This is a genomic window from Streptomyces sp. NPDC021080 (assembly GCF_044333225.1).
Classification (GTDB): Bacteria; Actinomycetota; Actinomycetes; order Streptomycetales; family Streptomycetaceae; genus Streptomyces.
The window spans coordinates 159,933-271,782 of the sequence record NZ_JBIRQM010000006.1; the positions used below are offsets into that span (position 1 = coordinate 159,933).

Sequence of the window (111,850 nt, forward strand, 5' to 3'; positions counted from 1 at the left end):
GCACCCCGATCGGCCGACACCGAGACGCCACCGGCGGGCGCGCCGGCCCGGCCGACAGATGCGGAGGTCCGGCCGGCGGGCGCGGAAGCGTCATCGGCGGACACGGCACCCCGATCGGCAGGCGCAGGGGCCTGGCCGACGGGCGCGGCGGCGCCAGGGGGCGCGGGAGTGCCACGGGGCGCGGGAGTGTTGTCGGGGAGCGTGCCGGACTGGTCGGTGGTGCTCGGATCCACGGCACTCCCTCCCGTCGCGTTCCACCCTTCGCGTCGCGTTCCACCCTTCGTGTCCCCTGCGTCGCTGTCTATGACCGGGGCCACGGACGGGACGATTCTCAGGAAGTCCTCAACAACAGGGAGTCCCCGACAACAGGAAGGCCTCGAGGCAGGGAGTCCTCGGCAAGGGGACGGGACGCCGGGGCCGCACGAGATCCCCGGCCGGCGTCGCGTCAACCCGGGAGGGCCCGCCGTCACCCCCGGGGCCGCCGAACCTGCCCGACCGCCCCGGCACCGCCCCCGTATCGCCCAGGACCCCGGCGGGAGGGGGAAGCCGTCCCCGGCAATTCCCGCGACCCGTACAGGTGAAAATGCCAGGATGGCGGCCATGACTGCCTCGTACGAGACTCCCGAGGTCATCGACCGCCGCCAGGGCCCGTACGGCGAGGTCGTGCTGCGGCGTCACGGCGCTCTGCTGCAGATCATCGCCAACGGGTGCTTCCTGATGGACACCTCCGACGGGCGGTCCGAGCGGCTGCTGATGGACGCGGCGCACGACGCCCTCGACGGACGCCCGGAGCCGAGTGTGCTGATCGGCGGGCTCGGCGTCGGGTTCTCGCTGGCCCACGCGGCGGCCGATCACCGCTGGGGGCGCATCACCGTTGTCGAGCGCGAACGGGCGATCATCGACTGGCACCGGGACGGTCCCCTCGCCGCGCTGTCGGCCGAGGCGCTCGCCGATCCGCGCACGGACATCGTCGAGAGAGATCTCGTCGACTACGTCAATGAGATCTCCGACACGTTCGACGCCCTGTGTCTCGACATCGACAACGGCCCCGGCTGGACGGTCACCGAGGGCAATGCGGGACTGTACGGAAAGTCCGGACTGGCAAGCTGCGCAAGGGCGTTGAGGCCGGGTGGCGTCCTCGCCGTGTGGTCGGCCGAGCCCTCTCCGGAATTTGAAGGAACCTTGCGGAATGCCGGATTCCGACGGGTCCGTACCGAAGTGGTCCCCGTTGCCCGGGGCGTTCCCGACGTGGTGCATCTCGCGGTAAGACCTGGATAGCCGAGGCGCACCGACTGCCCGTACCCTGCTTGACTGACGCGGATCATTCAAGCGTCAAGCGCAGTCATGGGATCACCCCACGGATTCCGGAAAGCACACTTCAGGGGCGGGCGATGGAGCAGACACACACCTCCCAGAACGGCACGGCGGCGACTCCGGGCGCTCAGCGCCGGGTTTTGGTCGTCGAGGACGACCCCACGATCGTCGAGGCCATCGCGGCCCGTCTGCGAGCCGAGGGATTCCTCGTGCAAACCGCGGGCGACGGCCCGGCCGCCGTCGACACCGCCGAGGCATGGCAGCCCGATCTGCTGATCCTCGACATCATGCTGCCCGGCTTCGACGGTCTGGAGGTCTGCCGCCGTGTGCAGGCCGCCCGCCCGGTGCCGGTGCTGATGCTCACCGCGCGCGACGACGAGACCGACATGCTGGTCGGGCTCGGGGTCGGCGCCGACGACTACATGACCAAGCCGTTCTCGATGCGCGAGCTGGCCGCGCGGGTGCACGTCCTGCTCCGCAGGGTCGAGCGCGCCGTCGTCGCGGCCTCCACCCCGCGCAGCGGCATCCTGCGGCTCGGTGAGCTGGAGGTCGACCACGCGCAGCGCCGGGTGCGGGTCCGCAGCGAGGACGTGCACCTCACGCCGACCGAGTTCGACCTGCTCGTCTGCCTCGCGAACACCCCGCGTGCCGTACTCTCGCGCGAGCAGCTGCTCGCCGAGGTGTGGGACTGGGCGGACGCCTCGGGCACCCGGACGGTCGACAGCCACATCAAGGCGTTGCGCCGCAAGATCGGAGCCGAGCGGATCCGCACGGTGCACGGCGTCGGCTACGCACTGGAGACCCCGACTCCCTGAGCCGGGCCGCCGTAGGAGACGTCGGGACCCGGGTGACCGGGGCCCGCGTGAGGGGCTGATGTGATGAGCGGACTCGGAGAACGAGGGCGCGGGCTCGGCGAGCGCGCGTCCGCGGAGCGCAGGAGCTCGGGCTCCTGGGGCGAGGTACGGCCGTTCTCGATCAAGACCAAGCTGGGCGCGCTGGTCGTCATCTCCGTGCTCATCACCACCGGTCTGTCGATGATCGCGGTGCACACCAAGACGGAGCTCCGCTTCATCACGGTCTTCTCGATGATCGCCACGCTGCTGATCACCCAGTTCGTGGCGCACTCGCTCACCGCTCCGCTGGACGAGATGAACGCGGTGGCCCGTTCGATCTGGCACGGCGACTACACCCGCCGGGTGCGGGACGACCGGCGGGACGAGCTGGGCGACCTGGCCCAGACGATCAACCTCATGGCCGACGAGCTGGAGGCCCAGGACCGTCAGCGCAAGGAGCTGGTGGCGAACGTCTCGCACGAGCTGCGTACGCCGATCGCGGGTCTGCGGGCCGTCCTGGAGAACGTCGTGGACGGTGTCTCGGAGGCCGACCCCGAGACGATGCGCACCGCGCTGAAGCAGACGGAGCGCCTCGGGCGGCTGGTGGAGACCCTGCTCGACCTGTCCCGGCTGGACAACGGCGTCGTACCGCTGCGCAGGCGGCGTTTCGAGGTGTGGCCGTATCTGTCCGGGGTGCTGAAGGAGGCCAACATGGTCGCCTCGGCGCGTGCGGACCTGGCCTCGGGTTCCGGCGGCGGTCACACCCGCACGGACGTCCATCTGCACCTCGACGTGTCCCCGCCGGAGCTGACCGCGCACGCGGACCCGGAGCGGATCCACCAGGTCGTGGCGAATCTCATCGACAACGCGGTCAAGCACAGCCCGCCGCACGGCCGGGTGACGGTCCGGGCCCGGCGGGGCGACCATCCCGAGTCGCTGGCGCTGGAGGTCCTGGACGAGGGTCCCGGCATCCCGGAGTCGGAGTGGCACCGCGTGTTCGAGCGGTTCAACCGCGGCAGGGTGCCCGCGCCGCACGGTCCGGGCAGCGACGGCGGTACGGGACTGGGGCTCGCGATCGCCCGCTGGGCGGTGGATCTGCACGGTGGACGCATCGGTGTGGCCGAATCTCAGCGGGGCTGCCGGATCCAGGTCATCCTTCCGGGCCTCCCTTCTCTGCCAAGTTGACGTAAAGTTCGAACCGGAGCCGCAAGATCCACCGCTGTCGCCGCCGGCGTACACGTGTGATCAGGCACAGGGCCGCGTGAGGCATGCCGCGACCCGGAGCCGACGTACCCGTTCCGAAGCGGAACCTCGCTTGTTTCCCGCCATTTCCATGAGCGAAACACGGATTCCGATGTGACTTACGCGACGTTGGACGGGCCCGGCCTGACCTTCTCGGCCAGGGAGGCGTAGCCTTTATTCCCGCTGTCCATCACCTTGTGAAGCGGAAGAGGGCGGTTAGCGCCGTGTCGCCACAGTCCCCCAGTAACTCGAGTATCTCGACCGATGACCAAGCCGCCGGGAAGAACCCCGCGGCCGCCTTCGGTGCCAACGAGTGGCTCGTCGACGAGATCTATCAGCAGTACCTCCAGGACCCGAATTCGGTAGACCGAGCCTGGTGGGACTTCTTCGCCGATTACAAGCCCGGGGCGCCCGCCGCCTCGGCTCCGGCGGGTACTGCGGCCGCGGGGGCCGCAGGGACCACCACCACGGCCGCGCCGGCCGCTCCCGTGCCGCCCGCGGCGCGCCAGGCTCCTCCCCAGGCCGCGCCCGCTCCGGTCGCCGCTCCCGCGGCTCCGAAGCCCGCTGCCGCCGCCCCGGCTCCCGCGAAGGCCGCTCCGGCCGCCGCGAAGCCGAAGGCCGCTCCGGCCGCCGAGGCGCCCGAGGGCCCCGAGTACGTCACCCTGCGCGGTCCCGCCGGTGCCGTCGCGAAGAACATGAACGCCTCCCTGGAACTGCCCACGGCCACGTCCGTGCGCGCGGTCCCGGTGAAGCTGCTCTTCGACAACCGCATCGTCATCAACAACCACCTCAAGCGCGCCCGGGGCGGGAAGATCTCCTTCACCCACCTCATCGGGTACGCGATGGTGCAGGCCATCAAGGCCATGCCGTCGATGAACTGGCACTACGCGGAGAAGGACGGGAAGCCCACCCTCGTCAAGCCCGCGCACGTCAACTTCGGCCTCGCCATCGACCTGGTGAAGCCCAACGGCGACCGCCAGCTGGTCGTCGCGGGCATCAAGAAGGCCGAGACGCTGAACTTCTTCGAGTTCTGGCAGGCCTACGAGGACATCGTCCGCCGCGCCCGTGACGGCAAGCTGACGATGGACGACTTCACCGGTGTCACGGTCTCCCTGACCAACCCCGGCGGCCTCGGCACCGTCCACTCGGTCCCGCGCCTGATGCCCGGACAGTCGGTCATCATGGGCGTCGGCTCGATGGACTACCCGGCGGAGTTCCAGGGCACCTCCCAGGACACCCTGAACAAGCTCGGCATCGCGAAGGTCATGACGCTCACGTCGACCTACGACCACCGGGTCATCCAGGGCGCCGCCTCCGGCGAGTTCCTGCGCATCGTCGCGAACTACCTGCTCGGCGAGACCGGCTTCTACGACGAGATCTTCGAGTCGCTGCGGATCCCCTACGAGCCGGTCCGCTGGCTCAAGGACATCGACGCCAGCCACGACGACGACGTCACCAAGGCCGCCCGCGTCTTCGAGCTGATCCACTCCTACCGGGTCCGCGGCCACGTCATGGCCGACACCGACCCGCTGGAGTACAAGCAGCGCAAGCACCCCGACCTGGACATCACCGAGCACGGCCTCACCCTGTGGGACCTGGAGCGCGAGTTCGCCGTCGGCGGCTTCTCCGGCAAGTCCCTGATGAAGCTGCGCGACATCCTCGGCGTCCTGCGCGACTCGTACTGCCGCACCACCGGCATCGAGTTCATGCACATCCAGGACCCGAAGCAGCGCAAGTGGATCCAGGACCGCATCGAGCGCCCGCACTCCAAGCCCGAGCGCGAGGAGCAGCTGCGCATCCTGCGCCGGCTGAACTCCGCCGAGGCGTTCGAGACCTTCCTGCAGACGAAGTACGTCGGCCAGAAGCGCTTCTCCCTGGAGGGCGGCGAGTCCGTCATCCCGCTCCTCGACGCCGTCATCGACAGCGCCGCGGAGTCCCGCCTGGACGAGGTCGTCATCGGCATGGCCCACCGCGGCCGTCTGAACGTCCTCGCGAACATCGTCGGCAAGTCGTACGCGCAGATCTTCCGCGAGTTCGAGGGCAACCTCGACCCGAAGTCGATGCACGGCTCCGGCGACGTGAAGTACCACCTGGGCGCCCGGGGCACCTTCACCGGCCTGGACGGCGAGCAGATCAAGGTCTCGCTGGCCGCCAACCCGTCCCACCTGGAGACGGTCGACCCGGTCATCGAGGGCATCGTCCGCGCCAAGCAGGACATCATCAACAAGGGCGGCACGGACTTCACCGTCCTGCCCGTCGCCCTGCACGGTGACGCGGCCTTCGCCGGCCAGGGTGTGGTCGCCGAGACGCTCAACATGTCGCAGCTGCGCGGCTACCGCACGGGCGGCACGGTCCACATCGTCATCAACAACCAGGTCGGCTTCACCGCCGCCCCGGAGTCGTCGCGCTCCTCCATGTACGCCACCGACGTGGCCCGCATGATCGAGGCGCCGATCTTCCACGTGAACGGTGACGACCCCGAGGCCGTCGTCCGCGTCGCGCGCCTGGCCTTCGAGTTCCGTCAGGCGTTCAACAAGGACGTCGTGATCGACCTCATCTGCTACCGCCGCCGCGGACACAACGAGTCCGACAACCCGGCGTTCACGCAGCCGCTGATGTACGACCTGATCGACAAGAAGCGCTCGGTGCGCAAGCTCTACACCGAGTCCCTGATCGGCCGCGGCGACATCACCCTCGAAGAGGCCGAGCAGGCGCTGCAGGACTTCCAGGGCCAGCTGGAGAAGGTCTTCACCGAGGTCCGCGAGGCCGTCGCGCAGGCGCCCGAGGCCCATGTCCCGGACGTCCAGGCCGAGTTCCCGGTCGCCGTGTCCACCGCGGTCTCCCAGGAGATCGTGAAGCGGATCGCCGAGTCCCAGGTCAACATCCCCGACAACGTCACCGTGCACCCGCGGCTGCTCCCGCAGCTCCAGCGCCGTGCGGCGATGATCGAGGACGGCACGATCGACTGGGGCATGGGCGAGACCCTCGCCATCGGTTCGCTGCTCCTGGAGGGCACGCCGGTCCGGCTGTCCGGCCAGGACTCGCGCCGCGGCACCTTCGGCCAGCGCCACGCGGTGCTGATCGACCGGGTCAACGGCGAGGACTACACCCCGCTGCAGTACCTCTCGGACGAGCAGGCCCGTCTGAACGTCTACGACTCGCTGCTCTCCGAGTACGCGGTCATGGGCTTCGAGTACGGCTACTCGCTGGCCCGCCCGGACGCGCTGGTGATGTGGGAGGCGCAGTTCGGCGACTTCGTCAACGGCGCGCAGACGGTCGTCGACGAGTACATCTCGGCCGCCGAGCAGAAGTGGGGCCAGACGTCCGGCGTCACCCTGCTGCTGCCGCACGGTTACGAGGGCCAGGGCCCGGACCACTCCTCGGCCCGGATCGAGCGCTTCCTCCAGCTGTGCGCCCAGAACAACATGACGGTCGCCCAGCCGACGTCCCCGTCGAACTACTTCCACCTCCTGCGGTGGCAGGTGCACAACCCGCACCACAAGCCGCTGGTGGTCTTCACCCCGAAGTCGATGCTGCGCCTGAAGGCCGCGGCCTCGAAGGCGGAGGAGTTCACGTCGGGCCAGTTCCGCCCGGTCATCGGGGACGACTCGGTCGAGGCGTCCGCCGTGCGCAAGGTCGTGTTCTGCGCCGGCAAGCTGTACTACGACCTCGAGGCCGAGCGGCAGAAGCGCGGCTCCACGGACACGGCGATCATCCGCATCGAGCGTCTGTACCCGCTGCCGGGTGCCGAGCTCCAGGCGGAGATCGCCAAGTACCCGAACGCCGAGAAGTACCTGTGGGCCCAGGAGGAGCCGGCGAACCAGGGTGCCTGGCCGTTCATCGCGCTCAACCTGATCGACCACCTGGACCTGGCGGTCGGTGCGGACGTCCCGGGCTCCGAGCGCCTGCGCCGCATCTCGCGTCCGCACTCCTCCTCCCCCGCCGTCGGCTCCGCGAAGCGGCACCAGGCGGAGCAGGAGCAGCTGGTGCGTGAGGTGTTCGAGGCGTAGGCCTCCGGCACGGCAGTACGAAGGGCCCGGCCCCGAGTCCAGACGGACTCGGGGCCGGGCCCTTCGGTGTCCGGGGCGGTGCCGGGAGCGGCGGCTCCCGGCACGGGCCTCACGTCTCCTGCGGTTCGAAGTCCCAGTAGGGCCGGTTGCGGGAGCGGGCGGAGATGGTGTGGACGTGCTGGGCGCCCAGGGTGGCGGCCAGGTCATCGAGGGCCGCCTGTTCGACCTTCTCCGCCTGCTGGCGGTCCCGCAGGCCGCGCAGATCGGCCGCGAGCGCGATGCGGGCGGAGAGCGTGAGCGGGTGGGTGCGGCCGAGGGCCTCGGTGGCACGGGTCACCGTGTCCTGGCTGAGCGCCGCGGCCGACTCGGGGTCGCCGATGAGGTTGCGCAGGGCGGCGGCGTTGATGGCGCAGCCGAGGGTCCAGGGGTGGTTCTCGCCGACGGCCGCGGTCATGTCGGTCAGTGCCTCGTCCATGGCGGCGTGGGCGTGATCGCGTTCGCCGACGCTGCGCAGGACCAGGGCGTGGTTGGCGCGGACACCGGCGATGTAGGGGTGCCCCTCGGCGAGCATCACCTCGTAGCGGGCGACGACGGACTCGCCGATCTCCCTCGCCTGGTCGATGTCGCCGTGCTCGCGCACGAAGCAGCTCGTGTTGGCGGCGAACCGCAGGGTCTGCGGGTGGGTCTCGCCCAGCACGCGTTCGCAGCGTTCCAGTACGCGGGCGAACAGTGTCCCCGCGGCCCGGCGGTCGCCGCCGCGGTACTGGCACAGGGCCAGGTTGTGTTCGGCGTCCAGGGTCTGCGGGTTGTCGGCCCCCATGACGATGCGGTGTTCGCGCACGCTCTCCGTCTGGACGGACTCCGCCTCGGGGTAGCGCCCCAGGTAGCGCAGATCGGCCGCGTAGTGGATCTGGGAGGAGAGGGTCCACGGGTGGCGGCCGCGCAGCAGCTGCCGGCGCGACTCCATGGTGCGCCGGTCGATCTCCAGGGCCTCCTCGAACCGGCCGAGCAGACGCAGGGACACGGCGAGGTTGTTCTGGGCTCCCAGGGTGCGGGAGTCGGCGTCGCCCAGGAGGTCGCTGTAGGCCGTGAAGATCCACTGGGAGAGTTCCAGGGCTTCGTCGTAGCGGGCGAGGCCGCGCAGGTCGGCGGCGAGGCCGGTGGCGGCGCGGAGGTGTTCCAGGTCCTGCGGGCCGCGCTCCTCGCGCAGGTGCTCGACGGCGGCGCGTTCGATGGCCTCGGTGTGCTGGTAGTCGCCGACGGCGCGCAGCAGGTTGGCGTAGTGGTGCGTCAGCTCCCAGACGCGGGGGTGGTTCTGGCCCAGCAGGGGCCGCCAGGCCTCCATGGCGCGTTCACCGAGCCTGATGCCCGACTGGTACTCGCCCGAAATGTACATGTAGCGCAGGCAGTTGAAGACCAGCATCTGTACCGCGGTGTCCTTGCTCTGCAGGACGTCCGCGTACTTCAGGTGCGGGACGATCTCCGCGTAGCCGGGCCACAGCCGGGTGTCCGTGGGGCGGCGGGGGTCGGCCGCGGCCAGGGCGCGGCGGACCACGTCGATGAACTCGCGGCGGTCCTCGTCGGGCATGTCCTTGTGGACGATCTGGTGGACCATGCGGTGCAGGTACAGGGACTCGCCGGAGGACGCCGCCTCGTCGCCGGCCGCCTCGTGGGACTCCAGCCGGACGACGGAGTACTGGCGGAGCTGGTTGATCGCCTTGTTCCACAGCAGCGGGTCGTTGAGCAGACCGGCGATCTGTTCGGGCAGCTGGTCGTGCGGCATCTCCTTCAGCAGGCGTACCGGGATGAACCCGGGGGCGAAGAAGGTGCACAGGCGGAGCAGGTCGACGGACTCCGGGACGGTGTCGCGGAGTTTGTTCAGCAGTATCGACCAGGCGGTCTGGAAGGCGACCGGGAAGTCGGCGGAGACCTTGACGACGTCCTTGTCGATGCCTCCGTCCAGCAGGCCGATGTACTCCTGGACGGACAGGTCCGAGTCGTTGAGCCAGCCCGCCGTCTGGTCCAGCAGGAGGGGCAGGTCCTCCAGTGCCTCGGCGAGCTGGTCGGCCTCGGGTTCGTTCAGGCGGGGCGCGCGGCGGCGGATGAAGGCGACGGACTCGTCACGGGCGTAGACCGGCACCTCCAGCAGTCTGCTGTTGTGCTCGCTCCACTCGGGGTTGCGCGAGGTGATCAGGACGTGGCCGGGGCCGGTGGGGACGAGGTCGTAGATCTGGTCGGGCTCGTCCGCGCCGTCCAGGATCAGCAGCCAGCGGGAGTACGGGGCGCCCCGGCGCAGCGAGTCGCGTACGGCACGCAGCCGCTCGCCGTACTCGGCTCCGGTGGACAGTCCCAACTGCGGTGCGAGTTCGGCCAGCCGGCGCCGGTAGGTGACCCGCTTCTCGGCGTTGACCCACCACACGACGTCGTACTCGGAGCCGAAGCGGTAGACGTACTCGGCGGCGAGCTGGGTCTTGCCGACGCCGGACATGCCGTGCAGGGTGACCACGCCCGCGCCGGCCTCGGCGCCCTGGAGCAGGTGGTAGGCGTCGTTCAGGAGCGGCTCACGGCCCGTGAAGCGGGTGTTGCGGCGCGGTACGCCGCCCCAGACCTCGGGCATGGCGGCCGGGAAGCGGGGGCCGCGCCGGGCGCCCTCGGCGGACTCGGGAAGGGGTTCGGAGGGCAGGTCGAGGCGCTCCAGGACACGGCGTTCGGCTTCGTCGGCGCCCATGTTGTTCAGGTCGACCGCGCCGAGCACGGTGGTGGCCGTGGGCACCGCGCTGTTGGTGACGGAGACGGCCGCGAAGCGGGACGGGTCGGGTGCGACGACCTCGCGCAGCGCGGCGTTCCACTCGTCGTGGGTGCGCGGGCCGAGCTGGAAGTACCACTCGCTGACGACGATCAGGATGCGGCCCTTGGCCAGGGTCAGGTCGCGCAGCAGGTCGACGAGGGGCACCTCGGCCGGGGAGTCCCAGCGCTGGTACACGACGCGGTGTCCACGCCGTTCCAGACGGTCCCCGATCCAGGCCGCCCAGGCCCGGTTGAAACCGGCGAAGCTGATGGTGACGGTCTGCTTCGCGGGCCCCCTCTCGGCTGACCCGACCGGCGTACGAGCTCCAGACATGCAGCGGCCTCCCCGCGCGTGATTTTAGAACCGCCGCGAGGGTCGGCGATAGGGCGCCGACGCGCGCCAGTCGCTTGCTCCACGGTTCCTTCTCGAACGTGTTCAGCGTCGATCTTGACGCACCGTCACGCGCCCGTCCGGGAACCCGGCGCTTTCGGCGAGGATGGCCCAACCGGGGCGGAGCACGGCGCGTTCGACGGGCGCGCGGGCCGGACCGCGGGCCGCACCCGCCCCGGCCGGACCGACGTGTGCCGTGCCCTTTCCGGAACACGCGGTTCATTCGCCCGGCGCGTGGCGCCGGTTCCACAGCGTCCGGGCGGCCTGGACGTATGCCGTCGCGCGCGCGGCGTGGCCGCGTGGGGGCGGCTGTTCGGCGAGGCGTTCGTACACCTCGACCATGCGATCGACGAACCGGCGTCCCCGTACGGTGAGATCGCTCGATCCGACGAGCGCGGGCAGGACGGCACCGACCTGCGCCTGGTACCGCGCGTGCCGCTCCCAGGCGGCGTCCCGGCGGGCGGGAAGCGTGGCGGCGAGCGCGCTGCGCTGGAAGAAGTCCGCGAGCGCGAGGTGGGAGTAGGCGCCCTGCAGCAGGCCGTCGTACGGGCGCGGATCGGGGCGCCAGGGTGCGAAGTGGCGTGGTACCGGGCTCGCGTGATGGAGCGTCAAGAGATCGCCGAGCGCGGCGAGTTTGGTGTGCTGGATCTCGTGGACGAGGGTGGCCGCGAGCGTGGTCGGTGTCGCCGGTGCGCTGCTGAGGACCGCGCCGAAGGCTTCGCGCCGGGTGCCGCTGCAGCTGCCGCCCGCCCCGCCGGGGACCGAGCCCGGCGGGGCGGCCAGCGGAACCAGACAGCGCAGCAGGGTCACCGATTCCGCGAGCCGGCCCCCGCCACCCGTCCCGAGCGCCGCGGCGGTGCCCGACCAGATGTGCAGCCAGTGCTTGCGGTCGGCTTCGTCGAGTCGGGCCGGGCCGCTCATGATGTCCGGGCGGGGTCCGCCGCGGGCGGTCCGGTACGGGTCGAGGTCGTCCAGCGGTACGGGGGCGGAGCCCGGCACCAGGCCGGGCAGCGTGTACGCCGGCGTCCAGGCCGCCGTCTCCGACCAGGCGCCGGCACCGCTCTGGAGGTGGACGACCACGTCGGCCTCGCCGGGCCGCCGGAGCGTCAGCCGCCCGTGCCGGTGCACGAGGGCCACCTCCGTCTCCCCGGAACCGGAGCCGCCCGTGCGCAGCGCGCCGAGCGAGGGAAGGGCCAGCACGCCGTCGTGGGCCGTCAGCCGGAGCGCGCAGGACACTCCGGCGCGGACGGCGGCGACGGCGGCGAGTGCACCGAAGTGGGCGAGGGCCAGGGCCTGTTCATGGAGGTCCCGGCCGGTTCGCGGGCCGGTTCCGGTACCGAGAGTGCGCAGGGCGTCCCTGGCCCAGGGACCGATGAACGGGTGCAGGAGGAGGGCTCGCACGGGGGACGGCGGGGGCCGGTCCCCGGCCGCCGCGCCTCCCTCGGCCGCGAGACCGGCGGACCTGCACTCCGGCTGCCGTGCCGACCGGTCCGGGGTCCCGGACGCCGACGCGGGGCCGTGCGGCCTCCCGTACGCCCGTACAAAATCCCCCGGCCCGTCCCCGGGGGGCCGTCCGCGGCGGTGGGCGGGCGGCTCCAGCCGTTCGGCCTCCTCCAGCAGGGCCCAGTCCTCGCGCAGCCGGGTCAGGGCGGCGACGGGAAGGACGTCCGGGGCGGCCGACTCGGCGGCGTCGAGGACCGCGCGGAGCAGGAGCAGCCGTCGGGTGTGCTGGTCGCGGACGAGGAGCCCGAGGGTCTCGGGGCCGCCTTCGGTGCGGCCGAGTTCGTCCACGGCCCGGTCCGGGACCGCGGGAAGGATCACGGGACATCTCCTTCGGGGACGGCGGGGACGGCTGCGACGACCGGGGTGGCCCGCGCGGTGGTGACGGTCCGCGCGGTGGGGACAGCCTGCGCGGCGGTGGCGGCTTGTGCGACGGGGACGGTCCGCGCGGTGGGCACTGCCTCCGCCAGCCTCCGGGCGACATGGCGGATGAAGCGCTGGAGGTCGGCGCAGTACACGGACGGGTTGGCGAAGCCGTGTCCGGCGCGGTACCGATGCGCGTAGTGTCCGCCGCCGCACACCGGGAGCAGGGGGCAGGCCCGGCAGCGCGCGGCCAGCGAGGCGGCGCCCGCCTGCCGGGCCGCGACGCCGGGGTGGCGCAGCGCCTGGTCGAAACCGTTCCGGAAGACGTCGAGACCGGTCCTCGCCGCCCCCTCGTAACAGGACTTGAGGGAGTCGACCTGCTCGATGGAGCCGTCGGTCTCCACGACCACGGCGTCGAAGGGCGCGAGGCCGAGCGACTCGGTGGCGGCGGGCAGCCCGAGGAGCAGCGCGAGACACTCCTCGAAGAGCCGGACCCGTGTCTCACGTCGCCCGGCCCGCCACCAGCGGTCGAAGACGGCGCACAGCCAGTCGCCGTAGGGGGTTCCCGGACCCTCCAGGTGCGGTGGTCGCGCGGACCAGTTGCCGTGCGGGAGCAGCAGGTCGAGGGCCGGCGGCCGGAGCGCGAGCAGGGACTCGTACAGCTCGACCGGGTCGGTCGTGGGGTCGACGACGGTGAGGATCCCGGCGTACGCCTCCGGGTGGCGTTCGGCGATCAGGCGGGCGCCGCGGGCGGCGGCGGGCCAGGACGGGCGGCCGGCCCGGTCGGTGCGCGGCGCGTTGTGCTCGGGCAGGCCGCCGTCCAGGCTGATGCCGACGCGGACGGAGTGCCGGGCGAGGACGGCGAGGCGCCGCTCGGTGAGCAGGGTGGCGTTGGTCTGGACGGTGGCGTGCACGGTGCAGCCGTCCGGGACCCGGTCGCGTACGAGGCCGGTGAACCGGGCGAGGGTGTCCACGCCGGCCAGCAGGGGTTCGCCGCCGTGCAGGACCAGGGACACGGCCGTCATGCCGTGGGCGGCGGCGTGTTCGCCGATCCTCAGCGCGGTCCGTGCCAGGACGCCGGGAGGAGCGGCGGCGGGACGGGTGCGCCAGGTGTGGTCGGGGCCTTCGTAGAGGTAGCAGTAGCGGCAGGCGAGGTTGCAGCGGCCGTGCATTTTGACGATGAACTGCCGGAAGGGGAAAGGCGGTTCGGGTACGGGGCCGTCCCGCGCGGGCCGTTCGGGGTGCGGCGCGAGGGCCGCGGGGGCGGAGGCCGGTGCCGGGGAGGTCGCCTCTGCAGACACTCCGGCACCCCCATGTGTACGGCCGCACGATCCCGCGCCGCGAACCGCGCCACGCCCCCTGCCCGTACCGGGCGGCATTCCCGGCCACGCCCCGGCCACAAACACCGGCCGTCCGAAGTTGTCCGGTTCAATCACCGGAGCGGACCTGAACCAACCACCCGCGAGCGACGGTTGACCGGACCGTCGCCCACCCGGCTTTTCAGAAGGCGTTGTTGAACCCCCAGAGCATCTCGCTCGGCTCCGTCGATCGGGCTCGCAGATCCGCCAACACCTCTTCCAGAACGGGGTGTTGGACCGTTCGCAGCTGGGCGAGATCGAGATCCAGCAGGTCGGGGACGGGAAGGTCCCCCGGATCCGGCGTCCCGGCCGGCCCGCCCCGGGCGTCCTCGGGCTCCGCCGCCGGATCGCGGCCCTGTGCGTCGTCGCGTGCGTCGTCGCGTGCGCCCATGTCGTCTCCCTCGCCTTCCCTGACTCCGCCCCGGCGGCCGCCGGCAGGCGCTCTCATCCCAGCTCGGCCAGCCGCTGTGCCGTCTGCCGGGCCGTCGGCTCGCCCGGGCTCGCGACACCGTCCGGCAGCCTGGACCACTCGGTCCGGGCGGCCCGGTAGGCCTCGCGGGCGGCACGCGGGCGCGCCGCCGCTTCGTAGGACATACCCCGCCAGTGCTGTGCCCGAGCGGCCAGTTCCACCGCTTCCTGGCGGATGCGCTCCGTCTCCGCCTGCTCCTCGGCCTCGCGCGCCGACTCGGCCGCGGCCCGGAAGGCGTCGACGGCCTCGTCGAGCCGCGCCTTGCGGCCGAGGCTCTGATACGCCTCGAACTGGGCCTGGCCGAGCTCCAGCCGGCATCGGGCGGTGGTGAGCGGCGGGCCGTCCTCCAGGGCCGCGAGGCCGAAGAGGTGCTCGGCCTCCCGCAGGTCGACCCGGTCGCCGCGGGCGCGGTAGCGCAGCATCAGCGCGCGGCCGAGCAGCAGCAGGCGGTGGGCGAGTTCGGCGCTGCCCGCGGGCGTCTCGGTGCGGCAGTCCCGCAGCACCCGGATGGCCCGGTACAGCGATTCGCCCGGGGCGCGTCCGTGGTCGAGCACGGCGTGCCGCAGCAGGGCCTCGCCCCATTCGGCGAGGACGTCCGCGTGCGCGGGGGCGTCCCGGGGCACTCCGCGGGAGGCCTGCTCGAACCGCGCGGCGGCGTCCTGGAGTTCGCGCGGATCGCCCGAGTCGGCGTACCGGGCGAGGTGGATGCGCCCGGCGCGCACGAGCAGGGCGGAGCGCAGCCCCTGGTCGCGGGTGAGGCCGAGTGCCTCGTCGACGTGGTCCCGGGCGTCGTCCAGCGCGCCACCGGACCTCAGGAGCGCGTCGACGAGGTCGAGCAGGATGCGGACGCGCGCGGACGCGCCGGACGCGCCGGCCGTGTCCTCGGGGCCGGTTTCCAGGGCGGCGCGCAGGGAGTGCGCGCCCTGTTCCGCGTAGAGCCTGGCCTGTTCGTGGTCGGCCGTGGCGCCCGACAGGCGCAGCAGGACCCGGCCGTGGGCGAGCGGCAGCCCCGACGGGCGGCTTCGCCGGTCCGGCCAGGCGTCGGCGAACGCCTCCAGCATGCCGACCGCGCCCTGCAGGAGCGCGCTGTCCCCGCCGAGGCGCCACTGCGCCTCCAGCGCCCGTACCCGCTCCAGGGTGAGCCGCAGGGCCTCGGTGGCGTCCAGGTCCGGCGCGGCGCAGGCCACCGCGTACTCGCGGTCCGCGCGTTGCAGGAGGTCGAGCGCGCCGCGCCGGTCGCCGCGCCGTCTGCGGTCGGTGGCGGCGGCGTGCAGCACCCGGGCCAGGACGGCCCTCTCGCGCAGCGCCCTGGGGTGCGCGACGGCGCGCTCGGCGGCGCCCTCCGCCTCGCGCAGCAGGTCCGCGCCGCCCTGCACCTCCCACAGCAGCAGCACGCAGTTGGCGTACTCGGCCCACAGTTCCGGGTCGGTGCCGGGGCTCAGTTCGTGTTCGGTCGCGCCGCGCAGCAGTTGTACGGCGTCGATGAGGTCCTGCACCATGCCGTCGCTGCCGAACTGGCGGGCCAGCGAGCGGGCGCGGAGCACCGCGGGGTGGGTGGGCCGCCGGTCGGACGGGTCGTCGGGGCCGCGGGGCGGCACGTAGGTGGCGAAGTGGTCCGGCAGCGGCATGAAGCGCTCCAGCACCCGTGCGGCGACCTCGGCGAAGGGCTGCGGTACGAGGGTGGCACCGCCGTTGTCGCCGTTCTCGCCCGGGTATCCGGCGCCGGGTGAGAACGGCGGTCCGAAACCGCCCTCGCCGAGCTGTGCGAGCGCCAGGGCCGGGAAGTTGGGGCCGCCCTTGCCGAAGCGGTGCTCGATGTACGCGGAGCAGTGCTTGAGCACGAGCATGGCCTCGTCGAGGCCGAGCGGCGACAGCAGGGCTTCCTGCGCGCCGGGGGCGAACTCGTACCACTGGGTGCCGTCCGCGCCGTACTCCTCGGTCCTGGCGCGGGTGACGAGACCGCTGAGCAGGACTTCGGCCAGTTCGGAGGGCCCCGAGTCGGGGAGCATGGTGCGCTGGACGAGTTGCATCACGGGGAGGCTGAGCGGGGCCGCCGCCAGATAGCCGGCCAGCCGCCCGGCCGCCTTCGAGGAGGTGGAGCGGAACCGGCTGACCAGTTCGAGCCCGGACATCCGGCGTCCGGGCCGGGCACCGGGGGCGGGCTCGTGGTGCCGGCGCACCCAGCCGACGGCGCCGGCCACGGGTCCGGCGCCGGCTCCGGACAGCAGGCGCGCCCAGGCGCCGAGCGCGGCTGGTTCGGGCGGCAGGACGGGAACCGGGAGCGCGCCGCCGCGCGCCTCCGGCGGGGTGCCGGCGGGCAGCCGGACCTTCAGCGTGGCGGCGCCCGCGAGGGCTTCGCCGCGCGTCAGTTCGCCGTAGGACACCGGGAGCCGGGTGCGGTTCCACATGCGCTGCGGGAGGGGCTGGAGCACGGCGGCGGGGCCGAGCCGGGACAGGTGGTGCAGAAGCCGGTGGGCGTGGCCGCTGTGCCACAGGGGGCCGGCGCAGTCGCTGACGAGGAGGGTGACGCGGCGGCCCGTCGGGTCGCTCAGCCGGTCGGCGGAGTGCAGGGGGGCCGTGCCGGGTTCGGGGCTGCGGCTGACGGCGGGCTCTCCGTCCGGGCCCTGGTGGAGATGGCTGATCTGGATGTCCCGGAAGGCGCCGAGCCGGCCGAAGACCTGTTCCAGTTCGGCGAACATCCGGTCCCACACGCGCATGGACGAGGAGGCGTCCATGATCAGCTGGAGCGCGGCGTCGGCCCGGGTCACCCCGCGGAACACCGGCAGGACCAGTCCGCCCGCGCGGGCGGTCAGTTCGGCGGTCTCGGTCTCGTCGAGGACGGTGCGCAGCGGTGGCGCCGCGGTGCGATAGCCCTGCAACGGGCGTAATGCGCGCTGGAGTTCGAGGGCGGAGGGGAACGCGGGCGCGGCCGGGACGCCGACCGGCAGGACGGGCGAGAGGCCCTGCCCGTAGCCGCGCTGCGCGCCGTCGCGCGGCACCGGGTACAGCGCGACGCGCCGGTCCGTCTCCGGGTCCCGCCACGCCGGTGCGGGCCGGTCGGCGGGTGGCGGCCGTTCGTCCCCGCGCGCATCCGGGTGCCCGGCGGCGGGGTCCTCGGCCGCCGTCCGGCGGCCGGACGGCGGCGCGCTCCCCCGCTCCCCGGCCCGGTCCGTCGGGCGCGAGAAGCGCGCCAGCCACAGCGCGTCGGCCAGTTGCCGGGCATCGGGATCGAGCCCGGTCTGCCGTATCCGGGCGATGAGTTCGGCGATCGGGTCGCCGCCGGGCATCAGCGCGTCACCTCGGACGGTCGAGTCGCTGGACGAGCTGGTCGGCGAGCCGGTCGCGGCTGGCCGGGGCCGCGGCGTCGGTGAGGTAGATGGCGTTCAACAGCTGGTCGGCGGCGACGAGTTCGCTGCGCGAGCGCTCCAGGAAGCGGGTGATCAGATCGTCCCCCGCCCGCGCCGCCTCGTCGCCCAGGTGGGCGCGTACGAAGGTGGCGAGCCGCTCGTGGTCCGGACGGCCCAGTTCGAGGTGGATGCAGCGGCGCATCAGCGGGGCGGGGAAGTCGCGCTCGCCGTTGCTGGTGAGGACGACGAAGGGGAAGGCGCGGCAGCGCACCCGGCCGTCGCGCACCCTCGCCTTGGCGCCGTCGTCGGTGAGCACCTCGGCCTCGCCGCCGGGCAGCCGGTCGGCGACGCGCTCCAGCTCGTGGATCGCGAACTCGCCCTCCTCCAGCACGTTCAGGAGGTCGTTGGGCAGGTCGATGTCGCTCTTGTCCAGCTCGTCGATGAGCAGCACGCGCGGGGTGTCGGAGGGCAGCAGCGCGGTGCCGAGCGGGCCGAGCCGGATGTAGCTGCCGATGCCCTCGACGGAGCCGGGGGCGCCGGGTGCGGCCGGGTCGGCGCCGTGCGGCGCGGCCATCTGCACGTCCTGGAGCCGGGCGATCGCGTCGTAGTGGTAGAGACCGTCCCGCAGGGTGGACCGGCTGACGATCGGCCAGCGCAGGACGTTGCCGAGGCCGAGTTCGTACGCCACCGAGTGCGCGAGCGTGCTCTTGCCCGCGCCGGGGCTGCCGGTGACCAGCAGGGGCCGGCGCAGATACAGCGCCGCGTTGATCATCTCGAGTTCCTCGGCGCCGGGCCGGTGCAGTTCGGCCAGATGCCGGTACGCGCCCAGCCTGCGGTCCTCGGAGCCGTCGCCGTCGCTCCCGGCGGCGTCCCGGCTCGCGAAGTCGCGCCACGGCGGCGGGGCCGGAAGCCGGTCCAGGCCGTCGTGGGGTTCGCCTGCACCTCGGTAGATGAGCCACTCGCTGGAATCGGTCATTGCCCAGTCCTCGTCGTCACTCGTCCACCCCGGCAGCCGTCGGACGTCGCCTCACCGTATCGATCCGCGAAGGACCCCGTAAGGTCCCGAGAGGGGCTCGCGGCAGCCCGCCCGAGCCTGTTCCGGACATCACCGAACCCGCTTCGGACATCGTGCGGCAGCGGTCCACCGTTGCGGTCACGGCGCCTCCAGCAGGTCCCCGGTCCCGGGCAGGGGCCGGCGCGGATCGTCGTAGAACAGGGCGATCCCGTGGGCCCAGTACGTCTCCGGCCGGCCCTCGCTCAGTCCGGCCCGCAGGGCGTGCACCAGTTCGGGCAGCCGGTCCGCGCCGCCCGCGCCCGCCACCGTGTCACCGGCTCTTCGGTGGAACTCGCCGCAGACCGCCTCGGACCGGCCGCGCCAGCGCCGCCACAGCGCGACGCCGTATCCGCCGTGCACGATCCGGACGATGGCGACCGGGTCGTCCTCGAAGCGGTGGTCGCCGTAGCGGCAGAGCACCGGGATCGTCTTGTGCGGCAGGCCGCGCAGCGACTCCGCCGCCGGTACCGGTACCCGCAGCCCGTCCTCGCAGTCGAGGATCTCGGCCTGTGCGCCGTGCGCGTGGATCCACCTCCAGCGGGCCTCCCGCTCGTGCCGCTCCTCGTCGGCGGGAAGCGGCTTGCCGCCCGGGGCGGCCGGGCCGGACGGTTCGGGCAGCTGCTCCCGGTCGGCACAGCGCACGACGACGGGCCGGTGGGCACCGAGCGGGGCCTCGTCGGGTCCGAGCCGCCAGGCGTCGACGTCGAGTCCGAGCAGCAGATGGGGCAGTGCCACCTGGAGACCGACGGGCCGTCCGGGTTCGTCGCACCGGCGGAAGGCCTCCGTCAGGTGCGGCGCGAGCACGGCCGGCAGCTCCTCCAGCGGAGTGCGCTCGCCGTCGCGCAGCCGCACCACCTCCCCGGTCGGCCCGCCCACCGAGACGTGCCAGTCGCAGCGGCCCGGCTCCCAGCCCAGCTGCTCCAGTTCGAGCAGCACGAACAGGCGGGGCGCACGGTCGGCGCTGTGCGCGGTGGCGTGCGCCGCCTCTGCTTCCGCCGCCGAGGGGCCGCGGGGCGCCAGCTGGAGCCGTTCGATCCACTGCTGGCCGAGCCGGCGCCGGTAGGCCGGGCCCGGGCGGCCCTCCGCGGTCTGGCGCACCCATTCCCACAGCGCCCGCTCGGCGGCCCGGGTGCCCGGGGTGACGAAGGGGCGGTCGGCGGCCACGGCCCGCATGGCGTAGTCGAGGACGAGGTCGAGGGCTGCGTCGTGGCGCGCGCTCTCGTACAGCGCCCCGAGTCCGTCGCGCCAGCCGCGCGGCGCCGGATGGGGTATCGCCGCCCGGTCACCCGCGAGGGATTCGAGCAGGTCGAGCAGGGCGCGGGTGCTGGCCGGCGGCGGCAGATCGGCGAGCCTGCCGAGCAGCTGGGTCCGTTCCTCGGGGCTGAGCACCCGGCCGGGCCGGGCGCCGAGCTGGTTCTGGACGTCGGCCCAGGTGTTGCGGTCGGTGTCCGGGTGGCGCTGCCGGTCCCGGTGGTAGCGGTCGTGGGCGTGGAAGACGGCCTGGTAGACGTCGTCGTGCTCGGCGGCCGTCTCCCCGGCCGGCACCGGCAGGGACCGCAGCTGCTCCACCCCCGTGCAGGTGCCGCCGAGCCCCCGGTCCGTGCGCGACTTCAGGACCCCGACGACCTCACCGCGTACGAGGTCGACGACCGGCCCGCCCGAGACGCCGGGCGGCAGCACGTCACCGCCGAGGCGGATCTGCTCGTCGTCGGACCAGCCGCCGAGCGTGCCCTGGACCGTGCAGGTGCCGCTCAGCCGGCGCAGCTTCCCGCCGACGACGGACCAGCCGGAGTAGAGGACGACCGCCTCCTCGTAGTAGGCGGCCGGGCGTTCGGTGACGTACGCGCAGTCGTGGTCCACCGGTTCGCGCAGCCGTACGAGCGCCAGGTCCGGGGACGGCCAGGTGCCGCGCACCGGGATCCCGGTGCGGTCGGGAAGGACGGTCGCGACCTCGCCGGTGACGGCGGACGTGCCGCGGCCCGGCCCCCTCTCGTACACCACCCGCACCTCGTTCCCCTCCCCGCTCCGGACCACATGCGCGCAGGTCAGAACCCAGTTCGGAGCGATGAAGAAGCCGCTCCCGAGGAACGTGCCGGGTTCGCCCTGGGCATACCCGGGGCCCGCGCGATGGATGCGTACGGTGGCGGCCATGACGAGATCACGCAGCGCACGGTGAGCGTTCCCGGGGCCGCCCGGTGCGCCCGGGGCGTGCCCGTCCGTCATGCTCCGTCCCCGCCGGAGGGGTCGGTGGCGCCGCCGTGCGCCGGGGCGCCGGGAGACGCGCCCGCGCCCGGGGCGGCTCGGTCCGGCTCCTGGAGCACTGCTCCGCCCGGCTCCCGGTGAGCAGCGGCAGCCGGCCCCTGGTCCGCGGCCGCGTTCGGCCTCTGGTCCGCGGCCGCGTCCGGTTCCAGGTCCGGCGGGCCGCCGTTCCAGGTGAGCGTGACCGTGATGGCCGCCTTGGCCTCGCCGTCCGCGAGCAGACCGACCACCTTGCCGGCCTTCGCGGTCAGCTCGATGCCGAACTCGACGCTGACCTCGTCGGGCCGCACCGCGCGCAGCGGGGCGGCGAGGGAGCGGGCGACGCCGGTGATCACCGACTGGAGGCTCTCGACCTGTGCCTCGACGCGCTCCGCGAAGCCGACGTCCGTCAGCGACAGCTCGCCGCCGGGATCCTCCAGCTCGTCCGCCCCCGAGATCCGGGCCCACACCGGTGTTCCGTCGGGCATCTCGATCCGTGCGATGCGCGTCACCGCGTCGCCCATGGCATCCCCCGTTCCCCCCACGCCCCCGTGGTACGAGCCGACCTTGCAGGCTAGCGGCAGGGGCCCGGGCACGACAGAGGCCCTCCGTGGGCCCCTTGCCCCCGCCTATCCTTTTCCCAGCGTTCCACTTCCCTTTCACCCACGGAGCACCATCCATGTACTTCACCGACCGCGGCATCGAGGAACTTGAGAAGCGGCGTGGCGAGGAAGAGGTCACCTTCGAGTGGCTCGCCGAGCAGTTGCGTACGTTCGTCGACCTCAACCCGGACTTCGAGGTGCCGGTGGAGCGGCTGGCGACCTGGCTGGCCCGGCTGGACGACGAGGACGAGGACGACGAGTAGGAGCTCGTACGGGTTCGCCTGAGCCCCGGCCCCGGACGCCGCTTTCGGGCCTAAGACGCTCAGTCGTAGGCGCGCAGCTGGTCGTACGCCAGGCCGAGGGCGCCGCGGAGCGTCAGGACCGCGCCGACGGCGATCCAGCCGCCGCTGTGCCGCCGGATTCCCCAGGCGGCGAGCGGGAGGCCGACGGCCAGCTGGACCGCGGCGAGGGTGCGGGCCCTCGGGCCGCGCAGCCAGGGCCCGAGACCCCCGCTCTCCACCACGTCGAGTTCGGCGCCCACGGCGGCACGCCAGCCGGACCACTCGATCTGCTCGGCGTCGGGCCGGATCCGGACCGCGTCGCGGAGGCGGTCCACGGGTTCCCCGGGTTCGACGCCGGCCGGGAGGAGCACCCCCGCGTGGGTGAGGACGGCGAGCAGCCCGCTCACGCGCGCGTGCGCGTCGGCCGCCGGGTCGGGCTGCGTCAGCGGTTCGAGCGCCTGCATGTCGAGGACCGGGTCGAGGCCCAGCCGGGCGGCGAAGGTGCGCATCGCCTCGTCCTCGCCGACCGGGGTGCCGTTCGCCAGCCATTCGTAGCCCACGGTGCGGCGGAAACCCGAGGCCAGGGTGAAGCCGCTGCGGTCGGTGTCCCACCACAGGGCGAGGACGGGCCAGGGCGCGCCGACGGCGAGTGCGGCGGCCCAGCCGGTGAGCACGCGGTCCACGGGTTCCGTGCCGTGCTGCCAGGGTTTGCCCTCGGGGACCAGCACGCTCCAGTCGGGTCCCGCCCCGGCGAGCAGCATCCGCTCGCGCAGCAGTTGGGCGGCGGGACCGGCCGACTCGGGACGGGCCCGGCACAGCAGCAGGGCGCCGGGGGCCGGACGGTCGTGCCCGGACGCGCCGGAGGCAGTCGACATAGCCCCACTTTAGGGCGATTTGCCTACTTCGATGCAGCAATGATCCCCAGAACGGGTGTCTTGACTTTCCGTATCCGCGATATATCGTGAATGCGGAAGACGCGATATGGCGCGTCGAGTTCGGGCTCGCACGAGGGTCCGGTCCGGTCGAGGAGGTCTGCACCATGTCCGAGTGGTCCGTGACAGAGCCGAGGAAGCTCTCCTTCGACGGCCCGGTGCGAACGCTGCGCGTGCGCATCGTCAACGGAACAGTGAACGTCGTGGGGACCGACGAGGGTTCCGCCCGGCTGGAGGTGTCCGAGCTGGACGGCCCCCCGCTCCAGGTGACCCAGGAGGACGGCACGCTCACGGTGGCCTACGAGGACCTTCCCTGGAAGGGCTTCCTCAAGTGGCTCGACCGCAAGGGCTGGCGTCGTGCGGCCGTGGTCTCCCTGGCCGTACCGGCCGGCACGCACGTCGAGGTGGGCGTGGTCGGCGCCGCCGCCGTGGTCTCGGGTGTGGACGGGCGGGTCCAGGTGAAGGGCGTCACCGGCGACACCACGCTCGTCCGCGTCGCGGGTCCCGCGCACGTGGAGACCGTCTCGGGGAACCTGGAGGCTCAGGCCGTCACCGGCGACCTCCGGTTCAACTCCGTCTCCGGGGACCTGACCGTCGTCGAGGGCTCCGGCTCCTCCGTGCGCGCCGAGTCGGTGAGCGGCTCGATGATCGTGGACCTGGACGCCACGGGCTCGCCCACCGACGTCCGGCTGTCGAACGTCTCGGGCGAGATCGCCATCCGGCTCCCCCACCCCGCGGACGCCGAGGTCGAGGCCAACACCGCGAGCGGCAGCGTCTCCAGCGCCTTCGAGGACCTGCGGGTCAACGGCCAGTGGGGCGCCAAGAAGATCACCGGCCGTCTCGGCGCGGGCAACGGCCGGCTGAAGGCGATGACCGTCTCGGGCTCCATCGCCCTGCTGCGCAGGCCTCCGGCGGAGGACGAGCCGTACGAGGATGTTCCCGGGCCCCGGGACGCGGCCCCTTCGGCCGTCCCGGACACGACCGCGGACGACACCGCGAACGACACCGCGGACGACACCAGGGACGACGCCGCCGCCGAGGGCCGGCCGGCCGGCTCCGCGACCGACAAGAAGGTGCTCTGACATGGCCCCCGTCTTCGCCCACGGCCGACTGCGCCTGTATCTCCTCAAGCTGCTGGACGAGGCCCCGCGCCACGGGTACGAGGTGATCCGTCTCCTGGAGGAGCGCTTCCAGGGCCTGTACGCGCCCTCGGCGGGCACCGTCTACCCCCGGCTGGCGAAGCTGGAGGCCGAGGGACTCGTCACGCACACCTCCGAGGGCGGCCGGAAGGTGTACGCGATCACGGACGCGGGCCGGGCCGAACTGGCGGACCGCAGCGGTGAGCTGGCCGATCTGGAACTAGAGATCCGCGAGTCGGTCGCGGAGCTCGCGGCGGAGATCCGCGCGGACGTCCGGGGCGCGGCCGGTGACCTGCGCCGCGAGATGCGGGAGGCGGCCACGGAGGCGCGCCGCGGCTCCTCGGGGGGCGCCCGGCAGAAGCAGCACGACGATCCGGCGGGCGGGTTCGGCCTCGACGACTTCCAGGACAGGGAGTCGTGGCGGGCGGCGAAGGAGGAGATGCGGCGCGCCCGTCAGGAGTGGAAGGAGCAGGCCCGCCGCGCGAAGGACGAGAGCCGCCGCGCCCGTGACGAGGCGCAGCGTGCCCGCCGCCAGGCCAAGGAGGCGCACGAGAAGGCCCGCGCGCAGGCCCAGGAGGAGATGCAGCGCATGGCCAAGCGCGTCCAGGACCAGGTCCAGGACCATTTCGCGCGCGGGGACTGGCCGACAGGCGTGCGCGAGGGGCTGACCGAACTGGCCAAGGAGTTCGGCGACTTCGGGAAGAACTTCGGCAAGGACCTCGGCAAGGAGTTCGGCTTCGGCCGGGCACCGTCCGGAGCACCCGTGGAGCCGGAGTACTCGGCCACACCGGAGGACTTCCCCGCCGCGTACGAACCCGCCTGGGCCCACGAGGACTCCACGGGCAACCCCGCCCGGGACCTGGACCGCCTGCTGGACCGCTTCCGTGACGACATCCGCGACGCGTCCCGCGACCACGGGGTGACGGAGGACCAGCTCCGCGACATCCGCCGCCACCTGTCGGCGGCGGCGGCCCACATCGGCACGGCCCTGCGGAGCGGGCGACCGTAGTCCCCCGGCCCCGGCGATCCTCCCCCGGGGCACCCGGTCCCGGGCCGACGGGCCTCACCCATGGCCCCGCCGGCCCGGTCGGCAGCGGTTGTCACCGGCCGGCGCCGACCCCGCGGCCAACGCCGACGGGCGCCGGTCCGCGTCGGCCGGCACCCGTCGGCTCTCGCCGGGCACCCCGGTGATCCTCACGGGCCGGGGGCACCCATGACCCCGTCGGCCGGGTTCACGCCGGTTGTCACGGACCGGCCCGACCCGTGCCGACCAGCACCGGTCGACGCCGGTCGGCGCCGGCCACGCTCAGCGGCCGTCGCCGGTCGGCGCGCCGACCGGAAGGCCACACCGGCCGGAGGTCCGGCTCCACCGGCGTTTCCGCCCGGGAGCCATCCGGATCGGCGGGGCCGCGCCCACGGCCCCGCCGGTCCGGTCGGCCTCCGGTTCACCCCGCCTTTGCCACGCCGTCCTCGCCGGACGCCCCGGACGGGCCGTACAGCACGCGGGTCACCGACTCGTAGGTGACGCCGTGATCGGCCAGTGCCTCGGCGGCGACCCCGCCCCGCAAGGTGATCGCCAGCAGCAGGTGCTCGTCCCCGATGTGCCGGTCCCGTCGGGCGACGGCGATCCGCAGGGCTCGTACCAGCACGTCCTTCGCCTCCTGTCCGAAGGGCCGGCGCCGCACGCGCCTGCCGTTCCCGCCGCGCCCGCCCGACTCCAGCGCCCCTTCCCCGTGGGCCTCCTCGATCCGGGAGACGATCTCGGACAGGTCGATACCGAGCCCGGAGAGGGCGTCCGCGTCGGCGCGCGAGAGCCCGCCCCTGCGCCGCGCCTCGGCGAGGTCCCGCTCCAGCGACTCCCGGAACCCGGCCTCCCCGAGCGATGTCAGGGCGAAGGAACCCCGGCTGCCCTCCCGGTCGAGGAGGGCCAACAACATGTGCTCCTCCTCGACGCTCCCGGCCCCCACCCGCCCGGAGTGCGACACCGCGCCCTCGACGACGGCACGCGCGTCCTTCGTGAAGCGTTCGAACATCACTGCCTCCCGTACTTCTTGTGCACGGCCTGCCTGCTCACTCCGAGTTCCGCGGCGATCTCCTGCCACGACCAGCCCTGATTGCGCGCGCTGCGCACCTGTACCGCCTCCAGCTGCTCCAACAGCCTCCGCAGCGCGGAGACCGCCCGCAGCCCGATCCGCGGATCGCGGTCACCCGCGCGCTCGGCGAGATCCGTTGCTTCGGTCATGATGTCAACCTACGTTGACACCCTCTCCATGTCAACCAAAATTGACACTCCTGGCTGCCGGACATGCGAAAGGCGGGTCCGGCACGCCGGACCCGCCTTCACCACTCGACTCGACTCCTCCGAGGCAGTCAGCCCGCCATCAGCCCGCCGTCAGCACGATCTTGCCGAACAGATCGCCGGACTCCAGCCGTTCGAACCCCTCGCGGGCCCGGTCGAGCGGCAGCACCTCGTCGACGACGGGCCGCACCCCGGTGGCCGCGCAGAAGGCCAGCAGGTCCTCCAGCTCGTCCTTCGTGCCCATGGTGGAGCCGACCACCTTGAGTTCGAGGAAGAAGATCCGCGTCAGCTCGGCGTGCGAGGGCCGGTCCCCGCTGGTGGCACCCGAGATCACGACGGTTCCGCCGGGACGCAGCGACTTGACCGAGTGCGACCAGGTGGCGGCGCCGACCGTCTCGATGACCGCGTCCACCCGCTGCGGCAGCCGCGCCCCGGGCTCCAGCGCCTCGACGGCGCCGAGTTCGACCGCCCGCTTCCGCTTGGCCTCGTCACGGCTGGTGGCGAAGACCCGCAGCCCGGCGGCCTTTCCGAGCACGATCGCGGCAGTGGCCACGCCCCCGCCGGCCCCCTGGACGAGCACCGAATCGCCGGGCCGCACCCCGGCGTTGGTGAACAGCATGCGGTACGCGGTCAGCCAGGCGGTCGGCAGACAGGCGGCCTCCGCGAAGGACAGCTCCTTGGGCTTCGGCAGGACGTTCCACGTCGGCACGGAGACCTGCTCGGCGAAGGTGCCCTGGTAGCGCTCGGTGAGGATGGACCGGGGCTCCTCGGGGCCGACCCCGTGTCCGCTCTGGCCGATGACGGAGTGCAGGACGACCTCGTTGCCGTCCTCGTCGATCCCGGCGGCGTCGCAGCCGAGGATCATCGGCAGCTTGTCCTCGGCGAGGCCGACCCCGCGCAGCGACCAGAGGTCGTGGTGGTTGAGGGAGGCGGCCCGTACGTTCACGGTCGTCCATCCCGGCCTCTGTCCGGGGGCCGGGCGCTCCCCCAACTCCAGGCCGTTCAGCGGCTGGTCACGGTCGATTCGGGCGGCATAGGCAGCGAACATGACCTTGACGATAGGCTCCGCCCCCGGCCGGGGGAACCGTCTCCGCCTGTGACACGTCCCCCACCGACCGGGTGGCCCCGGGCACAGGCTCCTTCGCCCCCTCCGCCCCTACCCGTCCCATACCTGGGGACTGCCGCCCCCAGACCCCCGCTTCGGCCTGAACGGCCTCGTCCTCAAACGCCGGACGGGCTGAAACTCTCCGGCGGGAAGATCAAGCCCCTCCGGCGATCGAGGAGCGGGGGGCCGGGGGCAGCGCCCCCGTGACGGGACGGGTAGGGGCGGAGGGGGCGAAAAAGCCGACCCCGCCGGGAGGAAGCCTCCCGGCGGGGTCACGGTGAGCGTCGGCTCAGCGGCGGGCGACGCCCTCGGCCCGGGCGGCGGCGGCCACCGCGGCCGTCACCGCCGGAGCCACCCGCTCGTCGAACGGCGAGGGAATGACGTAGTCCGCGGCGAGGTCGTCCCCGACGACCGCGGCCAGCGCGTCGGCGGCGGCGATCTTCATGCCCTCGGTGATCCGGGAGGCCCGGACCTGGAGCGCACCGGCGAAGATCCCCGGGAAGGCCAGCACGTTGTTGATCTGGTTCGGGAAGTCCGACCGCCCGGTCGCGACGACGGCCGCGTACTTGTGGGCGATGTCGGGGTGCACCTCGGGGTTCGGGTTGGCCATCGCGAAGACGAAGGCGTCCTTCGCCATGGAGGCGACCGCAGGCTCCGGCACCGTACCGCCGGAGACGCCGATGAAGACGTCGGCGCCCGCGAGCGCCTCCTCCAGCGAACCGGAGATCCCCGCCTTGTTGGTGATCTCCGCCAGCTCGCGCTTGACGTCCGTCAGGTCGTCCCGGTCCCGCGACACGACGCCCTTGCGGTCGGCGACCGCGACATCGCCGAGGCCGGCCTCCAGCAGGAACTTGGCGATGGCGATACCGGCCGCGCCCGCCCCGGAGATCACCGCGCGCAGGTCGCCGAGCGAGCGCCCGGTGAGCCTGGCGGCGTTCCGCAGGGCCGCGAGGGTGACGACCGCGGTCCCGTGCTGGTCGTCGTGGAAGACGGGAATGTCCAGCCGCTCCTGGAGCTTGCGCTCGATCTCGAAGCACCGCGGTGCCGAGATGTCCTCCAGGTTGACGCCGCCGAAGGAGGGAGCGAGCCGGACCACGGTCTCGACGATCTCGTCGACGCCGGTGCAGGCGAGCGCGATCGGCACCGCGTCCACACCGCCGAACTGCTTGAACAGAATGGCCTTGCCCTCCATGACGGGGAGCGAGGCCTCCGGGCCGATGTCACCGAGCCCGAGCACTGCCGTGCCGTCGGTCACCACAGCGACCACGGACGACTTCCACGTGTAGTCGTGGACGAGTTCCGGCTGCTCGGCGATCGCGCTGCACACCTTCGCGACGCCGGGCGTGTAAGCCAGGGACAGGTCGTCCTTGTCACGGACGGGCACGGTGGCTTGCACTGCCATCTTGCCGCCGCGGTGCAGCGCGAAAGCCGGGTCGAAGGAATCGAGGGGCTCTGCCCCGCCTTCGTGATCCGTACTGCTGTCGCTGCGAGGATTGACGATCTCCGCTGCCACTTTGTTTACCCCTTAAGTCTTCATTGTTTGAGGGTGTCCACTCCTGGTTGAGGGGTGGGCGGGCACCGCGCAGGCCCTGCCGCCGTGGTTGCGTACGGGCCGCTGCGCGACGGGCGCGCCGCACACGCGCCCTGAGCCCCGGATGAGGGGTGTAAAGAACCTTCTTACCGGACGGACGGCATCGAGGACGAGTCGATAGAGCCAAGATCACACATCGGTGAGATGACTCATGCCCGCATCCATTGACACATACGGACATGTCCTCGTTCTGACACAAGTGCCGCGTAGCGGTCTTCCGCCTGTCGCGACGCACCGAAGATCTTCCGGCCGGAAGGGAGGATTCCCGCACATGATCCGGCCGAGCGCTACCGCCCGGTAGTGGTTCGGGGGTCACCCGTTATCCGATTTTGACATAGCGCTCACCCTGAATCTCGCGGTCCGAATGGCAAGATGCCGTCATTACACGAGGTCGCGACACTCGATGGTGTGTGTTTCCGTCGACCTATCGGCTACAGCCAGATCCGCCGGAGGAACCCTCATGACCGCACGCACCACCCGTCGTACCAAGGCCGCACAGTCCCGGATAGCAGCGGTCGGCGCGATCGCGGTCGCCGGCGCGCTGGTCCTCACCGGCTGCGGTGACCAGACGGACAAGAGCAGCGACACCAGCAGCTCGGGCACCGCCTCGGCACCGCTCGCCGACAAGCTCCCCGCCGACATCAAGAAGGCGGGCGTCATCAAGGTGGGCTCGGACATCGCCTACCCGCCGGTGGAGTTCATCCAGAACGGCAAGGCCGTCGGCATCGACCCCGACATCGCCGACGCCCTCGGCAAGCAGCTGGGCGTGAAGTTCGAGTTCCAGAACGGCAAGTTCGACAACCTCATCGTGGGTCTGCAGGCCAAGCGCTTCCAGGTGCTCATGTCGGCGATGAGCGACACCAAGGACCGCCAGAACGGCGTCGACTCCGCCACCGGCAAGAAGGTCGGCAACGGTGTCGACTTCGTCGACTACTTCACCGCCGGCACCTCGATCCTCGTCCAGAAGGGCAACCCCAAGGGCGTCAAGTCCCTGGACGACCTGTGCGGCCAGGTGGTCGCGCTGCAGAAGGGCACCACGTCCGAGGGCATCGCCAAGGCCCAGAGCACGAAGTGCACGAAGGACGGCAAGAAGGCCATCACCCTGCAGACCTTCGACACCGACCCCGAGGCGCTGCTCCGTCTGAAGCAGGGTGCTTCCGTCGCCGACCTGAACGACTTCCCGGTGGCGGCCTACAACGCGAAGACCTCCGGCGGCGGCAAGGACTTCGAGGTCGTCGGCGAGCAGATCGAGGCCGGCCCGTACGGCATCGCGATCGGCAAGGACAACACCCAGCTGCGCGACGCCCTCCAGGCCGCCCTGGCCGCGATCATCAAGAACGGTGACTACCAGAAGGTCCTGGAGAAGTGGAACGTCACTCAGGGTGCGGTCACCGAGGCCAAGGTCAACGGCGGCTCCTGAACAGCGTTCGAGCAACACTGAAGGGCTGTCACTGTGACTGATCCGGTCGACAAGACTCCGGCGGCGACGCTGCCGCCGGAGCAGATCAAGGCCATCCCCGTGCGGCACTACGGCCGCTGGCTGTCCGCCGTCGTGGTCATCGCGCTCGTAGCACTGATCGTTGTCGCGTTCTCCAACGCGAACATCAACTACAGCGTCATCCCCGACTACCTCTTCGACCCGGGCATCGTCTCCGGCGCGTGGACCACGCTGTACATCTCCGTGCTGGCCATGGTGCTCGGCGTCACCCTCGGCGTGGTCCTCGCCGTCATGCGGCTGTCGTCGAACCCGGTCACGAGCACCGTGTCCTGGTTCTACATCTGGATCTTCCGGGGCACCCCGGTCCTGGTCCAGCTGCTGCTCTGGTACAACATCTCGCTCGTGTTCCCCGTCCTGAACCTGGGGTTCTACAAGAACGAGATGAACCAGGTGATGACCCCGATCCTCACCGCGCTGCTGGGACTCGGCCTGAACGAGGCCGCGTACATGTCGGAGATCGTCCGCGCCGGCATCCAGTCGGTCGACGAGGGGCAGACGGAGGCGTCGCACGCGCTGGGCATGACCCAGGGCAAGACGCTGCGCCGGGTGGTCCTCCCGCAGGCCATGCGGGTGATCATCCCGCCGACCGGCAACGAGTTCATCAACATGCTGAAGACCTCGTCGCTGGCCTACGCGGTCCAGCTGCCGGAGATCATCAAGAAGGCCACGGACATCTCCAGCACCTCGCTGGCGGTCGTCGAGATGTACTTCGTCGCCTGCATCTGGTACCTGTTCCTGACCACGATCTTCAGCATCGTGCAGTACTACATCGAACGGCGTTACGCCCGTGGTTCGACGCGCAACCTGCCGCCGACGCCCCTCCAGCGTCTGAAGAAGAACCTCCGAATGTTCGGTTCGTTCCGCCGCCCGGAGGTGGCCCGATGACCGGTCTCAGCAAGGACGTCACGCCGTCGAACAGCGGCGCGCCCATGGTCAGGGCCGAGGGCGTGCACAAGTCCTTCGGGCTCGCGCACATCCTCAAGGGCATCGACCTCGTGGTGAACCCGCGCGAGGTGTTCTGCCTGATCGGCCCGTCCGGTTCCGGCAAGTCCACCTTCCTGCGGTGCATCAACCACCTGGAGAAGATCAGCGCCGGAAAGCTGTACGTCGACGGCGACCTGGTCGGCTACCGGCAGAAGGGCGACAAGCTCTACGAGCTGAAGGAGAAGGAGGTCGCGGCGCAGCGGCGGGACATCGGCATGGTGTTCCAGCGCTTCAACCTCTTCCCGCACATGACGGCTCTGGAGAACGTCATGGAGGCGCCGGTCCAGGTCAAGAAGGAGACCAAGGCGGTCGCCCGGGAGCGCGCCGAGCGGCTTCTGGACCGGGTGGGCCTCGGGGACCGCAAGGGTCACTACCCCTCGCAGCTCTCCGGCGGCCAGCAGCAGCGCGTGGCCATCGCCCGTGCCTTGGCGATGCAGCCCAAGCTGATGCTCTTCGACGAGCCGACCTCGGCTCTCGACCCCGAGCTCGTCGGCGAGGTCCTGGACGTGATGCGGGACCTGGCCGAGGACGGCATGACGATGATCGTCGTCACGCACGAGATGGGCTTCGCCCGCGAGGTGGGCGACAACCTGGTCTTCATGGACGACGGTGTGGTGGTCGAGTCCGGCAACCCGCGCGACGTCCTGACGAACCCGCAGCACGAACGGACCCAGGCGTTCCTGTCCAAGGTTCTCTGACCGGAACACCCGCGCCCCCGGGCGCAGGAACAAGGGGCGGTACGGGTCTCCCGTACCGCCCCTTCCCCATGTCCGTTCCGGTCCCCCGTCGTCGAGCCCTGTCGCCGAGCCCTTCCCGCTACTTGCGCAGCGCCGGGTTCTGGACCAGTTTGCCCAGCTGGGCCCGGGTCAGCGGCGGGGTCCTGAGCAGCGGGCCGAGCTGCCCCTTGCCCTGGAACCCGGTGCTGGCCCGCACCTCGACGAAGCTGCCGTCCTTCAGGACCAGGCGCGCGTCGAGCTCCCGTCCCCCGGCCGGAACCGGGTGCAGGGCGGGATCGGTCGGAGGCGTCTCCCAGAGGGCCAGAAGGCTGCCGTCGGACAGCTTCTGTGTGGTGCAGCCGAGGCGCCCGTCCTTGGGGGCGTCCTTGCAGGGGTTGCCCAGGCCCTTGCCGCCCGTCTTCGTCGCGATCCCGGACGCGGTGACCACGCCCACGGCGATGTAGCCGACCCCGCCGGGCCGGGCGACGGCGTAGGCACCGTCGTACGGACCGACCGGCTCGGGCTCCGGGGCCTTCGGCGCCTGCTTGAACAGACGCACCAGCGAGATCTCGCTGATCTTCCCGGTCCCGGCGGGGAGCAGCTTCGCGAAGCGGCCCGCCTTGGTCGTGTACTCACCGGCCGTGGGCGTGCTCGCCACGCTCGCGCCGTGCCCGGTGTCGTCCAGCATGCCGGGCCCGAAGACCAGACCGGCCGCGACGGCCGCCGCGACGGCGCCGGTCGCCGCCGTGCGCCGGCGCCACCGCACCCGCGAGGCCTTCGCGAAGACCGTCTCGCTGCCCCGGCTCCCGGGCACCTCGACCTCGTCCACGGCCCGCCCGAGCAGTTCCCTCACGTACTCCGTCTCCGCTTCCTGATTCATGCGTATTCCTCCCGCACCGCGGCCCTCAGTGCCGCGAGTCCCCTGGCCGTGTGGCTCTTGACCGTGCTCTCCCGCATCCCGAGGACCTGGGCCGTGGCGGCCACGCTCAGGTCCTCCCAGTAGCGCAGGACGAGCACGGCCCGCTGTTTCGGCGCGAGTTCCGCGAGCGCGGCCCGCACCATGAGTCCGGTGTCGCTGTCGACCGACCGCCCCGCCACGTCCGGCACCTCGCCGTACGCGTGCTCGCGCCGCCAGAACCGGCGGCGGGCGGAGATGAAGGTGTTGACCAGCGTCTTGCGCGCGTAGGCCTCGAGACTTTCGAGGCGTCCGTGCCGCCGCGCGCCGAGGACGACCTTCACCAGCGTCGTCTGGACGAGGTCCTCCGCCTCGTCGCGATTGCCGCACAGCAGATAGGCACTGCGGAACAGGGCCGGTCGTCTGCCCTCCACGAAAGCGTGCAGAGCGGCTTCCTCGCCGCGCGTCATCCCGCCCCCTTCCCGGCCCGCGCTCGCGGACCGTCTCACCCTTCCAGTGCGGCGGGAGGTGCCGCAGGACGCGGAAGAGGCGGTACGGATTTTCCGTACCGCCTCCAACAGGGCTCCCGCGCGGGCTACTTGACCGCGAGCACCAGTGCGTCCGAAGGGGAGCGCCATACCGCCCGGGCCTCGGCGAAGCCCTGTTCGCGCAGCACGCGCGCGTGCCAGTCGGCGGAGGGCGTGTCGCCGTCGGCGTGCTCGCCGTAGATCTCGAAGCGGCGGGCGGTGGGGGCGGCGAGGACGGGGTCCTGGGCGGCCGCCTCCCACCATTCGGCCCAGTCGAGGGCGCCGTCCCGCTTGGCTCGGTCCATGCGGGCGTGCCGCTGGGCGCGCTCGGCGGCGTCGATCCGGGGTGTCGTCCCGTCGGGCATGTGGTCGGCGTTCATGAACACACCGCCGTCGCGGACGAGTTCGGCGATCTGGCCGTAGAGGGCGGCGAGGGGTTCGCTGTGCAGCCAGTGCAGGGCCGTGGCGGTCAGGACGGCGTCGTACGTGTCGTACGGGAGCCGGTCACGCCAGGTGGGGTCCTTGAGGTCGGCGGTGACGAAGCGGACGCGGTCGTCGCCGGCGAAGGTGCCCTCGGCGATGGCGAGGAGGGCGGGGTCGAGGTCGACGCCGGTGCTGGTGGCGCCGGGGAGGCGGGCGAGCAGCCGGGCGGTGACGGTGCCGGTGCCGCAGGCGAGGTCGAGGACGCGGGGCGCGGGTCCGGCGAGCGCCTCGGTCATGTCGAGCATCACCCGGAAGCGGTCCTCGCGGTCCGGCATGTACCACTCCTGCTGCCGGTCCCAGCTCCGCTGCCAGGCCTGCCAGTCGGTCCCGGTGCCGATGGCCATGAAAGCCCCTCCTCCAGTCGACCACGTAATACCCTGTAAGTGCGATCAGCTGTTACCTGACCACCGCCACGACGATAGAGCGCCCCCGTAAGGACTACAAGTGGAACTGGCCTATTACTCGGATTACGCCGTCCGCCTCGTCAACACCGAGGAACCGGTCCGGGGCAAGGACTCGCTGACCTCGGTCGAGGCCGTCCGTGACCTGTTCGGGGGCAACGCCTCGGCGGCCCGCCGTGCCGCGGAGGCGGACGTCACCCGCTTCCGTTCGGTACGGGGACGGCTGCGCGCGGTCTTCGAGGCGGCGGCCGGCGGCGAGGAGACCCTCGCCGTGGACCTGCTGAACTCCCTGCTCCTCGAGTTCCCGGTGAGCCCGCAGATCTCGGGGCACGACCACCGCGACGACGACGGCCGCCCGCTGTGGCACATGCACCTGGCGGACCACCCGTCGAACGCGACCGCGGGCTACGCGGCGATCGCGGCGATGGGCCTCGCCTTCCATCTGACCGAGTACGGCGTGGACCGGCTCGGCCTGTGCGAGGCCGCCCCGTGCCGCAACGCCTACCTGGACACCTCGACCAACCGCTCCCGGCGCTACTGCTCGGACCGCTGCGCGACCCGTGCCAACGTCGCGGCCTACCGCGCCCGCAAGCGCCTGGAGGCCGACCGGGCCGGAAGCACCGGCCTCGCGGCCGCCAGCACCCAGCGGACGACGCCGAACGGGGAGCGCTGACCCGCCGCCGGAGGCCGGAAACGGAACCGCACCTTTCCCAGGACGAGTTCCTCGGGAACGGTTCCGTAGTCGGTGCTGTCCCCGCCCGCGAACGTGTTGTCCCCGAGCACCCACCAGCCGCCGTCACGCCGTTCGGCGATCCGCTTCACGACGAGCAGGTCCTGCTGGAACGGGTGCCGCAGGACGACGACATCGCCCGGCCTCACCCTCGCCCCCCACTGAACGAGGAGCCGGTCCCCGTGCTGGAGTGTGGGCACCATCGAGGGGCCCGTCACCTCCGCCGCCCCGAACGGCAGCAGAGCCTTCCCGCGTTCGGTCTCCCGCGACAGCTCCGGCATCAACGGCACCTCCCCGGTCCTATCCTCCACCAGTCCCAGTTTCACCCCGGACTTTTGTCGTAAGCCCATGGGGGCACCCGCGAAAACACCTCTCCTACGGAGTAATGTCCCACCTGAGAAGACGATCACGAGGAAGGACAGCTCAATGCTCTCCCGCCTGTTTGCCCCCAAGGTCAAGGTCAGCGCGCACTGCGACCTGCCCTGCGGCGTGTACGACCCGGCCCAGGCCCGCATCGAGGCGGAGTCGGTCAAGGCCGTCCAGGACAAGATGGCCGGCAACGACGACCCGCACTTCCAGGCCCGCGCCACGGTCATCAAGGAGCAGCGCGCCGAGCTCGCCAAGCACCATGTGTCGGTGCTCTGGAGCGACTACTTCAAGCCCCCGCACTTCGAGAAGTACCCGGAGCTGCACCAGCTGGTGAACGACACCCTCAAGGCCCTCTCGGCCGCGAAGGCGTCCACCGACCCGGCGACGGGCCAGAAGGCGCTGGACTACATCGCCCAGATCGACAAGATCTTCTGGGAGACCAAGAAGGCCTGACCTTCGCCCGGGCCGTGCGAACCGCGTCCTCGCGGATCGCGTCGCCCACCTGTCCGCACCCGGTCCGCGAGCCGCCGTTCCCGGCGGTTCGACGGTCCGGGTGCGTACTGCTTTTCCGGGGCCGGCCGGTGTGCCCCGGTCACACGGGCAGCTGGCGCATCTCGATCACCCGCAGCCCCAGTGCCTGGAACCGGGTGAGCAGTCCGTACAGATGGGCGTCGTCGATCACGGTGCCGAAGAACAGGGTCTGCTCTTTCGTACGAACCCTGTCGAGTTCGGCGAAGGCCGAGGCGAGCGTGTCCGAAACAATGCCGGCGATGCGGAATTCGTAGCGCATACGAGCACTTCCCTCGGGGCCGGGGCGCGGGTCCGCTGCGATGCCCTGCCATCGTCGGCCGCGCGCGCCGATGTGGCATCCCCCGGTGCGGGCGACATCCGCCTGCCTCGGAAACCACACTCACACCCTCGCCTCTCCACCTTCCACCCGCGCCCCGGCACCGCGCCCCCTCCGGGCACGGAAAAAGGCCGGAAAATCCGAAAAGGGTGAGCGGACGCGGTGCTCACCTCCGGCGGGTGAGGCGGCGGGGGCTCACCCCGGCGGGTGAGGGGACGCGGGGGCGGTGATGCGGGGGGTCGTGCGGGCGGTGAACCTTGAGGGGCGGGTCCGCGTTCCGCCGGGCCCGGGACCGCCTCGGAGGATGCCCGATGAACGCATCCGCGCCAGTCGACCGGAACGCCTCCGTCCGCACCGGCCGCGCCGCGTTCCGCCGGCGCCGGCGGCTGCGCGCGGGTCTGCTCCAACTGGTGTCCACCGGCGTCGGACTGGGCCTCGGCCTGGTCGTCCCGGAGATCCGCCGCGGGCCCGTGCTGCCGTCCCGCCCGGTGGCCGAGCTGCTGCTCGCGACCGGCTTCGGGGTGCTCGGCGCGGCCACCGTCGTCTTCTCCGTCCTGTTCCTCGTGGTGCAGTGGGCCGCCACCACCTTCACCCCACGGCTCACCCTGTTCCGGGACGCGCCGATCGTCTGGCGGACCTTCGCCTTCGTCGTCGGCCTGACCGCCTTCTGCGCCACCGCGGCCCTGGATGTCGCCGGCCGGGAGCACGTCTCGGTGATCGTGCCGGTCTGCGCGGGCGTCCTGCTGCTCCTGCTGCTGGCGCTGCTGCGCGGCCTTCTGCTCCAGGCCGTCGCCGCGATCCAGCTGGCCCCGGTGCTCCGCTCCGTCTCCGAACGGGGCCGGACCGGCCTCGACGCCCTCGACGCCCTCGACGCGAGCGGACCGGAAGGTGTCGCGGGCCCCGGGAACCCGGACGCCCCCGGGAGCCGGGGAGGCCCGGCCGGTCCCGGTCCGGACCGGCTGCGGTCCACGGTCGGCTGGACGGGCGCCGGCACGGTGCTGCAGCGCGTGGACACGGACCGGCTGGCGGGTGCCGCGCGGGCGGCGGACGCGGTCGTCGTCCTGCGGGTGGGCCCCGGCACCGCCCTGCGGTACGGCATCACCGTCGCCGAGGTCTACGACGGCGAACTCCCCGGCTCCGCCGTCCTGCGCGGCCTGGAGACCGGCGCCGAGCGGGTCTTCGACCAGGACCCGGAACTCGCGTTCCGGCTGCTCGCCGACATCGCGCTCAGGGCGCTGTCCCCGGCGGTCAACGACCCCGCCACGGCGGTGCAGGCACTGGACGCCCTGGAGGATCTGCTGCGCCGGCCGGCCCCGGCGCGGGCCCGGCCGCGTGAGGTCACCGACCGGGCGGGCACCGTACGGGTGCTCGTGCCGCTGCCCGGATGGGAGGACTTCCTGCGGACCGCGCTCGACGACGTGATCCCGGCGGCCCGGAACTCCCCGATGGTCCTCATCCGTCTCCGCACGCTCCTGGAGGACCTGCGCGGCACGGGCCACGGCCGCCCCGACCAGCCGATCGCCAGGCGTCTGGCCTGGGTGGACGAGGAACTCGACGCCCGGTTTCCCCGGCTGCGGGACATCCTCGCCGAGGAACGAGGGAACCGCGGGGAGGACGCGTCACACGCGGAAGGCGGTACGGGCCCGGCGGAAGGCGGCGCGGGCCGGACGGGCCGGGAGCCACCGGACGGCGGGTGAGCGGGGCGCCGAAGGCCCCGGAGGGCCCCGGAGGGCCGGACCGCCCCCGTCCGGAAGTCCGTGACGGCGGATGTGCGAGCTCACCCGCGGAGGGTGATCCGTCGGGGCGGGGGGTGACCGCACTCTGGAGCCGGAGCAAGACGTCACGCGTCAGAGAGGGCACCGCTCATGGCCTGCATCCAGCGGCAGATCCGGCCCGTGCCGGGTGCGCCGCGCCCCGGGCCCGTCCGCCACGGCCCGAAGGACCCCGGACGGTCCTTCGCGGCACCGCGGCCCTCGGGATCCCCGCGGCGCACGCCGTCGATGCGGCCGCTGCCGCCCCCGGACGACGCCTCGAACGTCGCACCGCTCACGCCGAGCACACCGGGCGGCCCCGTGACGGCCCGTCCCGTGTGTCCGGGGGGTCCCGCTCGCCCCCCGCCTTCGAGCGTCTGTCCGCCGGCGGACACCGCAGCACCGTCCCCGTCCGCCACACCACCGCGCTCTGCGCACTGACCCCCCAGGCCGTTCGGCCGGCCGCACCCCACGCCGGCCGGACCTGGGCGGAATCCCCGAGATCGCGACCCGGCGCCCGGCGACAGTTCGATCCGCCCGACACCTTGGCAACGCTCGCGGAGATGTCGCACAACCGACAGGAGTTCGACCATGAACGGCTCGACGGTCAATCTGGCAGCGGACTACCCCCTGCTGCAGGTCTTCTGGACCACGATGTGGTTCTTCCTCTGGATCCTCTGGTTCATGCTGCTGTTCCGCGTCATCGGGGACATCTTCCGCGACGACGACCTGAACGGCTGGGGCAAGGCGGGCTGGTGCGTCTTCGTCGTCATCCTGCCCTTCCTGGGCATCTTCGTGTACCTGATCGCGCGGGGCCGCGGCATGGGCGAGCGCGAGATGCGGCGCATCCAGAAGAACCAGGAGGACATGAACGCCTACATCCGTGAGACCGCCGGCGGCAGCACCGGCAAGGCCGACGAACTGGCGAAGCTCGCGGACCTCAAGACCCACGGCCACATCACGGCCGAGGAGTTCGAGAAGGCCAAGGCGAAGGTCCTCGCCGCCTGACGGCACGGACACCCCCGCGCACGAACGACCACCGCCGTCCCCCGGGCCAGTGATCCCCCGGGGGACGGCGGTCCGTTGTGCCATTCTGGGGACGTGGCGAATCCCAGACCGCTCGAGGACCTGGTCCGGCTCCGGCAGGCGCGCGACCGGATGAACCGTGAGTACGCCGAGCCGTGGGACATGGCCACGCTCGCGCGCACCGCGCTGATGTCGCCCGGACACTTCCAGCGCAGTTTCAGGGAGGCGTTCGGCGAGACCCCGTACACCTATCTGATGACCCGCCGGATCGAGCGCGCGAAGGCGCTGCTGCGGCGCGGCGACATGACGGTGACCGAGGTGTGCTTCGCGGTGGGCTGCACCTCGCTCGGTTCGTTCAGCTCCCGGTTCACGGAGCTGGTGGGCGAGACCCCGAGCGCGTACCGGGCCCGCCCGCACGACCACGGCGCCCCCATCCCCTCCTGCGTGTCCCGCCGGCTCACCCGCCCGGCCCGCCACCGCAACCCGGAGGCGGAACCGGGCACGCGCCTCTAGCGGACGCCGCCCGAACCCCGTCGCTCCGCCGCGAAGGCGCGAGCCTCGGCATTAGGTTGGACGCATGGATCTGAAACTGTCCCAGTGCTTCATCTCCGTCGACGACCACGACAAGGCGCTCGCCTTCTACCGTGACGTGCTCGGCATGGAGGTCCGGGGTGACGTCGGGTTCGAGGGGATGCGGTGGGTCACCGTCGGTTCGCCGCTCCAGCCGGACGTGGAGATCGTCCTGGAACCCCCGGGGGCCGACCCGGACGCCTCTCCCGCGGACAAGCAGGCCATGGCCCAGCTGCTGGCCAAGGGGATGCTGCGCGGCGTGATCTTCTCGACGACCGACTGCGACGAGCTGTTCGAACGGGTCCGCGCCGCGGGCGCCGACGTCGTCCAGGAGCCCGAGGACCAGCCGTACGGCCTGCGGGACTGCGCGTTCCGCGACCCGGCGGGCAACCTCCTGCGTTTCACGCAGAAGCGCGCCGCCGGCTGACCGGGAGGACCCACGGACGGCCCGGCGCTCCTCCGGGGCCGCGGGACCGGCCGGCGTTCCCGGGGGTCCGCGGATGTCCGCCGGGGGGCGGCGGAGGGGCGGGACCGCGCGGGAGGGACACTACGTCCGTGTGCCGCGCGGGCGTGATCCGCCCGCGCGGGGAACCGTCCGAAGCCCCGAGGAGCCACTCGTGCCGTCCGCTCGCCCCCGCGTCCTGTTCGTCAGCGACCTGGCCTATCCGGCCAAAGGGCGGCGGTACTGCGACGAGGACATCGCCCTGACCTCGCGGCTGCGCGAGGCGTTCGACATCGCCGTCTGCCACCCGCTGGACGCGGCCGCGCTGATGACCGGCTTCGACGCCGTGGTCGTACGCAACAGCGGGCCGGTCCTGCACTACCAGGCCGCGTACGACGCGTTCCGCGAGCGGGCGCTCGCGGCGGGGGTCCGCGTCTACAACCAGCTGTCGGGCAAGGGGGACATGGCCGGCAAGGGCTACCTGCTGGAGCTGACCGCGGCCGGGTTCCCCGTCATCCCGACCGTCGACCGCGCCGAGGACCTGGACCTGCTGCCCGAGGCCGACGTGTACGTGGTGAAGCCGAAGCAGGGGGCGGACTCCATCGGCCTGGAGTTCGTGCCGCGCGAGAGGCTCGCCGCCCTGCCGTTCGGCGACGTCCTCGTCCAGCCGCGCGTCGAGTTCCGCTACGAGGTGTCGTTCTACTTCGTCGACCACACCCTGCAGTACGCCCTGTACGCGCCCGACCCGGAGCGGCGCTGGGCCCTGGAGCCCTACGAACCGACCGACGAGGACCGGGAGTTCGCGCAGCGGTTCGTCGACTGGAACGACATCGCGTACGGCATCCAGCGCGTGGACGCCTGCCGTGCTCCCGGCGGCGAGCTGCTGCTCGTCGAGCTGGAGGACCTCAACCCGTATCTGTCCCTGGACGTCCTCTCCCCCGAGGCCCGGGACTCCTTCGTCGCGCGGATGACGGCGTCGCTGCGCGCCCTGATCGCACAGGAGACGGTATGAGCCACGGCGGCGGCGAGGCGGAGAACATCCCGCAGGCCACGGGCCCGGTCGTCCGGTGGACCCATGTCTTCGTCGACCGGCCCGCGGCGGACCTCGGACCCGCGCTCGGTTTCTGGACGGCGGTCACCGGCACGACACTGTCCGAACCCCGGGGCGAGCGCGGCGAGTTCGTGACGCTGCTGCCCGGCGAGGGCGACGCCTGCGTGAAGGCGCAGGGCATCGGGGACGGTCCCGGGGGCGCCCATCTGTGCCTGTCCGTCGAGGACGTGCCGGCGCTGGTGGAGCGGTCGCTGCGGCTGGGCGCCACGGTCGTGGCGGACCACGGCGGATGGGCCGTACTGCGTTCCCCCGGCGGCCAGTTGTTCTGCGCGGTTCCCTGGGAGGGCGAGTCCGAGCGGCCGCCGGTCACCGAGGGGCCGGGCGGGACGACGAGCCGGCTCGACCAGGTGAGCATCGACCTGGCACCGGACGTGTTCGACGCCGAGACCGTCTTCTGGAGCGGGCTCACGGGGTGGGAGTCCCTCCCCGGAGCGCTGCCGGAGTTCCATCTGATCAGGCCGCCCGCCGGGCTGCCGCTGCGCATCCTGCTGCAGCGCCTCGGCACCGACCGCCCCACCTCGGCCCACCTGGACCTCGCCTGCTCGGACGTCGAGGCGGTCCGGGCCGCCCACGAGGCCCTCGGGGCGACGGCGGTCGGGCGGGGTGCTCGCTGGACGGTGATGCGGGACCCCGTCGGCGGCGTCTACTGCCTGACCGGACGCGATCCCGTGACGGGCAGCCTGCCGTAGCCGGCGTTCGCGGCAGGCCCCCGCGCGGTCAGGCCCGGGCCGCCCCGCCCTGGTCCCAGACCTCCACGTCCACGACGGCGTCGACCGCGATCGGCCCGTAGACGTGCGGGAACTCCTCCCCGCCGGGCTTCATCGCCTCGAAGCGGACCGGTGCCGTGAGCCGTTCGGCGTCGATCACGAGGACCACGAGTTCGTCGGGTCCGGTGTAGGAGCCGTACACCATGGCGGCCACGGCGGGGAGTTGGCGGCGCAGCGAGCAGTGGATGAAGCCCTCCTCCTGCAGGGTCCGGCCGCGGGTGGAGATCTCGAAGGCGCCCGACGCGCGGGCCGCTTCCCACAGGGAACGCTCGGTCAGGTGCAGCAGAGGTTCGGACATGCGGACCACGCTACGCACGCAGCCGGGCCGCGCGCACTTCCAAATAGCGCCGCTCGGGCAGGCTGAGGGTCCTGGCCGCGGCCGACGCGTAGGCGTCCCGGGCCGCTTCCGGATCGCCCGCGCGCTCCAGCAGGTGGCCCCGGACCGCGTCCAGCCGGTGCCCGGCGGCGGACGCGCCCTCCAGCCGGTCGAGTTCGGCGAGCGCGGCGCGCGGCCCGTGCACCATGGCCACGGCGACCGCGCGGTTGAGGTGTTCGACGGGGCCCGGGACCCGGCGGACGAGGAGGTCGTACAGGCCGAGGATCTCGGTCCAGTCCGTCGCCTCCGGCGAGGGCGCCTCGTCGTGGACCGCGGCGATCGCGGCCCGGAGCGCGTAGGGGCCGGCCGGTCCGAGCGCCAGCGCCTCGGTCACCAGCGCCACCCCCTCCTCGATCGCGTCCCGGTCCCAGCGGGCGCGGTCCTGTTCGTCGAGGGGGACGAGTTCCCCGTGCGGGCCGGTCCGCGCGGCGCGCCGGGCGTCGGTGAGCAGCATCAGCGCGAGCAGGCCGGTCACCTCGCCGTCCTCGGGCAGCAGGTGCCGGACCGTGCGCGTCAACCGGATGGCCTCCCGGGCGAGTTCGGCACGCTGGAGCGCGGCGCCCGAGGTCGCCGTGTACCCCTCGTTGAAGATCAGGTAGAGGGTGTGCAGGACGGCGGGCAGCCGCTGCTCCCAGTGGTCGGGGCGGCCGAGTCCGACGTCGCGTACCCGCTGCTTGGCCCGGCTGATCCGCTGCGCCATGGTCGCCTCGGGCACCAGGTACGCCCGCGCGATCTCCGCCGTGGTCAGTCCGCCGACCGCGCGCAGGGTGAGGGCGATCTGCGCGGCCGGGGACAGGGACGGGTGGCAGCACAGGAAGAGGAGGGAGAGGGTGTCGTCCTGGGACGGGGCACGGTCCGCGCCGGGCGGCGGGACCGTGAAGGCGTCCCGCGGGGTCAGCGCCGCGGCCTTCTCCTCACGCAGCCGCCGCGCCCGGTCCGCGCGCAGGGCGTCGACGAGCCGCCGCGAGGCGACCTTGATCAGCCAGCCGCGCGGGTTGTCCGGCACGCCCTTCGCGGGCCACTGCCCGGCGGCCGCGAGGAGCGCCTCCTGTGTGGCGTCCTCGGCCGCGTCGAAGTGCCCGTAGCGGCGGACGAGCGCGCCGAGGACCTGCGGCGCGTGGCGGCGCAGCAGGTCCTCGGTCCCGGTCGTGCCCATCGCTCCCGCTCAGATGTCCCCGGCACCGTCCTGGACGGGTCGGATGACGACGGGCCGGCCGGTCTGGCCCTCGGGGCCCGGGCAGCGGGTGACCCGCTCGGCGATCTCGGTGACCCGCTCCAGGCTCGCGCAGTCGACCACCCAGTAGCCGGCCATCAGCTCCTTGGTCTCGCTGTACGGGCCGTCGGTGATCACGGCCTTGCCGTCCGGGCCCAGGGACACCTGACGGGCCAGCGCCGGATCGGTCAGACCCTGGGCGTCGACGAGCTCGCCGGATTCGGAGAGGTCGTCACCGATCGCGCCCATGTAGGCGTACATGGCCTGCAGTTCCTGTTCGGTCCAGGCCGGGGACCCTTCGGACTCCTTGCCCCGCATGGCCTCGTAGTCGGCGTGCGTGCCCTGCACCATCACCAGGTACTTCATGAGTCCGCTCCTTCGGCTTCCTCGGTTCGGACCGCCCGTGGTGGGCGGCTCTCACAGGGGACGTCGGAGCCGGCCCGGGTTTCTCTACACGTCGGTGCGCGTCTTTTTCGCGTCGCCGCGCGGGGTGTCCGGTGCCGCGCGTCGGGGCTTCTCCGCCGCGGCCTCCCGCGGCAGGTCGTCCCCAGGCCTGCGGCCCTGTCCGGGCTCGTACGCGCAGGCCGCGCAGTCCGGGTTGCGGCAGGGGCCGGGGCCCCATTTGGGCACCCAGGCGCCCAGGGTCTTGTACCGGTGCACGGTCGTGGCGACAGGCTGCCCGCATTCGGGACATACATGCTCATCGATGCCCATGCCTTCAGGGTAGGACGGCGGACCCACCGCTTCCTGTCGTACGCCGGGAACCGGCCCCGGGCCTACGCCCGGCCCACCGGACGCGGCTCGCGCCACATCGGCCACATCCGCGGACCGTCCGGAAGGTCGAGGGGGCTGCCCTCGACCTCGAAGCCGAGGCGTTCGTACAGCGCGCGGCTGCGGGCGTTGCTCGCCTCCAGATAGGCGGCCAGCCCCTCGCGGTCGCAGCGGTCGAGGACCGTCTCGATCAGCGCGCCGCCGAGCCCCTGGCCCTGGCGCCCCGGCGCCACCCCGATCATCCACAGGTACGCGTGGGCCCGCCCCTGGGGATGGACGTCCGCCGTCAGCCGGCCGATCAGTTCGACGCGTTCGTTGTCCGGGTCGACGGCCGCGCGCAGCTGCGCCGGACCGTCCTCGTCCGCCGCGCCGCCCCCGGCGCCGCCCCCGATGTCGCCCCCGGACCCGCCGTCGTGGTTCCCGGCGGCGGGGACGGACAGCCACAGGGCGCACGCCGAACCGTCCTCGGCCAGATCGATGCGCCCCTCGGCGAGGACGACATCGGTGAAGGCGGCCATCAGCGCGGGGTGCTTCGCGCGGCGGTGCGCCGGGGCGGGGAAGACCCAGTTGCTCACCGGATCGTCCTGGAAGGCCTCGTCCAGCAGCCGGACGACCAACTCCCGGTCCGCCTCGCCCGCAACCCGGATCGCCACACCCATGACCAGCCCCACCCTTCGCCCCAACCAGGCCCGAACATACGGAGGTTGAGCCTATTACGCGTGGGGTCCGGCACACCGCCCCCGGGGGTGCGCCGAGTACGGGGAGTACGGGCCCCGCACGCCGTGGGGATGCGCGGGGCCCGCCTCCGCGACCGGGCACCGCACGGGCGTCAGGTTCCGTACGGTGCCCGGGGTTCCGGGGTTCCGGGGTTCCGGAGATCCAGGGCCCCCGGTGCCGTCGGCCGGCGCGCGGGGCCGGTCAGCTGCTGCGGCGCGTGACGAACTCGGCCAGGGCGAGAAGGCCGCCCGCCGCCTCGGGGTAGGGGACCGCCCGGGACAGCTCGTGCATCGCCCGGGACATCCGGTCGGCCGCCTCGACCTGTGCCCAGTCGCGCCCGCCCGCCCGTTCGACGGCCAGCGCCGTGCGCTCCAACTCCCCCTCCCGATAAGGCGCCGCGTACAGGGCGGCGAGCTCGTCCGCCGCCGGGGTGCCCGAGGTGAGCGCGGCGACCACGGGCAGCGACTTCTTGCGGGCGGCGAGGTCCGCCCCGGCCGGTTTGCCGGTGCGGCCCGGGTCCCCCCAGATCCCGATCACGTCGTCGATCAGCTGGAAGGCGAGCCCCGCCTGTCTGCCGAACGCGTCGAGCGCGTCGACGTCCTCGGCGCCCGCCCCCGCGTACAGCCCGCCGATGGCGCAGGCACTGCCGAGCAGGGCGCCCGTCTTCGCCTCGGCCATGGCCAGGCACGCGCCGAGGGTGACCTCGTGCGGGCCGAGCTTCTCCATCGCCGTGTCCGTGTGCTGTCCGGCGCACAGCTCGACGACACAGCCCGCGAGCCGCGCGGCGGCGGACGCGGACGCGGGGTGCGGGTCCTCGGCGAGCAGCCGCAGGGCCAGGGCCTGCAGGGCGTCCCCGGCGAGGATCGCGTCGGCGTCGCCGAACACGGTCCACGCGGTGGGGCGGTGTCTTCGGGTGATGTCCCGGTCCATCACGTCGTCGTGCAGCAGGGTGAAGTTGTGGATCAGCTCCACCGCGGCGGCCGCCCGCACCGCCGCCGTGTGCGCTCCGCCGAGCGCCCAGGCCGCGCTCAGCACGAGCGCGGGCCGGATGGCCTTGCCCGCGTTCCCGGCCCCGGGGGTGCCGTCCGCCTGCTCCCAGCCGAAGTGGTACAGCGCGATCCGGCGCATCGAGCCCGGCAGTGAGTCGACGGCCCGGCGCAGCTCGGGGTCGACGAGCGCCCGTGCCCGTTCCAGGACGACCGCGGCCTCCTGCGCGTCGGGCGGGCCCGGCGGACCCTGTCCGTCCACGGGCCTTCCGGCGGGGCCCCGCCGGTCCGCTGCGCCCGCCGGGCGCCGTACGCCGGGGATCGCGGCCGTTCCCTGCCGTGTCCGGGTCGTCATGCCCTCACCCGCGCGGTTCGTCAACGCCATCGGCCGATCTCGACGTTCTCCAGGATGCCGAGGGCGTCCGGCACGAGCACCGCGGCCGAGTAGTAGGCCGTCACCAGGTAGGAGATGATCGCCTGTTCGTTGATGCCCATGAAGCGCACCGACAGGCTCGGCTCGATCTCGTCCGGGATGCCCGCCTGCTGGAGCCCGACGACCCCCTGTTCGGCCTCGCCGGTACGCATGGCGATGATCGAGGTCGTACGGGCGTCACTGACCGGGATCTTGTTGCACGGGAAGATCGGCACCCCGCGCCAGGTCGGGATGCGGTTGCCCGCCACCTCGATGCTCTCGGGGACGAGCCCGCGCTTGTTCAGTTCGCGGCCGAACGCGGAGATCGCGCGCGGATGGGCGAGGAACAGCTTGGTGCCGCGGCGGCGGCTGAGCAGTTCGTCCATGTCGTCCGGGCTCGGAACGCCGTCGTGCGGCTGGAGCCGCTGGTCGTACTCGCAGTTGTTGAGCAGGCCGAACTCGCGGTTGTTGACGAGCTCGTGCTCCTGGCGCTCCTTCAGCGCCTCCACGGTGAGCCGCAACTGCTGCTCGGTCTGGTTCATGGGCTGGTTGTAGAGGTCGGCCACACGGGTGTGGAGCCGCAGGACGGTCTGGGCGATGCTCAGTTCGTACTCGCGCGGGGACGCCTCGTAGTCGACGAAGGTGCCCGGGATGTCCTGTTCGCCGGTGTGGCCGGCCGCGAGGTCGATCTCCTTCTCGCCGTACTTGTTCGTGCGCTGCGACGGGATCGCGCGCAGCTCCTGGAGGTGTTCGTGCAGCGACTCGGAGCGCTCCGCCACCTGTTCGAGATCCTGGCGGGGCAGGACGAGCACGGTCACCGCGGTCACCGCGCGGGCCGTGTACTCCCAGATGGCCTCGGGGTCGATGAGCGACTGTTCGCCGAAGTAGGCGCCGTCGGCGAGGACCCCGAGCACCGCGTCGCCCCCGTAGGGACCGGTGCCGATCTTCTCGACCTTGCCGTGCGCCAGGAGGAACACCTCTTCGGCCCGGCTGCCGAACGAGGCCAGCACGTCCCCCGGGGCGAACTCCCGCTGCTGGCAGCGCTGGGCGAGCTCGCCCAGCACCTCGTGATCCTCGTACGACCGCAGCACGGACAGTTCTCCGAGTTCCGCGGGGATGACCTGGACGCGGTCGCCGGTCTTGACGAACGTCACGCGGCCGTCGCCCACGGAGTAGCTGAGCCGCCGGTTCACGCGGTACGTGCCACCCTGCACGTTCACCCACGGAAGCATGCGCAGCAGCCACCGCGAGCTGATCTCCTGCATCTGTGGCGCGGACTTGGTGGTGGTGGCCAGGTTCCGCGCGGCTGATGTGCCGAGACTCTGCTGCGGACGGTTCTGCTCCGCGCGGACCTCTTCGCCTACCGACATGAAAATTGCCCTCCCGGTCGTGCACTGATCTTCGCGGCCAAGCCTTTCATCACGGAGCGTGTCGATGCCATTACACGAATGAGGGGGAATGGATCACTCCGGACCTGGGCAGGGAGGGCGGTCTCCGCTCCCGCGGGGGCTGACCGGATCGGCTCGCACGCTGTGCGAACGGCTGGGTCCGGCCACCTGGCCGGTTATAGAAGCTGCGGTACCAGACGGCCACGGCAGGGTGGCCGGCGTACAGCGCGAAGGAGTCGGCCATGGCATCGCCCATGTCCGCGGGCAGTTTCCTGGACCGGATCAGGGACGAAGGCGTCCATGTCGTCGAGGTCGGCGACTGGGAGCACCACAACCGCAACCACAAGGGGCCGTGGGGGCCGGTGCACGGGGTGATGATCCACCACACGGTGACCTCGGGCGGCGCGCTCACCGTCGGGCTGTGCCGCGAGGGGCGCGAGGACCTGCCCGGACCGCTGTGCCACGGGGTCATCACCAAGGACGGCGTCGTCCATCTGGTCGGCTACGGCCGCGCCAACCACGCGGGCCTCGGCGACGACGACGTGCTGCGCGCGGTGATCGCCGAGAAGGCGCTGCCGCACGACAACGAGGCGAACACCGACGGCAACCGCCACTTCTACGGCTTCGAGTGCGAGAACCTCGGCGACGGCAAGGACCCGTGGCCCGAGGTCCAGCTCGACGCCATCGCCAAGGTCTGCGCCGCGATCTGCCGGTTCCACGGCTGGACGGAGCGTTCGGTCATCGGCCACCTGGAGTGGCAGCCGGGGAAGGTGGACCCGCGGGGCTTCACGATGAGCTCCCTGCGGGGCCGTGTCCGCGAGCTGCTGAAGTGACCTGAGGAACCGGGAGCCGGCGCGGACGGCCGCCGCCGCGGCCCCCGCGTCCGGCCGTTCCCGGACAGGTGTCCGACAATGAGGGCGTGACCAGCCCCGCCACCCCGGACCGCACCCCGGACCGGGCTCCCGCGGCCGCCCCCGGCGCGCCGGAAGCCCTCGGTCCGCCCCCGCGGCTTCCGTCGCCCTTGTGCGAGGTCCGGGACGGGCGGTTCGGGCGGTTCGGGGTGCGGCTGGTGCTGAAGCGGGACGATCTGATCCACCCGGAGCTGATCGGCAACAAGTGGCGCAAGCTGACACCGAACCTGGAGGCGGCGGCCGGCCGCACGCTGGTCACCTTCGGCGGGGCCTACTCGAACCATCTGCGCGCCACCGCCGCCGCCGGCCGGCTGCTGGGCCTGCCCACCCTGGGAGTGGTCCGCGGCCAGGAACTGGCCGACCGCCCCCTCAACCCCTCGCTGGCCCGCTGCGCGGCCGACGGCATGCGTCTTCACTTCGTCGACAGATCGACCTACCGGCACAAGACGGAACCCCGGACGCTGGCCGCGATCCTGCGCGCGACGGGCGCCGAGGACGCGTACGTGGTGCCCGAGGGCGGCAGCAACGCCCTCGCCGTACGCGGCTGCCTGGCGCTCGGCGAGGAACTGCGGGAGGCGGACGGCATCGACGTGGCCGCCCTCGCCTGCGGCACCGGCGGCACCCTCGCCGGCCTGGCCGCGGGGCTCGGCCCCGGCCGGCGGGCCCTGGGTGTCCCGGTCGTGCGCGGCGGCTTCCTCGACGCCGGCACGGAGGCGCTCCAGAGGGACGCGTTCGGCGGCCGGCGCGGGAACTGGTCCCTCGACGACCGCTTCCACTTCGGCGGCTACGCCCGCACCACCGCCGAACTCGACTCCTTCGCCGAGGACTTCGAGCAGCGGCACGCCCTGCCCGTCGAACGTCTCTATGTCGCCAAGATGCTCTACGGACTTGTCGCCCTCGCCGAGGAGGGGGCGTTCCCGCGCGGCACGACGGTCGCGGCGGTGATCACCGGAGCGCCGTTCCCCGCCGCGGGGACCGGGACCTGACCGCCCGGAGGGGTCCTGGGTCTCAGGCCGCCTCCCGGTAGGCCGCCGCCTCCTCCAGGTCCAGCCGGCGCAGCAGCGTGCGCAGCATCTCGTCGTCGATGTAGCGGTGGTCGCGCAGCCTGACGAAGACGTCGCGCTCGGTACCGATCATCTCGCGGGACAGCCGGCGGTAGGTGTCGTCCGCGGTCTCGCCGGTGACCGGGTTGACCGCGCCGAGCCGCTCCCAGACGGCGTTGCGGCGCCGTTCCATGACCGTGCGCAGCCGCTCGGCGAGCGGCGGGGGCAGGGCGTTGCGCTCGTCGGCGAGGAGCTCGTCGAGGCGCTCCTCGGCGGCGCGGGAGGCCTGCGCCTGGGCGTTGGCCTCGGCGAGGGTCTCGGCCTGCGTGTCCCGTCCGGGCAGTTTCAGCAGCCGGATGAGCGGGGGCAGGGTCAGGCCTTGTACGACCAGGGTGCCGATGACGGTGGTGAAGGTCAGGAAGAGGATCAGGTTGCGGTCGGGGAAGGCGCCGCCGCCGTGCACGGTGAGCGGGATGGAGAAGGCGATGGCGAGGGAGACGACGCCGCGCATGCCGGCCCAGCCGATGACGAACGGCCCCTTCCAGGTGGGGTTGTCCTCGCGTTCGCGGATGCGCGCCGACAGCAGGCGCGGCAGGAAGGTGGCGGGGTACACCCACACGAAGCGGGTGGCGACGACGACGAGGAAGAGGGCGACGGCGTACCAGGCGGCGCTCGTGCCCTCGTAGGCGCCGAGGCCCTTGAGGACGACCGGCAGCTGGAGTCCGATCAGCGCGAACACCGCGGACTCCAGGACGAACGCGACCATCTTCCACACCGCCTCCTCCTGGAGCCGGGTCGCGAAGTCCACCTCCCAGGAACGGTGTCCGAGGTAGAGCGCGACGACGACCACCGCGAGGACTCCGGAGGCGTTCAGCTGCTCGGCGATCCCGTAGGCGACGAAGGGGATCAGCAGGGAGAGGGTGTTCTGCAGGAGCGCCTCGTTCATGTGGGTGCGCAGCCAGTGGATGGGGATCATCAGCACGAGCCCGACGAGGACCCCGCCGACCGCCGCGAGCAGGAACTCTCCGATGCCGCCCGCCCAGGTCGCGCCCTCGCCGACCGCCGCGGCGAGGGCCACCTTGTAGGCGGTGATCGCGGTCGCGTCGTTCACCAGGGACTCGCCCTGCAGGATCGTGGTGATCCGTGAGGGCAGCCCGACCCGGCGCGCCACGGCCGTCGCGGCCACCGCGTCCGGCGGCGCGACCACGGCGCCGAGGACGAGGGCCGCGGGCAGCGGCAGGCCCGGTACGAGCAGGTAGGCGGCCCAGCCGACCACGAGGGTCGCGAACAGGACGTAGCCGACCGACAGCAGCGCGACGGGCCTCAGCTGGGCCCTCAGGTCGAGGTAGGAGCTGTCGGTGGCCGCCGTGTACAGCAGCGGGGGCAGCACCAGCGGGAGCACGACGTCGGGGTCGAGTTCGTACGCGGGCACCCCGGGGACGTACGAGACCAGCAGGGCGACGGCGACGATCAGCAGGGGTGCCGGGACCGGGGTGCGGCGGGCGGCCCCGGCCACCGCGGCGCTCCCCGCGACCAGCAACAGCAGTGGCAGTACGTCCATCGTCTTTTGCCCGCCCCTCTTTTTCCGCGCGGTGTCCCGCGCGCCCGACGTAACCTGGCAATCATGAAACAGTGCACGCACGCCGACGCGCTGCCGCAGCCAGAACCCGCCCCCGGGAGCGAGACCTGCCTGGAGTGCGTGGCCGCCGGCACCCACCCGGTACAGCTCCGGCTGTGTCTGGAGTGCGGGCATCTCGCCTGTTGCGACTCCTCACCGCTGAGGCACGCCTCGGCCCATCACGACGACACCGGACATCCGATCATGCGCACGTTCGAGCAGGGGGAGAACTGGCGTTGGTGTTTCGTGGACCACGTCCTCGTCTGAGCCGTGGATCACGTACGCGCGTGACTCACGATCCGGACGGTTCGACCGTCTGACGCCTGGGTACGTCAACCCGGCGCCCGCTCTTCCTATTTGGGGCCGCAGACCTCTAGCCACTGTCCGTACTCATGGGCTTACTATGAGTGACAGCAAGGGGCGGGGTCCCCAGGACAGGAAAGTCGGGAGCGCGGTAGCGTCACCGCAGAACGACGTAGCGCGTTACCCCGGGGGGCGACCCTCGGCCCCTGAAAGAGCTCGAATGAGCTTGTACCACCATGGAGGTGAGGGTGTCCCAGATCGCAGGCGAGCCCGCGACGAAGGACTTCGTGGAAGTCCGGCTGCCGGCTGCGGGTGCCTACCTGTCGGTACTGCGTACGGCCACGGCCGGGCTGGCGGCCCGTTTGGACTTCACCCTCGACGAGATCGAGGATCTGCGCATCGCGGTGGACGAGGCCTGCGCGATCCTGCTGCAGCAGGCCGTCCCCGGTTCGGTGCTCAGTTGTGTCTTCCGGCTGATCGACGACTCACTGGAGGTCACGGTCTCGGCGCCGACCACCGACGGTCACGCTCCGTCACGTGACACTTTCGCGTGGACCGTCCTGTCGGCTCTCGCGGGCAAGGTCGACTCCTCCGTCGCCGAGGACAAGACCGTTTCGATCAGCCTCTACAAACAACGCGGCGCGGGACCCGGGCCGGCGTGAGGAACGGGGACGGGCCGGTGCGGGACGAAGAGCGCGGCACACGGGAGCCTCCCGCGGGGCGCGCCGACGGCCCGGACGGGCCGCGGCACACGGCGGACGGCGTCGACGGCATCCCCGAACAGGCCCGGCCGCATCCGGAGATCGGCGTCTCCTCGGCGGCAGCGACGCAGCCGGGAACCTTCCCCGCCCGGGGAGGTACCCCCGGTTCGAGCGCGGCCGAGGACACGGGGGAAGAGCCTCGAGCTCGGGAAATGGTGACGGGCGGGACTATGAGCGAGCACGAGCGAAACGCGGAGCAGAACGTGCAGGGCGCGCAGCACGAGCGAGAGCCTGAGCAGGGCGTGCAGGGCGCGCAGGACGCCCAGCACGCGTCCGACGCCCAGCACGTCCAGCACGAGCCGAGCGACCGGCACGACCCGCGGGACCGCAGCGGGGCGCGGGCGATGTTCATCGAGCTGCGCAAGCTGCAGGACGGCAGCACCGAGTACGCGGAGCTGCGCAACCGGCTGGTCCGCATGCATCTGCCGCTCGTCGAGCACCTGGCCCGCCGCTTCCGCAACCGCGGCGAGCCGCTGGACGACCTGACCCAGGTCGCGACGATCGGGCTGATCAAGTCGGTCGACCGGTTCGACCCGGAGCGCGGTGTCGAGTTCTCGACGTACGCGACCCCGACGGTGGTCGGCGAGATCAAGCGGCACTTCCGCGACAAGGGCTGGGCGGTGCGCGTCCCGCGCCGGCTGCAGGAGCTGCGCCTCGCGCTGACCACGGCGACCGCGGAGCTCTCCCAGCTGCACGGGCGTTCCCCGACGGTCCACGAGCTGGCCGAGAAGCTGGCCATCTCGGAGGAGGAGGTCCTGGAGGGCCTGGAGTCCGCCAACGCGTATTCCACGCTGTCCCTGGACGTCCCCGACACGGACGACGAGTCCCCGGCGGTCGCGGACACCCTGGGCGCCGAGGACGAGGCGCTGGAGGGCGTCGAGTACCGCGAGTCGCTGAAGCCGCTGCTGGAGGACCTGCCCCCGCGGGAGAAGCGGATCCTGCTCCTTCGCTTCTTCGGCAACATGACGCAGTCGCAGATCGCGCAGGAGGTCGGCATCTCGCAGATGCACGTCTCGCGGCTGCTGGCCCGCACCCTGGCCCAGCTGCGGGAGAAGCTCCTCGTCGAGGAGTGAGCCGGCGGGGCGAGCCCCGGAGCGCGAGCTCCGGAAGGTGAGCCCCGGCTACTCCTTGTCCTGTGCGTCCTGTACGTCACCGCCGGGCCCTCGGATTCCGAGGGCCCGCGTCGTTTCCGGGTTCACGAGCAGCACCAGGGCCACCAGAGCGACCACCGCGAGGGCGATCCCGGCGGGGATCGCGACGCTGTCGGCCTGGAGCAGGGTGTAGGCGACGGGCAGCGCCATGATCTGGGTGATGAGGGCGGGACCCCGGCTCCAGGAGCGGCGCAGCAGCAGTCCGCGCGCGGCGAGCAGCGGCAGCAGCGCGAGCGCGATCAGCGTGACACCGCCGGTGACGGCCTGCTGCCGGTTGTCGGGATCGCCGGTGAGACCGAGGACGAAGACGCAGACGCCGCCCGCCACGAGGGCGGTCCCCTCCAGCGCGGCCAGCGCCGCCGCGGCGGTCAGCCGTCCGGGGCGGGGGACGGAGTGGGGGGCGTCGGGGGTGGGATTCTGCTCACGGCTCACCCCCGAAGAGTAGCCGCCGGTCCCGGGCGCCCGGATGGCCCGGGGCCGGGAACCGCGCCGCCACGGACGCCGCTCCGGTCCGATCGCGCACCCCGGCGCCACCTGCGAACTCTTACTGGATCCCTACCTCGGTCTGGGACGAGTACCACCCAGTAAGTAAGCTGCATCGCATGCGTGCACTTCTCGTGGTCAATCCGGCGGCAACCACCACCAGTGCGCGTACGCGTGACGTCTTGATCCACGCGTTGGCCAGCGAGATGAAACTCGAAGTGGTCATGACCGAGTACCGCGGGCACGCCCGGGACGTCGGCCGGCAGGCCGCGGACAGCGACGACATAGACCTGGTCGTGGCCCTCGGCGGGGACGGCACGGTCAACGAGGTCGTGAACGGTCTTCTGCACCGGGGCCCCGACCCCCAGCGCCTTCCGGGCCTCGCCGTGGTGCCCGGCGGCTCCACCAACGTCTTCGCCCGCGCCCTGGGCCTGCCGAACGACGCCGTGGAGGCGACCGGCGCCCTGCTGGACGCGCTGCGCGAGCAGCGCGAGCGCACGGTCGGCCTCGGTCTCGCCGCGGGGACCCCCGGCACCGAGGACGAGGCCGTCCCCTCCCGCTGGTTCACCTTCTGCGCCGGACTCGGCTTCGACGCGGGGGTCGTGGGGCGGGTCGAACAGCAGCGCGAGCTCGGCCGGCGCTCCACGCATGCGCTGTATCTGCGCCAAGTGCTGCGGCAGTTTCTGGACGATCCGCACCGCCGGCGCGGAATGATCACCCTGGAGCGCCCCGGCGCCGACCCGGTCACCGATCTGGTCCTGTCCATCATCTGCAACACCTCGCCGTGGACGTTTCTCGGCAATCGTCCGGTGTACGCGACACCTAAGGCCTCGTTCGATACCGGACTCGACGTACTCGCGCTCAGCCGCATGTCGACGCCCGCGGTCGCCCGGTATGCCACCCAGTTGCTCACTTCGTCCCCCGAGCGGGGACCCCAGGGCAAGCACGCCGTCACCCTGCATGACCTGACGGACTTCACCTTGCATTCGAAGGTGCCACTCCCCCTTCAGATGGACGGCGACCATCTGGGACTGCGTACAAGCGTGACGTTCACAGGCGTACGCCGTGCACTGCGTGTGATTGTGTGAGTGGAAGAGGCCAAACTCCTTTCACTCGAACGTTTAGACCACGGTCCACCCCATGGAAGTACGGCTGTGACTCAGCCGACACCGAGGAATCAAAAAAAACTTTCCGGAAGGGGTTGTATCCGCCGCTGAGGTTTGCGAGTCTCTACGTGGCGCTCGGGACGGCCCGCAACATCGGCCCCACAGAGCACCGGAACCCCTCCTCAAATCAAGGACCACACCAGTCCGTCTGGCTGTCGGCCCTTCACTTGTTGAGGGATTCGTGAAAGCGTTCACATTCACAAGCAACGTGCATGTAATACCAAGGAGAGGTAGCAGCCATGGACTGGCGTCACAACGCCGTTTGCCGCGAGGAAGACCCCGAGCTCTTCTTCCCCATCGGCAACACCGGTCCTGCGCTGCTGCAGATCGAGGAAGCCAAGGCCGTCTGCCGCCGCTGCCCCGTCATGGAGCAGTGCCTGCAGTGGGCGCTCGAGTCCGGCCAGGACTCCGGCGTCTGGGGTGGCCTCAGCGAGGACGAACGCCGCGCAATGAAGCGCCGTGCCGCCCGCAACCGAGCTCGTCAGGCCACCGCCTGACGTTCCACCCCGCACGAGCCTGAGCTTGGCGGCGCGTACAGCGAGTACGCAACTCCCGCCCCCGAGCCGCAGCGCGCAGTACCCCGATGCGCTTGATGCAACGAGCTTTCAGCCCCGGACCACCTGGTGATCCGGGGCTCATTGCTGTTCGCGTCCGGAACCGGTCACTCTGAGTGACGGGCCTCCGAGGGCCCGGCTTTCCCCGCCGGGACCCCGTGTGCGCGCCCGTACGCACCCGGGCGCGGGCCGGCTACTTGGACACGACCACCGGAATGTCCAGGAGTACCTGGGTGCCGCGCTCCGGAGCGGCGACCATGTCGAAGGTGCCGCCCAACTCGCCCTCCACCAGCGTCCGTACGATCTGCAGGCCGAGGTTGCCCGAGCGGTGCGGGTCGAAGCCCTCGGGCAGTCCGACGCCGTCGTCCGTCACGGTGACCAGCAGTCGGGCGTCCTTCGAGGTGCCGCCGCGCACCGCGGAGACCTCGACGGTTCCCCGGTCGCCCTCACGGAAGCCGTGCTCCAGCGCGTTCTGCAGGACCTCGGTGAGCACCATGGAGAGCGGGGTCGCGACCTCGGCGTCCAGGATGCCGAAGCGTCCGGTGCGCCGGCCGGTGACCTTGCCGGGCGAGATCTCGGCGACCATCGCGAGCACCCGGTCGGCGATCTCGTCGAACTCCACCCGCTCGTCCAGGTTCTGGGAGAGCGTCTCGTGCACGATCGCGATCGAGCCGACCCGGCGCACGGCCTCCTCCAGGGCTTCCCGGCCCCGGTCCGAGTCGATGCGGCGGGCCTGCAGCCGCAGCAGGGCCGCCACCGTCTGGAGGTTGTTCTTCACCCGGTGGTGGATCTCCCGGATGGTGGCGTCCTTGGTGATCAACTCGCGCTCGCGGCGGCGCAGTTCGGTGACGTCGCGGAGCAGGACCAGGGAGCCGACGCGGGTGCCCTTGGGCTTGAGCGGGATCGCCCGGAGCTGGATCACCCCGTCGGCGCTCTCGATCTCGAACTCGCGCGGCGCCCAGCCGCTGGCGACCTTGGAGAGCGCCTCGTCCACCGGGCCCCGGGACGGGGCGAGTTCGGCGGTCGTGGTGCCGAGGTTGTGCCCCACCAGGTCGGAGGCCAGACCGATGCGGTGGTACGCGGAGATCGCGTTCGGCGAGGCGTACTGGACGATGCCGTCCGCGTCGAGGCGGATCAGCCCGTCGCCCACGCGCGGCGAGGCGTCCATGTCGACCTGCTGGTCGGGGAACGGGAAGGTGCCCGCCGCGATCATCTGCGCCAGGTCGGAGGCGCTCTGCAGGTACGTCAGTTCGAGGCGGCTCGGGGTGCGCACGGTGAGCAGGTTGGTGTTGCGCGCGATGACACCGAGGACGCGGCCCTCGCGTCGTACGGGAATCGACTCGACGCGGACCGGCACCTCCTCGCGCCACTCGGGGTCGCCCTCGCGCACGATCCGGCCCTCGTCGAGCGCGGCGTCCAGCAGGGGGCGGCGGCCGCGCGGGACCAGATGGCCGACCATGTCGTCCTGGTACGAGGTGGGCCCGGTGTTGGGGCGCATCTGGGCGACCGAGACGTAGCGGGTGCCGTCGCGGGTGGGGACCCACAGGACGAGGTCGGCGAAGGAGAGGTCGGAGAGCAGCTGCCACTCCGAGACCAGCAGATGCAGCCACTCGAGGTCGGAGTCGTCGAGGGCTGTGTGCTGGCGTACGAGGTCGTTCATGGAGGGCACGTGTGCGAGCGTACCCGGCGGATCCGACAGGTCCCGAAATCGGCCACGCCCACGGGGCTCCGGAAGCGCCGTGAAGGCCCGGAGAACACCCGCGGGCCGCGGCGCCTGAGAGGGACCCTCAACCCTCCCGGCACCGCAGCCCGGAGCAACATCGGCCGTGGGGTGTGCGGTCCCGGTCGGCCGAGGAGAGGAGCCGGAGCAGTCAGGGCAGAGAGCGCCGGTTCCTCGATCCGTCTTCCTGTGCGGGGAAGACGGAGGCTTGTTCAGTTTCTCAGAGCATTGTGGACTAGACCATGGTTGTGCGTCCATGCGTGCGCGTCCGCGTCCGCGGCCCGCACACGGCGACGCGCGGTCGTCGTCGTCCGCTCATCCAACACCAGGTACGCCCCTCAGACTATCCCGCTCCGGTTCGCGGACGGGAGGAGCCACCGGGCGAACGGGGGTGCCTGGCAGGCGGAACGAGCGGAACGAGCGAGTCCGGGCAGGCTCGGCGATTCGCCCGGCGACGCGCCCCGCGGCGGGGCGACGGAAGGGCACCCCTCTGCTAGATTGGTCTATACCACATGTGTCCCCCTTCGGATTCGGATGCGTTCCTGAGTCCCCTCTCCAGATCGGCAGGCCCAGCGTGGAAGTTGTCATCGTCCCGGACGCCAAGGCGGGCGGCGAGCTGATCGCCGAGGCCATGGCGGAACTGCTCGGGCGCAAGCCCGACGCGCTCCTCGGCGTGGCCACCGGTTCGACGCCGCTGCCCGTCTACACGGCGCTGGCGGCCCGAGTGGGTTCCGGCGCCGTGGACGCCTCGGGCGCGCGCGTCGCACAGCTCGACGAGTACGTGGGGCTGCCGGCCGAGCACCCCGAGTCCTACCGCTCCGTTCTGCGGCGCGAGGTGCTGGAGCCGCTGGGCATCGGCATGGACGCCTTCATGGGGCCCGACGGCACGGCGGCGGACGTCCAGGCCGCGTGCGAGGCCTACGACAGGGCGCTGGCCGCGGCCGGCGGCGTCGATCTCCAGCTGCTGGGGATCGGGACGGACGGGCACATCGGGTTCAACGAACCGTGCTCCTCGCTCGCCTCGCGGACCCGGATCAAGACGCTGACCGAGCAGACCCGGGTGGACAACGCGCGGTTCTTCGACGGCGACATCGAGCAGGTGCCGCACCACGTCATCACCCAGGGCATCGGCACCATCCTGGAGGCCCGGCACCTGGTGCTGCTCGCGACCGGCGAGGGCAAGGCGGACGCCGTGGCGGCGACGGTCGAGGGACCGGTCGCGGCGGTCTGCCCGGCGTCGGCGCTGCAGCTGCACCCGCACGCGACGGTGGTCGTCGACGAGGCCGCCGCGTCCAAGCTGAAGCTCGCGGACTACTTCCGCCAGACGTTCGCCGCCAAGCCGGACTGGCAGGGGATCTGACCGGCGGGGCCGGCACGCACGCCGGCCCCCGCGGACACGGACAGGTGCCGGGCACTCCCCCTGCGGGAGTGCCCGGCACCTGTGCGTGGTGGCCGGAGGCCGGGGCCCGGAGGCCGGGGCCCGGAGGCCCGGAGCGCTACGCGCCCGCTATGACCTCTGCCGCCGCCTGGCCGCACACCCGGGCCGCGCCGTGGGTGGCGATGTGCAGGGCGCCCCGGGGCGCCGACTGCGGGACGCCCATCTCGACCACGACGGTGTCGGGGCGGGAGGCGAGCAGGGTGTCCAGGGCGACTGCCATCCAGGGATGACGGTGTTCGTCACGGACGACCGCGACGAGGGGCCGGCCCGCGGCGGCCGCCAGGGCCGCGGAGCCCGCGTCCTCGCCGAAGAAGCTGCCGGTCTCGGTGCCGGGAAGCAGCCGGGCCAGCTCCGCCGCGACGCCCCAGGGGGTCTCGTCACCGACGGCGATGTTCGCGACCGGGGTCAGCGCGGCGACGTAGGGGGCCCCGGTGAGCGGGGGACGGGACCCCGAGCGGGTCACGGTCAGCGCGCGCCGGGCGGCGACCAGGCCCACCTCGGCGGCTCCGTCCGTACCGCCGTCCGTACCGCCCGTACCGTTCACACCACCGGTGACACCCGCACCGCCCACACCGCCCGCACCGTTCACGCCACCCGTACCGCTCGCACCGCCCGTACCGCCCGAGGTGTTCGAAGCGTTCGAGCTGTTCAAGCCATTCGTGGAGGAGACGACCGCCGGGCCGGACACGGCCTCCGCCGCCTTGCGGGCCGCGGAGGCCGCGGCCGTCCACTCGGCCAGCGCCCGCACCCGGTCCGCCGCGTCCGCGAGGCGTTCCTCGGACAGCTCGCCGGAGCGGACGGCGGAGACCAGCGCGTCGCGCAGCCGGCGCACGGTGTCGTCGTCCGCCAGGCCGCCGCCGACGCAGATGGCGTCCGCTCCGGCCGCGATGGCCAGCACGCTGCCCCGCTCGATGCCGTACGTCGCGGCGATGGCCTGCATCTCCATGCCGTCGGTGACGATGAGGCCGTCGTAGCCGAGTTCCTCGCGCAGCAGGCCCGTGAGGATGCGGCGGGAGAGGGTGGCCGGGCGGTCCGGGTCCAGCGCCGGGACGAGGATGTGCGCGCTCATCACGGCACGGCTGCCCGCGGCGATGGCCGCCCGGAAGGGGACGAGCTCGCGGGACTGGAGGACCGACAGGTCCGCGTCGATGCGCGGCAGCGCGTGGTGGGAGTCCACCGCGGTGTCCCCGTGGCCCGGGAAGTGCTTGGTGCAGGCGGCGACGCCGGCGGCCTGCAAGCCGGTGACGTAGGCGGCCGTGTGCCGGGCCACCAGGCCGGTGTCGGCGCCGAAGGAGCGTACGCCGATGACCGGGTTGGCCGGGTTGGAGTTCACGTCGGCGGACGGCGCCCAGTTGAGGTTCACCCCGCACGCGGCCAGCCGGCGGCCGAGTTCGCGGGCGACCTGCTCGGTGAGCGCCACGTCGTCGACGGCGCCCAGCGCATGGTTGCCGGGGAAGGACGACCCGGTGCGCACCTCCAGCCGGGTGACGTCACCGCCCTCCTCGTCGATGGCGACCAGGACGTCGTCACGTTCGGCGCGCAGCTGGGCCGTCAGGGCTGCCAGTTGCTCGGGCGAGGCGATGTTGCGGCCGAACAGGCCGACGGAGGCGAGACCTTCACCGAGGCGGCGGAGCAGCCAGTCCGGAGCCGTGGTCCCGGTGAAACCGGGCTGGAGCACGGTGAGGGCGTCGCGCGTCAGGGTGTCTGTACCGCTGGCGAATGTCGTCATCGGGGGGCGTTATCCCTTCACGGCGCCCGCGGTCAGACCCGCGGCCATCTTGCGCTGGACGAGGAGGAACAGGACGACGATCGGCACGGCCATCATGGTGGCTCCGGCCATCATCGGGGCGTACTCGGTGCCGTGCTTGGTGGTGAAGTTGCCCAGCCAGACGGTGGCCGTCTGGTTCTGCTGGCTCAGCAGCATGAGGGCGTAGAGGTATTCGTTCCAGGCCTGGATGAAGGCGTAGACGGACGTCGCGACCATGCCGGGGGCCAGCAGCGGGAAGACCACCCGGACGAAGGCGCCGGTGCGGCTGCATCCGTCGACCATGGCCGCCTCCTCCAGCTCCTTCGGGATGTTGACGATGAAGCCGCGCAGCGTCCACACCGTGAAGGGGAGGATGAAGGTCAGGTACGTGAGGATCAGACCGGAGAGCTTGTCGTACTGGTGCAGGTCGTTCAGCAGCAGGAAGACCGGGATGATCATGGCGACGAGCGGGATCATCTGCACCGCGAGGATGCCCACGATCACGATCTTGCGGCCGCGGAAGGCGAAGCGGGAGATGGCCAGCGCGGCCAGCATCCCGACCACGATGCCGATCACGACCACCGAGAGCGACACGATCAGGCTGCGGCCGACCGGGCCCCAGAAGTCGGCGATGTCCAGCGCGCGGCGGAAGTTGTCGAGCGTGAAGCCGGTGGGGAGCAGGCTCGGATCGGAGTCGATGGCGTCCTTGGCCGGCTTGATCGCCGTGTTGAGCATCCAGTAGACGGGGAAGCCCGCGGTGAGGAAGACGAACAGGCCGAGCAGGTTCCAGCCGAGCTTGGACTTGCGGGGCCCGGAGGACTTCCGCCCCGTGGCGGACTTGCGCCCGGAGGTGGCGACGGCGTCCGTGGTGGTCATTCGACCTCTCCGATCTGGAGCATCTGGCGCATGTACACGGCGACCACGCCGAGGAGCAGCAGCACGGTGAGCACGGCGATCGCCGACCCCTGCGCGTAGTCGTTGACGACGAAGGCGCGGTCGTACGAGTACGTGGTGAGGAGCTGGAACTCCGCCTCCGGGTGGCCGCCCCGCATGACGAAGACCTGCGGGAAGACGCCCATGTCCCAGATGACGGAGAGGGTCGTCAGCATGACGATGATCGGCTTGAGGATCGGCAGCGTGACGTGGCGGAAGACGCCCCAGGAGCCGGCGCCGTCGAGCCGTGCGGCCTCCTCCAGCTCGGCGGGGACCTGGGTGAGTCCGGCGCTGAGCGTGATGACCACGAAGGGCACCGCGCCCCAGACGACCAGGAGCATGATCACGCTCAGGCCCTGCGTCCCGCTGGCGAACCAGTTGTGGCCGATCATGTCGACGCCGGGAAGCTTGCTGAGCAGCGCGTTGAAGACGCCGTAGTCGGAGTCGAAGAGCCACTTGAAGACGGTGGTGGCCACGATGATGGGCATGCCCCAGCTGGCCACCAGCACGATGTTGATCAGTGTCTTCACCCAGCCGGAGACCCGCTGGAGGAGCAGCGCGATCAGCATGCCGATGACCATCGTGAAGACGACGGCGCCGCCGGCGAAGAGGACGGTCCGGACGACCACCGCCCAGAACTCGCCGTCCGAGAGCACGCCCTTGAAGTTGTCGAAGCCGACCGACTCGGCCGGCTGGAAGCCCCAGAGCTGGGACTGCCCGAACTTCTGGAAGGAGAGCGTGACCAGGCGCACCAGCGGATAGCCGAGGACCACCGCGAGGATCAGCAGGCACGGGGCGAGCAGGGCCCAGGGGGCCGCCGCCGTACCCGAGGTCCGCCTGACGCGTGGTGCTTTCACGGCGGCCGGTGGCGGTGCCTGCCGCGGTGGCGGCACCTTGGCAGGGGTGGTCGTGTCTGCGGCACTCATCGCGCGCTCCTCAGCGGTCCCTCAGGGTCGTACGAAAGCGAAGGCCCGTACGACCGGGCGTCAGGGGGTGAGACCCGGGCCGGGCCGTACGGGGAGGCAGGGCCCCGTCCCTCCGTGACGGAGGACCGACGGGGCCCTGCTCTCAGGTCACTACTTGGTGTTGATGACCTTGTCGATCGCGGCGTCCGCTTCCTTCGCGGCGTCCGCGACGGACTTCTTGCCGGTGCCGATGTTCTGCAGCATGGTCTGCAGGACCTGGGCCTTCTCGACCTGGCCCCAGCCCGGTGCCATCGGGACGAACCAGCTGGACTCGGCCGCGGTGGCCGGAACGGCCGTCTTCGGGTCGCTCTGCAGGCTGACCAGGTCGGTCTTGTTGTTGGGCAGGTTGCCCTTGCCCATCAGGACCTTCTGGCCCTTGGCGCCGGTGAACGCGTTGATCCACTCGGCGGCGACGGCCTGCGCCTTCGACTTCACCGGGACGGCGAGGTCGGAGCCGCCCAGGAAGACCGGGATGTTCTTGCCGGACGGGCCGGGCATCACGAAGTTCTCGAGGTTGCCCTTGAGCTTGCCGGTCTTGTCGCTCTTCGGGTCCTCGGCGGTCGCGCCCTCCCAGGCGGCACCGAAGATCATGCCCGACTTGCCCTGGCCGTAGACGATGTAGCGGTCGGACTCGTCCTTGGTCTTGTCGCCGTGCATGTACTTGTCGACGATGGTCTTGAACTCGTTGAGACCCTTGATCGACTCGGGCGAGGAGAGGTTGGCCTTCCAGGTGCCGCCCTCCTCCTTCGCGATGGAGCCGCCGGCGTCGTAGACGAAGGACATGGCCGCGTACCAGTCACGGGTGGGCTGGTACCAGGCGCTGAACTTGCCGCCCTCCTTCTTCTGGATCTTGTCCAGGTCGGAGGTGAGCTCCGCGTACGTCTTCGGCGTGGACTTCACGCCGGCCGAGGCGGCGATGTCCTTGCGCCAGTTGCCGACGCGGCCGCCGGCGTAGTACGGCACGCCGTAGGTCTTGCCGTCGTAGGTCACGGACTCCTTGAGTCCGTCCAGCCAGGCGCTCGAGTTGTCGAACTTCGACGCGTCGAGGGGGGCGAAGGCGCCCTTGACCATGTAGCCGAGCATCTCGGTGTTGCCCATCTCGACCACGTCCGGCGCCTTGTCGGTGGCGAGGACCGCGTCGAGCTTGGTGTTCTTGTCCGGCCAGCCGTAGTACTCGTGCTTGATCTTGATGCCGGGGTGCTTCGCCTCGATCGCCGTGTCGGCCTGCTTGACCAGCTCGGGCCAGTTGTTCTGCGCGTCGACCGTGAGCCAGACCGTCAGCTCCTTGGCGTCCGCGCCCTTGTCCGACCCCCCGGACTTGTCGTCGCTGCCACACGCCGCGACGGAGAACATCATGCCCGCGATACCGATCGCGGCTATCAGCTTGCGCTTCACGCCACCCTCCTCAGGGATGCCACAAACCCCCCTGCTCCCCCGCGGTGACATACGCCGTGTACCGCCCGTGGGGCCGGGACTGGACCAATGGTGTAGACCAGTACCCGGAGCTTGGCCTAGACCTAAGGGGGTGTCAAGGGTGTGTAAGCCCGTCCAGTCGGCCGTTATGGGACCTACATATGCAAGGACCTTTAAGTAGCCAAGCGGCACAAATTACGGTCGTGTTCACGGCCTGCGGAGGAACCGCTCACGGACCGTCCGCGGCGGCTCCGGCGTCACCGTCTGCACGCGATGGACTAGACCAACGGGTACGCCGACGGTATATAGAGGGGATCACGGAGCGTGCGGGGAACACGCGCACGACGAGCCGTGCCACGATGAGAGCCGTGGCCGACGACATGGCGGTCGCTTCGGCATCCGGAGCCGGGAAGGCAGAGCATGAGCACCGACGTCAGCAGTGCGGAGAACGAGGGTGGGGCGCCCATCCGTACCGCGCGCGTGCCCAAGTACTACCGCCTGAAGAAGCACCTGCTCGACATGACGGAGACGCTGCCGCCCGGCACGCCGGTACCGCCGGAGCGGACCCTCGCCGCGGAGTTCGACACCTCGCGCACCACGGTGCGGCAGGCCCTTCAGGAGCTGGTCGTCGAGGGCCGTCTCGAACGCATCCAGGGCAAGGGCACCTTCGTCGCCAAGCCGAAGGTCTCCCAGGCGCTCCAACTGACCTCGTACACCGAGGACATGCGTGCCCAGGGGCTCGAACCCACCTCGCAGCTGCTGGACATCGGCTACATCACCGCGGACGACGCCCTCGCCGGGCTGCTCGACATCTCCGCCGGCGGCCGGGTGCTGCGCATCGAGCGGCTGCGCCTGGCGAGCGGCGAGCCGATGGCCATCGAGACGACCCACCTGTCCGCCAAGCGTTTCCCCGCCCTGCGCAGGTCGCTGGTCAAGTACACCTCTCTCTACACCGCGCTCGCCGAGGTGTACGACGTCCATCTCGCCGAGGCCGAGGAGACCATCGAGACCTCGCTGGCGACCCCGCGCGAGGCCGGACTGCTCGGCACCGACGTGGGCCTGCCCATGCTCATGCTCTCCCGCCACTCGCTCGACCGGCAGGGCGAGCCGGTGGAATGGGTGCGCTCGGTGTACCGCGGCGACCGGTACAAGTTCGTCGCCCGCCTCAAGCGCCCGCAGGACTGAGCGCCGCGGAGCGTTCCTCGGGCACGGGGCACGGACCCCGTGCCCGACACGAACCCTCCACAGCCGCCACCGCGCTGCGGTGTTCCCTAAAGCCGGACCGTCCCCTAGATTGCCTGCGCGTTACCCAGGTGATCGATGAGGGGACGGAGACGACCTGTGTCAGACCTGCCCGAAGTGAAACCACCGGTGGTGACACCGGTACGTGTGGTGATCGGCCTGTGCCTGCTCGCGCCCTTCGTGGCGATGCTGTGGGTCGGCTCCTACACGAAGACCGAGCCGGCGTTCATCGGTATCCCGTTCTTCTACTGGTACCAAATACTGTGGGTACCCCTCTCCACGCTGCTGACCGTGATCGCGTACCAGTTGTGGCGGCGTGACCAACGGGCCCGCACCTCCGTGAAGGAGGGTGCGGAAGCATGAAAGACGGTGTGAACGGCGTCGCTCTCGGCGTCTTCATCTTCTTCTTCCTGGCCGTCACGGTCATGGGTTTCCTGGCCGCGCGCTGGCGCAGGGCCGCCGACGAGCACACGCTCGACGAATGGGGCCTGGGCGGACGGTCCTTCGGCACCTGGGTGACCTGGTTCCTGCTCGGCGGCGACCTCTACACCGCGTACACCTTCGTCGCCGTGCCCGCGGCGGTCTACGCGGCGGGCGCGGCCGGCTTCTTCGCCGTGCCGTACACGATCCTGGTCTATCCGCTGATCTTCACCTTCCTGCCCCGCCTGTGGTCGGTCTCGCACCGCCACGGCTATGTGACGACCTCGGACTTCGTGCGCGGCCGTTTCGGCTCCAAGGGCCTGTCCCTCGCCGTGGCCGTCACCGGCATCCTCGCCACCATGCCGTACATCGCGCTCCAACTCGTCGGCATCCAGGCCGTCCTGGACGTGATGGGCCTGGGCGGCGGCGCGTCCTCCAACTGGTTCGTCAAGGACCTGCCGCTGCTCATCGCGTTCGGTGTGCTGGCCGCGTACACCTACTCCTCGGGCCTGCGGGCGCCCGCTCTGATCGCGTTCGTGAAGGACACGCTGATCTACATCGTGATCGCGGTGGCGATCATCTACATCCCGATCAAGCTCGGCGGCTTCGACGAGATCTTCAAGGCGGCGGGCGCCAAGTACACGGCCGCGGGCGCCGGCGGGCTCGTCCCGGCCGAGGCGGGCCAGTGGACGTACGCCACGCTCGCGCTCGGCTCGGCACTGGCACTGTTCATGTATCCGCACTCGGTCACCGCGACGCTGTCCGGCCGCAGCCGGGAGGTGATCCGCCGCAACACCACGATCCTGCCGCTGTACTCACTGATGCTGGGGCTGCTCGCGCTGCTCGGGTTCATGGCGATCGCGGCCGGGGTGAAGGTCACCAACGGCCAACTGGCCATCCCCCAGCTCTTCGAGAACATGTTCCCGGACTGGTTCGCGGGCGTCGCCTTCGCCGCCATCGGCATCGGCGCCCTCGTCCCGGCGGCCATCATGTCGATCGCGGCCGCGAATCTGTTCACCCGCAACATCTACAAGGACTTCATCAATCCGGCCGCGACCCCGCGGCAGGAGACCAGGGTCTCCAAGCTGGTCTCGCTCCTGGTGAAGGTGGGTGCGCTGGTCTTCGTCCTGACCATGGACAAGACCGTCGCGATCAACTTCCAGCTGCTGGGCGGCATCTGGATCCTGCAGACCTTCCCCTCGCTGGTCGGCGGTCTCTTCACCCGCTGGTTCCACCGCTGGGCGCTGCTGGGCGGCTGGGCGGTCGGCATGCTCTACGGCACGATCGCCGCCTACGGGGTGGCCTCGCCGACCCAGAAGCACTTCGGCGGCAGCTCGAAGGAGATCCCCGGCATCGGGGAGATCGGCTACATCGGTCTGACGGCGTTCGTCCTGAACGTGGCCGTGGCCGTGGTCCTCACCTTCGCCCTCAGGGCGTTCAAGGCCCCGGAAGGCGTGGACGAGACCTCGCCCGGGGACTACACGGCCGACGCGGGCGACCCCGGCGTCGAGACGGAACTCCCGCCGGCCACGGCCGACGCGAGCCACTAGGACCCGCGGGGGACCTGTCCCCGCCTCGGGCCACAGGGACGGGGACAGGTCCCGCGACAGCCGCGGGCGGCGGGCCGCCGGGGGAAAAACGGCGGCCCCCCCCCCGGCCCGTCGGGCACACCCACACCCACCGGCCGCGGCCGCACGCGCCCCCGGCCCACCGAACACCCCCTCGGCGGCGGGGACGCGGCCCCCCCCGCGGCCGGGCGGGGGGGGGGGGGGGCCGCGGGGGCGGGGGGGGGGGGCGCCCCCCCCGCCCGCCGCCGGGGGGGGGGGGGGGGCGGCGGCGGCCCCCCCCCCCCCCCCCGCCGCCGTGCCGGTCGGGCACACCCACTCGCACGGACGTCGTCGTCAGGAGCGCCCGGCCGAAGGAGCACCCCGTCGTCGGCGGGATCGCGGCCCGGACCGCGGCCGGAGCCCCTTGCCGGAGCTCGACGGCATCCTGCCGCTCACCTACGAGTTGACGCTCCGACACACTCCGTAGCGCTCCCGGGCATCAAGCGGACACAAGATGTGGGGGCAGTCCCGAAGCCCGGCACAAGATGTATGCTCATGGTCGCTGTCGCCGCAGGGGAATCCGGTGCAAATCCGGAACTGTCCCGCAACGGTGTACTTGTGCGTGTTCGCGTCTGCGTGTGCCCGTACTCGCGTCAGTCCGAGGACCTGCCGACAGCGCGCCCCGGCCGTCCGGCCCGGGTGCCGACGACGTCCGGGCCTCGCGGAATGGGCCGGTGGACGCGGTGCGCTGCTGCCCGAAAGCGCTCCCGTGTGCCCCGCTCCCGCCCGTGAGGCCCCGTGCCGAGCTAGGAGAGCCACACGTGACCATCGCGCCAGCCGATCCGGCTTCAGTGACCGCGCAGCAGGCCCCGGTGGAGACCGACGGTCCCGGGACCGTGCTGCTGCGGACCCTGACGGAGCTGACCGCCGACCTCCCCGACGCCGACCCCGGCCGGGTCGCCGCCGCGGCGCTGCGCGGCCGGTCCGCCCGGGCCGACGAGGCCGAGCTGCGCGAACTGGCCACCGAGGCGGCCGCGGGTCTCATCTCCGAGGACCCCGCCTACTCCCGGCTGGCCGCCCGCCTGCTCGCGATCACCATCGCCGCCGAGGCCGCCTCCCAGGGCGTGAGCACCTTCTCCGAGTCGGTCGCCGTCGGCCACCGCGAGGGTCTGATCGCCGACCGTACGGCCGCGTTCGTGACGCTGCACACGGCCTCCCTCGACGCGCTGATCGACGCCGAGGGCGACGACCGCTTCGGCTACTTCGGGCTGCGCACGCTGCACAGCCGCTATCTGCTCCGGCACCCGATCACCCGCAAGGTCGTCGAGAGGCCCCAGCACTTCATGCTCCGGGTGGCCTCCGGTCTCGCGGAGGACGACACCGTCCGCTCGGTGGACGAGGTCGCCGCGCTCTACCGGCTCATGAGCCGCCTCGACTACCTCCCCTCCTCCCCCACGCTCTTCAACTCCGGCACGCGCCACCCGCAGATGTCGTCCTGCTACCTCCTCGACTCCCCGCTGGACGAGCTGGACTCCATCTACGACCGCTACCACCAGGTGGCGCGGCTGTCGAAGCACGCCGGCGGCATCGGCCTGTCGTACTCCCGCATCCGCAGCCGCGGTTCGCTGATCCGCGGCACCAACGGGCACTCCAACGGCATCGTCCCGTTCCTCAAGACGCTCGACGCCTCGGTCGCCGCGGTGAACCAGGGCGGCCGGCGCAAGGGCGCGGCCGCGGTCTACCTGGAGACCTGGCACTCCGACATCGAGGAGTTCCTGGAGCTGCGCGACAACACCGGTGAGGACGCCCGGCGTACGCACAACCTGAACCTCGCGCACTGGATCCCGGACGAGTTCATGCGCCGGGTGAACGAGGACGGCGTCTGGTCGCTGTTCTCCCCGGCCGACGTGCCCGAGCTGGTCGACCTGTGGGGCGACGAGTTCGACGCCGCCTACCGCAAGGCCGAGGAGGCGGGCCTCGCCAGGAAGACCATCCCGGCCCGCGACCTCTACGGCCGCATGATGCGCACCCTCGCGCAGACCGGCAACGGCTGGATGACCTTCAAGGACGCCGCCAACCGCACCGCCAACCAGACGGCGGAGCCGGGTCACACGGTCCACTCCTCGAACCTGTGCACCGAGATCCTGGAGGTCACGGACGACGGGGAGACGGCGGTCTGCAACCTGGGTTCGGTCAACCTGGGCGCGTTCGTGACCGGCGGGGACATCGACTGGGAGCGGCTCGATCAGACCGTGCGCACCGCGGTGACCTTCCTCGACCGCGTGGTGGACATCAACTTCTACCCGACCGAGCAGGCGGGCCGCTCCAACGCCAAGTGGCGTCCGGTCGGCCTCGGCGCGATGGGTCTGCAGGACGTCTTCTTCAAGCTGCGGATCCCCTTCGACTCGCCCGAGGCCCGCGCCCTGTCCACCCGGATCGCCGAGCGGATCATGCTCGCCTCGTACGAGGCCTCCGCGGACCTCGCCGAGCGCAACGGACCGCTCCCGGCCTGGGAGAAGACCCGTACCGCCCGCGGTGTGCTGCACCCGGACCACTTCGACGTCGAGCTGAACTGGCCGGAGCGCTGGGCCGCCCTGCGGGAGCGGATCGCCGAGGTCGGCATGCGCAACTCGCTGCTGCTGGCCATCGCGCCGACCGCCACCATCGCCTCGATCGCGGGCGTGTACGAGTGCATCGAGCCGCAGGTGTCGAACCTGTTCAAGCGCGAGACGCTCTCCGGCGAGTTCCTCCAGGTCAACTCGTACCTGGTGGCCGAGCTGAAGGCGCTCGGCGTGTGGGACGCGCAGACCCGTGAGGCGCTGCGCGAGTCCAACGGCTCGGTCCAGGGCTTCACCTGGGTCCCGCAGGACGTCCGCGACCTGTACCGCACGGCGTGGGAGATCCCGCAGCGCGGCCTGATCGACATGGCCGCCGCCCGCACCCCGTTCCTCGACCAGGCCCAGTCGCTGAACCTGTTCCTGGAGACGCCGACCATCGGCAAGCTCTCCTCGATGTACGCGTACGCCTGGAAGGCGGGCCTGAAGACGACGTACTACCTGCGTTCTCGCCCGGCGACGCGCATCGCCCGCGCGGCCCAGGCGCAGGCGCGGCCCGAGACCGTCATCCCCGTCCAGCAGGCCGCCGACCCCGACGCCGTCGCCTGCTCCCTCGAAAACCCCGAGTCCTGCGAGGCCTGCCAGTAATGAGCTCCGCCCACCCGTCGCCCGACCACCTCCCCTCAACGGCGGCACTGCGTGCCGACACCCCTGGATTCAAGAACCTGCTCGACCCGGGCTTCGAACTCACCCTGCGTCCCATGCGCTACCCGGACTTCTACGAGCGCTACCGGGACGCCATCAAGAACACCTGGACCGTCGAGGAGGTCGACCTCCACTCGGACGTCGCCGACCTCGCGAAGCTGACGCCGGGTGAGCAGCACATGATCGGCCGACTGGTCGCGTTCTTCGCGACGGGCGACTCGATCGTGGCGAACAACCTGGTGCTGACGCTGTACAAGCACATCAACTCCCCCGAGGCGCGGCTGTACCTGAGCCGTCAGCTCTTCGAGGAGGCCGTGCACGTCCAGTTCTATCTGACGCTGCTCGACACCTACCTGCCCGACCCCGAGGACCGCTCGGCGGCCTTCGACGCGGTCGAGAACATCCCCTCCATCCGCGAGAAGGCGCAGTTCTGCTTCAAGTGGATGGACTCGGTGGAGAAGCTGGAGCGGCTGGAGACCAAGGCCGACCGCCGCCGCTTCCTGCTGAACCTGATCTGCTTCGCCGCGTGCATCGAGGGGCTCTTCTTCTACGGGGCCTTCGCGTACGTCTACTGGTTCCGCAGCCGGGGTCTGCTGCACGGCCTGGCAACCGGCACCAACTGGGTGTTCCGCGACGAGACGATGCACATGAGCTTCGCCTTCGAGGTCGTCGACACCGTCCGCAAGGAGGAGCCGGAGCTCTTCGACGACCTGCTCCAGGAGCAGGTGACCGACATGCTGCGCGAGGCCGTGGAGGCGGAGCTGCAGTTCGGCCGTGACCTGTGCGGCGAGGGCCTGCCGGGCATGAACACCGAGTCGATGCGGCAGTACCTGGAGTGCGTCGCGGACCAGCGCCTGCAGCGGCTGGGCTTCGCGCCGGTGTACGGCTCCGAGAACCCGTTCTCCTTCATGGAGCTCCAGGGTGTCCAGGAACTGACCAACTTCTTCGAGCGCCGGCCGTCCGCGTACCAGGTCGCGGTGGAGGGCACCGTCGACTTCGACGAGGACTTCTGACCGTTCCGGTCGCCCTGATTGACCGTCACCGATGAGAGCCGGGCCGCCCGTTGCGGCCCGGCTTTCGTCACGTACTGCCCCCGCGCCTCCAATCACCGTTCCAATCCCCGTCCATGGAGCGGCAAAGTTCTTCCGGCACGGCTGTTCGCACGCCGTTCCCCCCGGTTACGTTCTGGCCGTCCCGTCACGCCACGCACCGCGGCACACCGGGACGACTGATTTGGCATGCCCATGACGTGTCTCTCCACGTTCACGCTACGCGCGTCACGGGCCCGCCCTTTCAGAGCGCCGAGAACCCCACTTCCGGCCCTGGCACCGCGAACGGCCTCACCCGGGCCGAAGCGGCGCCGGCCTCGAACCGATGGAGGCGACACCCCCATGCGTTCCCAGCGCCCGATACCCGCCGGCAGACCGGCCCGGAGCCTGCGAAGACTCCTCACCACCGCCCTCCCCGCCCTGGCACTCGGCCTCGCCGGGTTCACCGCGGCCCCGCCCGCGAGCGCGCAGGCCGCGCCGGCCCCCCACGTATCGCGCACCACCCAGAACGCCAAGGCCCTCACCGACCCCGCCCGGCAGACGGTCCACGCGACCGGCAGGGCCGGCCAGAAGGTCGCGACCGAGCACCTGTGCGCCGAGGCCGCCAAGCCCGGCCAGATGTCGTGCTTCGCCCAGCGCCGCACCGACATCGCGCAGAAGCTCGCGGCGAAGGTCTCCCCCGACGCCGCCGCCGCGGTGTCCGGCCTCAGCCCGGCCAACCTGCACAGCGCCTACAACCTGCCCTCGACGGGCGGCTCCGGCATGACGGTCGCCGTGGTCGACGCCTACAACGACCCCAACGCCGCCTCCGACCTGGCCACCTACCGCTCGCAGTACGGGCTGTCCGCCTGCACCGTGGCCAACGGCTGCTTCAAGCAGGTCAGCCAGACGGGCTCGACCACCTCGCTGCCCACGAACGACACCGGCTGGGCGGGTGAGGAGGCGCTCGACATCGACATGGTCAGCGCCGTCTGCCCCAACTGCAGCATCATCCTCGTCGAGGCGAACTCCGCGAACGACTCCGACCTCGGCGCCGCGGAGAACGAGGCGGTCGCGCTGGGCGCCAAGTTCGTCTCCAACAGCTGGGGCGGCTCCGAGTCCTCCTCGCAGACCAGCGAGGACACCTCGTACTTCAAGCACCCCGGTGTCGCCATCACCGTCTCCTCGGGTGACGAGGCCTACGGCGCCGAGTACCCGGCGACCTCCCAGTACGTGACCGCCGTCGGCGGAACCGCGCTCTCCACCTCCTCCAGCACCCGCGGCTGGACCGAGTCCGTCTGGAAGACGTCCAGCACCGAGGGCACCGGCTCCGGCTGCTCCGCCTACGACGCCAAGCCCACCTGGCAGACCGACACCGGCTGCACCAAGCGCATGGAGTCCGACGTCTCCGCCGTCGCCGACCCGGCGACCGGTGTGGCGGTCTACGACACCTACGGCGGCTCCGGCTGGGCGGTCTACGGCGGCACCAGCGCCTCCGCGCCCATCATCGCCGGCGTGTACGCGCTGGCCGGCACCCCGGGCTCCAGCGACTACCCGGCGAAGTACCCCTACTCCCACACCTCGAACCTGTACGACGTGACCAGCGGCAACAACGGATCCTGCTCCACCTCGTACTTCTGCACCGCGGGCACCGGCTACGACGGCCCGACCGGCTGGGGCACCCCCAACGGCACGGCCGCCTTCGCCTCGGGCACCAGCACCGGCAACACGGTGACCGTCACCAATCCGGGCAGCCAGTCCACGGCCACCGGCGGCACGGCGAGCCTGCAGATCTCGGCCACCGACAGCGCGGGCGCGACCCTCACCTACAGCGCGACCGGACTGCCGACCGGCCTGTCGATCAGCAGCTCGACCGGTCTGATCTCCGGCACCGCGAGCACCGCGGGCACCTACGCGGTCACCGTCACCGCCAAGGACAGCACGGGCGCCTCCGGGTCCGCCTCCTTCACCTGGACCGTCAGCACCTCGGGCGGCGGCACCTGCACCTCGGCGCAGTTGCTCGGCAACCAGGGCTTCGAGTCGGGCGCCACCGTGTGGAGCGAGACCAGCGGGGTCATCACCAATGACACCGGCGAGGCCACGCACGCCGGCTCGTACGACGCCTGGCTCGACGGGTACGGCTCGACCCACACCGACACGCTGTCCCAGTCGGTGACCGTCCCCAGCGGCTGCAAGGCCACGTTCACCTTCTACCTGCACATCGACACGGCCGAGACCAGCACCAGCACGGCCTACGACAAGCTCACCGTCACCGCGGGCTCCACCACGCTCGCGACCTACTCCAACCTCAACAAGGCTTCCGGGTACGCCCAGAAGAGCTTCGACCTGTCCTCCTTCGCCGGTTCGACCGTCACGCTGAAGTTCAGCGGCGTCGAGGACTCCTCGCTCCAGACCAGCTTCGTCGTGGACGACACCGCCGTCACGACCAGCTGAGCCGCGCCGGGGCCCCGGTCGCCGAGGCGGCCGGGGCCCTGTCGTGCGCGGGAGGAATCCTGCCGTGCGCGGGGAGGGATCCTGATCCCCCGGTGGCACGTCCAATCCCCGAGGAGGCCACCCCATGCGTCGAACGACTCACACCCGGACCATCGCCCTCACCGCCCTGGCCCTGCTGCTGGCGGGCTGCGGCACACAGGGCGGAGGCGACACGGGCGCCGGCGGCACCGTGTCGCCGCCCCCGTCCCCGACCGGCGGTACCCCGTCCCCGTCCCCGTCCCCGTCCCGTCCGGACTGCGCGAAGGCCGAGGGGGAGCTCGGTGCCGCCGACACCGGCCGTACGTACTGTCTGGCACCCGGCGAGACGATCCGCATCTCCCTGGACGGCACCAGCGTCCGGCCCTGGAAGCCCGTCGAGACCGACGGAAAGGCTCTGGAGGCCACCAACAGCGGGATCGTCCTCCAGCCGGGTGACGCCTCCGCCGCCTACCGGGCGGTCGCGCCCGGAACGGTCCGGCTGACCTCCTCCCGCCCGCTGTGTCCGAGCGATCCGGCCCGGATCTCCTGCAAGGGCCTTCAGGGGTGGACGGTCACCGTGGTCGTCCCGAAGACGTGAGACCGCCGCGGCGCACGTCCAGGGGCCCGAGGGCGGCCCGGACGTGCGCCGACGAGTGCCGTGGGGGCCGGGGCCGCCTCAGCGGGGCCGGGCCTTCAGACGTAGTCCGTGGGGCCGCAGCGTGATGCCGACGCGGGTCGCGTCACTGGACCCGGGCACCGGCTCGAAGCGCCACCGGGACGCCAGGGTCGCGGTGATCAGGGAGAGCAGCGCCATCGAGAAATGGTCGCTCGGGCACTTGCGGTTGCCCACGCTGAAGGGGCGCATCGCGTACTTCGGGATGTCCTCGGAGCGTTCCGGAAGCCAGCGGTCGGGATCGAAATCCAGATGCTCCCGGTACGACCGGGGGTCGCGCTGGATCGCGTACGGGCTGTAGACGATGTCGGCACCGGCCGGAATCCGATAGCCGCCCAGCTCGGTTTCGGCCACCGCGCGCCGCGTCAATATCCATACGGCGGGACGTAAACGCATCGCCTCGACGACGACATTGTTCGTGTGCGACAGCTTCCGGACGTCGCCGAATCCGACGGGGCGGTCTCCTGCGACGGACCGGACCTCTGCGGCCACTTTGTCCGCCTGTTCCGGATGTTCCGTGAGCACCTGGAGCAACCACATGATCGTGGAGGCGATGGTTTCACTGCCGGGAGTGAGTATTGCGACGACTTGGTCGTGGATCTCCTGTTCGTCTATGGGGTCGCCGTCGTCGTTCTTCGCTTCCAGCAATGCCGTCAGCAAATCGTTCGGCTTTTGACCAGATGCCCGCCGCTCGTCGATGATCTCGTCGACGAGAGCGTGCAGATCGGCCAATGCGCGGTCGAATGCGCGTATCGAGGGGAGCGGGAGCCGGTAGAGCGGTCCGGCGGGTATGACCATGCGGCGGTACATACCGCGGAACACGGTGGCGAGCGCGAGGCTCAGCCGCTCGGCACGCTCGTCCATGAACCGGCCGCGCAGCAGACAACGGGCGGCGACACGGACCGCGACGCGGAACGACTCGGAGGTGCAGTCGACCGCCGCGCCCCCCTCCCAGCGCTCCGCGAACGCCTTCGACTCCTCCTCCATGATCGGGCCGTACTCGGGGATGACGTCGGCCCGGAACGCGGGCTGGATCGTCCGGCGCTGGCGCCGGTGCAGCGCCCCGTTGGCCGTGGCGACACCCTGCTTGCCCAGCAGGCCTTCGAGCGACTCCCACAGGGGGCCGCCGATCTCGTAGTCGGGACTGAGCGCCAGCGCGCCGGTGAGCGCGGGGGTGGTGACGGCGTACACCGTCTTGGGTCCCATCCTGAGCCGGACGACATCGCCGTGGTCGCGCAGCCGGGCGAGGAAGCCCAGCGGGTCACGGACCAGTTTCCAGCCGTGCCCGAGGACGGGCATCCCTCCTCCGGCGAGGGGCGGGACGGACAGCTCCCGCGCCCCGGGCGCCTCGGGTCGTACCGAATCGACGGTCATTTCCCACCTGCCGCTTCATTGTTGACGTACGGGGGTGTGGAGCGGTCGTCCCAGCTGTCGACCATGTACCGGCCCGACTCGTGGTGGAACCAGTACACGGAGCTGAACCAGTTCCGCATGTTTCCGAGGCACGCCCTGACGGCGACACTCGTCTCTTTTCCCCTGACCGTGCCGTCCGCGAGCGACACGGCGAGCCGTAAGACATCCTTCTCGGCGACGAGGAATTGTTCCACGCATCCCTCTACCCGCCGCCTCAATTCGGCGACGGCTTCTTCGAGTGTCAGCCCCTCGTGGTGAATGAGACTGATTCCGAGATTGTGGACCTCGTCGCCCGCTATTTCTTTGGGAAGGGAACAGAGATCGTTGTACCAGGCGGCGAATTCCTGGCTGAGCAGGGCCGCCCGCCGGAATGCGGGATGCCGCCGTACGGATGCGGGGAGTTCACAGTCCGCGCTCGGCTCCAGCAGGTCGGTCCAGATCCGGTGCGCGAAAGTGAGCCGGCGGAGTTCCAGGTATTCGGAGACCGTGGGAACGGTGCCGGAGATCCGGTTCCGGAACTCCCGGTCGTACGCCTCGATCACCGCGTGGAAGTGGCGTGCGAACCGTTTGTTCCAGTTCTCGCCGAGGAACGAGTACAGCCGCACCACGCTGTCCGCGAACCCCGCGACCAGGGGATCCCGGTGGTGCAGATGGTCCCTGGGGGCATCGAGTGCCGCATGAAGCCGGAACCTGAGCTTCCGCCAGGCGCCCGCCCGGTGGTGGACGACATCGCGGTCGTGCCGGTCGTCCCAGACGAAGAACCACGCGCTGTAGTCCGCTATCGCCTGCAGGACCTCGTCGGGGGCGCCCATGTAGTAGCCCGCCATGAGGTCCGTGTAGCACAAACCGTCGGCGTACTCCGCGACCATGTCCGCGGGCATCAGGCGTTTTTCGAGGAGCCAGGTTCTGGTGTTCTCCTGGAGCCTCGGCCAATACGGGTGCAGTTGACGGGGAAACTCGGACTCGACCACCGGAAGAGAGAGCGCCGGTGGTACCGCGAGCGCTGTCGGTGAAGAGCCGTGTGAGAAAGCATGCACGAACAAACCCCTCTCAGCCGCCTGTTGGCGTCACACCCCTCCACCTGTGCCGGGCGCGCGCCGTTGCGTATCCCCGCACTTCCCATTCAGCACCACAACTGACCGTTCTGGGAACGGATTTGGCCCGCGGACTATGCGACCGTGCCGAGAATCTCCCCTTGTGTGACTGAATCTGGATCACCGAAGGAGTACAAAGGATCGAACATACGACGTACATGCGAACGGTGCCTGGTCAGGAGGATCACCTGTCCAAGCACCGTTCGAGCGGACCCACGAGAGACGCGCGTCACGCCGGTCAATTTATGTCACAGCGGCGCGGGACGCCCGGCGGAGCGACGGCTCAGTCGTTCGCCACGGTCGCGTAGCGGGGCTCGTTCTCGGCCATCTGCCGCAGCGCGTCCTTGCGGTCGCGCTTGGAGAGCCGGTCGATGTACAGGTAGCCGTACAGGTGGTCCGTCTCGTGCTGGAGGCAGCGCGCGAAGTAGCCCGTGCCACGCACCCGGATCGGGTTGCCCTTCTCGTCCTGCCCGGTGACCTCGGCGTAGTCGGGGCGGGCGAGCGGTGCGTAGGCCGTCGGCACGGACAGGCAGCCCTCGTTGCTCTCGTCCAGCTGGCGCCGGTCGGCGGGCAGGTCGACCGGCTTCGGGTTGCAGACCACGCCGACGTGCCGCACACCCTGGTCGTCCTGGCAGTCGTAGACGAAGACCTTGAGGTCGACACCGATCTGATTGGCCGCCAGGCCCACGCCCTCGGCGGTGCGCTGGCTCGCGAACATGTCGGCCACCAGCCGGTCCAGCTCGTCCCCGAAGTCGGTGACGTCCTTGCACTCCTTGTGCAGCACCGGGTTTCCGACCACCGTGATCGGGCGCGAGGTCCCGCGCTCGCGGTAGGCGCTCTCGCGCTCCTCGGCGTCCTCGGTGTCGATGACGAAGCCGTCGTCGTCCACGGGGAGCACGCCCACGTGCTGCTGATCGGTTTCCTGCTGCGCCATGACGACGTACGCCTTCCTCAGACCTTGTAATTTTCTGCGACTACAGCCTAAAGGTGCGTTCAGCAGACCTCTTCCAGATCCCGCCAGTCGCGGGAGTCCGGACTGTCGGCGACCCAGCCGTCGAGCAGGCCCCGCACCAGCGAGGCGGGCGCCGCGAGCCCGCACTCCCGCTCGGGCACCCACAGCTGCCCGTCGGTGCGATGGCCGAGCGGACCCGGGTGGCCCGGCTCGCTGTGGTCGTGCGGGTCGAGGTGTTCCTCGTCGCCCTCGTCGGACGGCATCCGGGACTCGGAGCACATCCGGCACAGCAGCCGCACCGACGACGACCAGTCCTCCGCGGCGAAGCCGGCGTCGGCGGCGAGCCGCTCCAGCGCGTCCCGGTCGTCCTCGGTGGCCGCCTCGAGCAGGACGACCCAGGTCGGCACCGGTGAAGGGGCCCACAGCTCGATCTCGTCGAAGACCGGGTAGGCGTGCCCGGCGGCCGTGGTCCGCTCGCCGTGCGGAACGCCGTCGTGCAGCACGACCTCGCCCCAGCGGCGCCCGGAGGACGGCAGCGGGATCGACAGCACCTCCAGGCGGGCGGGGTCCAGCCGGCGCCCCCACACCACCTCGGCCTCGCCCTCGGGCGACAGCCGGACCGCCGCGCTGCCGAGGTCCATACCCGTCGGCTCGCCGGAGACGGCGGCGCCGCCGGGCACCCGCAGCCCGTACGCCTGCCAGGAACGCCGCGCCAGCGGCCAGTCCTGCAGGGCGGTGGCCGCGATCCCCACGTTCCACCAGTCGGGTGCGCCGGCCTCCCGGTCGAGCAGGGCCACGGCCCGCAGGCCCGCCGCCCGCGCCTGTTCCCAGTCGTGCCGGAACTTGTGCAGCAGGGCCAGGTTGAACCAGGACTCGGACAGCCAGGGCTCCAGGTCCGCGGCACGCGTCAGCAGCGCTCCCGCGTCCTCGTACCGGCCGTCGCCGATCAGCGTGAACGCACGGTCGGTGGCCTGCCGCCATGAGGCGGAGGGCCGGTGTCGTCCCTTGCCGAAGATCCTCACGATTCCCGCCTGCCAGTTCCTTGCGATTCCCGCCTGCCGGTCCTGCGAAGAGTCCCTGGGAGGCAGTGCAGCCCCGGGCCGGCCCGTGCCCCCTGACACCCTCTCCCTCGCATCCAACCACGTACCCTCGGACGGCCGCTCATTACCCATGGGTTACCCAGACCGGGGCAGGGTCAGACCGGCCCGGGACAGGACCCGGGCCAGCGACTCCACGACCTCCGGCTGGTAGTCGCGGGCCGTGGCCAGCCGCAGCCTCTCCAGCGCGGTCAGCACCCCTGTGGGCCCCGCCTCCCGGGCCATCTCCTCGTACGCGTTCACGGTCCGCACGATGCGCGCGGTGACCGGCTGGTCCCGGTACGGGTCCGCCTGCCGCTCCACCACGACGGCGACCTCGGCCTCCACCCCGGTCTGCCGTACGACGGCGCCGCCGAGCAGCGCGATCCGCCGCTGCTCCTCCGCCGGGAGCGCGGCGGTGGCGCCCGCCGGTACCGGGTCGACCAGGCTGAGCTGCCCGATGTCGTGCATCAGCGCCGCGTACTCCAGGACGGTGAGGTCCGGCTCCGACAGGCCCAGCTCACGGCCCACGGCCCTGCTGAGGGCGGCCACCCGCCGGGCGTGCCCGGCCGGTGTGTACCCGGCGATCTCGGTCGCGCGCGCGAGGGAGGCGATCGTCTGCCGGTAGGTGACCCGCACGGCCGCGTAGCGCCGGAAGGACAGCTGGGTGAGCAGCAGCGGCAGTGAGAAGACGGGCAGGGCCCACAGCCCGGTCACCGCGACCGCGAGGGCCATCACGACCCCGGTCGCGCACACGGCCGAACCGATCCCGAGGGTGGCCCGCAGCTCGTCGCGCAGCAGCGGGCCGAACGGCCACCGGGTCCGCGCGTGGGCCGTGGCCGCCGCGAGCACGGCGTCCCACAGCGTGGTGAGGACCAGCAGCGCGACCAGCAGCAGAGCCTGGGCCGGGCCGCCCCACTCCATCAACCTGCCCCGGTCGTAGAGGGGTTGGAAGCAGACGGCGGCGAAGGCGACGGTCAGGACGCGGCGGGCGAGACGATCGGGCTCCGGCCCCGCTCCCCGCGCCACGTACGGAACGCAGCCGACGAGGGCCGCCGCCACGACGACGGCGACGACCTGGAGGACACCATGGCCGGTGCGGTGCCCGGCGTTCTCGCCGAGCAGCGCGTACGCGAGGGCTCCGGCCGCTCCGAGGGGCGCGGACTCCCGCTCCTCGGCCCCGCTCCACCGGGCGAGCTCGCCGACGGCGATGAGCACGCCGAAGGCCAGCGCCGTCCCGCGTTCGTCGAGTCCGTCCCAGAGGGTGACGCCGAGGGCGAGGAGCGCGAGGACCAGGGCCAGGCCGTGCACCGCGGTGAGCAGGACGGGGGCCCTTCGGGCCGACGGGAGACGCGCGGGACGGGCGGTGACCGCGCGCCGGGGGACGGTGGTGCTCACGGCGCGCTCCGTCCGACGGTGCCGGACGGATGCGCGGGCGGCATGCCGGGCACGACGGCCGGGGCGATGTCCGCGGTCACCGCGGGATGCCAGCCGTGCCGGTCGAGCGCCCGCGCCAGCGCCGCCACCATCCGGGCGTCGAACTGCGTCCCCGCGCACCGCCCCAGTTCCTCCAGGGCCGCCGGCACCGGGCGGGCCCTGCTGTAGGACCGGGTCGACGTCATGGCGTCGAACGCGTCGGCGACAGCCACCACCCGGGCGAACTCCGGGATCTGGGTCCCCGCGAGCCCGTACGGATATCCGCTCCCGTCGAGGCGTTCGTGATGGTGCAGGATCGCCGAGCGGGCCTCGCCGAGGAACCCGATCCCGCGGACCATCTCGTGCCCGTACTCGGGATGCAGTTCGATGACGCGGCGCTCCTCGGGGGTCAGCGGTCCGTCCTTGCGCAGCAGCCGGGTGGGGACGCCGAGTTTGCCGACGTCGTGCAGGATCCCGGCGAACCGCAGCACCTCGACGCGCTCGTCGTGCATGCCCAGCTCGCGGGCGATCAGCACGGACGCCCGGCCGACCCGCTCGCTGTGCCCGCGGGTGTAACCGTCCTTGATGTCGACGGCCTGGACGAGGGCGCGGATGGTGGCCTGGTGGGCGGCCCGTTCGCGGTGGTACTGGGCGAAGACCCAGCAGGACACGTACATCGGCAGCAGGACCAGCAGCGCGGCGACGGGTCCGTACGGGCTGCGCCACAGCACCGCCATCATCAGCCCGGCGAGGCCGTGCACGGCGACCGGTGCCAGCGAGCGCGCGAACAGACCGTGCCAGGCACCGCGTACCGGAGCACGCTCGGCGAGCGCGAGGATCCCGCAGTCGAGGACGGTGAGCACGGCGCAGAAGGTGAGCACCGCGGCTCCGGCGGGCACCAGCGCGTAGGGAAAGTCGGGGGCGACGAGCGCGTCCCGGCCGCCGAGCGCCCCGTACACCCGGGAGGCCGCCCAGGCGGCGACGGCGAGCTGGGCCGCGCGCCAGATCCGGCGCGGGCCGCGCGGGCGCTGTTCGACCCGGGCGAGCAGGGCCCCGGGCAGGGCGACGAGGGCGGCTGCGGACGGGGGCAGCAGGAAGGCGCCGGCCAGCAGGACGGGGAGGAAGGTGCCCATTCCCTGGGTGGTCTCGCCGGCGCCGCGCGGCCGGAGCGGCAGCGTGACGCGCTCGCAGCCCGCGTACAGCACGGCGAGCAGCGCGACGATCCCCCAGGGGACGCGCAGGTGCGGCAGGGGAGCCAGGCAGGCGAGCGCCAGGAGAGCGACACCGGCCACGTACGCACGGGCCCACGCCGGAACCGAACCCATCCCCGAAAACCTCCCCCGTACCCCCGATCTCAGGCCCGGAGCCTAGAGCGGGAAAAAGGGGGCGGGGACGGGTATGTGCGAATCCGCGGGCTGCGGGCCCGCGGATTAGCACGTTCGGGTGATAAACGGAGGACCTGAAGGCCGTCGAGGGAGCCCGGCGCCCTCGGCGGCGAAGGGCCGGCCGGGGTCAGAACCGGTCAGGACTCCCGGACGGCCGGGTCAGGACTCCTGGGCCGTCGCGGTCACGTCGTGCTCGGGCACGGCCTGACCGGAGCGGATCAGATCGATCCGGCCCATGACCTTGGCCCGCAGGTCGGTGGGCACGTCGTCATGGCCGCAGCACCGCTTGACCAGCTTCTTGACGGCCTGTTCGAGGCCGTACTTCTCCAGGCACGGAGAGCACTCCTCGAAGTGGACCTCGAACTTGGTGCAGTCCGCGTCCGGCATCTCATGATCGAGGAACTCGTAGAGATGATCGAGTACCTCAGAGCAATCCGTCTCGTGCGGCTCTCCGCAGCTCATGAGCCCGAGCCTTTCGCTTCGTTCGACTCTCCGGCGCCGGCGGGAACCAGCCCGCGGTCACGGGCATAGTCCTCCAGCATGCCGCGCAGTTGGCGACGGCCCCGGTGCAGCCGGGACATCACCGTACCGATGGGTGTCCCCATGATGTCCGCGATCTCCTTGTACGCAAAGCCCTCTACGTCCGCGAGATACACGGCGATGCGGAATTCCTCGGGGATCGCCTGCAGCGCTTCCTTGACGTCGGAGTCGGGCAGGTGGTCCAGCGCCTGCGACTCGGCGGAACGAAGGCCGGTCGACATGTGCGACTCGGCACGCGCCAGCTGCCAGTCCTCGATCTCCTCGGCCGCGCTGCGCTGGGGTTCGCGCTGCTTCTTGCGGTACGAGTTGATGAAGGTGTTGGTGAGAATGCGGTACAGCCACGCCTTGAGGTTCGTGCCCTCGCGGAACTGGTGGAACGACGCGTACGCCTTGGCGTACGTCTCCTGCACCAGGTCCTCGGCGTCGGCCGGATTGCGTGTCATCCGCAGGGCGGCCGAGTACATCTGGTCGAGGAATTCGAGCGCGTCCCGCTCGAAGCGCGCGGTGCGCTCGGCGGCGGTCTCCGCCGGCGCGTCGCTCGTGCCCTGGCCCTCGGGCTGCTCCGCCTGGCCGTTTTCGGTCCCTGCGTCGGTCCCAGTGACCGGACCCACCTCCTCCAGCGACGTAGCGAGACCGAGACCGGTCCCACTGGAATCGGAGGATAGACGAACATCATGTCCGCCCGCCGCCCGAATCGGGGCGTTCTTGCCCGCGTGCAGCACCGTCCAGTCCAGGTCAGCGCGGCTGCTGCGGCTCGGGCAGAAGATCGAACCCATGCGGCGGACTTCCTCTCGTACGAACGGTGCAGCACGCTCCGTGCTGTCTGCTCGGCACAACAGAAGTCCGTCACCCCGCATTCCCGGCCGTCACCCGAGTGACGCGGCCCACCTCACGACACCGTCCGTGATGATCGCCAGCGCCTCCTCCTCGCCGAGCGGAGCCCGCTTCGGGACGGCGAAGCCGTGATCCGCGTGGGGCACTTCGATCAGCTCGTACGGGCCCTTCGGGAACTCCTCCGGCTTCCCGAAGGGGTCGTTGCCGCCCTGGACGACGAGCGTGGGCACCCCCGCGCCGAGCAGCTCGGCGGCGCGGGACTTCTCCGGCCTGCCCGGCGGATGGAGCGGAAAGCTCAGCGCGAGAACGGCCGCGGCCCCCAGTTCGGCCGCCGTCCGGCACGCCACCCGGGCGCCCGCGCTGCGCCCGCCGGAGACCACGGGCAGCCCCTGCTCCGCCAGCACCGGCCACACGCCCCGCCATCCCGCGTCCAGCGTCCTCGGCGCGGGCGCCACCTTCTTCCCGGCCACCCGCCAGGGCTGTTCGACGAGCGCCACGCTCACCCCGTGGGCGGGAAGCGTCCCGGCCAGCGCCCGCAGGTCCCGGGCCTCGATCCCGCCGCCCGCGCCATGGCTCACGGCGAGGACGAGCCGTGCCTTCGCCGCCCGGCGCCAGGTGACCCGGGCCGTACCGGCGTCCGTCTCGACGGTCTCGCTCACGTCGCCGGTCCTCGTCACGTCAGAGCTGGTCTTCGTCACGTCAGAAGAGTGTGCCCTCCTCGGGACCCTCCAGCTCCCTCAGCAGCTCCGCTCCGTTGTTGCGGACGTTGCTGACCGCGGTGGAGACGGGGTACGCGCGCATCAGGCCGGTGGGCGGCGGAGCGAGCAGGTCACGGAGTTCGTCCGGGTCCGTGCGGGACGGGTCGAGCCAGCTGTCCCAGCGGTCGGGGGTGAGCATCAGGGGCATCCGGGGGTGGATGTCGGCCAGCGCGCGCGGCCCCTCGGCGGGGGCCACCGCGAGCGGTGCCGTCTCCGCCTCGGTCGTGATGACCGAGCAGGTCGCCCACCAGGCCAGGGGGTGCTCGTCCGGCAGCGTCCGGTCCCGCCAGAACTCGTACAGTCCCGCCATCGCGAAGACCGAGCCGTCCGCCGGCGTCACGAAGTACGGCTGCTTGCGGGGCCGCTTCTTCCTGCCCTCGACCTCCAGCTCGCGTTCGGCGCCGGAGGTGACCCATTCGTAGTAGCCGTCGGCGGGGACGACACAGCGCCGGGCGGCGAAGGCGCGGCGGTACGAGGGCTTCTCGTGCACCGTCTCGGCGCGGGCGTTGATCATCCGGGCGGCGCCCTCGGGCGTCTTGGCCCAGGACGGGACGAGTCCCCACTTGAGCTTGCGCAGCTGGCGAACCGGTCTCGGGCTGTCCGCGTCCTTCACAGGGCGGTCGAGGACGACGTAGACCTCCTTGGTCGGGGCCACGTTGTAGTCGGGCGCCAAGGTCTCCTCGGGATCCCACTTCTCGATCTCAAAGGTTGCTGCGAGATCCTCGGGTCCACGACTGGCTGCATACCGTCCGCACATACGTGCAACACTGCCAGATTCCGCGCCGCGAAAGGGAGCCACCGCCGACAATGGACAGCACCGCATCCTCCTCGCTGGCCTCGCTCAGCTCCCTGTGGGACGAGGTCTTCGGCACCCAGCCGGACCCGGACCTGTGGGTGGTGATCGCCACCATGGTCGCGGCCCTCGCGGCGATCGTCCCGCACGGCGTCTGGCGGATCTCCCGCAACGCCATCACCATCGCGCACGAGGGCGGCCACGGCCTGGTCGCCCTGCTGACCGGGCGCAGCCTCAGCGGCATCCGGCTGCACTCCGACACCAGCGGTCTCACGGTCAGCCGCGGCAGGCCGACCGGCCTCGGCATGATCCTGACGGCGGCGGCGGGCTACACCGCTCCCCCGCTGCTCGGCCTCGGCGGCGCCGCACTGCTCGGCGCGGGTCACATCACCCTGCTGCTGTGGGTGGCCACGGCCCTGCTCATAGCCATGCTGGTGATGATCCGCAACGCGTACGGCGCGCTCACCGTGATCCTCACCGGCGGCACCTTCCTGCTGGTGTCCTGGCTCGCCGGACCCCAGGTGCAGGCCGCGTTCGCGTACGCCGTGGTGTGGTTCCTGCTCCTCGGCGGCGTCCGCCCGGCCTTCGAACTCCAGGCGAAGCGGACGCGGGGCGGCGCGGGCGACTCCGACGCGGACCAGCTGTCGCGGCTGACGCACGTGCCGGCCGGGCTGTGGCTGTTCCTCTTCCACGCCGTGTCGCTGTGCTCGCTGATGGGCGGCGGGCGCTGGCTGCTGGGGCTGTGAGCCCCGGACCGCTGCCCGAAGGGGCCTGACGTCGTCTTGTCCGAAGGGGCCTGACGCCGACCGGCGGGCCCTGACCCCGGCCGACGGGCCCTGAGCCGCGCCGCGACCCGTCCGACGGGCCCCCGGAGTACGCCCTGCCCGCTCCCCGGGCGGGTGTCACCGGCGGTGACGGACCCGCGGCTGCCCGGCGCCCTGCCACTAAAGTGGGGCGCATGACCGTGAACCCCGCCCACACCGCCCTCTGGCCAGCCCCGCACGCAAGCGGAGCCGTCGACGCGACGGTTCACGTGCCGGGGTCCAAGTCGGTCACCAACCGCGCTCTCGTCCTGGCCTCGCTGGCCTCCGAGCCGGGCTGGCTGCGCCGCCCGCTGCGTTCCCGCGACACCCTGCTGATGGCCGGCGCGCTGCGCGCGATGGGCGTGGGCATCGAGGAGACGGTCGCCTCCAGCTCGACGGTCGCGGCGGGACCGGACGCCTCCGGCGAGGCCTGGCGGATCATCCCCTCGGGGCTGCGCGGCCCGGCCACCGTCGACGTCGGCAACGCGGGCACCGTCATGCGCTTCCTGCCGCCCGTCGCCGCGCTCGCGGACGGCCCCGTCCGGTTCGACGGCGACCCGCGGTCGTACGAGCGTCCGCTGAACGGCGTGATCGACGCGCTGCGCCTGCTCGGCGCCCGGATCGACGACGACGCCCGCGGCGCACTCCCGCTGACGGTGCACGGGAGCGGCGCGCTGGACGGCGGTCCGGTGGAGATCGACGCGTCCTCGTCCTCCCAGTTCGTCTCCGCCCTGCTGCTCTCCGCCCCGCGCTTCAACCAGGGCGTCGAGGTCCGGCACACCGGCTCGACGCTCCCGTCCGTGCCGCACATCCGGATGACCGTGGACATGCTGCGCGCGGTCGGCGCCCAGGTGGACACCCCGGAGTCGGGCGGCGAGCCGAACGTCTGGCGGGTGACGCCGGGCGCGCTGCTCGGCCGCGACCTGATCATCGAGCCGGACCTGTCGAACGCCCAGCCGTTCCTGGCGGCGGCGCTGGTGACCGGCGGCACGGTCGTGATCCCCGACTGGCCCGCCCACACCACCCAGCCCGGCGACCGGCTGCGGGAGATCTTCACCGAGATGGGTGGTTCCTGCGAACTGACCGAGGCCGGACTGGAGTTCACCGGTTCGGGTGCCGTCCACGGTATCGATGTGGACCTGGGCGAGGTCGGTGAGCTGACCCCGGGCATCGCGGCGGTCGCGGCGCTCGCCGACTCCCCCTCCACGCTGCGGGGCGTGGCCCACCTGCGGCTGCACGAGACGGACCGGCTGGCCGCGCTCACCAAGGAGATCAACGAACTCGGCGGGGACGTCACCGAGACCGCCGACGGTCTGCACATCCGGCCGCGCCCGCTGCACGGCGGCGTCTTCCACACGTACGACGACCACCGCATGGCGACGGCCGGCGCGATCATCGGGCTGGCGGTGGAGGGCGTCCGGATCGAGAACGTGGCGACGACGGCGAAGACCCTGCCGGACTTCCCCGATCTGTGGACCGGAATGCTCGGGAACTGACGGGCGGACCTGGATCATGCGCCGATACGGCAAGAACACCGACGAGGACGACATCCGCCAGCGGCCGAACCGCAAGGGCAACCGTCCCCGTACGAACATCCGCCCCAAGCACGAGGAGGCCGTCGAGGGCATGGTCCTCACGGTCGACCGCGGCCGGCTGACCTGTCTGGTCGAGGACCGTGCCGTGATGGCGATGAAGGCACGCGAACTGGGCCGCAAGGCCGCGGTCGTCGGCGACCGGGTGGCCATCGTCGGCGACCTGTCCGGCGAGAAGGACACCCTCGCCCGCATCGTCCGCATCGAGCCGCGCGCCTCGGTGCTGCGCCGCACGGCCGACGACGACGACCCCTACGAGCGGGTGGTCGTCGCCAACGCCGACCAGCTCGCCATCGTCACCGCCCTCGCCGACCCCGAGCCGCGCCCCCGCCTGATCGACCGCTGCCTGGTGGCGGCCTTCGACGGCGGCCTGACCCCGCTCCTCGTGCTCACGAAGTCGGACCTGGCGCCGCCGGACAAGTTCCTGGAGCTGTACGGCGCGCTGGACATCCCGTACGTGGTGACCAGCCGCGAGGAGCTGCGGACCGAGGCCGCCGCCGACCGGGTGCGCGAACAACTGGACGGCAGGATCACGGCGTTCGTCGGTCACTCGGGCGTCGGCAAGACCACTCTGGTGAACGCGCTGGTGCCGCCCGAGCAGCGCCGGACGACCGGTCACGTCAACGCGGTCACGGGGCGCGGCCGGCACACGACCACCTCGGCGCTGGCCCTGCCGCTGGCGGGCAGCGGCGGGGGCTGGGTGGTGGACACCCCGGGTGTCCGGTCCTTCGGCCTGAACCACGTCGATCCGTCCCGGGTCATCCACGCCTTCCCCGATCTGGAACCCGGCACCGAGGGCTGCCCCCGCGCATGCAGTCACGACGAACCCGACTGCGCGCTCGACCAGTGGGTGACCGACGGCCACGCGGACCCGCAGCGGCTGTACTCGCTGCGCCGTCTGCTGGCCACGCGCGAACGCCGCGAGGGCGACTGACGTCCCCGTGTTTGCGTGTGCCCGCCGTCGGTAAGGGCTTCTCCGGGCCGGTGAATGCATAATCGCACCGAGCCGGTCCGGGCCAGCAGTCGACGTGCGATGCGGGAGGACAAGACATGGCGTGGCTGCTGGTCGTTGTGGCGGGGGTCCTCGAAACCGGCTTCGCCGTCTGCCTGAAGCTCTCGCACGGCTTCACCAGATTCTGGCCCACGGTCGCGTTCTGCGTGTTCGCCCTCGGCAGCTTCGGTCTGCTGACCCTTTCGCTGAAGAAGCTCGACGTCGGTCCCGCCTACGCGGTGTGGACCGGCATCGGCGCGGCCGGCACCGCCATCTACGGCATGATCTTCCTCGACGACCTGGTCTCGGTCCTCAAGATCGTCTCGATCAGCCTGGTCATCATCGGTGTCATCGGGCTCCAGCTGTCGGGTTCGGCGCACTGAGCCCCGGACCGGCCGGGACCCGGGGGACCCCGCCGCTCACGCCCCGATCCGGTGGGACGGCGCCAGCGCGGTCCTGACCAGTTCCGTGACGCCGCCCCGGGCGGGCGGTGCGACGACGCACGACAGCGCGAGCCGGGCCACCAGTTCGCAGACCCGGGTGACCTCGGGGGTGTCCGCCCGGGACAGGGCGAGCGCGGCGACCGCGCGGTCGCGGACCAGCGCCACGAAGTCGGTGGGCGAGGGCAGCGGTCCGTCGGCCCGCCGCTGCGCGGGCACCGCGGACGACGAGGGCACGGCGGACAGCGCGGGCGCGGGCAGCCGCTCGCTCCAGCATCCGGTCAGCATCGCCCGTACCAGCGCGTTGCTGCGGGCCGTCGAGGTCGTCCACTCGGCGGTCGCGGCCAGCCGCTCCCGCGCGTCCGTGTGCGCGGCCAGGGCCCGGTCGACACCGGCGAGATACGCGTCGGCCTCCCGTCGTACGAGGGCGCGCGCCAGCCCTTCCTTGCTCCCGAACTCGTTGTAGAGGGTCTGGCGTGACACTCCGGCCACCGCTGCCACATCGACCATCCGCACCGCGGACCACGGGCGGCGCGCGAGTGCCGTATAGGCGGCGTCCAAGAGCGATTCGCGCGCTGCGGGCATCATCGCCTCCCTGGGGCGAGCGGCTCTGGAGCCAGATTTGACGCGTGCGCGGGCACTGTCAAGGGTTCGCGGCGGCCCCGAGGGGCGCGAACTCGCAGCCGTGCGCGCCCGATCCGGACGCGAGCCCGGGGCCGGGTCCGTGACGGGCAACCGGCCCGGCGATCACCCGCGGTGCCGTGTAGCCCCGTCCCGACGCGGGCAGATACGGTTCACCCATGCCCGACTACCGCGATGACCTGCGCCTCGCCCATGTCCTGGCGGACGCCGCCGACGCCGCGACGATGGACCGCTTCAAGGCGCTCGACCTGAAAGTCGAGACGAAGCCGGACATGACGCCGGTGAGCGAGGCGGACAAGGCCGCCGAGGAACTCATCCGCGGCCATCTCCAGCGGGCCAGGCCGCGCGACGCGGTCCTCGGCGAGGAGTACGGCATCGAGGGCACGGGCCCGCGCCGCTGGGTCGTCGACCCGATCGACGGCACCAAGAACTACGTCCGCGGTGTGCCCGTGTGGGCCACGCTGATCTCCCTGATGGAGGCGGGCGAGGGCGGCTACCAGCCGGTCGTCGGCGTCGTCTCGGCCCCCGCGCTGGGCCGTCGCTGGTGGGCGGCGAAGGGGCACGGCGCGTTCACCGGCCGCTCCCTGTCCTCCGCGACCCGGCTGCGGGTGTCCAGCGTCCCGCGGATGGGCGACGCGTCCTTCGCGTACTCCTCGCTGTCCGGCTGGGAGGACCAGGGCCGTCTGGACGGCTTCCTCGATCTGACGAAGGCGGTCTGGCGCACGCGTGGTTACGGCGACTTCTGGCCGTACATGATGGTCGCCGAGGGCTCGGTCGACATCTGCGCCGAACCCGAGCTGTCGCTCTGGGACATGGCGGCGAACGCGATCATCGTGACCGAGGCGGGCGGTACGTTCACCGGCCTCGACGGACGCCCCGGCCCGCACAGCGGCAACGCGGCCGCGTCGAACGGCCTTCTGCACGACGAGATGCTGGGGTATCTGAACCAGCGCTACTGACACGACGGAATGCCGGGGGTCCGAACCGGCGTCACCGAGTGGCGGGCGGCGGCTGTGGCAGGGCTGTGACGCGCCCGCCCTCCCCGTGGTGTCATGCTACGGACATGCCTGAGGGATCGCTCGAGGAGCGGGTCACACCCCCACCCACCGTGCCGCCGGCCCCCTCCGGGCCCGCGGGAGGACACCGGCCACGGAGTACGGCGGCACTCTGGGCGGCCGCGGGGATCGGGGCGGGCGCCGTCGCGCCGGCCTGGAGCCTGACCGGATCCGCGGGCGAGGAGCCGTTCACGCTGGTGGGCGAGGTACAGGTCGCGGGCGACTCCGGGGCCTCGGGGGCGTGCGGTGGAGATCACGAGTTCGGCGACCTCGACAAGGGCGCACTGGTGACCGTCTTCGACTCGGCGGGCCGGGTCGTCGCGACCGGTTCACTGGGAAGCGGCGCCTACGACAGTTCCGCGCGGCGCGTGTTCCCCGTCGCCGTGCGGGGAGTGCCGGACGGCTCGGCGTCGTACTCGGTGAAGGTCGGCTGGCATGCCAGGACGAAGCTCACGAACGAGGCGGCGCGAACCGGGGCCCTGGTCGTGAGCTTCGGCCGGCCGTGAGCCCCGGCCTGCCGTGACCGGCACGCGGCCGCGCAGGAGCGCGATGCGCCCCGCCCGGAGGCACGGCATGCCGGCGCACCGCGCCGGACAGCGCCGTCGGCGCCCGCGGTACCACCGGTGCCTCTGAGCAGCCCTGCCGGGCCCGGGACTGCTGAGCAACTCCGGGCGCCCCCGAACTCACGGCACGCGCCCCCTTGTTGACCCTCCCTTTAACTGCGACTCTGAGAGCTCCCCCACTTGTGAACTTGTGAACCGTTTCTCTTTGCGCCCCGTCCAGGGGCCGGGGAGCCGGCGGTTCACCGAGGAGGTGGCTCCAGCCCATGCTCGTCCGCGACGCCATGAGCACGGTGGTCCTCACCATCGGCCCGGCACACACCCTCAGGCAGTCCGCCCGACTGATGTCCGCGCGCCACGTCGGCGCGGCGGTGGTCCTCGACGAGGACTCCTCCGGCCTCGGGATCCTCACCGAGCGTGACATCCTCAACTCCCTTGCCTGCGGCCAGAACCCGGACTCGGAGACCGCAGGCAGCCACACCACCACCGACGTCGTCTTCGCGGCACCCACCTGGACCTTGGAGGAGGCCGCGGCCGCGATGTCGCACGGCGGCTTCCGGCACCTGATCGTGCTCGACAGCAGCGGCCCCCTGGGCATCGTCTCGGTCCGCGACATCATCCGCTGCTGGGCGCCCGTCCGGCAGCAGGTACCGGCCTGACCCGACCGCCGGGCCTCGTCCGGACACGAGGGCGGGCCTGAACTCCCGGAATCGCCGGGGAGTTCAGGCCCGCGGCCGGCCCATCACCAGCCTGCCGGCGGGCCGACGGCCTACCGTCGGCCCGTCGGCCTGTCGGCCCGTCGGCCGAAAGGTGCCGCTTCCCGTCCTGCGGCGAGCGCGATCCCATGACGGATCCTGTCCAAGTCAAGATGCAATCTAAAATCACACCCATTCGGGATCTGGTTCACCTGCTGTTACGCTGACCTGTATGAGTGACCTGTTGGAACGACTGCGCGGACGCGGATGGCGGATGACCGCGCAGCGACGTGTCGTGGCCGAGGTCCTCGACGGCGACCACGTCCATCTGACGGCCGACGAAGTGCACGCCCGCGCCGTGGCCAAGCTGCCCGAGATCTCCCGGGCGACCGTCTACAACACGCTGGGTGAGCTGGTCTCGCTCGGCGAGGTGCTGGAAGTCGCCACGGACAAGCGCGCCAAGCGGTACGACCCGAACGCGCACCGTCCGCACCACCACCTGGTCTGCGCCCGGTGCGGCGCCATCCGCGACGTCCACCCGATCGGCAACCCGCTCGGCGACCTCCCCGACTCGGAGCGCTTCGGCTTCACCGTCTCGGACGTCGAGGTGACCTACCGGGGCGTCTGCCCGGACTGCGCGGCGATGGCGGCGTAGAAGCGCGGCGGCTCCGTTCGCGGTTCGGCATTCACTGTTCGCTCCAGTGTTTCCACGACGGGTCAGCAAACGCACCGAGGGCCGGAACCCTTTCGGATTCCGGCCCTCGGCCTTCAGTAGCGGGGACAGGATTTGAACCTGCGACCTCTGGGTTATGAGCCCAGCGAGCTACCGAGCTGCTCCACCCCGCGTCGATGAACTGAACAGTACGTCAAGACCGTGACCCGCGCAAATCCATTGACGCGTGCCCGGGGCAACCCGGACGGGCCCCGGACAGGGGGCGGGACCCGGACAAGGCGGCACCGGGCCGCATCCCGCCCGACCCCCTCACCCGGCCGCCCCCTCACGCGGACAGTTCCTCCCGCAAGGCGTCCCGCAGCCGCGCCGCCCGCTCGGAGACCTCCGCGGGCCCCAGCGACACGGCCCGGTCGGCCCACCCCTGCCCCTCGGCGAGTTCCCCGCGCCGCGCGTACACGAGCGCCAGCCGCAGCGCCGCCCGCCCGTGGCCCGCGTCGGCCGCGCGGGTCCACCACAGCGCCGCCTCCGGCTCGCTCCCCTCACGGGCCAGCAGCAGCCCGAGGTTGAAGGCGCCGTTGCGCGACCCGGCCTCGGCAGCCTCGCGGTACCAGCGCGCCGCCTCCACCACGTCGCCCCGCGCCGCGGCCAGCATCCCGACCCGCACCTGCGCACGCCGGTGGCCCTGGGAGGCGGCCCGCTCGTACCACTCCTCGCACTCGCTCTTCTCCTGCGCGTGCTCCCCGAGTTCGTGTGCGGGCGCCGGGGGCCGCCGGGCGTCGAGCACGGCGGCGAGCCGGTAGGCGGCCTCGGCGCTGCCCCCTCCCGCGGCGCACCGCAGATGCCGCTCGGCGGCCGGCTCGTCGCCCTCCCGCAGCCGCGCGATGCCCACCTGGAGCGCCGCTTCCGTGTGTCCTGCGGCGGCGGCGCGCTCGTACCAGCGCAGCGCGGCGGCGTCGTCGGCCTCGGTGGCGCGTCCGGCGTGCAGGATGCCGAGGTTGAACGCGGCATCCACGCTCCCGGCCTCCGCGGCCTTGGAGAACCACGGTTCGGCGCCGGCCGCGTCGCCGACCTGGAGCAGCAGGATCGCCAGGGCGTTGGCGGCCTCGCGGTGACCGGCGTACGCGGCCCTGCGGTACCACTGCTCGGCCTGCGCGGTCCGCCCCTGCTCGGCGCAGAGCAGTCCGAGGTTGTACGCGCCGTTCACGTCGCCCGCGTCCATCGCGGCCCGGTACCAGCGCTCGGCGGTCTGGGTCTCACCCCGCTCGGCGTGCAGCGCACCCAGGGCGTTGGCGGCGTTCCCGTCCCCGTCCTGCGCGGCCCGCAGCCACCAGACGGCGGCGCTGTCGGGGTCCCCGGCGTCGCGCAGCAGGAACCCGAGGGCGCACGCGGCGCGCGCCTCCCCGTCCTTGGCGGACGTCAGATACCAGCGTCCGGCCTCCTTGAGGTCGCCGCGCTTCTCCAGGATCGCCCCGAGATGCAGTGCGGCCCTGCGGTGCCCGCGCGCGGCGGCCTGCCGGTACCACTGCTCGGCGGCCTGCCCGGCGGCGCCGATGACACCGTTGTCGCCCACGGCCTCGCCCGAGTCCAGGGCCTTGCGGTCGAGCGTGCGCGCCAGCCGGTACGCGGCCTCGCGGTGCCCGCGCTCCGCGGCGGCCCGCATCCACTGCTCGGCACCCACGTCGCTACGATGCTCCAGCAGATCGGCGAGCGCGTACGCGCCCAGGGCGTGGCCCTGCTCGGCGGACTGACGCAGCCAGTACTCGGCGGCGGGCTCGTCGCCGCGTTCGCGGTGGTGCCGGCCGAGCGCGTGCGCGGCGGCGGCACTGCCGGCCACGGCGGCGATCCGCCACCATCCGGCGGCCTCGTCGGCGTATCCGCGCTGATAGAGGAGGACACCCAGATTGTTGGCGGCGGCACGGTCACCGGCGGAGGTGGCGGCACGCAGATGGGATTCGGCCGCGTCGAGATCGCCCCGGCGCAGCAGCATGGCTCCGAGGACGCTCATCGCCTCGACGTCGCCGGCTTCGGCGGCCGACCACTGGCGCGCCTCCTCCGCGGCCTCGCCGGTCTCGTCCCGGTCGGAAGGCTGTGTGAGATCGGCAGGCTGCCCAAAGTCGGCAGACTGCTCAAACCGCCCTGTATCCAACAGAGTTGCCTTGTCCCCCATAACGTCCATCGTCGCACCACCTGCAACCCGGGTACACCTGGTATACCGCAGCCAGTGAGGTCACTTCAGCGTTTTGTCGACATGCCCACAGAGAGACAAGTCAAACACAGATCGCCCAACTCCCCTCGCATGTCGCGGCACTTCATACGAGTCGCCAGGTCACGGAGGCGCCCCGGCGTGGCGTCACACACGTCGAAGGCCCGGATCCATGAACTGGATCCGGGCCTTCGACTTCAGTAGCGGGGACAGGATTTGAACCTGCGACCTCTGGGTTATGAGCCCAGCGAGCTACCGAGCTGCTCCACCCCGCGCCGTTGTGTTGCAACCGTACCACGGCGCGGGACCAGCTCCTGATCAGCCGCTTCCTGAGCCCTTCGAGCTGCTGGGGCTCGGGCTGGGACTCGCGCTCGGGGTGGCGCTCTTGCCGGCGCCCTTGTCGCCCGTCTTGCCCGCTCCGGAACTGCCGCCGGCCTTGTCCGCCTTGGCCTGCGCGTCCTCGGCCCGCTTCAGCGCGTCCTGAAGGTTCTTCTGCGCCTCGCCGTACGCCTTCCAGTCACCCTTCTTGAGGGCTTCCTGTCCGTCGTCGAAGGCCTTCTGCGCGTCGTCGAGCGCGGCCTGGACCGTCGGGTTGCCCGACGCGGGCGGCTTCGTGGTGCCCTGGTCCGGCGGCTCGGTCGAACTCTCCGCCCCGAAGACCTTGTTGAGCGCCTGGCCCAGCGTGTCCTCGAAGGCGGTGCTGCCGCCGTAGGTCACCAACACCTTGCGCAGCAGCGGGTACTTGAGATCGCCGCCGCGGACGTAGACCGGTTCCACATAGAGCAGTCCGCCGTCGAGCGGCACCGTCAGCAGGTTGCCGTACTCGACCTCCGAGTCGCCGCCTCTGAGGAGCCTGATGGACTCGGCGATGGACGGCTCGGAGTTGAACTGGCTCTGCACCCGTTTGGGTCCGTCGACCGTTCTGCCGGTCGGCAGCTTCAGAACGCTGATCTTGCCGTAACCGGGCGTCCCCGCCTCGGCGTTGACCGACACGAACGCGCTCAGGTTGTCCCGGCCGTTCGGCGTCATCGTCGTCGTCAGCGAGAACGCCTGCGACGACTGTCCCGGCAGTTTCATGCTCAGGTAGTACGGCGGCACCGCGCTGCCCGACTTGTTCGTCGGGTCGTCCGGGACCTGCCACACCTCGCTGCCGCTCAGGAACGTCTGGGCGTCCTTCACGTGGTAGCGGGTGAGCAGTTCACGCTGGACCTTGAACAGGTCCTGCGGGTAGCGCAGATGGGCCATCAGCTCCGGCGAGATCGACTTCTCCGACTTCACCGTGCCCGGGAACGCCTTCATCCAGGTCTTCAGGACAGGGTCCTCGGTGTCCCACTGGTAGAGCTTGACGTCGCCGGTGTACGCGTCGACGGTCGCCTTCACCGAGTTGCGGATGTAGTTGACCTGGTTCTGCTGGGCCACCACCGCGCGCTGGTTGTTGGCCGCCGTCAGCGAGTCCGCCGTGGTGTCGCCGAGCGTGGTGCGCGAGGCGTACGGATAGCCGTTGGTCGTGGTGTACGCGTCGACGATCCACTGGATCTTCCCGTCGACGACCGCCGGATAGGCGTCACCGTCGATGGTCAGCCAGGGGGCCACCGCCTCGACCCGCTCCTTGGGCGTGCGGTTGTAGAGGATCCGCGAACCCTCGCCGATCGCGCCCGAGTACATGATCTGCGGCTCGCCGAACGCCACCGCGTACGCGGCCCGGTTGACCGGACTCGCGAGGCTGACGCCGCTCTTGCCCTTGTAGCTGGTGGTCTTCTCACCGCTGTCGTCGGAGTAGTCGATCTCCTTCTGGGGACCGCCGACGATCGAGTACTGGGTGGTCTTCTCGCCGTAGTAGACCTGTTGCTTGTACGACCCGAGGTCGCCCTTGGAGGGCAGGTTGTACTCGGTGAAGACCGGGCGGCCCTCTTCGGCCGTGGTGCCCTTGGCCGCGACGACGCCGTATCCGTGCGTGTACCGGAAGTGGTCGTTGATCCAGTTGCTCTTCGGGATGCCCGCGAGGTTCAGCTCGCGCAGACCGAGGACGGTGTCCTGCTCCTTGCCGTCCTTGCTGTACCGGTCGACGTCCAGGTTCGACGGGAAGCCGTAGTAGTTCCGCACCTGCTGGAGCTGCTGGAAGGTCGGCGACACGATGTTCGGGTCCATCAGGCGGATGCTCGCGACGGTGTCGGCGTCGTCACGCAGCTCGGCCTTGTCCTTGGTGTCGCTCGCCCCCGGGTAGTCCTGCACGTCGGTGCCGGCGATCCCGTACGCCTCGCGGGTCGCCTTGAGGTTCTTCTCGACGTACGGCGCTTCCTTGGCCTGCTCGTTGGGCTCGACCTGGAACTTCTGGACTATCGCGGGGTACAGGCCGCCGATGAGGACGGCCGAGAGCACCATGAGGCCGAAGCCGATCACGGGCAGCTGCCAGGTGCGCCGCCACAGCGTCGCGAAGAAGAGCAGCGCGCAGATGACTGCGATGCAGAACAGGATCGTCTTGGCGGGCAGATACGCGTTCGCGTCGACGTAGCGCAGGCCCGTCCAGTTGCCGGTCGCCTTGAAGTCACTGGACTTCACCGCGAGCCCGTACCGGTCGAGCCAGTAGGCGACCGCCTTCAGGGCGACGAAGACGCCGAGGAGCACCGAGAGGTGTCCGGTGGCCGCGGCCGTGGCACGCGCTCCGGGGCTGGTGATCCGCAGACCGCCGTACAGGTAGTGCGTGAGGGCGGCGGCGATCAGCGAGAGCACGGCGGCGGCGAAGCCGAAGCCGAGCAGGAAGCGGTACCAGGGCAGGTCGAAGGCGTAGAAGGAGACGTCGAGGTGGAACTGAGGGTCCTTCTGGTGGAAGGGCACTCCGTTCACCCACATCAGCCACGTGCGCCACTGGCCCGAGGCGGACGCGCCGGCGATCAGTCCCACCAGGGACGTGATCGCGAGCAGCAGCCAGCGCTTGTAGGGCGCGATGCCCATGCGGTACCGGTCGAGGCTCTGCTGCTCCATCGACATGGCGCTCAGCGGCGGGCGCAGCCGGTGCGCCAGCCAGATGTTGAAGCCCACGGCGGCCGCCATCAGCAGACCGAAGACGAAGAAGAGCCCGATCTTGGTCCACAGGGTGGTGGTGAAGACCGACGAGTAGTGGACCGAGCGGTACCAGAGCCAGTCCGTCCAGAACCCCGCGAACATGACGAAGGCCATGGCCAGTACGGCCAGCACGCCCAATGTCATGAGCAGGGTCCGGACACGCCGGGACGGCCGGCCCACTCTGATCCGCGGCCCCGTCGGGCCTCCGCCGCGGTCCGGCATCTGGAAAGCCAAGGTGCGCACCTCGAAGTCGCTGTCGATTCCGTCAGGCCCCCATGTCGGTGGACCGTCAGTAAGGCTCCGCGATCGGGGAGCCTCATCTATGCAACTTACTCACGCTTTACTCGGTTCCCGATTCAGGTCACGAACGAGGCAGGATTGTGACCATGTCCAACACTCCCATGGCAGCGAGCCCCCTGACCCGGGCCGTACTCGAGATCGACGAGTACGCCTCCGGCCTCGGCTGGGACCAGCCCGCCCGCCTCTTCGCCCTCGTAGACACCGCACGGCTGCGGGCCCAGGAGCCCGGCCTCGCCGCTCAGCTCGGTCTGGAGCACGAGCAGGAGACCACCGGTCTCACCCCCGTCGAGCAGGACGAGATCCCTGCCGGCAAGCCGCTGGACGAGTTCCTCGGCACCATCGCCTGGCCCGACGCCGTCGTCGGCTGCGCGCTCACCGTGGAACGACTGATGCTGCCGCCGTCCGCGGAGGCCGCGGTCCCGGAGGGTCTCAGCGGCAAGAAGCTCACCCAGTGGGTCGCCGCGCACCCGGACCGCCAGGAGGTGCGCATGACCGTCGGCGTCCTGCGGGACGGCACCCGCGACTCGGCGGTGCGGCTGCGCGAGAAGGACGCGGCGACGGAGGTGCTCACGGGCGCGGGCCTCGTGCCGGGGCTCGCGGAGGCGCTGTCGGCGACGTTCGCGGACTGATCCGCGCACGGACGTGATTGGGGGCGCCCCGCGGTTCGCGGGGCGCCCCCGGTCACGGACGGGCGGTGTCCGTCAGCCCTTGGCGGTGCACGAGGGCAGGTCGGAGGTCCGGCCCGCGCTGATGTCCTTGAGGGCCTTCATCGCGTCGTCGATCGTGTCGACCTTGACCAGCCTGAGCCCGTCCGGGGTGTCCTTGGCGGCCTCGGCGCAGTTGTCCTTGGGCGTCAGGAAGTACTGGGCGCCCTTGCTGCGCGCGCCGACGGTCTTCATGTCGATGCCGCCGATCGGGCCGACCTTGCCGTTGTCGTCGATGGTGCCGGTGCCGGCCACGAACTTGCCTCCGGTGAGGTTCCCCGGGGTGAGCTTGTCCACGATGCCGAGCGAGAACATCAGACCCGCGCTCGGGCCGCCGACGTCGGCGAGCTTGATGTCGATGGTGAACGGGAACGTGTGGTCGGTCCCGGCCGAGATCCCGACGACGGCGCGGTCGGTGCCGCTGTCGTCGGACTTGACCGTGGTGATCGTCACATCCTTGGTCGCGGTCGCCGTCCGGTGCTCCTTCGTCGCGGCGGCCTGCTCCTTGGCGGGCACGATCCTGAACACGACCTTGTTCCCGGGCTTGTGCTTGGTGACGAGCTTCGCGACGTCGTCGGGCTCCTTCACGACCGTGCCGTCGACGGCCTTGATCACGTCACCGGCGTGCAGCCGCCCCTCGGCCGGGGCCCCCTTGACGACGGTGGAGACGATCACCCAGGACTTCACGGGGATGCCCAGCTCCTTCAGGGCGGACACCTTGGCGCTCTCCTGGGACTGGCTGAACTCCTCGGCGTTCTCCTGCGTCGACTGCTGCTCGGTCTTGCCGTCCGGGTAGAGCGTGTCGTGCGGCACGATCTTGCTGTCGTGCGCCAGCCATCCGTACACGGCCTCGACGAGGTTCATGTTGTAGTCGGCGCTCGTGACCCGGACCGTGGTCATGTTCAGGTGCCCGGTCGTCGGGTACGTCTTGCGGCCCGAGATCTGCAGCACCGGCTCACCGTCGTGGTCGCCCAGCGTGTTCACCGTGGGACCCGGTGACATCTCCGAGTACGGCACTTTGATGAACACTCCCGCGCACAGGAGCGCGATCAGGATCAGAGTGGAGGCGAGCATCGTCGCGGTGCGGCGTGGCATGGAACGACAGTACGGGACGGTGGTGTAAGCGCACCGTCGGGGCCGTCCGTACGTGATGGGCCCGAAGCCCGCCCGAAAGGCGCGAATGCCGTGTTCCGGGCGATGGTCCGAGGTGTTCCGCACGGTTCCGGGCCGGCCGGACAGGTCCGTGCCGACCGGCAACCGGGACACGACCCGTCGAACACCTGGACGCTCGCGCGAGCGCGGGCCCACCCGGGCGGGGCGCAGCGGCTCCGGCTCACGCCCGGACGCGTCGCGCGGGCGCGGGGGTGACGGACCGGTGGCCTCAGACCGCGTCGGAGTGGGACTTCTCCCGGACGCCGGTCCGCTCCATGGCCTCACGGAAGCGCGTGTATCCGGCGAGCTCGACACCGTCTCCCGCGGCCTTGCGATTCCGGCCGGCCCAACTGCCCCACAGACCGGCACCGATCGCGGCCATCAGCGGAATCAGCAACCAGGCAAGAGCCGCCATGTCGACCTCCCATCCCCACGAGCGACCGCAACTGACTGATCAGCAGATTTGACATCTGCACTGTTCAGCAGATTAACCATCCGCACTGTCAACGCTCACGGCAGGGCCCTGGTTACGCAACCGGACGGTGGTGAGAAGTCGGTCAGCCCCCGGTGAGCCTCCGGCGCCGGGCGGTCCCGCGGGTCTCAGCAGGCGCCGACCCATTCCTGCGTGCCGTCGGAGAACCTCTGGTGCTTCCAGATCGGCACCTCGTGCTTGAGGTCGTCGATGAGCATGCGGCAGGCCTCGAAGGCCTCGCTCCGGTGCGGGCACGACACGGCGACGATCACGGCCAGGTCCCCGACGCGCAGGTCGCCCACCCGGTGGACGGCGGCCAGGGCCCGTACCGGATAGGCGGCGGCCACCTTCTCCGCGACACGGCGCATCTCCGCCTCGGCGGTGGGGTGGGACGAGTACCCGAGCTCGTCGACGTCGGCGCTGGCGTCGTGATTGCGTACCGTCCCCACGAACAGCGCGGTCCCCCCGGCGGCGTCGTCCCCCACGGCCTTGAAGACCTCGTCCAGGGAGAGCGGTTCGTCGCGGATCGCCAGGAGCCGGACCGGATCCTGCGCGGCCCGCTCACCGGGGTGGTCATAGGTAGGTGCCATGCCCCCATCGTGCCGCACCCCGCCGACCCCGTGGAACACGGCTTTCACCCGGCACGCGCGCGTTCCGCTCGGAGCCTCCTCCAGGACACCCGGGCGCGCCGTGCGGCAGCGGGTCGTGGGCTCGAGCGACCACGCGCCGGCGCGACCCGGCTCAACGCGGCACCGCGCGACCTGGCTCCGCGCGACCCGGTTCGGCCCGGTTCCGGGCAGCTCCGGGCAGCTCCGGGCAGCTCCGAGAAACCCGGCTCCCGGGCGGCACCGCACGACCCGGCTCCGCGCGACACGCCCGGTTCGCGCGACACGCCCGGTTCGCGGGGTGGGCCCGCAAAAGCACCGGCCATGCCGGGCCGCCGTCCGCCCCGGTGACACGGCGGCGCGGCACCGGTCTCAGAACCTGCGCCGGGCCTTCCGGGCCCGGCGGACCACCGCCGCCGCGCCGAGCAGCGCCACCGTCGCGCCCGCCGCGCCCGCCGCCGTCGCGTCCTTGCGTCCCAGCCGCCGGCCGGCCACCGTGTGCCGCCCCGCGACCTCCTCCAGCAGCTCCGCCAGGACCTCCTCGTTGGTCCAGCGCGGGCGCCACCCGGCGTCGTGCAGCCGGCTCCCGCTCACCACCCAGGGGTACATCGTGTAGGCGAGGTCTCCGGCGGGCGAGGGCGTGAGCCCGATCCGGTGGAGCCGGGCGGCGGCGCCCAGCGCGACCGCGGACGGCAGCTCCATCCGCCGGATCCCGCTCAGCTCCTCCACCTCCTCCTGCTCCAGCCACCCGTCGCAGCCGACGGCCAGCTCGCCCTCGACCTTCTCGACGACCGCGTACTCCAGGGCGGCACACAGGTCCTCGACGTGGCAGAACTGCCAGGCGGGCCTCGATCCCGTCACCACCAGGAGCCGGGGAGACTCGAAGTACCTGGTCAGCGCGGTGTCCGTACCGCCGCCGACGAGTACCGCGGGCCGTACGACGGTCACGTTCAGCCCCGGGTGCGCCCGCGGCGCGCGGCGGGCGAGCCGCTCGATCTCCAGCAGGTCGCCGACGCCCGTCGCCTCGGCCGTCGCCCGCAGTTCGGCGTCCTCGGACAGCGGCAGTTCGTTGTCGGGCAGCGCTCCGTAGACCATCGCCGACGTGCACAGCACCACCCGGTGGACCCCGGCCGCCGCGGCGGCGGTGAGCACGGTCTGCGTCCCCCGGACGTTGTAGGCGGTCCGGGCCGCCGCGTCCGTCTCCAGATCGAGGTCGAGCGCCAGATGGACCACGACGTCCGCGCCGCGCAGCTTCTCGGCGATCGCCGGGTCCCGGACGTCCAGGATGTGCCACTGGGCGTCGGCGCACTCGCCGCGCCGCTCGTCGATGGCGACGACCTGCTTGATCTCCTCGCTGGCGGCCAGGCGCTCGGTGAGCAGCGCCCCCACACCGCCCGCGGCGCCGGTGACCGCGACGACGGGGCCGCGCGAGGCTGGGCTGGTTGAGTGGTTTCGCGCTGCGCGAACCTGCGGATCTGGGGAACTCACCGGGCGTCTCCAGCGGTTGTCTTCAGTAATGGGCGCGTGTGACGCGCCCCTACCAGGTGGCATCCATCCTGCCGCAGGCGACGAGTCGGCGAAGCACCGAGGCCCGATCGGGTTCAGGTGTCTACGCTGGGTGGTGTTGTGGGCAGCCGCCGTCGGAACGAACCGGCGGCCTTACCAGCCGAGGAATCCCGTGAGTGACACCCCATTCGGATTCGGCCTTCCGCCGGAGGAGCCGGAGCACGGCGACGAGGGCAAGAAGAAGGACCAGCAGAGCGGCGGTGGTCAGGGACCGTTCGGTTTCGGGCTGCCCGGAGCCGGCGGACCCGGAGCCGACAATCCGCTCGCAGCCATGTTCGGTTCGATGAACCCCAACGACCTGGGCGCCGCGTTCCAGCAGCTGGGGCAGATGCTCTCGTACGAGGGCGGACCGGTGAACTGGGACATGGCCAAGCAGATCGCCCGGCAGACGGTCGCGCAGGGCACGTCCGACGGCACCAAGGACGCGAGCGTCGGCCACGCCGAGAAGCTCGCGGTCGAGGAGGCCGTCCGTCTGGCCGATCTGTGGCTGGACGACGCCACCTCCCTGCCGTCCGGCGCGGCCTCCGCGCTGGCCTGGAGCCGGGCGGAGTGGGTCGAGGCGACCCTGCCGGTGTGGAAGGAACTCGTCGACCCGGTCGCCGAGCGGGTCGGCGCGGCCATGGGCGACGTGCTGCCCGAGGAGATGCAGGCCATGGCGGGCCCGCTGATCGGGATGATGCGCTCCATGGGCGGCGCCATGTTCGGTACGCAGATCGGCCAGGCCGTCGGCGTGCTCGCGGGCGAGGTCGTCGGCTCGACCGACATCGGTCTGCCGCTCGGCCCGGTCGGCAAGGCCGCGCTGCTGCCGCTGAACATCGAGTCGTTCGGCAAGGACCTGAGCGTCCCCCAGGAGGAGGTGCGGCTCTACCTCGCCCTGCGCGAGGCCGCCCACCAGCGCCTGTTCGCGCACGTGCCGTGGCTGCGCTCGCACCTGTTCGGCGCAGTCGAGGGATACGCGCGCGGGATCAAGGTCGACACCGCGAAGCTGGAGGACGTGGTCGGCCAGTTCGACCCGCAGAACCCCGAGGAGCTGCAGCAGGCACTCCAGCAGGGCATGTTCCAGCCGGAGGACACGCCGGAGCAGAAGACGGCGCTGGCCCGTCTGGAGACGGCGCTCGCACTGGTCGAGGGATGGGTGGACGCGGTCGTCCACTCGGCGGCCAAGCCGCGGCTCTCGTCGGCCGACGCGCTGCGCGAGACGCTGCGCCGCCGCCGCGCCACGGGCGGTCCGGCCGAGCAGACGTTCGCCACGCTGATCGGACTGGAGCTGCGCCCGCGCCGGCTGCGCGACGCCTCGCGCCTGTGGGCCTCGCTCACCGACGCGCGCGGTGTGGACGGCCGGGACGGCCTGTGGGCCCACCCGGACATGCTGCCGACGGCGTCCGACCTGGACGACCCGGACGGCTTCGTGCACCGCGAGCACATGGACTTCTCCGAGCTCGACAAGATGCTCGGCGAGGCCGCGAGCGGCACCGCCGAGAAGCCGGACCTGAAGAAGCACGACGGCTCCGAGGACTCCGGCAAGGGCGACGACGCCGAGTGAGCCTGTACGACGACGCGGTCCTCGTGCTGAAGGACCACGAGGGCCAGGAAGAGCTGCGCCAGGTCTATCTGGACCATCTGTCCGGGCATCCGGACGGGATGTGGAAGTCCTGTCATGCCGGGCACCTCACGGCGAGCGCGCTGGTGATCGATCCGTCACGCGGGCGCGTCCTGCTGACGTTGCACCGCAAGCTCCGGATGTGGCTGCAGATGGGCGGGCACTGCGAGCCGGGCGACGCGACCCTGGCCGAGGCCGCCCTGCGCGAGGCACTGGAGGAGTCTGGCGTCGAGGGCCTGACCCTGTTGCCGGGCGGCCCCGTGAGGCTGGACCGGCACGCCATCCCGGCACCGTGTCACTGGCATCTGGACGTCCAGTACGCCGCCCTCGCCCCGGTCGAAGCCGCCCCGGCCATCAGCGAGGAGTCCCTGGACCTGCGGTGGTTCGCCTACGACGAGGTCGCCGAGGTGGCCGACGAATCGGTCGTACGGCTCCTGGAAGCGGCCCGCGCCCGGCTGTGACCGCCGCGACGGACCCCGATGGGTGAGGGGCGACCGCCCAGGGCGGTCGCCCCTCACCTCTGCTCGACGGACCGGCGTACCCCGTACCTCTGGCTCAGAGGACCGCCGTATTCCGTACGTCAGAGGACCGTCGTACTCCGTACGGCGGAACGCTCAGCTCCAGACATTGCCCTGGTTCTGCGCGTGCACGCCCTGCTGGCCCATGCCGTACTGGGCCCGCAGCCCCTGCCCGATCACCGCGTTCTGCGGCGGCAGCAGTTCACTGGGCTGCACGAGCGCGTAGCCGGTGCCCATGAAGCTGAGTTCCCAGCCCTCACCGGTGTTGCCGCGGCGCCGCCACACCCCGGAGGAGTGGGTCTGGGCCTGCATCTGCACGCGCAGACCGGTGGACCACGCGACGATCGCGTCGGCGTCGCAGTTGACGTACCGGTCCGGGGTGACCTGCATCATCAGCGGCGACCCGGAGGTCACCAGCGCGACCTTGCCGCGCCCGGTGATGTTGAGCTGGTACTTGCCGGAGCCGGAGATGCCGTACTGGCTGTCCACGGCGATGACCTCGTGGTGCAGCCCGGAGTCCATCGCCAGCACATAGCTGCTGTCGACGGTGAGGCCGTCCTGGTCGACGTCGAGGACGTGCACGTGCTGGCCGAGGTTGGCGAGGTAGACCGTGCCCTGCCCGTGGCAGCGCATGAGGTCGAGGCCCTCACCGGTGTACGCACGCGCCCGGTGCTGGCTGTTGTTCTGGTACTCGGCGTCGAACTCGACGAGACCCTGGTACGCGACCATGGTGCCCTTGCGGGCGAGGATGTCGTCGTGCCCCTCCAGGACGATGCGCAGCATCTGCGCGTTCTGCAGGCTGTAACGGTCCTGGGTCTGCTGCTCGTTGTAGCCGAAAAGCGGGCTCTGCATGATGTCCTGCTTCCCCTCAGCCCCGGAACCGGAGGCGGTCGGTGCTGTCCTCGCTGGGCTGGACGACGACGATGCCCTGCCCGGAGAACGCCATCTGGAACGCCTCGCCGCTGCCGCGTCCGATCAGCGACTGCGCCTTGAAACTGCGCTTGCCCTTCACCTTGAGGTTCGGGGACCAGGCGACGAGCGCGTCCGGGTCGACGTACGTCTCGTCCTCACCGCCGCCGCAGTCGACGACGATCGGCTTGCCGCGGGAGGTCAGCGCCACCCAGCCCTGACCGGAGATCTTGGTGTTCCACAGACCCTGCCCGGCGAACTTGGCGAGCCCCTTGACCCGCTCGACACCCCAGGTGAGGTGGGCGTCGAAGGCGAGCAGATTGGTCGCGTTGACGGAGATCGCGTCACCGTTGAGGTTGATGACGACGACGTTCGCCCCGTAGTCGGCGAGGTAGAGCAGGCCGTCGCCGGAGCACTTCATGAGGGGTGCGCCCTCGCCGGTGATCCAGTCGCGGGCGATCTGGCGTACGGCGGGCGGGTTGGGCTCGTACTGGACGAACCCTTCGTAGGCGACCATCGACCCCACGCGCGCGAGGAGGTCGTTCCCGGTCTGCATGGCGACCTTCAGCATGTGATTGCCGTGGTTCTCCATGCGCGCGGTGACGGGTGCAGGGGCGAAGCCCGCGAGTGGCTGGTTCATGACGGGCTCCCTCAGACCTCGTACGGCTGGACGACGACGAAATTGCCGGGCGCGGCGCGGAACTGGAGGTTCACGCTCTCCCCGGTGTCACCGGCGTAGGCGTTGCGGCGCATCCTCACCTGGCTGGAGACGATGACCTGCGCGGCGGCGGACCAGGCGACGACGGCGTTGCAGTCGGCGAACGTCGTGGGGGTCACCGGCAGGACGACAGGGGCGCCGTGCGTCTTGACGACGATGGTGCCCGTCCCCTGGAACTGCATCGTGAAGAGCGCGCCCCCGGGGATGCCGTGTCCTTCGATGCGGCGGACCTCGTACTGGAGGGACTCGTCGAAGGCGAGGACGCTCTCCGCGGAGACGCAGATCGCGTCCCCCTGGAGTTCGATGGGGTGCACGTGGGTGGCGTTCTCGGCGAAGAACACCTGGCCCTGGCCGGTGCAGCGCATCAGCTGCATCTCCTGGCCGGTCGCGCTGCCGACGAGCCGGCCAGCGAATCCGGCGCCCTTGTAGCTGAAGTCGACCTTGCCCTGGTACAGCACCATGCTGCCCTGGCGGGCCAGTACGGGCTGACCGCCGACACCGAGGTCGACGCGGATGAGCTTCTTGTTCTGCGGGGTCCAGCGCTGACCTGTGGGCGTCTCCTTGAAGGCGCCCAGCGCGGCGGCCACACCGGCTCCGCCCTGCGGAGCACCCTGGGGCGCGCCGTAGGGGGAGGGAGCGCCGGGCTGGCCCGGGTACTGCCCGGGTGCCTGGCCCGGGATCTGGCCGTACGGCGGCTGCTGGCCGTAGCCGGGGGGCGCCGTCGGGGGCTGACCGTATCCGGGAGCGGCCGGTGCCTGCTGGCCGTAGCCGGGCGGCATGTGGGCCGTCTGGCCGGGCTGCTGACCGTAGCCGGGCGGCGGACCGGGCGGCTGTCCGTAGGGCGCGGGGCCCGGCGGCGGGACGGTACCGCCCGGCGGGGTGTGCAGCGGCGCCACGATCGTCGGCGCGCCGTGCATCGAGGGCGCGGGGGCGGGCGTGGGAGCGTGCGGCACGCCACCGGGGGGCGGCGCGAAGCCCTGCGCGGGCGCCGGAGCGGGAGGCGCGGGAGCGGGCGCCGGGGGCGCGCCGAACGCGGGCGGGGCGAAGGACGGAGCCGCGCCGGACTGCGGCTGCGGGGCGGCGGCAGGCTCCTCCTCGGCGACCTCGCCGCCGAAGTTCTTCAGCAGCGCGTCGAGGCCGCCGTCGAAGCCCTGTCCCACCGCGGCGAAGCGCCAGACGTCCTTGAGGTAGAAGTCGCCCAGCATCACGGCGCGCTCGGTGGAGAACTCGGCACCGCTGAACGCGTACCGGGCCACCTCCTCGCCGCCCGCGACGACGCGGAGGTATCCGGGGGCGATCTGCGACATCTGTCCGGCGCCGTCGATCGTCGCCGTGAACGACAGCTTCTGGATCTGCGCCGGAATCCGGTCGAGGGTGATCCGGAAGGACTCCGTGTCGCCCGACTGCGCGCCGAGCAGCTGGATGGACTCCTCGGGGGACTTCGGCTGGTTGAAGAAGACGAAGTACCGGTCGTCCGACAGCCGTTCGTCGGCGTCCAGGCCGAAGCAGCTGATGTCGAAGGTGAGTCCGGGGCCGGTGATCTGCACACCTACGTACAGATCCGTGCCCGCGGTGAGGTCACTGATCTTGGCCTTGTGGCCGCGTTGGAATTCCCTGGCCATGCGTAACGACCGTCCCCCATCCCGAATGCGAGTGCGTCGCGCCAGGCTAACCGCAAAGTCCGGAAGTGGACGAAGCCGGTGCAGAGCCGGTACACAATCGCACTCCCGGCGGAACGGGACGGCCCCTACTCGTCGCGTGCCGCCGGAAGGTGGGGCAGCCGGTCCGCGGCGACGACGCCCTCGAGATAGCCACGGGCGCGCTCGGTACGCGGATAGGCCTCCAGGAGCCGCCAGAAACGGGGCCCGTGGCCGGGTACGAGCAGATGGGCGAGCTCGTGGAGAAGGACGTAGTCGACGACGTACTCGGGCATGCCCTGCAGCCGGTGCGACAGACGGATGCTGCCCTCGGCCGGGGTGCAGGAGCCCCAGCGGGTGTTCTGGTTGGTGACCCAGCGCACCGACGAGGGCCGCGCCCTGCCGTCGAAGTAGTGGGCCGACAGCCGCTCGGCGCGCTCGGCCAGCTCGGTGTCGCCGAGAACGCGCCGGCTTTCCTGGGCGGCCAGTTTGTCGAGCATGACGGTCACCCAGCGCTTCTCCTCCGCCTCGGACATCCGGGCGGGGATGAGTACGACGGTGCGGTCGCCCTCGCGGTACGCGGAGACCGTTCTGCGCCGTCGGGCGCTCCTGCGGACCTCGATCGCGCTCGCCCCCGAGCCGCTCGGCGGCGGGCTCGTCGTGCTGCGCTGTGATGTCGCGGCGCTGTGCGGTGGGTCGGCGGGCACGCCCCGACGTTACCTGCTGCGCAGGGGGGAAGTCCCGCCCCCGGGACGGTTCTCTGCGGATCCGCGCTCTGCCCGTCCGATTCGTACGACGAACGGTGCCGTCTGTGGACAAGTTTCGGCGGGGTCCGGCGGGCACGGGCATGCTGGCATTCGGTCCGCGCTGCGGGAGTGCGCCGCGGACATACGGGGACGTACTACGGATCTACGGGGGTAGGTCATGCATCCGATCGTGAAGCCCGCTCTGCGGCGCGGCTGGCGGGATCTCAACACCGTGCAGTTCGGCATGACACCGGCGCACGCGATGGTGCTGGGCCCGATGGACACGGCGACCGGCAGCTTCCTCGAACTGCTCGACGGGACACGCGGAATGCCGCTGTTGCGCACGCAGGGGCGCGAGATGGGGCTGCCCGACGGCCACGTCGACACCCTGGTGGACCGGCTGGCCGGGTCCGGTCTCCTGGACGACACGACCGGAGGCGGTCCGGCCGCGCATGCCCTGCGCGAGAAGAAGGAGGTCATGGACCGGCTGCGCCCGGACCTCGCCTCCCTCTCCCTGGTCGCCCGCGAGCCGGACGGGGCCGTCGGGCGCCTGGCGGCCCGCCGCAGCCTGCGCGTTCAGGTGCGGGGCGCCGGCCGGGTGGGAGCCGGCCTGGCCGCGCTGCTCGCGGGCGCGGGTGTCGGCGAGGTCGAGGTGCGTGACGTCGGCCGCGTCGAGCCATGGGACGTGGCACCGGGCGGGCTTTCCGTCGAGTCCGTCGGGGAGCGCCGCGAGGACGCCGCCCGGCGGGCGGTGCGCCGGGCCGCCCCGGACCGTCCGCCCCGCGTCTCCGGCGAGGAGAGGGCGGGGGAAGAGACGCGCGGACTGTCCCTCGTGATCATCGCTCCCCGGGACGGTCTCGCCGTCCACGCGCCGGACCCCGCGTCGGCCGAGGGTCTGATCATCTCGGGGACGCCCCATCTGTACGCGGGGGTCGTCGAGGCGACCGGAGTCGTGGGACCCCTGGTCCTGCCCGGCGACACCGGCTGCGCGGGCTGTCTGGACCAGCGGCGCACCGACCGGGATCCGGCCTGGCCGCGTCTGGTCGCGCAGTGGCGCTCCGGGCGGCAGCGCCGGGTGGCCGCGTGCGATCTCGCCCTGGCCGCCGCGGTCGCCGGACTCGCCGCGAGCCACGCTCTCACCTTTCTGGACGGAGATCCGCCCGCCGCCGCGGGGACCCGCTGGGAGGCGTCGCTGCCCGGATGCGTGTGGCGTGCGGCACCGGTCCGGGCGCATCCCGCCTGCGCCTGTGGCACCGCGAGGAAAACAAATGGTGAGCGAACCCCCGAGGACGGCGAAGCGCACGAGACAATGGCGGGGCGACAGCCGCACGCGGCACAGCTTGCTGGGACCTGGAGGGCGCATGTCTGATCTTCCCCGGAAGGCGGTCACCCGGACCGCCAAACTGGCCGCGCTGCCACTCGGCTTCGCCGGGCGTGCTACCTGGGGACTCGGGAAGCGGATCGGCGGGAGATCGGCGGAGATCGTGGGCCGCGAGCTCCAGCAGCGCACGGCCGAACAGCTCTTCAAGGTCCTCGGGGAGCTGAAAGGCGGGGCGATGAAGTTCGGACAGGCACTGTCCGTGTTCGAGTCGGCACTGCCGGAGGAGATCGCGGGCCCTTATCGTGCGGCGCTGACGAAACTCCAGGAAGCGGCGCCTCCCATGCCGACACGCACGGTCCACTCCGTTCTGGAGGAGCGGCTCGGCGCGGACTGGGCCGAGCTGTTCGTGGAGTTCGAGGACAAGCCGTCGGCGGCGGCCTCGATCGGCCAGGTGCACCGGGCGGTGTGGCACGACGGCCGCGAAGTCGCCGTCAAGGTGCAGTATCCGGGGGCGGGCGAGGCCCTGCTGTCCGACCTGACCCAACTCGGCCGCTTCGCACGGCTGCTGGGACCCCTGATCCCCGGAATGGACATCAAGCCGCTCATCGCGGAGCTGCGCGACCGCGTCTCCGAGGAGCTCGACTACGGCCTCGAGGCACAGGCCCAGGCGGCGCACGCCGAGGAGTTCGCGGACGATCCGGATGTGCTGGTGCCCGCGGTGGTCCACCAGTGCGAGCAAGTTCTGGTGACGGAGTGGATCGACGGGGTGCCTCTGTCGGAGGTCATCGCCGACGGCACGCCGGAACAGCGGGACCGTGCCGGCCAGTTGCTGGCCCGCTTCCTCTTCTCGGGCCCCGCCCGCACCGGTCTGCTGCACGCCGATCCGCACCCGGGCAACTTCCGCCTCCTGCCGGACGAGAAAAGCGGCTGGCGTCTGGGGGTCCTGGACTTCGGCACGGTGGACCGGCTTCCCGGCGGTCTGCCCCAGCCGATCGGCGATTCCCTCCGCATGACCCTGGACGGTGACGCCGAGTCGGTCTATGAACTGCTCTGCGAGGAAGGCTTCGTGAAGGAGTCGATAGACCTCGAACCGGACGCCGTCCTGGACTATCTGCTGCCGATCATCGAACCGGCCGAGGTGGACGAGTTCACCTTCACCCGGGGCTGGATGCGCAGCCAGGCCGCCCGCATCGCCGACCCGCGTTCCCCCGCACACCAGTTGGGCCGGCAGTTGAACCTGCCGCCCGCCTATCTCCTCATACACCGGGTGACCCTGAGCACCATAGGCGTGCTGTGCCAGCTCGGTGCGACGGTCCGGCTGCGCGACGAACTGGAGGAGTGGCTGCCGGGGTTCGTGCCGGAGGAGGAGCTGGAGGACGAGGAGCTGGGCGAAGAGGTGTCGGCCGCCGAGGCTTGAGTCCGCGTCGCCGATCAGGCCTTCGGCATCGGGCGTCCGGGATCGGGCGTCCGGGATCGGCCCGACGGCATCGGACCTACGACGGCAGGGCGGCGACGGCTGTCGGCCGGGGGTGGCCGACGGGGGCGGGGGCGTCGGCCCGGGCTACCACCAGGCCGAGTCGAGACGGCCCTCGATCGCCCTGAGGTTGCTGCGGGCGCAGTCGTCGCAGAAGTACTGGCGGATGCCGTTCTCGACGGAACAGGTCCACGTCGGCCGGGGGCCGGGAGCCGTCGTTCCGCAGCGGGCGCACACGATCTTCTCGGCTTCGTCCGCGTCGGACTCCGCTGCGGGGCCGGTGCCGTCACTGTCTTCGGGAAGACTCGTCACTCTGGCGACGATATCCCCGCGGCCTGCGGTTCGCCCGGTACAACGCACCGCGGGGGCCGGTCCGTTCGGACCGGCCCCCGCGGGATTCATCGTCTGTGACTGCTGCGACTGCAACGGCTGCTACGACGGCGTGCGTCGATTACTGCATGACCGCC

General features: G+C 71.6%; 102 protein-coding genes, 2 tRNA genes and 1 riboswitch (1 of these 105 running past the window's edge). Of the genes, 46 read left to right on the plus strand and 58 right to left on the minus strand.

Features of this window, described 5'->3' with window-relative positions:
* The first annotated feature begins 600 nt into the window (after positions 1-600).
* The 4 genes from ACH4S8_RS16525 to ACH4S8_RS16540 all read left to right on the plus strand — a co-directional run bounded on the left by ACH4S8_RS16525 (position 601) and on the right by ACH4S8_RS16540 (position 7,399).
* Positions 601-1,278 carry a spermidine synthase gene (locus tag ACH4S8_RS16525; protein WP_398395039.1) on the plus strand — a complete coding sequence of 226 codons (678 nt, stop codon included), beginning with the start codon at positions 601-603 and terminating at the stop codon, positions 1,276-1,278.
* A 113-nt stretch (positions 1,279-1,391) separates the two neighbouring features.
* On the plus strand, positions 1,392-2,129 hold the full coding sequence (locus ACH4S8_RS16530) for a response regulator transcription factor (protein ID WP_398394389.1): 738 nt from the start codon (positions 1,392-1,394) through the stop codon (positions 2,127-2,129).
* Positions 2,130-2,192: 63 nt separating this feature from the next.
* Positions 2,193-3,332, plus strand: a complete 1,140-nt coding sequence (locus ACH4S8_RS16535) for an ATP-binding protein (protein ID WP_398394391.1) — start codon at positions 2,193-2,195, stop codon at positions 3,330-3,332.
* 281 nt (positions 3,333-3,613) lie between these two features.
* Positions 3,614-7,399: a multifunctional oxoglutarate decarboxylase/oxoglutarate dehydrogenase thiamine pyrophosphate-binding subunit/dihydrolipoyllysine-residue succinyltransferase subunit gene (locus ACH4S8_RS16540; RefSeq protein WP_398394393.1), complete on the plus strand. Its 3,786-nt coding sequence runs from the start codon at positions 3,614-3,616 to the stop codon at positions 7,397-7,399.
* Between the two features lie 109 nt (positions 7,400-7,508).
* Here the strand turns inward: ACH4S8_RS16540 and fxsT are convergent, their stop codons facing one another.
* The 8 genes from fxsT to ACH4S8_RS16580 all read right to left on the minus strand — a co-directional run bounded on the left by fxsT (position 7,509) and on the right by ACH4S8_RS16580 (position 21,430).
* Positions 7,509-10,520 (minus strand): FxSxx-COOH system tetratricopeptide repeat protein, encoded by a 3,012-nt coding sequence (gene fxsT, locus ACH4S8_RS16545; RefSeq protein WP_398394396.1) that lies wholly within the window; start codon positions 10,518-10,520, stop codon positions 7,509-7,511.
* A 276-nt stretch (positions 10,521-10,796) separates the two neighbouring features.
* On the minus strand, positions 10,797-12,395 hold the full coding sequence (locus ACH4S8_RS16550) for an aKG-HExxH-type peptide beta-hydroxylase (protein WP_398395041.1): 1,599 nt from the start codon (positions 12,393-12,395) through the stop codon (positions 10,797-10,799).
* A complete protein-coding gene (locus ACH4S8_RS16555) occupies positions 12,395-13,612 on the minus strand; it encodes an FxsB family cyclophane-forming radical SAM/SPASM peptide maturase (RefSeq protein WP_398395043.1) in 1,218 nt (405 codons plus the stop codon). The genes ACH4S8_RS16550 and ACH4S8_RS16555 overlap by 1 nt, the downstream gene beginning before the upstream one ends.
* Before the next feature lie 328 nt (positions 13,613-13,940).
* Positions 13,941-14,189, minus strand: coding sequence for an FxSxx-COOH cyclophane-containing RiPP peptide (gene fxsA / locus ACH4S8_RS16560; RefSeq protein ID WP_398394398.1), 249 nt, complete (start codon positions 14,187-14,189; stop codon positions 13,941-13,943).
* A 53-nt stretch (positions 14,190-14,242) separates the two neighbouring features.
* Complete coding sequence (locus tag ACH4S8_RS16565; RefSeq protein ID WP_398394400.1) at positions 14,243-17,554, minus strand: SAV_2336 N-terminal domain-related protein; 3,312 nt, start codon at positions 17,552-17,554, stop codon at positions 14,243-14,245.
* 7 nt (positions 17,555-17,561) lie between these two features.
* The gene (locus ACH4S8_RS16570; protein ID WP_398394403.1) at positions 17,562-18,590 is read right to left on the minus strand and encodes an AAA family ATPase; all 1,029 of its coding nucleotides are present in this window, start codon (positions 18,588-18,590) and stop codon (positions 17,562-17,564) included.
* A gap of 177 nt (positions 18,591-18,767) precedes the next feature.
* A complete protein-coding gene (locus ACH4S8_RS16575) occupies positions 18,768-20,891 on the minus strand; it encodes a trypsin-like peptidase domain-containing protein (protein ID WP_398394405.1) in 2,124 nt (707 codons plus the stop codon).
* Positions 20,888-21,430, minus strand: a complete 543-nt coding sequence (locus ACH4S8_RS16580; protein ID WP_398395045.1) for a CU044_2847 family protein — start codon at positions 21,428-21,430, stop codon at positions 20,888-20,890. Before ACH4S8_RS16580 ends, ACH4S8_RS16575 begins: the two co-directional genes overlap by 4 nt.
* Positions 21,431-21,585: 155 nt before the next feature.
* Here ACH4S8_RS16580 and ACH4S8_RS16585 point away from each other — a divergent pair, with 155 nt between their 5' ends.
* Entirely contained in the window at positions 21,586-21,771 is a 186-nt protein-coding gene (locus ACH4S8_RS16585; RefSeq protein WP_007266501.1) for a DUF6104 family protein, read from the plus strand.
* Between the two features lie 59 nt (positions 21,772-21,830).
* On the opposite strand, the gene ACH4S8_RS16590 is transcribed toward ACH4S8_RS16585, so the two are convergent.
* Positions 21,831-22,664, minus strand: coding sequence for a hypothetical protein (locus ACH4S8_RS16590; RefSeq protein WP_398394408.1), 834 nt, complete (start codon positions 22,662-22,664; stop codon positions 21,831-21,833).
* Positions 22,665-22,828: 164 nt separating this feature from the next.
* On the opposite strand from ACH4S8_RS16590, the gene ACH4S8_RS16595 reads away from it, so the two are divergent.
* Together ACH4S8_RS16595 and ACH4S8_RS16600 are read left to right on the plus strand one after the other, a co-directional pair.
* Positions 22,829-23,803 carry a DUF4097 family beta strand repeat-containing protein gene (locus ACH4S8_RS16595; protein ID WP_398394410.1) on the plus strand — a complete coding sequence of 325 codons (975 nt, stop codon included), beginning with the start codon at positions 22,829-22,831 and terminating at the stop codon, positions 23,801-23,803.
* 1 nt (position 23,804) lies between these two features.
* Positions 23,805-24,869, plus strand: coding sequence for a helix-turn-helix transcriptional regulator (locus ACH4S8_RS16600; protein ID WP_398394412.1), 1,065 nt, complete (start codon positions 23,805-23,807; stop codon positions 24,867-24,869).
* 436 nt (positions 24,870-25,305) lie between these two features.
* Here the strand turns inward: ACH4S8_RS16600 and ACH4S8_RS16605 are convergent, their stop codons facing one another.
* The 4 genes from ACH4S8_RS16605 to ACH4S8_RS16620 all read right to left on the minus strand — a co-directional run bounded on the left by ACH4S8_RS16605 (position 25,306) and on the right by ACH4S8_RS16620 (position 28,777).
* Positions 25,306-25,893: a Clp protease N-terminal domain-containing protein gene (locus tag ACH4S8_RS16605; protein WP_398394414.1), complete on the minus strand. Its 588-nt coding sequence runs from the start codon at positions 25,891-25,893 to the stop codon at positions 25,306-25,308.
* On the minus strand, positions 25,893-26,102 hold the full coding sequence (locus ACH4S8_RS16610; RefSeq protein WP_010984411.1) for a helix-turn-helix domain-containing protein: 210 nt from the start codon (positions 26,100-26,102) through the stop codon (positions 25,893-25,895). The genes ACH4S8_RS16605 and ACH4S8_RS16610 overlap by 1 nt, the downstream gene beginning before the upstream one ends.
* Positions 26,103-26,241: 139 nt before the next feature.
* The gene (locus tag ACH4S8_RS16615; protein WP_398394416.1) at positions 26,242-27,207 is read right to left on the minus strand and encodes a zinc-binding dehydrogenase; all 966 of its coding nucleotides are present in this window, start codon (positions 27,205-27,207) and stop codon (positions 26,242-26,244) included.
* A 346-nt stretch (positions 27,208-27,553) separates the two neighbouring features.
* Positions 27,554-28,777 carry an NADP-dependent malic enzyme gene (locus ACH4S8_RS16620; protein ID WP_398394418.1) on the minus strand — a complete coding sequence of 408 codons (1,224 nt, stop codon included), beginning with the start codon at positions 28,775-28,777 and terminating at the stop codon, positions 27,554-27,556.
* 538 nt (positions 28,778-29,315) lie between these two features.
* Here ACH4S8_RS16620 and ACH4S8_RS16625 point away from each other — a divergent pair.
* From ACH4S8_RS16625 to ACH4S8_RS16635, 3 genes are read left to right on the plus strand one after another with little or no spacing between them, the layout of a single operon-like run.
* The gene (locus ACH4S8_RS16625; protein WP_398394420.1) at positions 29,316-30,275 is read left to right on the plus strand and encodes an ABC transporter substrate-binding protein; all 960 of its coding nucleotides are present in this window, start codon (positions 29,316-29,318) and stop codon (positions 30,273-30,275) included.
* 33 nt (positions 30,276-30,308) lie between these two features.
* A complete protein-coding gene (locus ACH4S8_RS16630; RefSeq protein WP_398394422.1) occupies positions 30,309-31,238 on the plus strand; it encodes an amino acid ABC transporter permease in 930 nt (309 codons plus the stop codon).
* Positions 31,235-32,035 (plus strand): amino acid ABC transporter ATP-binding protein, encoded by an 801-nt coding sequence (locus ACH4S8_RS16635; RefSeq protein ID WP_398394424.1) that lies wholly within the window; start codon positions 31,235-31,237, stop codon positions 32,033-32,035. The genes ACH4S8_RS16630 and ACH4S8_RS16635 overlap by 4 nt, the downstream gene beginning before the upstream one ends.
* A 118-nt stretch (positions 32,036-32,153) precedes the next feature.
* Here the strand turns inward: ACH4S8_RS16635 and ACH4S8_RS16640 are convergent, their stop codons facing one another.
* The 3 genes from ACH4S8_RS16640 to ACH4S8_RS16650 all read right to left on the minus strand — a co-directional run bounded on the left by ACH4S8_RS16640 (position 32,154) and on the right by ACH4S8_RS16650 (position 34,302).
* Complete coding sequence (locus ACH4S8_RS16640) at positions 32,154-32,933, minus strand: hypothetical protein (RefSeq protein WP_398394426.1); 780 nt, start codon at positions 32,931-32,933, stop codon at positions 32,154-32,156.
* Positions 32,930-33,418 carry a SigE family RNA polymerase sigma factor gene (locus ACH4S8_RS16645; RefSeq protein WP_398394428.1) on the minus strand — a complete coding sequence of 163 codons (489 nt, stop codon included), beginning with the start codon at positions 33,416-33,418 and terminating at the stop codon, positions 32,930-32,932. Before ACH4S8_RS16645 ends, ACH4S8_RS16640 begins: the two co-directional genes overlap by 4 nt.
* A 125-nt stretch (positions 33,419-33,543) precedes the next feature.
* Positions 33,544-34,302, minus strand: coding sequence for a class I SAM-dependent methyltransferase (locus ACH4S8_RS16650; protein WP_398394430.1), 759 nt, complete (start codon positions 34,300-34,302; stop codon positions 33,544-33,546).
* Between the two features lie 100 nt (positions 34,303-34,402).
* Here ACH4S8_RS16650 and ACH4S8_RS16655 point away from each other — a divergent pair, with 100 nt between their 5' ends.
* Positions 34,403-35,032, plus strand: coding sequence for a CGNR zinc finger domain-containing protein (locus ACH4S8_RS16655; protein ID WP_398394432.1), 630 nt, complete (start codon positions 34,403-34,405; stop codon positions 35,030-35,032).
* Here the strand turns inward: ACH4S8_RS16655 and sodX are convergent.
* Positions 34,936-35,370, minus strand: a complete 435-nt coding sequence (sodX, locus tag ACH4S8_RS16660) for a nickel-type superoxide dismutase maturation protease (protein WP_398395047.1) — start codon at positions 35,368-35,370, stop codon at positions 34,936-34,938. The genes ACH4S8_RS16655 and sodX overlap by 97 nt on opposite strands.
* A 145-nt stretch (positions 35,371-35,515) precedes the next feature.
* Between sodX and sodN the strand changes: the two genes are divergently transcribed.
* On the plus strand, positions 35,516-35,911 hold the full coding sequence (gene sodN / locus ACH4S8_RS16665; protein ID WP_053662116.1) for a superoxide dismutase, Ni: 396 nt from the start codon (positions 35,516-35,518) through the stop codon (positions 35,909-35,911).
* 139 nt (positions 35,912-36,050) lie between these two features.
* On the opposite strand, the gene ACH4S8_RS16670 is transcribed toward sodN, so the two are convergent.
* Entirely contained in the window at positions 36,051-36,248 is a 198-nt protein-coding gene (locus tag ACH4S8_RS16670; RefSeq protein WP_037620896.1) for a hypothetical protein, read from the minus strand.
* A 368-nt stretch (positions 36,249-36,616) separates the two neighbouring features.
* Here ACH4S8_RS16670 and ACH4S8_RS16675 point away from each other — a divergent pair, with 368 nt between their 5' ends.
* Entirely contained in the window at positions 36,617-38,002 is a 1,386-nt protein-coding gene (locus ACH4S8_RS16675; protein ID WP_398394435.1) for a DUF2254 family protein, read from the plus strand.
* Between the two features lie 143 nt (positions 38,003-38,145).
* Here the strand turns inward: ACH4S8_RS16675 and ACH4S8_RS16680 are convergent, their stop codons facing one another.
* Positions 38,146-38,355 (minus strand): hypothetical protein, encoded by a 210-nt coding sequence (locus ACH4S8_RS16680; RefSeq protein WP_398394437.1) that lies wholly within the window; start codon positions 38,353-38,355, stop codon positions 38,146-38,148.
* Positions 38,356-38,647: 292 nt separating this feature from the next.
* Between ACH4S8_RS16680 and ACH4S8_RS16685 the strand changes: the two genes are divergently transcribed.
* The 5 genes from ACH4S8_RS16685 (at position 38,648) to ACH4S8_RS16705 (ending at position 41,894) form a co-directional block, all read left to right on the plus strand.
* Positions 38,648-39,064, plus strand: a complete 417-nt coding sequence (locus tag ACH4S8_RS16685) for an SHOCT domain-containing protein (RefSeq protein ID WP_398394439.1) — start codon at positions 38,648-38,650, stop codon at positions 39,062-39,064.
* Between the two features lie 150 nt (positions 39,065-39,214).
* The gene (locus ACH4S8_RS16690; RefSeq protein ID WP_339135756.1) at positions 39,215-39,595 is read left to right on the plus strand and encodes a helix-turn-helix transcriptional regulator; all 381 of its coding nucleotides are present in this window, start codon (positions 39,215-39,217) and stop codon (positions 39,593-39,595) included.
* A 64-nt stretch (positions 39,596-39,659) separates the two neighbouring features.
* Positions 39,660-40,079: a VOC family protein gene (locus ACH4S8_RS16695; protein ID WP_398394441.1), complete on the plus strand. Its 420-nt coding sequence runs from the start codon at positions 39,660-39,662 to the stop codon at positions 40,077-40,079.
* Between the two features lie 190 nt (positions 40,080-40,269).
* Positions 40,270-41,106 (plus strand): hypothetical protein, encoded by an 837-nt coding sequence (locus tag ACH4S8_RS16700; RefSeq protein WP_398394443.1) that lies wholly within the window; start codon positions 40,270-40,272, stop codon positions 41,104-41,106.
* Positions 41,103-41,894: a VOC family protein gene (locus tag ACH4S8_RS16705; RefSeq protein ID WP_398394445.1), complete on the plus strand. Its 792-nt coding sequence runs from the start codon at positions 41,103-41,105 to the stop codon at positions 41,892-41,894. Before ACH4S8_RS16700 ends, ACH4S8_RS16705 begins: the two co-directional genes overlap by 4 nt.
* A 28-nt stretch (positions 41,895-41,922) precedes the next feature.
* Here the strand turns inward: ACH4S8_RS16705 and ACH4S8_RS16710 are convergent, their stop codons facing one another.
* The 7 genes from ACH4S8_RS16710 to ACH4S8_RS16740 all read right to left on the minus strand — a co-directional run bounded on the left by ACH4S8_RS16710 (position 41,923) and on the right by ACH4S8_RS16740 (position 47,817).
* Positions 41,923-42,270: a DUF952 domain-containing protein gene (locus ACH4S8_RS16710; protein WP_398394447.1), complete on the minus strand. Its 348-nt coding sequence runs from the start codon at positions 42,268-42,270 to the stop codon at positions 41,923-41,925.
* Positions 42,271-42,280: 10 nt separating this feature from the next.
* The gene (locus ACH4S8_RS16715; protein ID WP_398394449.1) at positions 42,281-43,504 is read right to left on the minus strand and encodes an RNA polymerase sigma factor; all 1,224 of its coding nucleotides are present in this window, start codon (positions 43,502-43,504) and stop codon (positions 42,281-42,283) included.
* A 9-nt stretch (positions 43,505-43,513) separates the two neighbouring features.
* Positions 43,514-43,927, minus strand: a complete 414-nt coding sequence (locus tag ACH4S8_RS16720; RefSeq protein WP_398394451.1) for a YciI family protein — start codon at positions 43,925-43,927, stop codon at positions 43,514-43,516.
* An 84-nt stretch (positions 43,928-44,011) separates the two neighbouring features.
* The gene (locus ACH4S8_RS16725) at positions 44,012-44,275 is read right to left on the minus strand and encodes a hypothetical protein (RefSeq protein WP_398394453.1); all 264 of its coding nucleotides are present in this window, start codon (positions 44,273-44,275) and stop codon (positions 44,012-44,014) included.
* Positions 44,276-44,337: 62 nt separating this feature from the next.
* Entirely contained in the window at positions 44,338-44,991 is a 654-nt protein-coding gene (locus tag ACH4S8_RS16730) for a GNAT family N-acetyltransferase (protein WP_398394455.1), read from the minus strand.
* A 259-nt stretch (positions 44,992-45,250) separates the two neighbouring features.
* Entirely contained in the window at positions 45,251-46,390 is a 1,140-nt protein-coding gene (locus ACH4S8_RS16735) for a family 2 encapsulin nanocompartment cargo protein polyprenyl transferase (protein ID WP_398394457.1), read from the minus strand.
* A gap of 20 nt (positions 46,391-46,410) precedes the next feature.
* Positions 46,411-47,817 (minus strand): family 2B encapsulin nanocompartment shell protein, encoded by a 1,407-nt coding sequence (locus tag ACH4S8_RS16740; RefSeq protein ID WP_398394459.1) that lies wholly within the window; start codon positions 47,815-47,817, stop codon positions 46,411-46,413.
* A gap of 260 nt (positions 47,818-48,077) precedes the next feature.
* Between ACH4S8_RS16740 and ACH4S8_RS16745 the strand changes: the two genes are divergently transcribed.
* Entirely contained in the window at positions 48,078-48,668 is a 591-nt protein-coding gene (locus ACH4S8_RS16745) for an N-acetylmuramoyl-L-alanine amidase (RefSeq protein WP_398394461.1), read from the plus strand.
* A gap of 188 nt (positions 48,669-48,856) precedes the next feature.
* Positions 48,857-49,732, plus strand: a complete 876-nt coding sequence (locus ACH4S8_RS16750; protein WP_398395050.1) for a 1-aminocyclopropane-1-carboxylate deaminase/D-cysteine desulfhydrase — start codon at positions 48,857-48,859, stop codon at positions 49,730-49,732.
* A gap of 22 nt (positions 49,733-49,754) precedes the next feature.
* Here the strand turns inward: ACH4S8_RS16750 and ACH4S8_RS16755 are convergent, their stop codons facing one another.
* Entirely contained in the window at positions 49,755-51,350 is a 1,596-nt protein-coding gene (locus ACH4S8_RS16755; RefSeq protein WP_398394463.1) for a Na+/H+ antiporter, read from the minus strand.
* A gap of 63 nt (positions 51,351-51,413) precedes the next feature.
* Between ACH4S8_RS16755 and ACH4S8_RS16760 the strand changes: the two genes are divergently transcribed.
* The 3 genes from ACH4S8_RS16760 (at position 51,414) to ACH4S8_RS16770 (ending at position 53,544) form a co-directional block, all read left to right on the plus strand.
* Complete coding sequence (locus ACH4S8_RS16760; RefSeq protein ID WP_398394465.1) at positions 51,414-51,674, plus strand: UBP-type zinc finger domain-containing protein; 261 nt, start codon at positions 51,414-51,416, stop codon at positions 51,672-51,674.
* Positions 51,675-51,958: 284 nt separating this feature from the next.
* Positions 51,959-52,372, plus strand: coding sequence for an anti-sigma regulatory factor (locus ACH4S8_RS16765; RefSeq protein WP_028802066.1), 414 nt, complete (start codon positions 51,959-51,961; stop codon positions 52,370-52,372).
* Positions 52,369-53,544 carry an RNA polymerase sigma factor SigF gene (locus ACH4S8_RS16770; RefSeq protein ID WP_398394467.1) on the plus strand — a complete coding sequence of 392 codons (1,176 nt, stop codon included), beginning with the start codon at positions 52,369-52,371 and terminating at the stop codon, positions 53,542-53,544. Before ACH4S8_RS16765 ends, ACH4S8_RS16770 begins: the two co-directional genes overlap by 4 nt.
* A gap of 48 nt (positions 53,545-53,592) precedes the next feature.
* Here the strand turns inward: ACH4S8_RS16770 and ACH4S8_RS16775 are convergent, their stop codons facing one another.
* A complete protein-coding gene (locus tag ACH4S8_RS16775; protein ID WP_398394469.1) occupies positions 53,593-54,054 on the minus strand; it encodes a hypothetical protein in 462 nt (153 codons plus the stop codon).
* A 170-nt stretch (positions 54,055-54,224) separates the two neighbouring features.
* Here ACH4S8_RS16775 and ACH4S8_RS16780 point away from each other — a divergent pair, with 170 nt between their 5' ends.
* The gene (locus tag ACH4S8_RS16780; protein ID WP_398394471.1) at positions 54,225-55,193 is read left to right on the plus strand and encodes a diacylglycerol/lipid kinase family protein; all 969 of its coding nucleotides are present in this window, start codon (positions 54,225-54,227) and stop codon (positions 55,191-55,193) included.
* A gap of 317 nt (positions 55,194-55,510) precedes the next feature.
* On the plus strand, positions 55,511-55,768 hold the full coding sequence (locus tag ACH4S8_RS16785; protein WP_006380970.1) for a WhiB family transcriptional regulator: 258 nt from the start codon (positions 55,511-55,513) through the stop codon (positions 55,766-55,768).
* A 250-nt stretch (positions 55,769-56,018) separates the two neighbouring features.
* On the opposite strand, the gene ACH4S8_RS16790 is transcribed toward ACH4S8_RS16785, so the two are convergent.
* Positions 56,019-57,494, minus strand: a complete 1,476-nt coding sequence (locus ACH4S8_RS16790) for a sensor histidine kinase (protein ID WP_398394474.1) — start codon at positions 57,492-57,494, stop codon at positions 56,019-56,021.
* A 625-nt stretch (positions 57,495-58,119) separates the two neighbouring features.
* On the opposite strand from ACH4S8_RS16790, the gene nagB reads away from it, so the two are divergent.
* Complete coding sequence (nagB, locus tag ACH4S8_RS16795; RefSeq protein WP_398394476.1) at positions 58,120-58,905, plus strand: glucosamine-6-phosphate deaminase; 786 nt, start codon at positions 58,120-58,122, stop codon at positions 58,903-58,905.
* A gap of 136 nt (positions 58,906-59,041) precedes the next feature.
* Here the strand turns inward: nagB and ACH4S8_RS16800 are convergent, their stop codons facing one another.
* The 4 genes from ACH4S8_RS16800 to ACH4S8_RS16815 all read right to left on the minus strand — a co-directional run bounded on the left by ACH4S8_RS16800 (position 59,042) and on the right by ACH4S8_RS16815 (position 64,023).
* Positions 59,042-60,712: a glycoside hydrolase family 3 protein gene (locus ACH4S8_RS16800; protein WP_398394478.1), complete on the minus strand. Its 1,671-nt coding sequence runs from the start codon at positions 60,710-60,712 to the stop codon at positions 59,042-59,044.
* A 9-nt stretch (positions 60,713-60,721) separates the two neighbouring features.
* On the minus strand, positions 60,722-61,606 hold the full coding sequence (locus ACH4S8_RS16805) for a carbohydrate ABC transporter permease (RefSeq protein ID WP_398394480.1): 885 nt from the start codon (positions 61,604-61,606) through the stop codon (positions 60,722-60,724).
* The gene (locus tag ACH4S8_RS16810; RefSeq protein ID WP_398394482.1) at positions 61,603-62,589 is read right to left on the minus strand and encodes a carbohydrate ABC transporter permease; all 987 of its coding nucleotides are present in this window, start codon (positions 62,587-62,589) and stop codon (positions 61,603-61,605) included. Before ACH4S8_RS16810 ends, ACH4S8_RS16805 begins: the two co-directional genes overlap by 4 nt.
* 150 nt (positions 62,590-62,739) lie before the next feature.
* Entirely contained in the window at positions 62,740-64,023 is a 1,284-nt protein-coding gene (locus ACH4S8_RS16815; RefSeq protein WP_398394484.1) for an extracellular solute-binding protein, read from the minus strand.
* 438 nt (positions 64,024-64,461) lie between these two features.
* On the opposite strand from ACH4S8_RS16815, the gene ACH4S8_RS16820 reads away from it, so the two are divergent.
* From ACH4S8_RS16820 to ACH4S8_RS16850, 7 genes are all read left to right on the plus strand, one after another.
* Positions 64,462-65,226 carry a GntR family transcriptional regulator gene (locus ACH4S8_RS16820; RefSeq protein WP_103554145.1) on the plus strand — a complete coding sequence of 255 codons (765 nt, stop codon included), beginning with the start codon at positions 64,462-64,464 and terminating at the stop codon, positions 65,224-65,226.
* A 156-nt stretch (positions 65,227-65,382) separates the two neighbouring features.
* Positions 65,383-65,646: a DUF3311 domain-containing protein gene (locus ACH4S8_RS16825; protein ID WP_398394487.1), complete on the plus strand. Its 264-nt coding sequence runs from the start codon at positions 65,383-65,385 to the stop codon at positions 65,644-65,646.
* Complete coding sequence (gene mctP, locus ACH4S8_RS16830; RefSeq protein WP_398394489.1) at positions 65,643-67,253, plus strand: monocarboxylate uptake permease MctP; 1,611 nt, start codon at positions 65,643-65,645, stop codon at positions 67,251-67,253. Before ACH4S8_RS16825 ends, mctP begins: the two co-directional genes overlap by 4 nt.
* Before the next feature lie 536 nt (positions 67,254-67,789).
* Positions 67,790-67,939, plus strand: a riboswitch (cobalamin riboswitch).
* Between the two features lie 132 nt (positions 67,940-68,071).
* Complete coding sequence (locus tag ACH4S8_RS16835; protein WP_398394491.1) at positions 68,072-70,453, plus strand: ribonucleoside-diphosphate reductase subunit alpha; 2,382 nt, start codon at positions 68,072-68,074, stop codon at positions 70,451-70,453.
* The gene (locus ACH4S8_RS16840) at positions 70,453-71,523 is read left to right on the plus strand and encodes a ribonucleotide-diphosphate reductase subunit beta (protein WP_398394494.1); all 1,071 of its coding nucleotides are present in this window, start codon (positions 70,453-70,455) and stop codon (positions 71,521-71,523) included. The genes ACH4S8_RS16835 and ACH4S8_RS16840 overlap by 1 nt, the downstream gene beginning before the upstream one ends.
* A 378-nt stretch (positions 71,524-71,901) precedes the next feature.
* Positions 71,902-73,992, plus strand: coding sequence for a putative Ig domain-containing protein (locus ACH4S8_RS16845; RefSeq protein ID WP_398394496.1), 2,091 nt, complete (start codon positions 71,902-71,904; stop codon positions 73,990-73,992).
* 124 nt (positions 73,993-74,116) lie between these two features.
* Positions 74,117-74,608, plus strand: a complete 492-nt coding sequence (locus tag ACH4S8_RS16850) for a hypothetical protein (protein WP_398394498.1) — start codon at positions 74,117-74,119, stop codon at positions 74,606-74,608.
* A gap of 78 nt (positions 74,609-74,686) precedes the next feature.
* On the opposite strand, the gene ACH4S8_RS16855 is transcribed toward ACH4S8_RS16850, so the two are convergent.
* The 10 genes from ACH4S8_RS16855 to ACH4S8_RS16900 all read right to left on the minus strand — a co-directional run bounded on the left by ACH4S8_RS16855 (position 74,687) and on the right by ACH4S8_RS16900 (position 84,908).
* Positions 74,687-76,057, minus strand: coding sequence for a cytochrome P450 (locus ACH4S8_RS16855; RefSeq protein WP_398394500.1), 1,371 nt, complete (start codon positions 76,055-76,057; stop codon positions 74,687-74,689).
* Positions 76,054-77,133 (minus strand): epi-isozizaene synthase, encoded by a 1,080-nt coding sequence (cyc1, locus tag ACH4S8_RS16860; RefSeq protein ID WP_398394502.1) that lies wholly within the window; start codon positions 77,131-77,133, stop codon positions 76,054-76,056. The genes ACH4S8_RS16855 and cyc1 overlap by 4 nt, the downstream gene beginning before the upstream one ends.
* A gap of 340 nt (positions 77,134-77,473) precedes the next feature.
* The gene (gene def, locus ACH4S8_RS16865) at positions 77,474-78,124 is read right to left on the minus strand and encodes a peptide deformylase (RefSeq protein ID WP_398394505.1); all 651 of its coding nucleotides are present in this window, start codon (positions 78,122-78,124) and stop codon (positions 77,474-77,476) included.
* A 59-nt stretch (positions 78,125-78,183) separates the two neighbouring features.
* Positions 78,184-79,164 (minus strand): tetratricopeptide repeat protein, encoded by a 981-nt coding sequence (locus tag ACH4S8_RS16870; protein WP_398394507.1) that lies wholly within the window; start codon positions 79,162-79,164, stop codon positions 78,184-78,186.
* 153 nt (positions 79,165-79,317) lie between these two features.
* Complete coding sequence (locus ACH4S8_RS16875; protein WP_398395052.1) at positions 79,318-80,541, minus strand: HD-GYP domain-containing protein; 1,224 nt, start codon at positions 80,539-80,541, stop codon at positions 79,318-79,320.
* Positions 80,542-80,612: 71 nt separating this feature from the next.
* Positions 80,613-81,959, minus strand: a complete 1,347-nt coding sequence (locus ACH4S8_RS16880; protein ID WP_398394509.1) for an HD-GYP domain-containing protein — start codon at positions 81,957-81,959, stop codon at positions 80,613-80,615.
* Positions 81,960-82,178: 219 nt separating this feature from the next.
* Positions 82,179-82,481 (minus strand): mycothiol system anti-sigma-R factor, encoded by a 303-nt coding sequence (rsrA, locus tag ACH4S8_RS16885; RefSeq protein ID WP_328448430.1) that lies wholly within the window; start codon positions 82,479-82,481, stop codon positions 82,179-82,181.
* Positions 82,478-83,170, minus strand: coding sequence for an RNA polymerase sigma factor SigR (sigR, locus tag ACH4S8_RS16890; RefSeq protein WP_398395054.1), 693 nt, complete (start codon positions 83,168-83,170; stop codon positions 82,478-82,480). The genes rsrA and sigR overlap by 4 nt, the downstream gene beginning before the upstream one ends.
* A 255-nt stretch (positions 83,171-83,425) precedes the next feature.
* Complete coding sequence (locus tag ACH4S8_RS16895) at positions 83,426-84,091, minus strand: alpha/beta family hydrolase (protein WP_398394512.1); 666 nt, start codon at positions 84,089-84,091, stop codon at positions 83,426-83,428.
* Between the two features lies 1 nt (position 84,092).
* Positions 84,093-84,908 (minus strand): SOS response-associated peptidase, encoded by an 816-nt coding sequence (locus tag ACH4S8_RS16900; RefSeq protein WP_398394514.1) that lies wholly within the window; start codon positions 84,906-84,908, stop codon positions 84,093-84,095.
* Positions 84,909-84,958: 50 nt separating this feature from the next.
* Here ACH4S8_RS16900 and ACH4S8_RS16905 point away from each other — a divergent pair, with 50 nt between their 5' ends.
* The 4 genes from ACH4S8_RS16905 to ACH4S8_RS16920 all read left to right on the plus strand — a co-directional run bounded on the left by ACH4S8_RS16905 (position 84,959) and on the right by ACH4S8_RS16920 (position 88,713).
* The gene (locus tag ACH4S8_RS16905; protein WP_398394516.1) at positions 84,959-85,690 is read left to right on the plus strand and encodes a M50 family metallopeptidase; all 732 of its coding nucleotides are present in this window, start codon (positions 84,959-84,961) and stop codon (positions 85,688-85,690) included.
* Positions 85,691-85,902: 212 nt separating this feature from the next.
* Entirely contained in the window at positions 85,903-87,243 is a 1,341-nt protein-coding gene (aroA, locus tag ACH4S8_RS16910; RefSeq protein ID WP_398394518.1) for a 3-phosphoshikimate 1-carboxyvinyltransferase, read from the plus strand.
* 16 nt (positions 87,244-87,259) lie between these two features.
* Positions 87,260-88,273, plus strand: coding sequence for a ribosome small subunit-dependent GTPase A (rsgA, locus tag ACH4S8_RS16915; RefSeq protein ID WP_398394520.1), 1,014 nt, complete (start codon positions 87,260-87,262; stop codon positions 88,271-88,273).
* Positions 88,274-88,389: 116 nt separating this feature from the next.
* On the plus strand, positions 88,390-88,713 hold the full coding sequence (locus ACH4S8_RS16920; RefSeq protein ID WP_398394522.1) for a DMT family transporter: 324 nt from the start codon (positions 88,390-88,392) through the stop codon (positions 88,711-88,713).
* Between the two features lie 36 nt (positions 88,714-88,749).
* On the opposite strand, the gene ACH4S8_RS16925 is transcribed toward ACH4S8_RS16920, so the two are convergent.
* A complete protein-coding gene (locus ACH4S8_RS16925; RefSeq protein WP_398394524.1) occupies positions 88,750-89,358 on the minus strand; it encodes a TetR/AcrR family transcriptional regulator in 609 nt (202 codons plus the stop codon).
* Between the two features lie 212 nt (positions 89,359-89,570).
* Between ACH4S8_RS16925 and hisN the strand changes: the two genes are divergently transcribed.
* From hisN to ACH4S8_RS16945, 4 genes are all read left to right on the plus strand, one after another.
* On the plus strand, positions 89,571-90,371 hold the full coding sequence (hisN, locus tag ACH4S8_RS16930) for a histidinol-phosphatase (protein ID WP_398394526.1): 801 nt from the start codon (positions 89,571-89,573) through the stop codon (positions 90,369-90,371).
* Between the two features lie 104 nt (positions 90,372-90,475).
* Positions 90,476-90,973, plus strand: coding sequence for a hypothetical protein (locus ACH4S8_RS16935; protein ID WP_398394528.1), 498 nt, complete (start codon positions 90,476-90,478; stop codon positions 90,971-90,973).
* A gap of 320 nt (positions 90,974-91,293) precedes the next feature.
* The gene (locus ACH4S8_RS16940; RefSeq protein WP_398394530.1) at positions 91,294-91,686 is read left to right on the plus strand and encodes a cyclic nucleotide-binding/CBS domain-containing protein; all 393 of its coding nucleotides are present in this window, start codon (positions 91,294-91,296) and stop codon (positions 91,684-91,686) included.
* Between the two features lie 268 nt (positions 91,687-91,954).
* A complete protein-coding gene (locus ACH4S8_RS16945) occupies positions 91,955-92,377 on the plus strand; it encodes a Fur family transcriptional regulator (protein WP_151472813.1) in 423 nt (140 codons plus the stop codon).
* A 117-nt stretch (positions 92,378-92,494) separates the two neighbouring features.
* Here the strand turns inward: ACH4S8_RS16945 and ACH4S8_RS16950 are convergent.
* The 4 genes from ACH4S8_RS16950 to ACH4S8_RS16965 form a co-directional block, all read right to left on the minus strand.
* Positions 92,495-92,568: transfer RNA gene (locus ACH4S8_RS16950), tRNA-Met, on the minus strand.
* Between the two features lie 152 nt (positions 92,569-92,720).
* Positions 92,721-94,571 (minus strand): sel1 repeat family protein, encoded by a 1,851-nt coding sequence (locus ACH4S8_RS16955; protein WP_398394533.1) that lies wholly within the window; start codon positions 94,569-94,571, stop codon positions 92,721-92,723.
* A gap of 228 nt (positions 94,572-94,799) precedes the next feature.
* Positions 94,800-94,873: transfer RNA gene (locus tag ACH4S8_RS16960), tRNA-Met, on the minus strand.
* 43 nt (positions 94,874-94,916) lie between these two features.
* Positions 94,917-97,883, minus strand: a complete 2,967-nt coding sequence (locus tag ACH4S8_RS16965) for a UPF0182 family protein (protein WP_398395056.1) — start codon at positions 97,881-97,883, stop codon at positions 94,917-94,919.
* Between the two features lie 164 nt (positions 97,884-98,047).
* On the opposite strand from ACH4S8_RS16965, the gene ACH4S8_RS16970 reads away from it, so the two are divergent.
* Positions 98,048-98,590 carry a PPA1309 family protein gene (locus tag ACH4S8_RS16970; protein WP_398394535.1) on the plus strand — a complete coding sequence of 181 codons (543 nt, stop codon included), beginning with the start codon at positions 98,048-98,050 and terminating at the stop codon, positions 98,588-98,590.
* 72 nt (positions 98,591-98,662) lie between these two features.
* Here ACH4S8_RS16970 and ACH4S8_RS16975 read toward each other — a convergent pair whose 3' ends face one another.
* The 4 genes from ACH4S8_RS16975 to ACH4S8_RS16990 all read right to left on the minus strand — a co-directional run bounded on the left by ACH4S8_RS16975 (position 98,663) and on the right by ACH4S8_RS16990 (position 102,382).
* Positions 98,663-99,760, minus strand: coding sequence for a PDZ domain-containing protein (locus tag ACH4S8_RS16975; RefSeq protein ID WP_398394537.1), 1,098 nt, complete (start codon positions 99,758-99,760; stop codon positions 98,663-98,665).
* A 286-nt stretch (positions 99,761-100,046) separates the two neighbouring features.
* Positions 100,047-100,232 (minus strand): hypothetical protein, encoded by a 186-nt coding sequence (locus ACH4S8_RS16980; protein ID WP_384790359.1) that lies wholly within the window; start codon positions 100,230-100,232, stop codon positions 100,047-100,049.
* Between the two features lie 185 nt (positions 100,233-100,417).
* The gene (locus ACH4S8_RS16985; protein WP_398394540.1) at positions 100,418-100,879 is read right to left on the minus strand and encodes a molybdenum cofactor biosynthesis protein MoaE; all 462 of its coding nucleotides are present in this window, start codon (positions 100,877-100,879) and stop codon (positions 100,418-100,420) included.
* 387 nt (positions 100,880-101,266) lie between these two features.
* A complete protein-coding gene (locus tag ACH4S8_RS16990; RefSeq protein WP_398394542.1) occupies positions 101,267-102,382 on the minus strand; it encodes an SDR family oxidoreductase in 1,116 nt (371 codons plus the stop codon).
* A 190-nt stretch (positions 102,383-102,572) separates the two neighbouring features.
* On the opposite strand from ACH4S8_RS16990, the gene ACH4S8_RS16995 reads away from it, so the two are divergent.
* Positions 102,573-104,003 carry a zinc-dependent metalloprotease gene (locus ACH4S8_RS16995; RefSeq protein WP_398394544.1) on the plus strand — a complete coding sequence of 477 codons (1,431 nt, stop codon included), beginning with the start codon at positions 102,573-102,575 and terminating at the stop codon, positions 104,001-104,003.
* Positions 104,000-104,521: an NUDIX hydrolase gene (locus tag ACH4S8_RS17000; RefSeq protein WP_398394546.1), complete on the plus strand. Its 522-nt coding sequence runs from the start codon at positions 104,000-104,002 to the stop codon at positions 104,519-104,521. Before ACH4S8_RS16995 ends, ACH4S8_RS17000 begins: the two co-directional genes overlap by 4 nt.
* Positions 104,522-104,674: 153 nt before the next feature.
* Here ACH4S8_RS17000 and ACH4S8_RS17005 read toward each other — a convergent pair whose 3' ends face one another.
* The 4 genes from ACH4S8_RS17005 to ACH4S8_RS17020 all read right to left on the minus strand — a co-directional run bounded on the left by ACH4S8_RS17005 (position 104,675) and on the right by ACH4S8_RS17020 (position 108,549).
* A complete protein-coding gene (locus ACH4S8_RS17005; RefSeq protein WP_398394548.1) occupies positions 104,675-105,430 on the minus strand; it encodes an AIM24 family protein in 756 nt (251 codons plus the stop codon).
* 16 nt (positions 105,431-105,446) lie between these two features.
* Complete coding sequence (locus tag ACH4S8_RS17010) at positions 105,447-106,127, minus strand: AIM24 family protein (RefSeq protein ID WP_398394550.1); 681 nt, start codon at positions 106,125-106,127, stop codon at positions 105,447-105,449.
* Positions 106,128-106,138: 11 nt separating this feature from the next.
* Positions 106,139-107,827, minus strand: coding sequence for a TerD family protein (locus ACH4S8_RS17015; protein WP_398394552.1), 1,689 nt, complete (start codon positions 107,825-107,827; stop codon positions 106,139-106,141).
* Between the two features lie 125 nt (positions 107,828-107,952).
* On the minus strand, positions 107,953-108,549 hold the full coding sequence (locus tag ACH4S8_RS17020) for a M48 family metallopeptidase (protein WP_398394554.1): 597 nt from the start codon (positions 108,547-108,549) through the stop codon (positions 107,953-107,955).
* A 217-nt stretch (positions 108,550-108,766) separates the two neighbouring features.
* On the opposite strand from ACH4S8_RS17020, the gene ACH4S8_RS17025 reads away from it, so the two are divergent.
* Together ACH4S8_RS17025 and ACH4S8_RS17030 are read left to right on the plus strand one after the other, a co-directional pair.
* Complete coding sequence (locus ACH4S8_RS17025) at positions 108,767-109,957, plus strand: TOMM precursor leader peptide-binding protein (RefSeq protein WP_398394556.1); 1,191 nt, start codon at positions 108,767-108,769, stop codon at positions 109,955-109,957.
* Complete coding sequence (locus ACH4S8_RS17030) at positions 109,950-111,326, plus strand: ABC1 kinase family protein (protein WP_398394558.1); 1,377 nt, start codon at positions 109,950-109,952, stop codon at positions 111,324-111,326. The genes ACH4S8_RS17025 and ACH4S8_RS17030 overlap by 8 nt, the downstream gene beginning before the upstream one ends.
* Before the next feature lie 144 nt (positions 111,327-111,470).
* Here the strand turns inward: ACH4S8_RS17030 and ACH4S8_RS17035 are convergent, their stop codons facing one another.
* Both ACH4S8_RS17035 and ACH4S8_RS17040 read right to left on the minus strand, forming a co-directional pair.
* Entirely contained in the window at positions 111,471-111,695 is a 225-nt protein-coding gene (locus ACH4S8_RS17035) for a hypothetical protein (RefSeq protein WP_398394560.1), read from the minus strand.
* Positions 111,696-111,834: 139 nt separating this feature from the next.
* Positions 111,835-111,850, minus strand: the 3' end of a protein-coding gene (locus ACH4S8_RS17040; RefSeq protein ID WP_398394562.1) for a hypothetical protein. 308 nt of this gene lie beyond the right edge of the window; only the last 16 of its 324 coding nucleotides appear in the window; its start codon lies off the right edge, out of view — the gene reads right to left on this strand; it ends in the stop codon at positions 111,835-111,837.

What these genes read in the sequence shown, in the direction of transcription:
- ACH4S8_RS16745 (WP_398394461.1), top strand. Translation starts at nt 48,078, where the DNA reads ATGGCATCGCCCATGTCCGCGGGCAGTTTCCTGGACCGGATCAGGGAC.
- fxsT (WP_398394396.1), bottom strand. Translation starts at nt 10,520, where the DNA reads ATGTCTGGAGCTCGTACGCCGGTCGGGTCAGCCGAGAGGGGGCCCGCG.
- ACH4S8_RS16740 (WP_398394459.1), bottom strand. Translation starts at nt 47,817, where the DNA reads ATGTCGGTAGGCGAAGAGGTCCGCGCGGAGCAGAACCGTCCGCAGCAG.
- ACH4S8_RS16945 (WP_151472813.1), top strand. Translation starts at nt 91,955, where the DNA reads ATGAGTGACCTGTTGGAACGACTGCGCGGACGCGGATGGCGGATGACC.
- ACH4S8_RS16735 (WP_398394457.1), bottom strand. Translation starts at nt 46,390, where the DNA reads ATGACGACCCGGACACGGCAGGGAACGGCCGCGATCCCCGGCGTACGG.
- ACH4S8_RS16920 (WP_398394522.1), top strand. Translation starts at nt 88,390, where the DNA reads ATGGCGTGGCTGCTGGTCGTTGTGGCGGGGGTCCTCGAAACCGGCTTC.
- ACH4S8_RS16965 (WP_398395056.1), bottom strand. Translation starts at nt 97,883, where the DNA reads ATGCCGGACCGCGGCGGAGGCCCGACGGGGCCGCGGATCAGAGTGGGC.
- ACH4S8_RS16730 (WP_398394455.1), bottom strand. Translation starts at nt 44,991, where the DNA reads ATGGGTGTGGCGATCCGGGTTGCGGGCGAGGCGGACCGGGAGTTGGTC.
- sodX (WP_398395047.1), bottom strand. Translation starts at nt 35,370, where the DNA reads ATGCCGGAGCTGTCGCGGGAGACCGAACGCGGGAAGGCTCTGCTGCCG.
- ACH4S8_RS16575 (WP_398394405.1), bottom strand. Translation starts at nt 20,891, where the DNA reads ATGACGGACGGGCACGCCCCGGGCGCACCGGGCGGCCCCGGGAACGCT.
- ACH4S8_RS16850 (WP_398394498.1), top strand. Translation starts at nt 74,117, where the DNA reads ATGCGTCGAACGACTCACACCCGGACCATCGCCCTCACCGCCCTGGCC.
- ACH4S8_RS17015 (WP_398394552.1), bottom strand. Translation starts at nt 107,827, where the DNA reads ATGGCCAGGGAATTCCAACGCGGCCACAAGGCCAAGATCAGTGACCTC.
- ACH4S8_RS16610 (WP_010984411.1), bottom strand. Translation starts at nt 26,102, where the DNA reads ATGACCGAAGCAACGGATCTCGCCGAGCGCGCGGGTGACCGCGATCCG.
- ACH4S8_RS16710 (WP_398394447.1), bottom strand. Translation starts at nt 42,270, where the DNA reads ATGTCCGAACCTCTGCTGCACCTGACCGAGCGTTCCCTGTGGGAAGCG.
- ACH4S8_RS16810 (WP_398394482.1), bottom strand. Translation starts at nt 62,589, where the DNA reads ATGAGTGCCGCAGACACGACCACCCCTGCCAAGGTGCCGCCACCGCGG.
- ACH4S8_RS16535 (WP_398394391.1), top strand. Translation starts at nt 2,193, where the DNA reads ATGAGCGGACTCGGAGAACGAGGGCGCGGGCTCGGCGAGCGCGCGTCC.
- ACH4S8_RS16940 (WP_398394530.1), top strand. Translation starts at nt 91,294, where the DNA reads ATGCTCGTCCGCGACGCCATGAGCACGGTGGTCCTCACCATCGGCCCG.
- ACH4S8_RS16800 (WP_398394478.1), bottom strand. Translation starts at nt 60,712, where the DNA reads ATGACGACATTCGCCAGCGGTACAGACACCCTGACGCGCGACGCCCTC.
- ACH4S8_RS16615 (WP_398394416.1), bottom strand. Translation starts at nt 27,207, where the DNA reads ATGTTCGCTGCCTATGCCGCCCGAATCGACCGTGACCAGCCGCTGAAC.
- ACH4S8_RS16590 (WP_398394408.1), bottom strand. Translation starts at nt 22,664, where the DNA reads ATGTCGACTGCCTCCGGCGCGTCCGGGCACGACCGTCCGGCCCCCGGC.
- ACH4S8_RS17030 (WP_398394558.1), top strand. Translation starts at nt 109,950, where the DNA reads ATGTCTGATCTTCCCCGGAAGGCGGTCACCCGGACCGCCAAACTGGCC.
- ACH4S8_RS16780 (WP_398394471.1), top strand. Translation starts at nt 54,225, where the DNA reads ATGCGTGCACTTCTCGTGGTCAATCCGGCGGCAACCACCACCAGTGCG.
- ACH4S8_RS16695 (WP_398394441.1), top strand. Translation starts at nt 39,660, where the DNA reads ATGGATCTGAAACTGTCCCAGTGCTTCATCTCCGTCGACGACCACGAC.
- ACH4S8_RS16650 (WP_398394430.1), bottom strand. Translation starts at nt 34,302, where the DNA reads ATGGCCATCGGCACCGGGACCGACTGGCAGGCCTGGCAGCGGAGCTGG.
- ACH4S8_RS16585 (WP_007266501.1), top strand. Translation starts at nt 21,586, where the DNA reads ATGTACTTCACCGACCGCGGCATCGAGGAACTTGAGAAGCGGCGTGGC.
- ACH4S8_RS16985 (WP_398394540.1), bottom strand. Translation starts at nt 100,879, where the DNA reads ATGGCACCTACCTATGACCACCCCGGTGAGCGGGCCGCGCAGGATCCG.
- ACH4S8_RS16760 (WP_398394465.1), top strand. Translation starts at nt 51,414, where the DNA reads ATGAAACAGTGCACGCACGCCGACGCGCTGCCGCAGCCAGAACCCGCC.
- ACH4S8_RS16715 (WP_398394449.1), bottom strand. Translation starts at nt 43,504, where the DNA reads ATGGGCACGACCGGGACCGAGGACCTGCTGCGCCGCCACGCGCCGCAG.
- mctP (WP_398394489.1), top strand. Translation starts at nt 65,643, where the DNA reads ATGAAAGACGGTGTGAACGGCGTCGCTCTCGGCGTCTTCATCTTCTTC.
- ACH4S8_RS16640 (WP_398394426.1), bottom strand. Translation starts at nt 32,933, where the DNA reads ATGAATCAGGAAGCGGAGACGGAGTACGTGAGGGAACTGCTCGGGCGG.
- ACH4S8_RS16705 (WP_398394445.1), top strand. Translation starts at nt 41,103, where the DNA reads ATGAGCCACGGCGGCGGCGAGGCGGAGAACATCCCGCAGGCCACGGGC.
- ACH4S8_RS16845 (WP_398394496.1), top strand. Translation starts at nt 71,902, where the DNA reads ATGCGTTCCCAGCGCCCGATACCCGCCGGCAGACCGGCCCGGAGCCTG.
- ACH4S8_RS16555 (WP_398395043.1), bottom strand. Translation starts at nt 13,612, where the DNA reads ATGCACGGCCGCTGCAACCTCGCCTGCCGCTACTGCTACCTCTACGAA.
- aroA (WP_398394518.1), top strand. Translation starts at nt 85,903, where the DNA reads ATGACCGTGAACCCCGCCCACACCGCCCTCTGGCCAGCCCCGCACGCA.
- ACH4S8_RS16840 (WP_398394494.1), top strand. Translation starts at nt 70,453, where the DNA reads ATGAGCTCCGCCCACCCGTCGCCCGACCACCTCCCCTCAACGGCGGCA.
- ACH4S8_RS17025 (WP_398394556.1), top strand. Translation starts at nt 108,767, where the DNA reads ATGCATCCGATCGTGAAGCCCGCTCTGCGGCGCGGCTGGCGGGATCTC.
- ACH4S8_RS16600 (WP_398394412.1), top strand. Translation starts at nt 23,805, where the DNA reads ATGGCCCCCGTCTTCGCCCACGGCCGACTGCGCCTGTATCTCCTCAAG.
- ACH4S8_RS16805 (WP_398394480.1), bottom strand. Translation starts at nt 61,606, where the DNA reads ATGACCACCACGGACGCCGTCGCCACCTCCGGGCGCAAGTCCGCCACG.
- ACH4S8_RS16580 (WP_398395045.1), bottom strand. Translation starts at nt 21,430, where the DNA reads ATGGGCGACGCGGTGACGCGCATCGCACGGATCGAGATGCCCGACGGA.
- ACH4S8_RS16675 (WP_398394435.1), top strand. Translation starts at nt 36,617, where the DNA reads ATGAACGCATCCGCGCCAGTCGACCGGAACGCCTCCGTCCGCACCGGC.
- ACH4S8_RS16595 (WP_398394410.1), top strand. Translation starts at nt 22,829, where the DNA reads ATGTCCGAGTGGTCCGTGACAGAGCCGAGGAAGCTCTCCTTCGACGGC.
- ACH4S8_RS16565 (WP_398394400.1), bottom strand. Translation starts at nt 17,554, where the DNA reads ATGCCCGGCGGCGACCCGATCGCCGAACTCATCGCCCGGATACGGCAG.
- ACH4S8_RS16820 (WP_103554145.1), top strand. Translation starts at nt 64,462, where the DNA reads ATGAGCACCGACGTCAGCAGTGCGGAGAACGAGGGTGGGGCGCCCATC.
- ACH4S8_RS16645 (WP_398394428.1), bottom strand. Translation starts at nt 33,418, where the DNA reads ATGACGCGCGGCGAGGAAGCCGCTCTGCACGCTTTCGTGGAGGGCAGA.
- ACH4S8_RS16905 (WP_398394516.1), top strand. Translation starts at nt 84,959, where the DNA reads ATGGACAGCACCGCATCCTCCTCGCTGGCCTCGCTCAGCTCCCTGTGG.
- ACH4S8_RS16980 (WP_384790359.1), bottom strand. Translation starts at nt 100,232, where the DNA reads ATGGCGGCTCTTGCCTGGTTGCTGATTCCGCTGATGGCCGCGATCGGT.
- ACH4S8_RS16725 (WP_398394453.1), bottom strand. Translation starts at nt 44,275, where the DNA reads ATGGGCATCGATGAGCATGTATGTCCCGAATGCGGGCAGCCTGTCGCC.
- ACH4S8_RS16925 (WP_398394524.1), bottom strand. Translation starts at nt 89,358, where the DNA reads ATGATGCCCGCAGCGCGCGAATCGCTCTTGGACGCCGCCTATACGGCA.
- ACH4S8_RS16900 (WP_398394514.1), bottom strand. Translation starts at nt 84,908, where the DNA reads ATGTGCGGACGGTATGCAGCCAGTCGTGGACCCGAGGATCTCGCAGCA.
- ACH4S8_RS16670 (WP_037620896.1), bottom strand. Translation starts at nt 36,248, where the DNA reads ATGCGCTACGAATTCCGCATCGCCGGCATTGTTTCGGACACGCTCGCC.
- ACH4S8_RS16855 (WP_398394500.1), bottom strand. Translation starts at nt 76,057, where the DNA reads ATGACCGTCGATTCGGTACGACCCGAGGCGCCCGGGGCGCGGGAGCTG.
- ACH4S8_RS16955 (WP_398394533.1), bottom strand. Translation starts at nt 94,571, where the DNA reads ATGGACGTTATGGGGGACAAGGCAACTCTGTTGGATACAGGGCGGTTT.
- ACH4S8_RS16975 (WP_398394537.1), bottom strand. Translation starts at nt 99,760, where the DNA reads ATGCCACGCCGCACCGCGACGATGCTCGCCTCCACTCTGATCCTGATC.
- ACH4S8_RS16880 (WP_398394509.1), bottom strand. Translation starts at nt 81,959, where the DNA reads ATGGGTTCGGTTCCGGCGTGGGCCCGTGCGTACGTGGCCGGTGTCGCT.
- rsrA (WP_328448430.1), bottom strand. Translation starts at nt 82,481, where the DNA reads ATGAGCTGCGGAGAGCCGCACGAGACGGATTGCTCTGAGGTACTCGAT.
- ACH4S8_RS16935 (WP_398394528.1), top strand. Translation starts at nt 90,476, where the DNA reads ATGCCTGAGGGATCGCTCGAGGAGCGGGTCACACCCCCACCCACCGTG.
- ACH4S8_RS17010 (WP_398394550.1), bottom strand. Translation starts at nt 106,127, where the DNA reads ATGAACCAGCCACTCGCGGGCTTCGCCCCTGCACCCGTCACCGCGCGC.
- fxsA (WP_398394398.1), bottom strand. Translation starts at nt 14,189, where the DNA reads ATGGGCGCACGCGACGACGCACGCGACGACGCACAGGGCCGCGATCCG.
- ACH4S8_RS16570 (WP_398394403.1), bottom strand. Translation starts at nt 18,590, where the DNA reads ATGACCGATTCCAGCGAGTGGCTCATCTACCGAGGTGCAGGCGAACCC.
- ACH4S8_RS16685 (WP_398394439.1), top strand. Translation starts at nt 38,648, where the DNA reads ATGAACGGCTCGACGGTCAATCTGGCAGCGGACTACCCCCTGCTGCAG.
- sodN (WP_053662116.1), top strand. Translation starts at nt 35,516, where the DNA reads ATGCTCTCCCGCCTGTTTGCCCCCAAGGTCAAGGTCAGCGCGCACTGC.
- ACH4S8_RS16525 (WP_398395039.1), top strand. Translation starts at nt 601, where the DNA reads ATGACTGCCTCGTACGAGACTCCCGAGGTCATCGACCGCCGCCAGGGC.
- ACH4S8_RS16605 (WP_398394414.1), bottom strand. Translation starts at nt 25,893, where the DNA reads ATGTTCGAACGCTTCACGAAGGACGCGCGTGCCGTCGTCGAGGGCGCG.
- ACH4S8_RS16720 (WP_398394451.1), bottom strand. Translation starts at nt 43,927, where the DNA reads ATGAAGTACCTGGTGATGGTGCAGGGCACGCACGCCGACTACGAGGCC.
- ACH4S8_RS16625 (WP_398394420.1), top strand. Translation starts at nt 29,316, where the DNA reads ATGACCGCACGCACCACCCGTCGTACCAAGGCCGCACAGTCCCGGATA.
- ACH4S8_RS17005 (WP_398394548.1), bottom strand. Translation starts at nt 105,430, where the DNA reads ATGCAGAGCCCGCTTTTCGGCTACAACGAGCAGCAGACCCAGGACCGT.
- ACH4S8_RS16785 (WP_006380970.1), top strand. Translation starts at nt 55,511, where the DNA reads ATGGACTGGCGTCACAACGCCGTTTGCCGCGAGGAAGACCCCGAGCTC.
- ACH4S8_RS16755 (WP_398394463.1), bottom strand. Translation starts at nt 51,350, where the DNA reads ATGGACGTACTGCCACTGCTGTTGCTGGTCGCGGGGAGCGCCGCGGTG.
- ACH4S8_RS16690 (WP_339135756.1), top strand. Translation starts at nt 39,215, where the DNA reads ATGAACCGTGAGTACGCCGAGCCGTGGGACATGGCCACGCTCGCGCGC.
- ACH4S8_RS16635 (WP_398394424.1), top strand. Translation starts at nt 31,235, where the DNA reads ATGACCGGTCTCAGCAAGGACGTCACGCCGTCGAACAGCGGCGCGCCC.
- def (WP_398394505.1), bottom strand. Translation starts at nt 78,124, where the DNA reads ATGGCGCAGCAGGAAACCGATCAGCAGCACGTGGGCGTGCTCCCCGTG.
- ACH4S8_RS16530 (WP_398394389.1), top strand. Translation starts at nt 1,392, where the DNA reads ATGGAGCAGACACACACCTCCCAGAACGGCACGGCGGCGACTCCGGGC.
- rsgA (WP_398394520.1), top strand. Translation starts at nt 87,260, where the DNA reads ATGCGCCGATACGGCAAGAACACCGACGAGGACGACATCCGCCAGCGG.
- ACH4S8_RS16970 (WP_398394535.1), top strand. Translation starts at nt 98,048, where the DNA reads ATGTCCAACACTCCCATGGCAGCGAGCCCCCTGACCCGGGCCGTACTC.
- hisN (WP_398394526.1), top strand. Translation starts at nt 89,571, where the DNA reads ATGCCCGACTACCGCGATGACCTGCGCCTCGCCCATGTCCTGGCGGAC.